Origin of the sequence: Arthrobacter sp. K5, assembly GCF_040448525.1 — a bacterium.
Classification (GTDB): domain Bacteria; phylum Actinomycetota; class Actinomycetes; order Actinomycetales; family Micrococcaceae; genus Arthrobacter; species Arthrobacter globiformis.
This window is the reverse complement of sequence record NZ_CP159279.1, coordinates 4,331,338-4,446,680: the sequence shown is the minus strand read 5'-3', so window position 1 is coordinate 4,446,680 and position 115,343 is coordinate 4,331,338. Positions and strand designations below refer to the sequence as shown.

The window sequence follows — 115,343 nt, the reverse complement described above, 5'->3', positions numbered from 1 at the left end:
CCCGGCACGTTCCTGCTCCTGGCAGCGGGCGCAGGCCTGGTCGCCGGACGCCTGGGCCGCAGCCTGCAGGCCGGCGCCCCCGAAACCCGCACAGCCGGCTATGGATCTGACACCATACCGCCCTACCCCGTCCAGCCGCCGGTCACCGAAGGCAGCATGGACGCAGGAGTCGGCGCTCCGCTCTACGATCGCGCCGAACTGGGAGAGCCCGCCTACACCCAGCCGGCCTACGGCGAGACAACCTACGGGGAACAGCCCACAGGCCAGCCCGCTTACGGTGAACCCGCCTACGGCGAACCAGCCACAGGCCAGCCCGCTTACGGTGAACCCGCCTACGGCGAACCCACCCCCGGCGAGCCGGGATATGGCGAGCCGAGGCGGCGGGATACTGACGATACCGAGGGTGGAGGTCGTCCCCTGTGAGCAGCCAGATCCCTGATACCCCGCCCACGGCCGCGCACGCGAAGGCCGACACCACCTCCCTCGGTGACCTCCTCGGCGAGGTCACCCGGGACCTGTCCACCCTGATCCGGCAGGAAATCGAACTCGCCAAAGCCGAACTGAAACAATCCGGCACCCGCGCCGGCAAAGGCGGCGGCATGCTCGCCGGCGCCGGCGTCGCCGGGCACTTCGTGCTCCTGTTCCTCTCCATCGCCCTCTGGTACGCCCTCGGCGAGCTGATGGGCCTGGGCTGGTCCGCCGTCGTCGTCGCCGTCCTCTGGGCCATCATCGCCGCGATCCTGGCCAGCGTGGGACGCAAGGAACTCAAAGCCATCAAAGGCATGCCCCAAACCGTCGAAACAGCCAGGGAAATCCCGCCCACCCTCAAACCGAACGGAGACCACCGATGAGTGAGAACCCGGACGCCATCCGCGCCGACATCGAAGCCACCCGCGCCCGCCTCGGCACCAACGTCGACGCCGTCGCCGACAAGGTCACCCCCTCCAACATCGTCCACCGCCAAACCGACAAGGTCCGCGACGCCGTCTTCGGCGTAAAGGAGAAAGTCATGGGCACCGCAGAACACACCACCCACACCACCGCGGGCGGGGTCCACCAGGCCACCGACACCGCCGGCAACGCCCTCCACGACGCCGGCGAAGCGATCGCCGACGCACCCCACCAGGTCAAAACCAAAACGCAGGGCAATCCCCTCGCCGCGGGCCTCATCGCGTTCGGCGCCGGCCTGCTCGTCTCCTCACTCATCCCCCCAAGCGAGAAGGAACGCGAAGCCGCCGACGCCCTCAAGACCGCCGCCGAACCGGTCACCACCCAGCTCACCGAGGCCGCCAAAGACATGGCCCAGGGCTGGAAGGAACCCGCCCAGGACGCCATGGAAAACGTCAAAGCCACCGCCACCGACGCCGCCCAGCACGTCAAGGAAGAAAGCCAAACCGCCGCCACCGACGTCAAAGCAACCGCCACCGACGCCAAAACCCACGTCCAAAACACATAGCTTGCGAAACACCTAAAGGACGGCGACGGCCGGCCCGCTCTTGAGCGGGCCGGCCGTTTGTCTGCGGTCAGGTGCCTGGGATGAGACGGCGGCTAACCCTTCTTCTCAGTCAGCGCGCCCGCCTTGTGCGCCGCCCTCGCGCCCGTCTTTGCGGACTCCACCACGTACTGGGGTTCGTCGTCGCTGGCCCTGTGGGTGTGGCCGTCGAGCTCGAAGTCGCTGGTTTTCTTTTCCACGATCTTGCCGTGGGTCTTTCCCTGTGGAGTGTTCCATTCCACTTCGGTGCCTTTGCTCAGTGCCACACGTGCTCCTCGGGTCGGGATGATGTCATCACCGCCGACACTACAGCCGGTGCCGGCAACCGGCCACGGCCCGGACCAGGTTCGGATGGCCTTGAGAGCGCACTCTCCCGAAGCGGCCGGAATTGCTGGACTATGCCCTCACGCACCACCACACTGTCTATTACAGCTGGCAGTCCGGCGCCTTGAAGGATTCCCGGCATCGCAATTCCCGTGCTTATTCGGCAGGATTTCCCGGCGAATAGGGTCGGACATAACACGTGGGCTTCTACTTGCACCGAGAGGACACCGCCATGGAGAACCTGGCAGCCATCCTGCCCCTGATAGTCACTGTTGTCGCGGTGCTTCTGGGCGTTCTGGTTATTTGGCTGGCCGTCAAACTCATGTGGAAGGTGGCCGAGCCAAACGAGGCCCTCATTATTTCCGGTCTGACTCGCGGAACCCTGGAAAGCACCGACGGAATGGACTTCAAGATCGTTACCGGAAAGGGCGCGCTGGTGGTTCCCGGCCTGCAGACGGTCCGGACACTGTCCCTCACCCTGAACGAGACGGAGCTGAAGGTCTCCTGCGTAACGTCCCAGGGTATCCAGGTGGTGGTTGAAGGCGTCGTGATTTATAAAATCGGGGATGCGCCTGCCTTTATCGCCAATGCCGCCCGAAGGTTTCTTGGCCAGCAACCGAAAATGGAAAGCCAGGTGTACAACGTCTTCGAGGGACACCTGCGCTCCATTATCGGCAGCATGACCGTCGAGGAAATTATCCGCGAGCGCGATAAATTGGCCTCCCAGGTCCGCGGGGCGAGCGGCGTGGAAATGGAAAAGCTCGGCCTCGTGGTGGATTCCCTGCAGATCAAGGACCTCCAGGACCCCACCGGATACATCCAGAACATCGCCAAACCGCACATCGCCCAGGTCAAGATGGAAGCCCGCATCGCCGAGGCCACGCGGAACCGCGAAGCCGCGGAGCGGGAGGCGGAGGCCGCCGCACAGATCGCCGACGCTCAGAGTGTCTCCGCCATCAAACAGTCGGTGGCACAGGCGAACGCGGAGCGAGCCAGGGCCAATGCGGCGCAGGCGGGTCCGCTGGCCGACGCCACAGCCCGCCAGCAGGTGGTGGTCCAGGAAACGGAAGTGGCCAAGCTCGAGGCGGACCGCGAGGAACAGAAGCTGCAGACCACCATCCGCAAGCCCGCCGACGCCAAGGCCTACGCGCAGAGAACAGAAGCTGAGGCACAGAAGGCAGCGGACATCAGTGCCGCCGAAGCGCGGGCCAAGCGGACGGAACTCGAGGCCCAGGCCAATGCCCGCAGGGTGGAAGTCGAAGCCCAGGCCAATGCGACCGCGGCCGCGGCAACTGCAGGAGCCACCCGGGTGACCGGTGAAGCCGAGGCGGCAGCCACAAAGGCGCGCGGCGATGCAGCAGCGTCCGCCATCAAAGCCAAAGCGCTGGCGGAGGCTGAGGGCATCAAGGCCCGCGGCGAGGCCCTCGAAAGCAACCAGGATGCCGTCATCGCCCAGCAGTTGGCGGAAAACATGCCGGCCATTGTGGCGGCGGCCGCCGAACCGTTCGGACACGTCGACCAGCTCACCGTCCTGAACGGCGCTGACGGGGTCAACAGCATGGTCGGCGGGATCATCACCCAGGCCGGCTCGTTCCTGCCGCGGCTGTCGACTGCCCTGAAAAACGGGCAGGGCCACGCCAAGCAACAGCCGAAGCAGCCCGGCGCCTAGGACAGGGGTCGAGGGAGCCCGGGGAGGTCGAGGACCATGGTGCACAGAAACGTTGACCGGAGCCTGACCGGGAAGATCGGCCGGGTCACCGGGCGGATCGGCCCCGGCACCGTCGGGGAGGTCATGCTCCCGTACCGTGGCGGGGTCAGCGCCTTCCACGCCTACCCGTTCGACAAGGTCAGTGTCTTTCCGGTCGGTGACGAGGTGCTGGTCATCTACCTCGACCCGCCGCAGACCGTCTTCGTGGACGAGCTGCCGGACATTCTCCGCCACGAGGGACGCTAGCCCCGCCTGTTAACCCAACCTTCCCTTCACGGTAACGCCCGCTCCCCCGCATGGTTAGACGGCGGGAACACCGTTGAGGGGTGAGGATCGCTATCGTTGCCGAATCATTCCTGCCACTGATGAACGGAGTCACGCACTCCATCCTGCGAGTGCTTGAGCACCTGCAGGAACGGGGCGATGAGGTACTGGTGATTGCGCCGTCGACGTCGGACGCTGATGTTCTGGACGTTGTGCACGGCGCGTTTGTGCACCGGCTGCCCTCCGTTCCGCTGGCGGGTTACACGAACGTTCGGGTGGCGCTGGGAGGTGTGTACCGGGTCAAGAGAATCCTTGCCGACTACGCACCAGACGTGGTCCACCTGGCGTCGCCGTTCGTGCTCGGCTGGCGGGCAGCGCAGGCCGCGCATCAGCTGGGGATCCCCACGGTGGCCATCTACCAGACCGAGGTTCCCAGCTACGCCGCCCGGTACGGGGTGCCGTTCCTGGAGAACTGGGCCTGGAACAGGGTGGAAAACATTCATCTCCTGGCGTCCCGGACGCTGGTGCCGTCCACTTTCGCGCTGCACCAGTTGCGCGGCCGCGGGATCCTGCGGGTGGGTATGTGGCGGCGCGGTGTGGATACCGCGCGTTTTGCACCGGAAAAGCGCGACGACGTATGGCGGGCTTCCGTGGCGCCGGGCGGTGAGCGGATCATCGGCTATGTGGGCCGGCTGGCGGTGGAGAAGCAAGTGGAGGACCTTGCCGTGCTGGCAGACATTCCCGGCACCCGCCTGGTGATTGTGGGTGACGGTCCGCAGCGGGCGGCGCTGGAGGAAGCCCTTCCCAACGCCGTGTTCACCGGATTCCTCGGCGGCGAGGAGCTGGCCCGGGCCGTGGCGTCGTTCGACCTGTTCGTCCACCCGGGCGAGTTCGAGACCTTCTGCCAGACCATCCAGGAGGCCATGGCATCGGGGGTTCCGGTGGTGGCCACGGGCCGCGGAGGCCCCCTGGATCTGGTGGAAAATTCCCGCACCGGCTGGCTCTATGAACCCGGTGACCTGGCCGGCCTGCGCCGGCACGTGATGGACCTGACGGGCGACGACGCCAAGCGCCGCGCGTTCGCCGCGGCGGCTCACGCCTCGGTACAGGGCCGGACGTGGCCAGCCCTGTGCGCGGAACTGGTCCGGCATTACCGCTCGGTGATAGCGGAACAGCCGATCACCGGCATCGAAACGAAACGAGGAGTGTCCCTGTGAAGATTTCCGTGATCGGCTGCGGCTACCTCGGCGCGGTGCACGCGGCCACCCTCGCGTCCATGGGCCATACGGTGGTGGGGATCGACGTCGACCCCGCACGTGTCGAGCAGCTGGCCGGGGGCCGGGCCCCCTTCTTCGAACCGGGACTGGACGAACTCCTGCGCGACGGCCGGGCCACCGGCCGCCTGCGCTTTTCCACTGCCTTCGCCGACGCCGCCGGCGCGCAGATGCACTTCCTCTGCGTGGGCACGCCGCAATCGAAGACGTCCGACGGCGCCGACCTCAGCTACCTGGTCTCCGCCAGCAAAAGTCTCCTTCCGCACCTGAGCCGGGGTGCCGCCGTCGTCGGTAAGTCCACGGTGCCCGTGGGGACTGTTGACAAGCTGGGGCGCATCCTCGCGGCACGGCCTGACGTGCTGCTCGGCTGGAATCCAGAGTTCCTGCGGCAGGGCACGGCGGTGAAGGACACGCTGGTGCCGGACCGGCTGGTGTACGGGGTGCGCGGCGGCAAGGAGGGCGCCTTCGGGCGCCGCAGCGACGGGACGCAGGGAGCGGCCCGCGGTGTGACCGCCGTGCTGGACGCGGTGTACGAGCCGCTGCTGCGTGCCGGCATTCCGCGGCTCGTGTGCAATTTCGCCACTGCGGAACTGATCAAATCGGCGTCGAACGCGTTCCTGGCGACGAAGGTCAGCTTCATCAACGCCATGTCCGAACTATGCGACGCAGCCGGTGCCGACGTCACCGAATTGAGCGAGGCGATGGGCATGGACCCGCGCATCGGCAACCGGTACCTGCATGCCGGGCTGGGTTTCGGCGGCGGCTGCCTGCCCAAGGACATCCGCAGCTTCCGGGCCCAGGCGCAGGCGCTGGAGGTCCGGTCCGTGGAGGACTGGATGGGCGTGGTGGACTCCATCAACCTCGGCCAGCGTGCCCGGACCGCGGAAGTTGCCAAGGAACTCTGCGGCGGCTCGATCGCCGGCCGGACGGTGACCGTGCTGGGCGCGGCGTTCAAGCCGGACACGGACGACATCCGCGACTCCCCCGCCCTCGACGTCGCGCTCCGGCTTGCCTCGGCCGGCGCGCACGTCACGGTGACGGATCCGAAGGCCATCAACAACTCGTGGATGCGCTTTCCGCAGCTTCGCTTCGAGGCCTCTGCCGCGAGGGCGCTCGAGGGTGCCGAGCTGGTGCTGCTGCTGACCGAATGGGCCGAGTACCGCGACCTGTCGCCGGCCGCCGTCGGGCAGCTGGTACGACGCCGGACGGTGCTGGACGCGCGCAACGTCCTGGACGCGGCGGCGTGGCAGGCGGAAGGCTGGACGGTGCGCGGCCTCGGCACGAACCAGGCGGCAGCGCTGACTGAGCACATCTCTGCCGGCTGATCCTCCGTCCGCTGGTTGAGCTCGCGAGGTTAGGGTGCCGGCGGGGATCGAAACCAGCTGACGCTCCATCTCGACGAGCTCGATCAGCGGTACCATCTTTGGTGAGGGGGTGGACGCTCAATGAGTTTCTCGCGGTCTCACGCAACGGTGGCATGACAGCGGCTTCCCCGCGCCCTGAGGGGGAGCCGGCCGGTAGTTCCGCTGCCCTGTTCGATGCGCTGCCGGACGCGGTACTGGTGGTGGCGGGCGACGGGGTCATTGCCCAGGCCAATGCCGCCGCCGAGCGGCTCTTCGGTTACGGCAGGCCTCAGCTCGTGGGCCAGGACCACCGGATGCTCCTCGCCGAAGGCTACCGCAGCGGTTTCGACCGGCTCTTCGCCAGCCTGCGTACTGAGAACGGAGACAGCGCCGCCGCACAGACCCCTTTCGAGTCCTACGGCCTGCGCAGTGATGGCACGGAGTTCCACGGCGAGGTGGCTTGCTCGCTGCTGGACTCCGACGGCGGCCCATGCCTGGTCGCGTCGGTCCGGCCCACGTTTCACCGGCAGGAGGCCGACGCCGAGCTGCGGGAGGCGATGTCGCTGCTCAGCGCCACCCTGGAGTCCACGGCCGACGGAATCCTGGTGGTGGGCATCGACGGCAATATCGCCGGCATCAACGAGCAGTTCACCAAGATGTGGGGTATCCCGCGCGAACTGATGGCCACCGGCGACGACGCCGCAGTGATGAATCATGTGCTTGGTCTCCTCTCGCACCCGGAGAGCTTCGTGGACAAGGTCAACGAGCTGTACGCGCACCCCGCCGCGGAAAGCCACGACATCCTGGAGTTCCGCGACGGCCGTACTTTTGAGCGCTATTCACGGCCGCAGCGGGTGGGCAACGTGGTAGTGGGAAGGGTCTGGAGCTTCCGGGATGTGACGCCGCGGCGCCGGGCCCAGGAGCAGGCGCGGCAGGCGATGGCGGACCTCGCCGAGCAGGCAGAACAGCTCAGAGCCATGGCGTTCCAGGATCCGTTGACCGGGTTGGCGAACCGCAAGCTGTTCCATGACGAGCTGTCCGAAGCATTGCACGGCGGCGGCCGTGCCGCCGTCGACGTCCTCCTTCTGGACCTTGACGACTTCAAGGAGGTCAACGACATCCTTGGCCATGCCGCAGGGGACCAGATGCTGGTGGAGGTGGCCCGCCGGCTGAGGGCATGCGTCCGGCCGGACGACACGGTGGCACGGCTGGGCGGTGACGAGTTCGTCGTGCTTCTGACCGGAGCCACAGATGCCGAGTCCGTCGCGGAGCGGATCGTGCAGTCGCTCAATGTTCCGGTATGGATCGAAGGGTCCATGCTGCGGCCCAGCCTGAGCCTGGGAATCGCTTCGCTCTGTGAGGACGCGGTGGCCGCGTCGGAGCTGCTGCGCCGCGCGGACGTGGCGATGTACGCGGCCAAAGCGGCGGGCAAGAACCGGTACATGCGGTTCCAGCCAGCGATGATGACGGCCCTGGTGCAGCGGACGGACATGGAAGCGGGGCTGAGGCTCGCCGTCGACAACGACCAGATCAGCGTGAGCTACCAGCCGGTTGTCTCGCCTCGGCTGGGTGAGGTGATCCAGTTCGAGGCGCTGGCACGGTGGGAGCGCGACGGAAGGAATGTCCCGCCGTCGCAGTTTATTCCGACGGCGGAGCGCAGCGGACTGATCTCGGTGGTCGGCCTGCAGATGATGCGGGAAAGTTTTATCCAGCTTGGACCTTGGCTTTCAGCCGACGCCGGGCGTTCCCTGGCGGTCAACGTGTCCGGCGTGCAGCTGCGGGACTGCGATTTCGCCGGCAGTGTGCTGGGCATGGCCGAGTCCCATGGCATGGACCCCCGACAGCTGGTGCTGGAGGTGACGGAGAGCGTGTTTTTCGACGCCGACGAACATGTGATCAGCCAGCTGGCGAGCCTGCGCAGCGCCGGCGTGCGGGTTGCGCTCGATGATTTCGGCACCGGTTACTCCTCGCTGGGCCGGCTTCAGGACCTGCCGGTGGACGCGGTCAAGATCGACCAGTCCTTCGTCTCCATGGTCCGCACCGGGGCGGAGAAGCTGCCGATCCTCAGTTCCATGATCAACATGGCCCACAGCCTTGGTCTGGGCGTCACCGCGGAGGGCATCGAAACCTCCGCGCAGGCCGCCTACCTGACGGATCTGCAGTGCGACGCCCTGCAGGGCTACCTGTTCTCGGTGCCCGAATCCGAGGCTGGCCTCGAGCAGGCCATCAGCCGCTCCACCGCAGCGCTCGAGGCCCTTGAAGGTCTGCGCCTGCGCCGCTGACCCGGCCAAACCCTCCCTCACCTCTCGTCGCCCAACCCCAAACCCTCCCTCACCTCTCGTCGCCCAACCCCAAACCCTCCCTCAGGGCCCTCCTTGAGGGCCCGGGAAACCCGTTCAGGTGGAGCCAGCGGACCTCAGGCGTTGTCCAGTTCGGGCTTCTCCAGCGGCTCGCCGGCCCTGACCAGCTCCAGGCTGCGGTCCCAGAAGCTCCTCGCCAGCTCGGCGTCGTAGGCCTGCCTGTTGGCTTTCGCCAGCGCACGCTTGACGTAGAACGCGCCTGGCACCCAGTCCCTTCCGGGCGTGGATGTAGCGAGCCAAACGAGCGTGTCAGCGCCCTGCTCGGCCGAGATGAGGAACCGGTTTAACACGGTTTTGTAGGCGTGGCGGAACCAGCTTGTGGACTCCGCAGCGAAGTTGGTCGCCACGACGCCGGGGTGGAAGGCAGCCGCCGCGATACCGTCTTTCCCGTAGCGGTTCTGCAGTTCCGCGGTAAACAGGATATTCGCAAGCTTCGCGGTGCCGTAGGCGCGGTTTGTCGAGTAGCTGCGCTCTGAGTTGAGATCGGTCAGATCCAGGCGTCCGAACCCGTTGGCAGCGCTGGAGGTGTTGATGATCGTGGCACGGCTGGCGGTGAGAATATCCAGCAACTCGCTCGTGAGCAGGAATGGCGCCAGATGGTTGACCTGGAACGTCTTCTCGTGGCCATCCACGGTCAGCTCGTGGCCGCGCATGATCCCGCCGGCGTTGTTCACCAGGACGTCGATTCGCGGGTACCTTTCGCGCAACGCGGCGGCCAGATCTCGCACCTGCGCCAGCTCAGCGAAGTCACAGACGAAGTGGTCAGCGCCCAGTTCCGCACCCACCGCTGCGGTCTTTCCCGGGGAACGCCCGACGACGACGATCCGGTCGCCTGCCCGCGCCAGGTACCGCGCGGCTGCAGCACCGATGCCGTCGCTGGCGCCGGTAATGACGATGGTGCGCTGGGGCATGAGGTGTCCTTTGCTGTGATTGAGCCGCTCAACCGTGAGGCGGCCTCCCACGTACAACGGAGCCCGGCCGGGACATGTTCCCGGGCAGAAGCGAGAGCAGGATACCGGCTGGAAGTGCATGCTGCCGATTGCGCGCCCGGTCGCCGGAGTGATAGCTTGCCGGTGATCGTGATCTATTGGCAGGAGGTGAGACCCATGAACGCAGTATCCGCAATGGGCGCTCCCCCACAGCCCACGATCCCGCGACTGAGCTAGTCGCCTCCGGGAGCGCCGCCAGGCAATCCGCGAAAGGCGACTCCCATGAACACAGCACCTTCTTCACCTCTGCACTTCATCTCCACAACGGCCTCCGACCGAGCGCTGGTCCTCGGAGGCGGCGGATCGACAGGCAATGCGTGGCTGATTGGCGTCATCGCCGGCCTCTCCGATGCCGGGCTGGACGTGACCACAGCCGATCTGACCATCGGAACGTCAGCCGGCTCCACGGCCGCGGCCCAGATAGCTGGCGCAACCCCGGGCGAACTGCTGGCCGCCATCCTTGCCGCGGCACCCCAGCCCCAGCCCCGGCGCCAGCAAGGGACCGGTCCGGCCGGATCCGGCGGCGGACGCGTTCCGTCCAAGCCGGTGGCGGACCACATGGAGAGAACCAGCAAGATCATCGCCGCCGCCGAGGATGCGGCCGACATGCGCCGCCGAATGGGCGCGGCTGCACTAGACATGGATGCGGCGTCGGACGGCTCTGTGCAGCAGCGGTGGCGCGCGACCGTCGCCGCGCGGCTGCCCAGCCAGCACTGGCCGCAACGAAGGGTGCTCATCACAGCGGTCGATGCCCAGTCCGGTGAACCGGTCATCTTCGACCGCCACAGCGGAGTCGACCTGACGGACGCCGTTGCCGCCAGCTGCGCCAGTGGCTTCGCCTACAGGATCGGGGACAACAGTTATATCGACGGCGGCTACCGGTCCAACGCCGAGAACGCCGATCTGGCCGCCGGATTCCAGCGGGTGCTGGTGCTCTCGCCATTCGGCGGCAGAACACGAACGCCGCTGGACTGGGGCCTGCATCTCGCAACACAGGTCGACGGGCTGCGCGCAGGCGGCAGCAGAGTCGAAACGATCTTCCCGGATAGCAACTCCGAGCACATGTTCGGCGCCAATGCGATGGATCTGACGCTGCGTCCGCCCGCTGCCCGGGCTGGTTACAACCAGGGCAGCGTCCTTGCCGAGCGGCTCACCGAATTCTGGGGCTGACGCCGGGCGGGCTGTTAACCAGCCGGGGCCCCGGCGTATGCGCCGGGGCCCTGGGGGAGGGTGCTTTAAATGCGGGAGAGCCCCGACCATGACTGGTTCGGGGCTCTCGACCTAATGGTTGTCCGGCGGTGACCTACTCTCCCACACCCTCCCGGGTGCAGTACCATCGGCGCTGTGGGTCTTAGCTTCCGGGTTCGGAATGGGACCGGGCGTTTCCCCCACGCTATGACCGCCGTAACCCTGTGTCCCGTCACACACCCGTGCGGGTGTGCGGGGGAAATCTTGTGGTTACAACAACTGTGGTGTTGTTATTCAGTTTATTTTGGTTCCTGTTCCAACGGGTTTGTTGGTTGGGAACCACATAGTGGACGCAAGCATGCTTTGTTCTTGTGTGGTGTAAGTTATCGGCCTATTAGTACCGGTCAGCTTCACGAGTCGTTAGTCCTCGCTTCCACATCCGGCCTATCAACCCAGTGGTCTGGCTGGGGGCCTCTCACACCCGAGGGTGTATGGAAATCTCATCTCGAAGCGAGCTTCCCGCTTAGATGCTTTCAGCGGTTATCCCATCCGAACGTAGCTAATCAGCGGTGCACTTGGCAGTACAACTGACACACCAGAGGTTCGTCCGTCCCGGTCCTCTCGTACTAAGGACAGCCCTTCTCAAATTTCCTGCGCGCGCAGCGGATAGGGACCGAACTGTCTCACGACGTTCTAAACCCAGCTCGCGTACCGCTTTAATGGGCGAACAGCCCAACCCTTGGGACCTACTCCAGCCCCAGGATGCGACGAGCCGACATCGAGGTGCCAAACCATGCCGTCGATATGGACTCTTGGGCAAGATCAGCCTGTTATCCCCGAGGTACCTTTTATCCGTTGAGCGACGGCCATTCCACAATGTACCGCCGGATCACTAGTCCCGACTTTCGTCCCTGCTCGAGATGTCTCTCTCACAGTCAAGCTCCCTTGTGCACTTACACTCGACACCTGATTGCCAACCAGGCTGAGGGAACCTTTGGGCGCCTCCGTTACTTTTTAGGAGGCAACCGCCCCAGTTAAACTACCCATCAGGCACTGTCCCTGACCCGGATTACGGGCCGAAGTTAGATGTCCAAAGTGACCAGAGTGGTATTTCAACGATGACTCCACCCGAACTGGCGTCCGGGCTTCAACGTCTCCCACCTATCCTACACAAGCCACTCCGAACACCAATACCAAACTATAGTAAAGGTCTCGGGGTCTTTCCGTCCTGCTGCGCGTAACGAGCATCTTTACTCGTACTGCAATTTCGCCGAGTTTATGGTTGAGACAGCGGGGAAGTCGTTACTCCATTCGTGCAGGTCGGAACTTACCCGACAAGGAATTTCGCTACCTTAGGATGGTTATAGTTACCACCGCCGTTTACTGGGGCTTAAATTCTCAGCTTCGCCGTGAGGCTAACCGGTCCTCTTAACCTTCCAGCACCGGGCAGGAGTCAGTCCGTATACATCGTCTTGCGACTTCGCACGGACCTGTGTTTTTAGTAAACAGTCGCTTCCCCTGGTCTCTGCGGCCCCGATCCCCTCCCGGACGCACGGTCCGTTCAAGGTTGGGGCCCCCCTTCTCCCGAAGTTACGGGGGCATTTTGCCGAGTTCCTTAACCATAATTCTCTCGATCGCCTTAGTATTCTCTACCTGATCACCTGTGTCGGTTTGGGGTACGGGCGGCTAAAACCTCGCGCCGATGCTTTTCTAGGCAGCATAGGATCACCGAATCCCCCCTTTACGGGAGTCCCGTCAGATCTCAGGCACATGAACAGCGGATTTGCCTACCGTTCGCCCTACATCCTTGGACCGGGACAACCATCGCCCGGCTCGGCTACCTTCCTGCGTCACACCTGTTAATACGCTTGCCTCCCAGGATCAGGTCCCGCGCTCCACCAAAACCCTTCACCCACAAGGGGTGTCAGGCAGGTCTCGGGCGGTTAGTATCCCCTGTTCAACATGGGCGGTTTTTCGCCGGTACGGGAATATCAACCCGTTGTCCATCGACTACGCCTGTCGGCCTCGCCTTAGGTCCCGACTTACCCAGGGCAGATTAGCTTGACCCTGGAACCCTTGATCATCCGGCGGACGGGTTTCTCACCCGTCTTTCGCTACTCATGCCTGCATTCTCACTCGTGTAGGCTCCACCGCTGGTTTACACCGCGACTTCACCGCCCACACGACGCTCCCCTACCCATCCACACTCCTGAACCACAAAGGCTTGGAAAATATGTGAATGCCACAACTTCGGCGGTGTACTTGAGCCCCGCTACATTGTCGGCGCGGAATCACTTGACCAGTGAGCTATTACGCACTCTTTTAAGGATGGCTGCTTCTAAGCCAACCTCCTGGTTGTCTTCGCAACTCCACATCCTTTCCCACTTAGCACACGCTTAGGGGCCTTAGTTGGTGGTCTGGGCTGTTTCCCTCTCGACTATGAAGCTTATCCCCCACAGTCTCACTGCTGCGCTCTCACTTACCGGCATTCGGAGTTTGGCTGACGTCAGTAACCTTGTAGGGCCCATTAGCCATCCAGTAGCTCTACCTCCGGTAAGAAACACGCAACGCTGCACCTAAATGCATTTCGGGGAGAACCAGCTATCACGAAGTTTGATTGGCCTTTCACCCCTACCCACAGCTCATCCCCTCCATTTTCAACTGAAGTGGGTTCGGTCCTCCACGACGTCTTACCGTCGCTTCAACCTGGCCATGGGTAGATCACTTCGCTTCGGGTCTAGATCACGCCACTGCAACGCCCTGTTCAGACTCGCTTTCGCTACGGCTTCCCCACACGGGTTAACCTCGCGACGTAACACTAACTCGCAGGCTCATTCTTCAAAAGGCACGCCGTCACAACTACTATGGCTGCTCCGACGGATTGTAAGCACACGGTTTCAGGTACTGTTTCACTCCCCTCCCGGGGTACTTTTCACCTTTCCCTCACGGTACTGGTCCGCTATCGGTCATTAGGGAGTATTTAGGCTTATCAGGTGGTCCTGACAGATTCACACGGGATTTCTCGGGCCCCGTGCTACTTGGGATACTCATCAAAGGCGGTACACAGCATTACGGTTACGGGGCTCACACCCTCTACGGCCGGCCTTTCAAGACCGTTCACCTATACCAGCACTCACACCTCCCCGGTCCGGCAGAACCAGGACAACAAGTCCCACAACCCCGCCCATGCAACGCCCGCCGGCTATCACACATGGGTCGGTTTAGCCTGATCCGCGTTCGCTCGCCACTACTAACGGAATCACTGTTGTTTTCTCTTCCTGCGGGTACTGAGATGTTTCACTTCCCCGCGTTCCCTCCACGCACCCTATGTGTTCAGATGCGGGTCACCAGATCACTCGCGCGTCTGGCGGGGTTTCCCCATTCGGACACCCTGGGATCACAGTCCGGTTATCGACTCCCCAGGCTTATCGCAGATTCCTACGTCCTTCTTCGGCTCCTAATGCCAAGGCATCCACCGTGTGCTCTTAAAAACTTGACCACAAAAGATCAATCAGTAATTTTCGAGAGAACCATGAAAACCAACCACACCCAACAACCACCCCCAAAAAAGGAAGCCATCATCACGCGCAGCCAGATCCAGGTTCATATTCTTGGAAATTGCTTCTTATAAAAGATGCTCGCGTCCACTATGTAGTTCTCAAACAACAACCCCGTACCACACACCCCACACACAACCCCCCAAAGGGGCCAACGCGCATGACCGGTGCAGCCAGGAAACCAGAAACAAACAAGCCCCGGGAAAACACGGCCAAAAACCGCAGCCTCCCCGGCCCTGTTGCCTCAGGACCCAACAGTGTGCCAAACACTAAACCACGCATCCCCCACCCGCACCGTTCCAAGACAAACCCCCACAGGGAACCCATCCGTACTAAACACAGGAAAAAAACACGCGGCCGCTATCCGTTGATATTCCACCCATGAGCACCCGCCGCAGAACAAACGTCTGCGCAACGGGCCTTTACTCCTGACAACCCCTCCACACCCGCCTACACGGGCCGCAGAGACTGTAGGTGCTCCTTAGAAAGGAGGTGATCCAGCCGCACCTTCCGGTACGGCTACCTTGTTACGACTTAGTCCCAATCGCCAGTCCCACCTTCGACGGCTCCCTCCCACAAGGGGTTAGGCCACCGGCTTCGGGTGTTACCAACTTTCGTGACTTGACGGGCGGTGTGTACAAGGCCCGGGAACGTATTCACCGCAGCGTTGCTGATCTGCGATTACTAGCGACTCCGACTTCATGGGGTCGAGTTGCAGACCCCAATCCGAACTGAGACCGGCTTTTGGGATTAGCTCCACCTCACAGTATCGCAACCCTTTGTACCGGCCATTGTAGCATGCGTGAAGCCCAAGACATAAGGGGCATGATGATTTGACGTCGTCCCCACCTTCCTCCGAGTTGACCCCGGCAGTCTCCCATGAGTCCCCGCCATTACGCGCTGGCAACATGGAACGAGGGTTGCGCTCGTTGCGGGACTTAACCCAACATCTCACGACACGAGCTGACGACAACCATGCACCACCTGTGAACCGGCCCCAAAAGGAGAAACCACATTTCTGCGGCGGTCCGGTCCATGTCAAGCCTTGGTAAGGTTCTTCGCGTTGCATCGAATTAATCCGCATGCTCCGCCGCTTGTGCGGGCCCCCGTCAATTCCTTTGAGTTTTAGCCTTGCGGCCGTACTCCCCAGGCGGGGCACTTAATGCGTTAGCTACGGCGCGGAAAACGTGGAATGTCCCCCACACCTAGTGCCCAACGTTTACGGCATGGACTACCAGGGTATCTAATCCTGTTCGCTCCCCATGCTTTCGCTCCTCAGCGTCAGTTAATGCCCAGAGACCTGCCTTCGCCATCGGTGTTCCTCCTGATATCTGCGCATTTCACCGCTACACCAGGAATTCCAGTCTCCCCTACATCACTCTAGTCTGCCCGTACCCACCGCAGATCCGGAGTTGAGCCCCGGACTTTCACGGCAGACGCGACAAACCGCCTACGAGCTCTTTACGCCCAATAATTCCGGATAACGCTTGCGCCCTACGTATTACCGCGGCTGCTGGCACGTAGTTAGCCGGCGCTTCTTCTGCAGGTACCGTCACTTTCGCTTCTTCCCTACTGAAAGAGGTTTACAACCCGAAGGCCGTCATCCCTCACGCGGCGTCGCTGCATCAGGCTTTCGCCCATTGTGCAATATTCCCCACTGCTGCCTCCCGTAGGAGTCTGGGCCGTGTCTCAGTCCCAGTGTGGCCGGTCACCCTCTCAGGCCGGCTACCCGTCGTCGCCTTGGTGAGCCATTACCTCACCAACAAGCTGATAGGCCGCGAGTCCATCCAAAACCACAAAAGCTTTCCACCCCCACCATGCGATGAGGAGTCATATCCGGTATTAGACCCAGTTTCCCAGGCTTATCCCAGAGTCAAGGGCAGGTTACTCACGTGTTACTCACCCGTTCGCCACTAATCCCCGGTGCAAGCACCGGATCATCGTTCGACTTGCATGTGTTAAGCACGCCGCCAGCGTTCATCCTGAGCCAGGATCAAACTCTCCGTTGAAGTAAAACAGACACAACCAACACCCCCGGAAATAACAGGAACGAAGGCTGCACAAAATTTGAAACCAGCTAAAAACACCAGGCCACACCACGGGGGTGGGCAGCCCGGCACAATCAACCAATTCATAAAAAAATCGGTATCAACAAACTTGGCACACTATTGAGTTCTCAAACAACAGACACACCCGGCACCACCCAAACCAACGTTCAGGATCGCTCCGGAGCAACTTTTCAAACTTACCCGACCCGGCGAAGCTTTGCAAATCAGCGTTTCCGCGATTTCCGCTTGCAGGAAGGTCCCCGGCCCGTGTCCGGCACACCGCTAAGTGCACCGTTTTTCAGGCTGTCAGAAAGGGGGTCGGTCGCTATCTTTCCGCTTCAGCGGCGGCGACTCGAATGACTTTACACGGCCCCGGAGGCACGTGCAAATCGAGCCGAGACCGGCGTACTTCACTAACACCTAAGCACAGGAGTGCAACCGCCCGGCCGGCCGAAGGGCACCCAAGAGCAACGCGCGTACTCATCAGTAGCGGTTATCCCAAGTACTAGGTCTGCGCATTACCGGCTCAACTAGACAGAACAGTCTGTCTCGCATAAGTTTCAAATAGATCGACGGCCCCCATGGGCGGAGATCCGTTTATCGCTGAAGCAGAAACGGCGGATCAATGTACATGCCCTTAAAGGAGCCCAAAATGGACGCCACCAAGTTTGAACAATTCATCGCCGAGGCGCTGACCACGGAACGGGAAACCGACACAGTTCTCGGTCCCGACGAGCTTTTTGGCCTTTACACCAGCTGGTGCCTGATTCATAAGCTGCAGCCAGCCGCCCCTGACTCCCTGTTTGCCGCTCTCCGGGAGCGCGGCATTGATCCGGCGAACTGTGAGCTGGCCATGACCGGGCCCGCAGCCGCGGACTACATCCTGGCGAGCGCCCCCAGCCTTATCTAGGCGGAACCACAGAAAGAGCCGATGCATATCGGCTCTTTCTGCGTACCCAAAACCCTGTATCAGGCGCACACTGCTGTCACAACGCTTCAACGCACTAACAGCGCCGAGCCCCCGGGCCCGGCGGGAAATTAAGGTACCTCATGGCCGTACAACCCGGCATTGCAGAAGGCACAGTCCTCGGCGGAAGGTACCGGGTGGTGGAACAGATCGGTTCCGGCGCTATGGCCAACGTCTACCGGGCCGTCGACGACTCCCTCGAGCGCGAAGTGGCCCTGAAGGTCATCAACAGAAGCAACGCCGCGCAGGAAACAGCGCGCGACGATGACGCCGAAGTCAAAGTCCTCGCATCCCTGAACCACCACAGCCTGATCACACTCCTTGACGCCGGCGTGGACCGGACGGAAGCCGGCCGCACGCTCATTTACCTGGTAATGGAACTCGTGGAAGGCCCGGATCTTAAGCGCCGCCTCAGCGAAGGCCCCCTCTCCTCCCGCCACACGGCCGAGATGGGCTACGACGTGGCCGATGCCCTCGCCTACATCCACGAAAGCGGCGTGGTTCACCGGGACGTGAAGCCCGGAAACATCCTGGTATTCGACTACCAGCACGACACCGCGCGAATGCACGCAAAGCTGACGGACTTCGGCATCGCGCTCATGGCCGACGCGCCGGACCTGCACGACGGCGGATTCCTCGGCACCGCGGGCTACCTCAGCCCGGAGCAGGCGAAAGCCGAGCCCATCGGGCCACCAAGTGATGTGTACTCCTTGGGCCTGGTGCTGCTTGAAAGCCTCACCGGGCAGCAAGCCTTCCCGGGTGACCCCTTGCAGAGCGCCCTCGCCCGCCTCATGGACGACCCGCATATCCCTGACGACGTTGATCCCGAGTGGCGGCTCCTCCTGGCCGCGATGACGGCGCGGAATCCGGAGGACAGGCCGTCAACCAGCGAGGTGAGCCAGGCCCTGTATGAGCTGTCCCAGAGCAGCCGCGGCAAGCACAAGGTGGATGCCGCTGTCATACCTGCAGACGAGGAAGCCCGGATGCAGGCGGTGCACAGCTACGGCATCCTCGACACTCCCCCGGACGGCGCCTTCGACAGGATCACGGCGCTGGCCGCCAGGCTCTTCTCGGTGCCGGTGGCCATCGTGTCGATCGTTGATCATGACCGGATCTGGTTCAAGTCCCACCACGGCGTCGATGTTGAGCAGATCAGCAGGGACCCTGGCCTGTGCGCGTCGGCGATCCTGCAGGACGGGCTCTGGGTGGTGGAGAACGCCCCGGAAGACCCCCGTACCCTGCTCAACCCGCTGGTCGCGGGTGACTTCGGCCTGAAGTTCTACGCCGGCGCTCCCCTCAAGACCCGGGACGGCTACAACCTCGGCACCCTGTGCATCCTGGACTTCGAACCGCGCACCATGACCGCCGAGGACAACGCCAACCTCCGGGACCTGGCGGCGATGGTCATGGCGGACCTTGAACTGCGGCTCGAGGCCGCCGCGGGGTTGCCCGGCACTCCCCAGGATTCCGGCATCGTGAACTAGCCCCGCCGGGAGGCGTATGTCAGGACATGCTCCTCCCTCAACGGCGCCACAAGTTTTCTCTAGGCTCCCCCGACCACCATGAGTGCTGTCTGTAAGCGCAATTGGGGGCGACATGGACCTGTGTTCAGCATTTCCCGGTCTCCAATACACAGGAGGTCGGCAATGGCAGTCTTGGACATCCACGTCAACGAGGGATTCGTTCCGATGGTGGATGGATCGCTCGTCTACCATCGTGGGTTCGGGGACCGCCGCACCGCGAGAAATGATCCGAAGCCCGCGCTGGCTATAAGCCCGCGGGTCATCGCGGCTAACGGCCGGGTGATGGCCAGCAGGAGCTACCCCATTGCAGCGCCCGTACCACCGCGCGGCAGGCCTTCCCCACTGCGGCCGGACCCGCTATTCACCCGGCAGTTTCTTGGCCGGCGCGGCTACTGGGCCAGCTACTTTCCGGACCGCACGCTGATCGCGGAAACGGGCGGCACCATCCAGATCCGACTGCACAACAATCTTCCCCAGCCCCACGAGATCCGGTTCCACCGCGCCGGACCCGGCGGGGCCGACGTCGGCTCCGGTCCCGTCACCCCCGGCCAAAACAAGCTTGTGGAATTCCGGGCCCCGCTACCCGGAACCTACATCTTCACTGACCCCGGCAACCAGCCCGTGGAACGGACCCTGGGTCTCTACGGAGCCCTCGTGGTGATAGATCCCCGCAACGCATGGCGACTCGCGCCCGGTGCAGCCGAATTCGAGCGCCAGTGGCTGTGGCTGTGCCACGACGTGGATTCCAACTGGGCCCGCATCGCTTCGAGGGGGCAGTCGGTGGATCCCCTCGCTACCCCGGCGGTGCCGGACTACTTCACCATCAACGGGCATTCGGGGTTTCAGGCGCTGGCCGTCACCGCAGACCAGGTGTTCAACGAGCGGCGGTACGAGGACACCCTGCCGTCGGGCCATCCCCGCGAAACCGACGTGCGCAATTTCAGCGCCACCCCGTCAGCCGGGGCAATCCGCACCGGACACCTCATGAGGATGCTCAACGCGGGCATCGTGGACCACCAGCTCCATTACCACGGCAACCATGTCTGGACCGTGCGGGCAAACGGCATCGATTTCCCCCGGTCCAACGGCCGCGTCTCACCGCAGGGTGACGTGGTGCTCCAGCAGTGGGAGGACACCGTCCAGCTGCAGCCGCTGGAGCGCAAGGAGGCGATGCTTCCGGTCCGGAGGCCCCCGGAGGCCATCGACCAGGTGTGGAACGCAAGGAACGAGGACTGGACGTACCCGATGCACTGCCATGCGGAACCCTCCCAGACGGCGCGCGGCGGGCTCTACCCGGGCGGGCTGGTGGCCGACTGGGTGCTGGCCGCCCAGCCCGGCCCCGTCCAGGGGACGCCGCCCACGGCCACGGATCCGCACCACGTGTTCAGGAGCCAGGTGGACTTCTCGTCGGACCAGCCCCACGAGGGCAGCCCGGAAACCGAGTTCGTGCTGAAGCCTGACGTGCTTGTCGAGCTGGATTTCTTCAACCGGAAGTTCGATTTCCCGGATGGCTCCGAGCATGAGATGTGGAGCTTCGAGGGCAACGAGTTCGGGCGCCAGGTCCCCGGAACAACGGTGCGGATGCGGGAAGGCCAGCTCTTCCAGGCCACTATTAAGCCCAGCAAGAGGGTCCACACCATCCACTGGCACGGCATCGAGCCGGACCCGAGGAACGACGGCGTGGGGCACACTTCCTTTGAGGTTTCGGGGCACTACACGTACCAGTGGAGGCCGGATGTTGCCGAACGCGGCAACCCCAACCGTGGCTCGGCCGGCACCTACTTCTACCACTGCCACGTCAACACCCCGCTCCACGTGCAAATGGGCATGTTCGGTGCCATCGTCGTCGATCCTCCGGCCAATCCGGTCATGCCGGCGCCGGCCGGGGCGCGCCGTCACACGTTTGAGGGCCCACTGTATGACATCGCCACGGAGACCTTGATTGCGCCTTACTCCATCGATCCCCGGTGGCACGAAATGAACCACGCTGCCGGGCTCAACGGCGAAGATGCGGGACTAAACCGCTTCGAGCCCAGGCACTTTTTCCTCATTGGCGGCACCATCCCCAGCCGGCCAAGAGGTGATGACGTAGTCTGGACCATCTCCCAGATGCGGGCCAACGTTGTCCGGAACGGCAGGTACCCAACCCTGGTGCGGATGGTCAACGTGGACTACTTCCCCACACTGACCACGATCACCGACGCGGCGGGCAGACCGGCCAGAATCGCCGAGCTGATCGCACACGACGGCCGGGCGTTCTGGACCACCCCGAACCCCACGGGCCCGGCGGTTCAGCCCTCGATGGCCGGGCAGCCGCTGCTGACCAACATCATCAAGTCCGGCGCCGCAGAGAAGTTCGACTTCCTGCTCCGCCCGCCGGCGCCCGGAAAGTACACCATCAGCGTCCAGTTCCTGCACTGGATCACATCGAAGGTACTCGCCGCAAAGACAGTAACGGTCACCGCAGCTTGAGCGGATCCTCAGGGACCGCTCGTTAAAGCTCGACGGCGGGAGGGCGACAGCGTCGCCGCCCGCCCGTCGTCGGGGTACTTTTGGTGACCCAACACCGGGTTGCCCCGGGCCCGCCGTCGTCTGGTTCAAGCGCTCCGGAAACTGCCGCGGCCGGGCCGCTGACTCACGCGTAACCGGCTGCTACTGTGGCGGCATGGAAGCAGGTATGGTTCGCCCCCGGAGCGGCAAGATGATCGCGGGCGTCTGCGCGGCGCTGGCTGCACGATTCGGTATTTCCAAGGCTCTTGTCCGGATCGGCTTTGTGCTGTTCGGCCTGTTCGGCGTCGGGGAGCTGGTCTATATCGCCTTGTGGATCCTTATCCCCAAGGAGCGTTAGACCTCCCGAAAAAAGGAAAATTATCCGCCGACGTGGTGGATGGTGAAGGCAGAGAGGAAGCCCACGGCCGCCACCAGGCCGGTGAGGTTGTGGTGCTCCTCGAAGGCCTCGGGGATCATCGTGTCCGCGAGCATGGCAAGGATCCCGCCTGCTGCCACGGCCGTAATGAAGGCCACCATCCCGGCGGGCGCGGTTTCCAGGGCCGTGTAGCCGATAAGCGAGGCGAGCCCGCACAGCAGCGCGATCCCGCCCCACACGCCGAAGACGTACTTGGCGCTGCGGCCGGCCTTCTTCATGCCCGCCGTGCTGGACAGCCCTTCCGGGACGTTTGAGATGAAGACCGCGGCAAGCATGGCCGGGCTCACGGTGCCTGCCGTGATCAGGCCGAGGCCCAGGACCACGGATTCCGGGATGCCGTCCAGGAGTGCCCCGATGGCGATGGCCGTACCGCTGCCCGGATCCTCCTTTTCGGAGGGCTGCTGGTCTTTGGACCGCTTCCGGTGTTTGGCTCCGGAGCGGGCAAGCAGCGCGTTGGCGCTGACGTAGACTACCGCGCCGGCGAGGAAGCCGAGGACCGTGGGCCAGAGTCCGCCGCCCTGCACGGCCTCGTCCACGAGTTCGAACGCGAGCGCGGAGATGAGGACGCCTGCGCCGAACGCCATGATCGAGGAGACAAGCTTCGCGGGGATGTTCCATTTCCAGGACAGTCCCGAGCCGAGAACCAGCGCTCCGCCGGCAAGAGTTCCCCACAGCAGCGCCTGCGCCCACATGGGCATGGATGTCCGCCTTCCCCGGCCGCAAGGCCTCGCTGAGCTGAAGGGACGTAGCTTTAGTGGTCAACTGTGCCCGCCCCCGGTCAGGAGCATTCTCGCAGACAGGAAGAATGAAGCCGCGACGGCAGGCCGGAGAAAGACTGCTCAGTTGCCGGGCCGGAGCCGGTGCCATCCGCCCGTCACTGATGCCCAGACCGCCCAGGCTGTGGCCAGGCCCGCGGCGAGCGTCACGGCAGCGGCGGCGCTCTGGCCGGCCGCGAAGGACCGGATGGTGAGTCCGGTGAGGTAGGCGAGTCCGACGGCGGCCGCCACACCCAGCGCGAACAGCACCAGTCCCGCTGCGGTACTGAACGCGCGCTTCGCGGCACCCCGACGGGGTGTACGGTCCGGTTCAGCGTCACCGTCCTCTACGGGCGCAGCCTCTGTCCGACCCAACTGAACCAGGTGAGCAGTCCGGCGCGGGCCGGCGTCGGGCGCCACGACCGCCAGGTTGGCGTCAGGCTCATCCCGTCCCTCAGGTGCAGCATCAGGTTCCGAACGTCCGGCGCCGGGTGTTTCAGCCTCAGGGTCGGCGTCGGTGCGGACGCGCCGGCCACGGCGGCGCTTGCCGACCGCCGTCGTCGGCTGTTCCCAAACCTCGGCCAGCGTGGAGAAACGCCGTGCGGCCGCAATGGCAAGCACAATCTGGGCGCAGGCCAGCGCGTGCGCCCGCGGCTCATGCCGCTCAACCGGCGGAAGATCCAGGGCGGCGAGAACGTCGCTGAGGCGGTGCCGCGGCAGGGCCAGGTGGTCCTGGGCGAGGTGCAGGGCGCAGTAGAAGTCCTTGGCCGGCAGGTCCAGGTGCTGGTGCTCGGTGGCTTGGCGCATCACGGAGGCGTCGTAGGCGGCGTCGAACGCCACGAGCGGGTCCTCGCCGACGAACTGCAGGATGCCTTCGAGGGACATCTCCCAGTCGGCGGCGTTCTGGACGTCCTGTTCCGCGATGCCGTGGAGTTCCACATTGATGGGATCAAAGTCGTCGATGCCGGGCGGCGGCTTGATGAGCCACGACGCCGTGTCCACGATGTGCCCGTCGCGGACCTTCACCAGGCCGACGGCGCACGCCGAGCCGCGGTGGCCATTGGCCGTTTCAAAATCGATGGCCGTAAAACTGATTCCTGACATCCTTGCCTCCCCAGGGCATAGCGCGGAAGGCCTCAAGCGCCTTTGCTTGTGACCTCCCGCACATGACTTCGCCATTCTTGCAGAACAGATGCCGAATTACGTTCTCGGTGGAAAATGTGACGTGCACCATCCGGTCAATGAAAAGACCGTTGACACTCTGCCCCGCCCGGAGAAGCCCGACGGCGGGTGGCCGGCAAGGTCTGCCGGCCACCCGCCGTCGTGCTGGTTGAGCGTGTCGGAACCTACCGCCCGGGGTTCGGACCAACGCCCTCCGAGGCGGCCAGGCCGCCGTCGTTCTCGTCCGCCGCCGGAGTGCCCGCCAGTGTGACTGGCTCATCATGCCTGGGGCCCTCCTTGTGGCGGGCTTCCTGAAGATGCTGTTCCAGCTTCTCTTCCGCATCCCGGCGGCGCTGGCCAACGGTGCGCATCTGCTGGGTGGTGGGAGCCGCATGCGCGTGCAGGTGCGGCCCATGGTCCGGAAAGTTCTCGCTCATAGTTGAATCGTCCCACCGGACAGGCCGGGTGACTACCTCCCTGACCGTGAGCACGCCAGGCCAGAAATCCAGCCGTTGCTGGCCGCACAGCAGCCTGCCATTCTGGGTGCATCCTGCTTCCGGCAGTGAACGAAAGGACAAGACGATGCCGCTCTACCTATCCAAATTCAGCTACACACCGGACACCTGGGCACGGCTGATCAACAACCCTGAGGACCGACGAAAAGCCGCCCAGGCTTACATCGAATCGGTCGGCGGGAAGCTCCACGGGTTCTGGTACGCCTTCGGCACCCACGACGGATACAACCTGTGGGAGGCCCCCGACAACGTGTCCATGGCAGCAGTGGCACTGGCAATCAGCGGAGGCGGTGCACTGAGCTCATTCGAAACCACGGTGCTTCTGAGCGTCGAGGAATCGATGGAAGCCATGCGGCAGGCCGCGAAGATCAGGTACCAATCGCCCGGCGCCGTTCAGCAGCCCGAGGTTACCGTCGATTGAGCCTGTCCCCGCAGGTTGAGCCCGTCCTCAGCGCTCCGGGTTCAGGTCCTTGCGGAAGATCACCGTGCCGTTCGCGTTGCGGAGGGTGACGGAGAAGACGTCTTCCGCGCCGAGGTCCACGTGGCCGAAGTACTGGCTTTCACCGCTGCGCGGGGACTCGCCGGCGTAGGCCCCTGCCCGCGAGAAGACCACCTCGGGGCCGAAGGTGCCGTCCATCTGGTTGGGGCCGAAGCTCCCCGCGTTGATGGGCCCGCCCACGAACTCCCAGAAGGAGTCGAAGTCCTGGAAGGCTGCACGCTCGGGTGAGTAGTGGTGGGCGGCGCAGTAGTGCACGTCCGCGGTGAGCCAGACGACGTTTCTAACCCGGTTGCGCTTGAACGCGGACAATACGCGTGCGATCTCGAGTTCCTTGCCCAAGGGGGCGCCGGCGTCGCGGTTGGAGAGGGACTCCTGCGCTGCGGGCCCGTCAGGGACGATGACGCCCAGCGGCAGGTCTGCGGAGATCACCTTCCACGTGGCCTTGGACGTGCTGACCTCGCGGATAAGCCAGTCGGCCTGTTCCTGGCCGAGGATGTGGGTGAGGTTCGTTTCCTTGCCGTCGGTGTTGGGGTCCTTGAAGGTGCGCATGTCCAGGCAGAAGATGTCCAGCTGCGGGCCGCGGGTGATCTTGCGGTAGATGCGGGCAGGCTCGAAGCCGGTGCTGCCGTCGCTGAGCTGGGCGATGGGCTGGTATTCCTGCCAGGCCTGGCGGCCGCGGGCGGCGAGGACGTCCACGCGGCGCTCGGTGTAGCGCGCGTCGGTGAGGATTTCGCCGGGGTACCAGTTGTTCGTGGTTTCGTGGTCGTCCCATTGGGCGATGACCGGGACCTCGGCGTAGAGGGCGCGGATGTTCTTGTCCATGAGGTTGTAGCGGTGCCGCCCCCTGTACTCCTCGAGGGTTTCGGCCACCTTGGAGACTTCTTCGGTGACGATGTTGCGCCAGATCTGTCCATCGGGCTCGGTGACCTGGGCGGCGATGGGGCCGTCGGCGTAGATGGTGTCGCCCGAGTGGATGAAGAAGTCCGGCTTCGTGGCGAGCATGGCCGCATACCCGCGCATGCCCCCGATCTCCTCGTTGATGCCCCAGCCCTGGCCCGCGGTGTCGCCGGTCCAGACGAAGCTCTGGCCGCGCTTCGTCCCGCCGCTGCGGGACCAGACGCTGTTGGCCTTCGAGCCGGGCGCGGTGCTGAAGGAACCGCGGGCGGTTTCGCCCGCGTTGCCGTCCGGGTCCTCGAAGTGCATTGTAAGCGCGAAGCGGGTTCCCGCCAGGAGGTCACGGGCTGCGATCTTCGAGGTGAAGTCGGTGGCGTCGCTGGCAGTGGTGCCGCGCAGCACGCGGTTGAAGGCGCGGCTGCCGCGGAGCGCGGACCCGTCCTCGTCGACCGCCACCAGGCTGGCTACCAGTCGGCCGGCGCCCGACGCGCGCGACCATAGAACTCCGGAGTTGGTGGTGACGTCCCCGGTGGAGATGCCGGAGGGGAGGGTCAGGCGGTTGCGCACCAGGGGAACCGCGGACGGCCGGGCTGCGTGGGCCGGGACCACCAGTGAGGGCGCGACGGCGGCGGCACCGGCAGCGGCGATGGCACCTTTGAGGACATTTCGGCGGGTGAAGGCAGTCATGAGGCCCATGGTTGACGGGGCGGGTTAAGGGCATGCGACCGCGGGGTGAACCGAGTGGATCGCGGCGGTGACAACCAGTTCGAATTCCTTGACAAATAATGAAATCGTCTTCCCAAGCATGAGAAGCAGGGTCTAATATCCTGCACCTAAGCATTAATCAAAGAAGACAATGCCGAGAGCTGACCCTTACTTTAGGGCAAGGGTAAATGAGTGGGAAATAGACATGCGGCGCTCTTCCCGTGGCAACTCATTTGCGGACTTCTCGCGGGAGAACCGCCTTATAGAAATACTTGTCGCTTATTAGTATTTCAAACCCCAACACTTCTTCGTGCGCCTATCCGGACCTTCCGCCCAAGACGCGCTTTGTTTACTCTTTGATGGAGTTACATCATGAAAAAGCTGTTCATTCTCTTTGCCCTTTTGATCGGGCTGATTGCTGGCGGCGTCCCCGCGACTGCCGCCCCAGCAGCCAAGGAACCGAACCCATTCGCACCAGCTCTTAACGAGGGGACGTTTTACCTCAACGGATTCTGCAGCTTCAAGGTGAAAGCGACGCTCACAGGAAAGATAAAGGTCATTGAACTTCCCGGCGACAGGACAACGACTATTTCCCCGGGTGCGAAAATCACGCTAACGAATGTGAAGACCGGGACCACTGTCAGCTACGTGATCACGGGCGTCATTCATGAACAAGTACTGGTTGATGAAAATGGCACAAAGTTCAGGGATGTTCAAGCCACTGGGAACAACCTATTGCTCATTCCCGACCCGGATTCCGGACTTTCGCTGGTAACAGGGAACTTCCATTACACGCTCAACCTAGATGGCTCCGAGCGGACGAGATTCGAGGTCACCGACCCTGGCCAGGTCATCGACGTCTGTGATGCCTTGGGCTAACTCTTCGAGATGACAACGGGTGGCTGGCATTCTTGCCAGCCACCCGTCGTCGTGAGTTCTTAGAAAAAAGCAGCTCAGCGCAAAGGGACCTCGTCCACGAACGCCACCGGCGCCACGGCTTGCTGGTAGAGCTTGAGGGCATCGGGCACGGCGAGGTTGCCGAAGTTCAGCGACAGCTGCAGGCCCTCGAGTTGGGCGTTGGCGCTCTCGGCCGCACTCACCTTTTCGCCCAAGGCCCGGGAGTTGGCGAAATTCGTTGCCAGGGCGGCGGACACGGAGAAAATTACCGCTGCAAGGCAGAGGAAGCGCCACACGACGGAGTCATCGTCCAGCGAGAAGATCCCGCGTACCGCCTCCGTGAATCCGGTTCCGCCCACTGCCGGTCCGGCCGTGAGCGCGGCCGCCAGCGCACTGCCCACGATGCTGATGTTGGAGAGTCTGTTCCGGCGCGGTCGCTCCCGCCCAAGGTACGAGCGGATGGCCTGCTGCTTTTGGTCAATGCGCTCGGACAGCCGTTGCCGCGTATCGGCGGATTCTTCCATGGTTAGCTACAGCCTTTCTCCCCCCGTCGACGTTTGGATCAGGATCCCACCGGCCTGATATCCGGTCCAGAGTCGAGATGTTTGGGACGGCCCCAGTTCACCTGGCCGCCCAAATCAGCGAGTTCGCCGAGCGAAGGTACTCCGGCGGGCCGCCGGACCCCGCGAGACAGGCCTGTCTCCCTGTGCGCTACACGCAGGCTTGTGTACGTTATTGCCACGGGACTGCAATGGCGCAGCCCGCCGAGCTGGGGCACGGGACGAGAGGCGCTGAGGATGACAAAAGCGAGGATGGCAAAGACGACCGGAGCGGCACCAAAGCTGGCCAGGGCATTGGCCATTGTTCTCGGCACCGGGGAATTGAACAATGGGCGGTCCGCCACGGAGCAGATACCCGTCCGGCTGCGGGCCTGGGATGGCTCCGAAGCCGGTCCCGAAGATGCCCCGCTGATCGAGTTCACGTCCCGGCGGGCGCTGCGGCGGATCCTGTGGGCGCCCGGGCAGCTGGGGTTGAGCCGGGCCTACGTCGCCGGTGAAATCAACGCGCACGGCGACATCTTCGCGGCCTTCGCGGCCCTCAGCTCCGCCGGCAAGTTCGCCGAGCCCGGCCCGTTCAGTCCGCTGACACCCCGGGAACTGTGGACGCTGGTGACCACGGGTGTCCGGCTGGGCGCGCTCGGGCCCAACCCCGCTCCCCCGCCGGAGGAGGCGAGGGTGGAAAAGCACGGCAGGAGGCACTCCAAGAAACGGGACGCCGCGGCGATCTCACACCATTACGACGTCGGCAACGACTTTTACCGGCTGGTCCTCGGCCCGACGCTGGTCTACTCGTGCGCGGTCTGGTCGGACGAGGAAGCAGGCCTGGATGCCGCGCAGGAAGCCAAACTCGACCTCGCCTGCCGGAAGCTGGGTCTGAAACCCGGCATGCGGGTGCTGGACGTGGGCTGCGGCTGGGGAAGCTTCGCACTGCATGCCGCCGGGCGGTTCGGGGTGAGCGTCGTCGGCATCACGCTGTCCATCGAGCAGGCCGAGCTGGCCCGCAAGCGGGTGGCCGAGGCCGGGCTCACTGAACTCGTGGACATCCGGGTCCAGGACTACCGCGATGTGACCGACGGCCCCTACGACGCGATCAGCTCTATCGGCATGTCCGAGCACGTCGGCCGCGAACAGCTGGGCCGCTACGTCGCGCAGCTCCACGGGCTGCTGCGGCCGGGCGGCCGATTGCTGAACCACGCCATCTCCTGGAACGCCGGGCCCACCGAGGACGATCCGGACTCTTTCATCCCCCGCTACGTCTTCCCCGACGGCGAGATGCTCAGCCTGGGCGAGCTGGTGGTGGCGCTGGAGGGCGGCGGCTTCGAGGTGCTGGACGTCGAGGCCCTCCGCCGGCACTATGCGCTGACGCTGCGGGCGTGGGTAAAGAACCTCGAGGAGCAGTGGGACGAGGCCGTGCGGCTGACATCCGACGGCCGCGCCCGCATCTGGCGGCTCTACATGGCGGCCAGCGCTCTCGGCTTCGAGGGCGGCCTGACGGGCGTGAACCAGGTGCTGCTTCAGAAGGCCGGCGGCGAGGAGCCGCCGCTGCGGCTGAGGGAATGGACCGCCGGCTGAGCCCGTCAACACCAAGAAAAACCACACAAGGAGCAAGGACAATGGCTAACATTCTGATGGTCGTCTCGGCGGCCGATTCGCTGACCATGAAGGATGGCAGCCAGCACCCCACGGGGTTCTGGGCCGAGGAGCTGGTGGTGGCGCACCGGACCCTGCAGCAGGCCGGACACAACGTGGACTTCGCCACCCCCGGCGGCGTCAAGCCCACCGTGGACAAGATCAGCCTGCAGCCGGACATGGTCGGCAGCGAGGAGCGGGCGGAGGACTTCCGGACCTATCTGGAGATGATCGACGTAGACCTCTTCGCGCCGATGGTGCTGGCCGACGTCGACATGTCCGGGTACGACGCCGTCGTCCTGCCGGGCGGCCACGGCCCCATGGCGGACCTGTTCCAGGATGAGGACCTCGGCCGGATCCTCGTGGAGGCGGACGGCGCCAGTAAAATTATCGCGCCCTTCTGTCACGGCCCGGCAGGCCTGCTCAGCGCCACGGCCGACGACGGCGCGTTCGCTTTCGCGGGGCGCAAACTCACGGTCTTCACCAACTCGGAGGAGATGGGCGGCGGCACCGGCGAGAACACGCCCTGGTTCGTGGAGACGGCACTGCGGGGGAAGGGCGCCAACGTGGAAACCGGCCCGGACTGGGCCAGCCACGTGGTGCGCGAGGGCAACCTGATCAGCGACCAGAACCCGCAGTCCAGTGAGGACGTGGCCAAGGAGGTCATCAAGGCCCTCGCGGAGTAGGCGGAACCGCTGGTTGAGCTCGCCGAAACCCGGACTGGATCTCGGCAACCTCGATCAGCGGTAGGGACTCAGCCACCCATGCCGGGCTGGACCCGCACGAAGTCGACCTTGTTGCCGGGATTGCTCCGGCTTTTCTGGTGACGCGAGAACCCCTTCGCGTCCAGATGGTTCTGTGCGCGGAACTCGGCCAGGGCTTCGTCATACGCCTGGTTGAGCCGCTTGCCGGAGACCTCTTCCACCGAGCCGTCGGAAAAGGTGACGGAGACGAGGATGCTCTCCGGGAAATGCCGGTTCATCCGGATGAAGCCTTCAGCATCCTGCTGCAGATTGATCAATGTGGTCCGCCTTCGTGGTTGTGGCTTCCAGTCTCCCGCACTTTTCAGACAAAAAAGTACGACGGCGGGACGCCGGCAGATCTGCCGGCCTCCCCCCGTCGTACTTCAGAAGGCAGTAGCTATCCGGCCAGCCCGGCAACCAGGAAGATCACCGCGGCGATGGTGAAGCCCATGACGCCGATCAGGGTTTCCATGACGGTCCAGGTCTTCAGCGTGGTCTTGACGTCCATGCCGAAGAAGCGGCCCACCAGCCAGAAGCCGGAGTCGTTGACGTGGGAGACCACCACGGAGCCGGCGGCCACGGCGATGACCATGGCCGCGACCTGCATGCCGTTCAGTCCGCCTGCGGCAACGGCCGGGGCGATGAGGCCCGCAGTCGTGGTCAGTGCCACGGTCGCGGAGCCCTGGGCGATCCGCAGGATTGCGGAGATCAGGAAGCCAGCCAGGATGAGCGGGATACCCATGTTGCCGAGGACATCGGCGAGGGCGTCGCCGATGCCGGACGTGCGCAGCACGCCGCCGAACATGCCGCCGGCGCCGGTGATGAGGATGACCGAGCAGACCGGACCCAGCGAGGATTCAAGCAGCTTCTCCAGGGCGCCGTTGTGGACTCCGCGGCGGGCGCCGAGGACGAACATGGCAACCAGCACGGAGATGAGCAGTGCCACCGGCGTTTCACCGAGCGTGCGCAGCAGCTGGAACCACTGTTCGTTCTTGACCTCTTCGGACAGCACGCCCGAGGCGGCGAAGGTGTTCAGGCCCGTGTTGATGAAGATCAGGGCCAGCGGCAGGAGCAGCAGGCCGATCACGGTGCGGAACCGCGGCGGGTGGGATTCGGCGTCGGCGGTGGCGTGGCCCAGCAGTTCCGGAACGGGGAGCTCCAGTTTCTTGCCGGTCCACAGGCCGTAGAGGTAGGCCGTGACGTACCAGGTGGGGATCGCGGTGAGCAGGCCTGCGATGGTCACCAGGCCGACGTTCGCCTCGAAGAAGGCCGACGCCGAGACCGGGCCAGGGTGCGGCGGCAGGAAGATGTGCATCACGGAGAACGCACCGGCGGCGGGCAGGCCGTAGCGCAGCACTCCCCCGCCCAGGCGGTGGGCGACGGCGAACACGACGGGCAGCATGACGACGAGCCCGGCGTCGAAGAAGATCGGGAAGCCGAAGATCAGGGACGCGAGGCCCAGGGCGAAGGGGGCCCGCTTTTCACCGAAGATGCCGATCAGGTAGTCGGCCAGCACCTTGGCGCCGCCGCTGGTTTCCACGATGCGGCCGAGCATGGCGCCCAGGCCGACCAGCAGCGCGACGGTGCCCAGGGTTGTTCCGAAGCCGTTGACCAGCACCGGGACCACCTGGTTCGCAGGGATTCCGGTGGCGAAGGCCGTGGCCAGGCTGACCACAATCAGTGCCAGCAGAGCGTGCATGCGCAGCCGGATGATCAGGAAGAGCAGTACGGCGATCGCCGCTGCTGCGATGAGCAGCAGTGGTCCTGCGCCCAGTGTTTGGGTCCATCCTTCGATGGTCATGGTTCTCCTTTGAAACAGGGTCTTGCAGTTGGGGCGGTGAAAGAGTGCGGGGGCTTAGTTAGCGCCCGGTGCTTTGCCAGAAGGGAGCTTCAGCGCGGCAAGGATGGCCTGGATGAGTTCCTCCGGGGAGCGGGTGATGTCCAGGCGGAGGCTGCCGGCCCCCAGTTCCTCAGCGGTCAGCGGTTCCAGGGTGGCCAGCTGGCTGGGCAGGAGCGTAGGCGGCATGAAGTGGCCTGCCCGTCCCTGCATCCGCTCGCTGATCAGGGCTGCCTCGCCGTGGAGGTGGATGAACAGCACGCGGCCTTCGGCTTCGGACAGCAGCCTCCGGTAGCTCTGCTTGAGCGCGGAGCAGGTGAGGACGGTGCTGTGGCCGGCCCGGGCCTGTTCGGTCATCCAGTCCTGGATCTGCTGCAGCCAGGGCCAGCGGTCTTCGTCCTGCAGCGGGATGCCCTGGCTCATCTTGTCGATGTTGGACTGCGGGTGGAACTCGTCCGCCTCCGCGCACGCCCACCCGAGATGCTTGGACAGGGCCGCTGCGATGGTGGACTTGCCCGAACCGGCAACGCCCATGACCACCAGATGCGTGGCTGGATACTGCATGTTTACCTCCGAAGAAGACGTCTTTGGCTTGTGGAAGAAGCTCAATCTGCAGCCCGATTCGAACTGCGCTGGAGATAAGGTATCACCAATTCACCTAAAAGATACTATCTTTTCGTGTCACAGGTCATATCTTTGCCTTCATCGTCCGGTAGTCTTGGGAGGCGCCCCGGGCGCGGAGGGAAGGCAGGAACATGTCGACGGCGACATCAGACAGCGCGGATGACGCGAACGACGGCGGGTTGTCACCCGCGATGCATGAACGCGTCCTTGACGCTCTTGGCGTGGCAATCGCTTCCGGGCGTCTTGGCCCCGGCAGCCGCCTCACCCTCGAAGGCCTGCAGCAGGAGTACGGCGTGTCCCGGACGGTGGCCCGGGACACGATGAAGGTCCTCGAGTCGATGAACCTGGTCTACTCTCGCCGGCGGGTGGGGATTGTGGTGCAGAGCCCGGAACGCTGGAACGTCTACGACCCCAAGCTTGTGCGCTGGCGCCTTGCCTCAGAGCGCCGCGCGCAGCAGTACGCCAGCCTCACCGAGCTGCGCATCGCCGTCGAACCCATCGCCGCCGCGGGCGCCGCCCGCCGGGCAAGTGCCGCCGAGCGCAGCCAGCTGGTGGAGTTGGCCGCGGACCTGCGGCGGCTGGGTGAAGCCGGTGAACTGGAGGCGTTCCTGGCGGCTGACATCGCCTACCACCGGCTGGTGCTGACAAGCTGCGGCAACGAGATGTTTTCCTCGCTCGAGGGCATGGTGGCCGAGGTGCTCACCAGCCGCACCAAGCAGGGTCTCATGCCGTTCAAGCCCCGGCCCGAAGCCCTGGACGCGCACGAGGCAGTGGCCGCAGCGGTCGCCGGCGGGGACGCCACGGCGGCAGAGACCGCCATGCACCACATCCTCGACGAAGTGCGGAATGCGATGGGGCTGCACTAGTCCCCGCCGGTTGAGCCCACCGAAACCTGATTCAGGAGCGTTGGTCCTGTTCGTAGACGTCGGGGATGCCATCCTGGTCGGAGTCGATTTCCTCTGCGGCTTCTGCCAGCCGGTATTGGCGGTTTCTGGTGCTGAGGACGGCTGCTGCCAGCAGCGCAGCAATAAGAGACGCGGTCAGGATGCCGACTTTGGCATGGTCGTCGTGGATGCTTCCGTGACCGAAACTGAGTTCAGCCACCAGCAGCGAGACGGTGAAACCGATTCCGGCCAGGACGGAGACTCCGAAGATGTCGATCCATTTGAAGGAGTCATCCAGCCTTGCCCTGGTGGCCTTCGTGAGAACCCAGGTGGTGCCGAGGATCCCGGCAGGCTTACCCAGCACGAGGGCGAGGATGATGCCCAGGGTTACCGGGTCGGTAAGTGCCGAGACCAGCCCTTCCCATCCTCCGACGGCGACTCCGGCGGAGAAGAACGCGAAGATCGGTACAGCGATGCCGGCGGAGATGGGGCGGAAGCGGTGTTCGAAGGTCTCCGCGAGGCCGGGACCGGCTTCCGGACCGCCGCTGGCCTGGGAGCGGATCACGGGCACGGCGAACCCCAGCAGCACGCCAGCGACGGTGGCGTGGATGCCTGAGGCATGCACGAGCATCCAGGTGGCGATGCCCAGCGGCAGCAGGATGAGCCAGGCTGCCGCCAGCCTGGTTCCGAAGAACCGGCGGTATTTCTGGGCGAGGAAAGTGTAGAGGCCCAGGGGAATCAGGGCCAGCAGCAGCGGCCCCGGCTGGATGTCGCTGGAGTAGAAGATGGCGATGATGCTGATCGCGATCAGATCATCGACCACGGCCAAGGTGAGCAGGAAGATCCGCAGCGCGCTGGGCAGGTGGGAGCCGATGATCGCCAGGACGGCAACGGCGAAGGCGATGTCGGTGGCGGTGGGGATGGCCCAGCCCCGCAACATCTCCGGGCTCGAGAGGTTGACCAGGGCGTAGATGACCGCGGGCACAGCGACACCGCCAACGGCGGCGGCGATGGGGACGATGGATTTGCTGATTTGGCGCAGGTCTCCGGCGACGAACTCCCGTTTAAGTTCGAGTCCGACGAGGAAGAAGAAGATTGCCAGCAGTCCGTCGGCGGCCCAGGCTCCGAGACTGAGGTTCAGGTGCCAGGGCTCGTAGCCGATCCTGAAGTCCCGGAGTGCGAAATAGCTCTCGGCCAAGGGTGAGTTGGCCCAGAAGAGTGCGACGACGGCTGCGACGACCAGCAGTGCGCCGCCGACGGTTTCTTTCCGCAGTATCGCCCCGATGCGCAGCGCCTCGGCGTAGCTGCCGTGTCCGAAGACGATGGATCCGCCGCGGGGCGAAGTTGAAGGTGGGTTCTCCATTAGGTGTCCTGATCGTGGGGTCGACAAATACCGTGCCGACCAGACTTCCCGGCTCACCTGCCTCCAGTCTAGGGGCTAGGGCCGCCCAGACACGAACGGCCCAGTCCGATCCCCGGGCGGACCGTTTTCCGCGCGAGGCTCTCCAGGGTTCGGCTTGTGGAAACCCGCTGCTCCCTAAAGCCGCGCCTCGGAGAAGGGAACGCTGGGCAGACGCCCAGCGTGCCATCCCTCGGTGGAACGCACAACGGGGGTGTGGCCACGGCCGTCGGTGAGGACGGCACGGACGGTGGCGCCGACAACCCAAAGTCCAACGAGCAGGATGATGATGAGCAGTTCCATGGTGTTTCCCTCGGATGAGTGTTGGTGCTGATTGGTGAAATCAGTGTGTTCGGCGGGCGTGTGAACAAGCGTGTGAGGCACCGCAGACAGCGAATAGCCGCGGCGGTACCATGAGCCGTATGGCCGAGACGTGGATCCGGCTCCTCGGTCCGCCGCGGATCGAGTCCCCTGGCGCAAGTCCTCCACAGCCCCGCGGCCGCAAGGCATGGGCTGTGCTGGCCTACCTCGCCCTGCAGGCTGGGGGCACTGGACGGTCGAGGACCGCCGGGCTGCTTTTTCCCGATGCTGCCGATCCGCTCGGTGCGCTGCGCTGGAACCTGTCGGAGCTGCGGCGCACCCTCGACGGCGTGACGATGGCGGGTGATCCGCTCCGGCTTGAGATGCGCCCGCCGTGGCGCTGCGACGCTGTGGAACTCGTCGGGCCGGGGCCGGTCCCCCGCCCTGACCCGTACAGCCTGAACGGCCAGCTGCTCGAGGGGCTGTCCTTCGTCGATTGCCCGGTTTTCGACTCCTGGTTGGCGGATCAGCGCTACCGGCTGGAGAACTGCGCGCAGTCCGTGCTGTACGAGTCGTCAGTGTCCGCCATGGCTTCGGGCGATCCGCGGCAGGCTGTGGAACTGGCCTCCCGGGCGCTGCAGCGGGACCCGTTCCACACTGATTGCAACGCGGTGCTGGTCCGGGCGCTGGTGGCGATTGGTGAGCACCGGCATGCGCGCGAGCATGTGAGCAAGTGCGCCACCCTTTACCGCGACGAACTGGGCCTCCCGCTGCCACCCGAAATCCGCACGGCGCTGTCCGGCGCGGCACCTGAGACCGACCCGGGGATTCCCGCCACGGTGGCTACCGTCCGGTCCTATCTCGACGCCGGCGGCGCCTCACTCTCGGCCGGCGCCGTGGACCGGGGGCTGGATCAGCTGCGGCTCGCCGTCGTCCTGGCCCAGCGCACGCCGGACCGGCACCTCCTCGCCGAGTCGCTGGTCACGCTCGCCGGGGCGATGATCCACCAGGCGGGCGGCCGCGGCGCGGAAGTAGCGGACTTCCTGCACCGGGCGCTGACGGCCGAATCGCCGTCGGCCGTGGCTCCGAGGGCTGTGGCGCCGTCGGAAAAGTACGACGGCGGGTCCCCGACAGCGGCAGCCGCTTACCGCGAGCTGGGGTACCTGTCCGTGCAGCGCGGCGTACCGGACCGGGCGGCCGGCTGGCTGGACCGGGCCAGTGCGGCCGCCGCCGGGTTCCCCGACGAGCAGGCACGGGTCCTGGCGATTCAGGGCATGCTGGCGTCGGACACCGCACGCTATGGGGATGCGATGGATGCGTTGACCGCGTCCGGGAAGCTGGCCCGGGAGATGCGGAACCGCCGGCAGCAGGCGTTCAGCAGCGCGCTCCTGGGCCGGGTCCTGCTGCTGCGTGGCGAGCTGGACCTGGCGGCCGAGACCCTGGACCACGCCCTGGAATGGATTGCCGCCGAACACTGGACAGCGTTTGAGCCGTTCGTGGCCGGAGTACGCGGCGAAACGTACCTGGCGGCCGGCGACCTCGAGGCTGCCGCCGAAATGATCGACCGCTCGTGGGTGATGGCGGACCTGGCCGGGGACCACTGCTACATGGCCCTCGCCGCGGGGGCCGAAGCGCGCCTGTTCCTGGCGCACGGCGACCTCGCCGCGGCGCAGCACTGGGTGGACAGAGGGATGGAGCCCAAGCCCTGGTATCTCTGGTATTCGGCCCGGCTGCTGGATGTCGCGGCGGAAGTGGCTCTCGCGGCACGGTCTGAGCGGGCGGAAGAAGTGGTCGGGCGTCTCGGGGCACTTGCCAGCCGGAGCGGAATGCGCGAATTCGTAGTCCGGGCCCAGTCCCACCGCGCCGTGCTCGGTGACGAGACCGCTGCCCAGACCGTCCCCTGGCTGGCGAAGGAAGTCGAAAACCCCGCACTGACCGCGTTCCTGGCTGCGCGCGGCCAGCTCTAACAGCCGGTGGTTGAGCCTGTCGAAACCTGGCTCGCGTTGATTTCGACAGGCCCAATCTGCGGCGGCTGGCTCAATCAGCACACCCGGGTTAACAAAAAGCAGGGCCCGTCCGGAGACGGGCCCTGCTCAGAAACCTTGCGGTCCCAGGTTATCTAGGAAATTAGATGGCCTGGATGTTGACGGCCTGGGGACCCTTGGGGCCCTGCTCGGTTTCGAAGGAGACCTTCTGGTTCTCTTCGAGGGAGCGGAAGCCGGAGGAGTTGATCGCGGAGTAGTGCGCGAAAACGTCCTGCGAGGAGTCGTCCGGGGAAATGAAGCCGAAGCCCTTTTCAGCGTTAAACCATTTGACGGTGCCAGTAGCCATTATTTTTGTCCTTCGTGAAGGTGGAGGAAAAGTCCCGACTTTCGGGTCCTCCGGCGTGGGGTGTTCAAAACCGCTACTTCAGAAGAACGCGGACTTTCGACCGCGCGTACTGCCTGAACTACCAAATACAAACACAACAACGGTCTCCACTCTACACGAGATCCAGCCGGCACCTCGCCAAACTTGCAGGAACAACCATTCGAGCCGGCGCAGAGCCGCCGCAGCGCAGGAGCCCCCGGCTGAGCAGGCAGTGAGGACGGCTCCCAGACAGGCGGCGGCGAGGAGCATCTGAGGGCTGGCCCGCGCTCCGGCCGGCCTGGTCAGCACGACGGTGGCCGGGGCCGCCGGGCGGGCGTATGATCCCGGCATGGGACGGCACTGAGCCGCGCCCATGACATGCTGCCTGAGCCCTGCTACCCGGAGGTGCACCGATGGAAATGCCCAAAGCGTCCGAGGCTGACAAGGAACACTTCCGGGCCGTGGTTCCCGACCATCCCGGGGTGGTCATCAAGCCGATGTTCGGGAACCTGGGGGCGTTCGTCAACGGCAACATGTTCGCCGGGCTATTCGGGCCGACCATCGGCATCAAGCTCTCCGATGAGGACCGCGAAGTGCTCGAGTCCTCGGAGCGGACGGTTCCCTTCGGCCCCGCAGAGCGTCCCATGGGCGGGTACACAGGCCTGCCGGAGATGTGGAACGAAGAGGGCGACGGCGACGAGGCGCGGGCCCGGGCCTGGACGGAGAAGGCGTTCGCGTACGTCGCCAGCCTGCCGCCCAAGGCCGCCAAGGAACCCAAACCCAGGGCCGCGAAGAAGTAGCCATGTCCCCGCCTGCCGCCCCCGCACGAGAGGTCGACACCCTGGTCATCGGGGCGGGGCAGGCCGGCCTGGCCACGAGCTACTGGCTCAGCCGGGCCGGCGTCGAACACCAGGTGCTGGAGCAGCGCCCGGAACTGGGCGGCGCGTGGCAGGACCGCTGGGACTCGTTCTACCTGAACACGCCGAACTTCGCTTTCCTGCTGCCTGGCATGACGTACGACGGGCCCGAGCCTGACGCGTTCCTGCCCCGGGATCAGGTGATCGAGCTGTTCCGGGACTACGCCCGGCGGATCGCGGCACCGGTGCGGCTGGGGACCGAGGTCACCCGGGTTGCCCGGGCTGGCGGGCCGACGGCGGACGGCGGGTTCGCCGTCGACACAAACCAGGGGCGCTGGCTGGCACGGAACGTCGTGTTGGCGAACGGGGCCTATCAGCGGCCGCGGATTCCGGCGTCGGCCGCCAAACTCCCCCAGCGCATTACCCAGCTGCACAGCCACGACTACCGCAACCCGCCGCAGCTGCCCGGCGGCGCGGTGCTGGTGGTGGGGACCGGGCAGTCGGGCGGCCAGATCACCGAGGACCTGCTCGCCGCCGGCCGGGAGGTGCACCTGTCCGTGTCGGCCTGCCCCGAGGCGCCGCGGCGCTACCGGGGCCAGGACACGTTCTACTGGCTGCTGCAGGTCAACCTGCACGGGCCGGACTACGGCATCAACGGCCTGCAGGCTGCGCAGCTCCCGTCGCCCGCCGCACGCTTCATGTGCAATCCGCTGGTCTCCGGCAACGACGGCGGGCACAGCATCCGGCTGCGGGACCTGGGCCGCCGGGGCGTCCGCCTGCACGGCCACTTTGAGGAAACGGACGACGGCGTAATCACCTTCAGCGACGACCTCGCCGCCCGCATGGCGCTGGTGGAATCGGCGTTCGGGCAGCGGATGAAGGTGATGTTTGACGCGTACATCGCCGCGGCGGGCCTCGAGGCGCCTGTTGCTGAACCTGTGCCGGTGGATGACTGGCAGCTTCCTTCCTCCGGGGCGCGCCTGGACCTGGACGCCGAGGGCATCACCTCCGTCATCTGGAGCACCGGCTACGGCCTGGACTTCGGCTTCCTGGACATTCCCGTGCTCGACGAGTGGAACTACCCGCGCCATTCCCGGGGAGTCACGGAGGTTCCGGGGCTTTATGCGGTCGGGCTCCCGTGGCTCACCAAGCACGCTTCGTCCACGGTGGCGGCGGTGGGGATGGATGCCGAGTACGTGGTGGGGCACCTCGCCGGGCGGTGAACCACCGGAGCCGCTGGTTGAGCTTGTCGAAACCGAGCCCGCCGGCTGAGCCCGTCGAAACCAGCCGGACCTTGCCCGCCGCTCCCCCGGGTTCTAAAATTAATTAAGTTAGCTTTAGAAGGCCACGGGAGGTTGAGATGGACTGGCAGGGCTGGGCTCTGTTCGGGCTGCTTGCCACCACAGCCCTGACCGCGGTGATGATCGCCTTCCAGATGGCCGGCTGGACCCGGCTCGACCTGCCGCTGGTCCTGGGCAGCCTCGTCACGCCGGATCCCGACAGGGCGCGGATCGCCGGCTTCTTCATCCACTTGGCCGCGGGGCAGGTCTTCGCCCTTGGCTACGCGGCGGTCTTTGCGCTGCTGGGCCGGGCCACCTGGTGGATCGGCGCCCTGCTCGGACTCCTGCACGTTGCGGTTGCACTCACCGTCATTCTGCCCCTGCTGCCCGGCATCCATCCCCGAATGGCCAGCACCAGAGCCGGGCCCGCCAGCCGCGCGGCGCTTGAACCGCCGGGCCTGCTGGGCCTGAACTACGGGATCCAGACGCCGGCGGTGGCCGTGGCGGCCCACCTGGTCTACGGCTCGCTGCTTGGGCTGCTGCTCACGGTCAACTGACGCTTCCGCCCGGGAGAACGTACGCGAGAGAAGGTGAACGGGAATATGGAAGCCATGCACTCCCCCGCCCTTGCCGACTACGGGCTGCTGGGAGATACGCGGACCGCTGCCCTGGTCTCGGCCGACGGCGGCATCGACTGGCTCTGCGCTCCCACCTTCGACGGCGATCCCGTCTTCGGTGCCCTGCTCGGAGGCCCGGAAGCGGGCACCTTCCGCGCCGGCCCCGCCCTGCCCGCCGAGCGCCTCATCCGTCGCTACCGTCGGCACACCGCCACGCTCGAGACGGTCTGGGCCACGAACGGCGGCACCCTGACCCTCACCGAAGCAATGGTGGCGGAGGTGTCGGGCCGCCTGCTGCCCACGACTCTCCTGATCCGGCGGCTGGAGGCCGACGGCGTCCCGGTTCAGGCCGCCGTCGAACTTAACCCCCGCTTCGGCGAGCGCCACCTCCGTCCCCGGGTCCGGCAGGGACAGCACCTGGTGTGCGAATGGGGTGCCCTGGCCATGTCGCTCGGCTGCAGCGGCGGGGTGCGCGTGGAGCCGGGTACGACGACGGTTATCACCGTCGAGCCCGGCCGTCCCGTTGTGATGGTGCTCGCCCTGGCGTACACGGAACCGCTGGTCTGGGTCGATCCCGAGACCGCCTGGGACCTGGTGGAGGCCGACGAGGCCCGCTGGCGCGAGTGGACATCGGGCATCAGCGGGGACGTCCCGTTCCGGGAGCCTGTGCTGCGGAGCCTGCTGACGCTGAAGCTGCTGACCTATTCGCCGTCGGGCGCACCGGTGGCTGCGCCGACGACGTCCCTGCCCGAGGATCCGGGCGGCATCCGGAACTGGGACTACAGGTACGCCTGGCCGCGGGATGCCAGCATCGGCATCGCCGCCTTCCTTGGCCTGGGCAAGGACGGCGAGGCACTGAACTTCCTGAACTGGCTGCTGCATGCGAGCAGGCTGCAGCGGCCCCGGCTGCCGGCCCTGCTGACCCTGACCGGAGGGCATGTCCCGCGCGAGCGCACTTTGGAGAACTGGCCGGGCTACGGGGACAGCGCTCCGGTGCGGATGGGCAACGGGGCCTCGCACCAGCATCAGCTCGACGGCTACGGCTGGGTCCTGGACGCCGCATGGAACCTCGTCCGGCAGGGGCATCGGCTCAATTCGGAAACATGGCGGGCGATGCGCGGGTTCACGGACCTCGTGGCGCGGCGCTGGCCGGAACCGGACGCCGGCATCTGGGAGATCCGCGCGGACGCCGCGCACCACGTGCATTCGAAGATCATGGGCTGGCTTGCCCTGGACCGGGCCCTGCGCATCGCCGGGAGCCATCACATCAGTGCCCGGCGGCGGCGCCGGTGGGAAGCGGCGAGGAGCGCTGTGGCCGCCGACATCCGGATGCGGGGCTTCGATACTGCTCGGAACACGTACACCCGCTCGTATGGATCCGCCGACCTCGACTCGGCGCTGCTGATCCTGCCCGTGACCGGCTTCGAGTCGCCGGGCTCTGCACGGCTGCGGGGCACGGTCGATGCCGTGCGGGCGGAGCTCTCGGCAGGCTACCCGTTCCTGTACCGCTACCCGCCGGGACAGGACGGGCTGCCCGGGGACGAGGGTGCGTTCCTGCCGTGCTCCTTCTGGCTGGCGCAGGCCCTCGCCCTCACGGGACGGGCAGCGGAGGCGGCGGAGATGTTTGAGGCGCTTCTTGGAGTCGCCGGCCCGCTGGGCCTGTTCAGCGAGGAAATCGATCCCGCCACCGGCGCGCTGCTTGGAAACTACCCGCAGGCGATGACGCATGCCGCGCTGGTCCAGGCAGCGCTGGCCCTCCGCGACGCATCGCAGGTTGAGCCCGTCGAAACCCCGCCGGGTGAGCCCTGGGGAAACCAATCCCGGTTCAGCCCTCCTGCCCCGAACAGGCGGTGAAGACGTTCTTCGCGACGGTCATGGCCGACATGGCCTTGGGCCAGCCGGCGTAGAAGGCGAGGTGCGTGATGGCCTCGGTCAGTTCCCCTTCGGTAAGGCCGTTCTTCCTGGCGAAGTCGAGGTGAAAGTTCAGCTGCTCGGCGTTCCCGCCGGCGACCAGCGCCGCGACCGTGATGAGGCTGCGGTCGCGTTTGGAAAGCTCCGGGCGCTCCCAGACCTCGTCGAAGAGGACGCGGTCGGTGTAGTGCACCAGGCCAGGAGCGAAATCGCCGAAGGCGCGCTGGCCGCCCGTCCAGCCCGCTGTCTCGTCAGTCATGGGTGTTCCTTTCAGTGGGTCGAATGGCACAAGTCAACGCCCTCGGCCCGCCCGTGCGGGAGATTCTGCCGATACGGGTACTGACAGAGACTCCCTGCGCAGGGGATGTGAAAGTAGCGTGGTCGGCATGGACAACCGCAGCGAGATCCGTGAGTTCCTCGGCACCCGGCGGGCGAAGCTCAGCCCGGAGCAGACAGGCCTGCCCTCGTTCGGTGGCACCCGGCGCGTCCCAGGGCTGCGCCGCGAAGAGGTCGCGCTGCTGGCCGGAGTCTCGGTCGAGTACTACACCAAGCTCGAATGCGGCTCACTTGCCGGGGTCTCGGAAAGCGTGCTCGAGTCGCTCGCCAGGGCGCTCCAGCTGAACGAGGCCGAACGGGAGCACCTCTACAACCTGGCCCGCGCGGCGTCACCTTCGGCGCGGCCGCGGCGCAAGCCCAGCGAGGGTGTGACTCCCAGCATTCAGAGGCTGTTGGACTCCATGGTCGGCGTGCCCGCGTTCGTCCGCAACGGCCGGCTGGACGTCCTGGCGATCAACGGCCTTGGGCGTGCCCTGTACTCCGAGGCGTACGGACAGAACACCGGAACCGTGAACCTCGCACGTTTCGCCTTCCTCGACCACCGCTCGCACGGCCTGTACCCCGACTGGGAGAAGGCGGCCGACACCTCGGTCGCGATCCTCCACACCGAGGCGGGCCGTGACCCGTTCAACAAGTCCCTTACCGAGCTGATCTGGGAGCTGTCCACCTGTTCGGAGGACTTCCGCATGCGGTGGGCACGGCACGATGTGCGCCTCCACCGGGGAGGCTACAAGGATTTCCGCCACCCGGCCGTCGGAGACCTGCACCTGGCGTTCGACGCCCTGATGCTCCCGAACGCGCCCGGGCTCACGCTCACCGCCTACAGCGCCGACCCCGGCACCCCGTCGGAGGACGGCCTTCGGCTGCTCGCCAGCTGGGCGGCGACAGAATCGACTTCCATAACCAGCAAGGAGAACGCATGAACATCGAACCCACCAACCCCACCGGCAAGAATCCGCCCGAGCAGTTCGCCGGCGATGTGTGGCTGGACCCCATCGCGCTTCCCCACGAAGGCGACCAGCGCATGGTGGTCGCGACCGTGCGGTTCGCCCCCGGTGCCCGCACCGCCTGGCACTCCCACGCCCGCGGACAGTACCTCCGCGTCACCCAGGGCGTCGCCCGGTTCGGTGGCCGCGACGGCACCATCATCGAGGTCCACCCCGGCCAGACCCTGTACACCCCGCCCGGCGAAGAGCACTGGCACGCTGCCGCGCCCGGCTGCTTCATGGAGCACATCGCCATGCTGGAGAACGGTGACGACCCCGCCACAACCACCATCTGGCTGGAGCACATCACCGACGACGAGTACAACGGCACCCAGCCCTGATCCCCCAGTCCGGGATCGCTTCCCTCAGCCGGCGCCGCGGCGGGCCGTTACATCTGTGAGCAGCGGATGGCGCCCCGGCTTCCGTCAGGTCTCCGCTCCGGCTGCATTTCCCTCAGCCGCAGCGGTCGCGTCAAGCGGAACATAGTCGCCGTGCCGGTGGACGATTTTCCACTCTCCGCTTTCGCGGCGGTAGACGTGGGTGACGCGGAGCTTCGTGGACTGGGGCGGACCGCCGTCGACCCTTAGGGCAGCGCGCTCGAACCCGACGGTGTATGCAAGGTCCCCGCTGGCTCCGGCGGCGAGCAGCTCGAAACTGTAGGCGGTGCAATTCGAGAACCGTGACGCCACCCAGCGGAACGTCTGGCTGACGGCGTCCCATCCCACGTTGGACATGCCCATCGCGCCCAATAGGGTGACAGGATCGGAGCGTGACCACAGAGCCATTCTCGGCTCCACATCGCCGTTGTGGATCGCCGTTTCCGCTGCTATCTGTCGGTCCAGCATGGTGGTCAGGAAATCGTCGAGTTCGCTCATGTCCGTCTCCTTCGCCGATCAAGGCGTCGCGTCGCGCCCATAGGGGCTTTGCCGTCAGAGTGGCAGTTCCCAAGTACGGCGTCAACGGTGCAGGAAGACCCGGCCAGGATCCTGATCTTGATCCAGTCGCGCCAGACGGTCAACGCCCCATTTGGGTTGAATCGCAGGCCAGGCCGGCAAGGTTTTCCCAACGCGTGCGGCTGACACTGGCGTCGTTGTATCCCAGGTCTTTGCGGCTCCGAGGGGGATAACGGACTCGCGGCTGTCGGCCGCGGGTCCGCTGTATGTGAATACATAGGATCCCAATGTCTGGAGGAGACAATGACGTCTCGCAGGGAAGTACTGAAACTGGGTGCGGTGGGCGCTGCCCTGACCGGAGTGTTGGCCGGCGGCGCTGAGCCGGCGGCGACCACAGAACCTATAAGCCGCAGTCAGCTTGCACCCCAGAACACGCCAGTCCCGTTCAGGGGTGTCTTCCGGCGTCCCCCGGAGCTCGTTCCGTTTCAGCGGGGGTTCGATGGCGGCGACCCGCGGCGGCCGTTCGAGCGCTACGCCCTCACCCAGAAACTTGGACAGGCCCGCATCTTGCCTGGCCTGTCCACCATCCTGGCCGGGTACAACGGAATCTTCCCGGGTCCCACCATCCGGGCCAAGCAGGGCACCAGGATCGAGGTCCGGATCCGCAACGCCTTCCCGGCGGCCGGCCTGGTCCAGCCGGGGGCCTTCAGCACCTCCACGCACCTGCACGGCTCGGCGTCCCTGCCCCAATACGACGGGTACGCCAACGACATCACCGTTACCGGCTTTTCAAGAATTACCGCTATCCCAACAGGCAGACGGCGCGGACACTTTGGTACCACGACCACAAGCACCACATCACCGCCCAGAATGTTTATTCGGGACTGGCAGGGTTCTACCCGTTGTCGGACCGTTTTGAGCGGGCGCAGCTGCCGCAAGGGGAGTTCGACGTGCCGTTGATGCTTTCCGACGTACTGTTCCAAGCGGACGGCTCGCTCGCCTACAACGACAACGGCGAAAAAGGGCTGTGGGGCGACATCATCCTGGTCAACGGGGTGCCCTGGCCCACCATGAAGGTTAAGCCACGCATTTACCGTTTCCGCGTGCTCGACGCGTCGATCGCACGCTCCTACCGGCCCACGCTCTCCAACGGTGAACCCGTCTACATCGTGGGCACCGATGCTGGCATTACGCCGCTGGTCCAGGCAGTGTCCTCCTGGCGACTGGGCACTGCGGAGCGCACCGAAATCCTTATCGACTTCCGCAAGTACAAGCCCGGGCAGACCCTCGACCTGCGCAACCTCAGCAACAAGAACAACATCGACTTTCCCAACACCAACAAGATCATGCGATTCCAGGTGGTCGCCGATTCCGGCTCCGGGACGGGGTCCATCTCCTCTATCCCGTCAAGGCTAGACAACGGAGGGTCGCCCAGGGCGGCCCAGGGCGGCATCGACACGATGAGCCTGACCCCGCAGATGGCCACGGTTAAGAGGCAGCTCAGGTTCGAGCGCCAGAACGGCCTCTGGACCATCAACGGGGTTATTTGGGACGACATTGAAAGGTCCGGGTTCACCAAGCTGTTCGGCAACCCGCAGCCTTTCGCCGTCGAGCAGTGGACCATCACGAACCAGTCCGGAGGATGGTTCCACCCGGTGCACATCCACCTGGTTGACGCCAAAATCATCGCCCGCAACACCAACGGCGGCAAACCCTTCGCCTGGGAGCTCGGCCCGAAGGACGTGTTCTACGCCGGCGAGAACGAGTCCATCACCACGCTGATGCAGTTCGACGCCACCCCGCAGGAGGGCGGGCGGTACATGATCCACTGCCACAACCTGGTGCACGAGGACCACGACATGATGGTTCAGTACGCTGTGGCTGACCTGCGGACCAACAACCCCATCACCGCCGACCCGCCCAAGCACGACACCCTGCCCGCGACCGCCTTCCCACCGGTGTACCGGCCGCTGTTCCCGGCAGGGACGTGAGATGGGTCCATGACCGAGGCCCCGAGTTTTTGGGCAGATATCGCGGCACGAATCGCGCCAAACGCGCACTATCTGGGCAAAAACTCGGGGCGGGGTTCAGTAGCGCGCGGGTTCAGTCGACGAGCACCGGCGGTTCCACACGCTCCGGGGACTCGACGCGCTCCGGAGTCTTGGCGGAACGGTGGTGCAGCCAGTTCGCTACCGCCAGGAGCGCCACGAGGCCGAAGGTGCTCAGGAGCTGGGGACGGGAATCCTCGCCGATGAAGCCGACAGTGAAGATGGCCGCGAGAATGAGCAGGCCCAGGCCCGTGAGCCACGGGAAGCCGGGCATCCGCAGCGGCAGGGTGGTTCCATCACGGTCCGCGCGGAGACGCAGTGCAAGTTGAGCGAGGAGCGCCGACGTCCAGACCAGCAGGCAGGTCGAGCCAACAATGTTGAGCAGGACGGGCAGGACCATCTCGGGGAAGGCCAGCTCCAGCACAACCGTGACAACACCGAAGGCGACGCTGGCCAGGACTGCGACGACCGGGACCTGGGCCTTGGAGACGGAAGCCAACAAATGGGGAGCCTCACCCCGCTCAGCCAGGGAGTACGCCATCCGGGAGGCGCCGTAGAGGTTGGCGTTGAGGGCGGAGAGCAGTGCCGCTACGGCTACCAGGGTGATGGCAGTCGCAGCACCGGGCATGCCCGCGGCCTCCAGCACGGCAGCGAACGGGCTCTTCAGCCCCGCCGAACCCACGGGAACCACGGCAGCGATGACGAAGATTGCGCCGATGTAGAACACCAGGATGCGCCACAGCACTGTGCGGACTGCCTTCTTCACGCTGCGGGCCGGCTCCGCGGTCTCGGCTGCCGCCACGGACACGATCTCGGTGCCGCCGAACGCAAATGCCACCACGAAAAGTGCCGTGGCAATCCCGGCGAAGCCGTGCGGAGCGACATCGCCTCCGGTGAAGTTGGCCAGGCCCGGCGACTGCACGCCCGGCAGCCAGCCGAAGAGCAGGGCGGCGCCCACCAGGAGGAACCCGACGATGGCTGCCACCTTGAGCAGGGCGAACCAGAACTCGAACTCGCCGAAGTTCTTCACGCTGGTGAGGTTCACGGCGGTGAGCACCACGATGAACACGAAGGCCGTCAGCCACACCGGCAGGGCCGGGAAGATGGTGGACAGCAGGCCTGCCGCACCGAGCGCTTCGGCGGCGATGACCACCACGAGCTGCAGCCACCAGAGCCAGCCCACCGTGGCACCGGCCACCGGCCCGTAGGCCTTGGCGGTGTAGACGGAGAAGGCACCGCTGTCCGGGTTGGCGGCGGCCATCTCGCCGAGGGCCCACATCACCAGGATGATGAGCGTGCCGGCCACGAGGTAGGAGATCAGCACGGCCGGCCCGGCGGCCTGGATGCCGGCACCGGAGCCGATGAAGAGGCCCGCGCCGATGGCGCTTCCGAGCCCCATCATGGTGAGCTGGCGGGGTTTGAGTGCCGCGCCCAGTGCGCGGCCAGACGTCATTGTCTGTTGTTCCATGGGGAGTCCTCTGGTTGTCTGTCGAACGGGAAAAGATCGAACGGGAAAAGGTGGAACGGGTGGGGTTTTTCAGGCAGCGTGGGCTGCCAGGACGGCTTCCATAACGTGGAACACGCGGTCGTTGGAAGCGGGATCGGCAACGGTGATCCGGATGCCGTCGCCCTGGTAGGCGCGGACTAGGATGTCCGCCTGGTCGAAGGCGGCCACGAGCCTAGCCGTGAGGTCGTCGTCTGTCCGGATCCACAGGAAGTTGCCCTGGCTTGGCTGCAGCGTCCAGCCCTGGGCCGCCAGCCGTGCGGCCAACCGCGAGCGCTCTTTCTGGACGACGGCGACCCTCGCCTGCATCTCGCCGGCCGCGTCCAGCGAAGCGACGGCAGCCTTCTGGGCCAGGGCCGTCACCGCAAACGGGATGGCGGTCCGGCGCAGTCCCTCCGCGATGTCCGGCGCGGCCACTGCGTATCCCACGCGCAGGCCGGCGAGTCCGTAGGCCTTCGAGAAGGTGCGGAGGATGCACACGTTCGGGTATTCACGGTAGAGCGCCAGGGAGTCGGGCCCGCTGCCCGCCTCGGCGTATTCCACGTAGGCCTCGTCGATCACCACGAGGATGTCGGAGCGGACGGAGCGGAGGAACGCGTCGATGCGGTCATGGCTGATCGGGACACCCGTCGGGTTGTTGGGAGTGCAGAGCAGGATCGCCTTGGTCCGTTCGGTGACGGCTGCGGCCATGGCGTCGAGGTCGTGGCCCTCGGCGTCGTCCAGCGGAACGCGGACGGGCCGGGCACCTGCCAACTCCACCAGGATGGGGTAGGCCTCGAACGAGCGCCACGCGAAGATCACTTCATCTCCGGCGTCGCACAGCCCGGTGATGATTTGCTGGAGAACACCGACGCTGCCGGGTCCCACCGCGATCTCGGCGGCGGTGACAGCAAGGTGGCCGGCGATCCGTTCGCGGAGTTCGACGGCGGCCATGTCCGGGTAGCGGTTCATCCTGCCGGCCGCTTCGGCCACTGCGGCTGCGGCCGCGGGCAGGGGTTCGTAGTGGCTTTCGTTGCTGGCGAGTGCTGCGATGTCCGCGCCGGCGCTGCGCCGGCCCGGGACATAGGACGGCAGGCCGGAGACTGCTGCACGCAGGGTGGGGTGCGCGGTTTCCGTTGCCATCAGAATTTGATCACTGGTCATGAGGCTTGATCATGGAAGTGACCCGGGCCACATTGCAAGATACGCTTAACCCCTTGGGATTTCTGCTCAACTTCTATCGTCTGTGGTGAAAATATGACCATCCCGAATCCCCGCACCTTCGATTCCCTGGACGCCAGGATCATCCTCGCCCTCGACAAGGACCCGGAAGCCAGCGCCCTGGCTCTTTCCCGGACGCTCGGCGTCGCACGGAACACCGTGCACGCACGCCTGACGAAGCTTGAGAGCGGCGGCGCCCTGCGGTCCTTCAGCCGGAGACTGAACCCGGCGGCGCTCGGCTACGGCTTGCTGGCTTTCCTCTCCCTGGCCATCAGCCAGGCCCGCGCGAAATCGATCGAGAGCGGGCTCGCTGCGATCCCGGAGGTCATCGAGGTCCACGCCACCACCGGAGACGCGGACCTCATGGCCAAAGTGGTGGCCCGGGACACGGCCGATCTCTACCGCATCACCAACGAGATCCTGGAAATCGACGGAATCCAGCGGACCAGCACGGCCATCTCTGTAGTGGAGCTCATGCCGCCCCGCTACGACGGACTGCTGGACCGTCTGTCACAGCAGGAGAACCGCCTGCCCGGCTAAGGCTGCAGTGATGACCGCCACACTGGTCATATTTTCACTCAACGCGCGACCTAGCTGACAAAAATCCCAGCAAAAACCCGGGCTCTTGCCTACCGATGAGCTACATCCGACGATTCCTGCATGACTTCACTTACAGTGTCCGGACGCGTGGCGCAGGTTCTCAGCAGCTATGTCAGCGATGTGTTCGGTGTGATGGGCAACGGAAACGTCCACTTCCTGGACGCCGCCGAGAAGGAGGGCCTCCGCTTCACGGCCGTGCGCCATGAAGGTGCCGCCATCGCGGCCGCGGACGCCTACTACCGGACATCCGGGCGGCTCGCGGCGGGGACCACCACCTACGGCCCCGGTTACACCAACGCCCTGACGGCCCTCGCGGAAGCGGTCCAGGCGCAGATCCCCGTCGTGCTCGTCACCGGGGACGCCCCGAGCAGCGGCGCACGTCCGTGGGACGTGGACCAGACGGCGATCGCCGCCGGGCTGGGGGCGGCGACCTTCACGGTCACCCGTGACGCCGCGGGCTCCATCACGCAGGAAGCGGTGGAGTACGCACTTGCCCGGCGGACCGCCGTCGTGATCGCCATTCCGTACGACCTGGCGGCTGTTGAGGCGGCGGAGGAGGAGCTTCCCGTGCCGCCGGCGGCGGCTGCCGTTACGGACGACGTCGACGGCGGACTCGGGCGGGCAGCCGAACTCCTCACCGGCGCGAAGCGGCCGCTCATCCTTGCCGGCCGCGGTGCGCACCTGGCCGGAGCCGGCCCCGAACTCCGGGAGCTCGCCGACCGCCTCGGCGCGCTCACGGCGGGGACGGCACTGGCGCTGAACCTGCTGCAGGGCGAGGGCTACCTCGGCGTCGCGGGCGGCTTCGGCACGGATACCGCAGCCGGGCTCATGGGCGAGGCGGACGTGGTGCTCGTGGCGGGCGCGAGCCTGACTCCCTTCACCATGCGCTTCGGCCACCTGATCAGCCCGGACGCCACCGTGATCCAGATCGATACAGCCATGGAGCCGACGCACCCGCGGGTGGACCTGTTCGTCGGTGCGGACGTGAAGGCCGCAGCAGGCGGGCTCCTCCGGCTGCTGGATCCTGCCGCTCCGTCCGAGGCCGCCGCATCGAAGGCCGCCGCACCGAAGGCATGGCGCGCGGAAGCCCTCAAGCGTCTGGCCGAAGGACCCTGCCACCACCCCGGCAGCGCGGAGACCCCCGACGGCCGCCTTGACCCCCGGGCGCTTGCCAGCGCGCTGGATGCCGTGCTGCCGGAACGCCGCACCGTGGTCCAGGACGGCGGGCACTTCATGGGCTGGGCACCCATGTACTGGCGCATCCCACGCCCTCAGGACCTGGTCATGGTGGGTACCGCCTACCAGACGATCGGGCTTGGACTGGCCAGCGGCGTGGGGGCCGCCCGGGCGGTGGACGACGGCAACACCCTGGTACTGACCGCGGGCGACGGCGGATTCCTGATGGGCCTGTCCGACCTGGAGTCGCTCGTGGGCGCGGCGAGCAGCGCCGTCGTCGTGATCTATAACGACGCCGCCTACGGGGCCGAGATCCATCAGTACGGCTCGCAGGGCCTGACCGAAAAGCCCATGCTGATTCCCGAGGTGGACTTCAGCGGGATAGCCCGCGCGATCGGTGCCGAATCCGCAATCATCCGCACCCTGGAGGACCTCTCCGCGCTCCAGGACTGGATCGACGCCGGCGCCAAGGGCACTTTCGTGGCCGACTGCCGCATCACCTCCAGCGTCCGGGCACCGTGGATGACCGAATGGATGAAGGCAAAGGAAACTGCTGCGAAGGCGACTGTCGCCAGCTGAGGTCCGGACCGCCACTGGCATCGACCGGCTCTGGTATCGATCGGCGTGCAGGCGTAGCGTCGGTTTGAGCAGGCGGCCGCCGGAGGATCCGCCCGGCCCTGTGCGGCGCTGAGCCGTGGAAGTCGGTCCTTTGAAGGAGCAGGGATGGCTGGATGGAATGCTGACACGGCTGCAGGTTCGGCGGGGCCCGGCGCGGTCACTCTGGTGGAGGGCTCATCATTCTGCATCTCCGGGTCGAACGGGGACATCAGCCCGGAGTATCCGCATGGGGTGTTCTTTGAGGACACCCGTATCCTGTCCGGCTGGCATCTGACCGTCAACGGAGCCCCCTTGGAGCCGCTCGCGGCCAAGACCAAGGAACCGTATCGGGGCCTGTTTGCCGGCCGCGTCCCGCGTCCGGACGGCCACGCGGACAGCCCGCTAATTGTTGAACGCCTCCGCGAGGTGGGCACCGGAATCCTGGAGCAGATCACCGTCAGGAACTACGCGACGGTCCCCGCCGAATGCGTGGTCTCCCTCAAAGTCGACGCGGACTTCGCGGACCTTTTCGAGGTGAAGGAGGCTCGCGTCCAGCGGCGCTGGGACGAGTCCCGCCAAGCGGACGGTGACGCGCTGACCATCCGGGCCGTCTGGCAGGACATCCGGAAGGGCGTCGTCGTGTCAGCCATTGGCGCAGACGCCACACCGGAGGCCCTGACGTTCCACGCCGTTGTCCCGCCGCATGGAGAATGGAGCGCCACCGTCAGCGCGGTGCCCACCGCAGACATGTCCGGTTCCGCGGCGCCCTTTGTCCGTACCGACGAGGGCGGGCTGTCTCCGCGCGACCTCCGAAGGCAGGAGTGGGTGTCAAAGATCCCGATGCTCCGCATGGGCAACCGCTCCATCGAGCGGACGCTCCGCCGCAGCTATGACGATCTGGGGGCACTCCGCATCGAGGATCCCGACCACCCGGACCGGATCGTGGTGGCCGCCGGCGCGCCCTGGTTCATGGCGCTGTTCGGCCGGGACTCCCTGTGGGCATCTTTGATGGCGCTGCCGGTGGATCCGTCCCTGGCCTTCGGCACCATCCAGACCCTCGCCGAGCGCCAGGGCAGCGTGGTGGATGTGATGAGCGAGGAGGAACCGGGGAAGATCCTGCACGAGGTCCGGCTCGATGTCTCCAGCGGCCTGGCCCTGGGCGGCAAGTCCGCCTACTACGGCAGCGTCGACGCCACACCTCTGTTCGTGGCCCTGTTCGGGGAAGTCAGCCGCTGGGGATTCGCCCCGGAAACGATCTCGGCCCTGCTGCCGCACGTGGACCGCGCGCTGGACTGGATCCGCGACTATGGCGACAAGGACGGCGACGGCTTCGTCGAGTACGAACGGCTGAATGACACCGGTCTGATCAACCAGGGCTGGAAGGACTCGTGGGACGGCATCAACTTTGCCGACGGGACTCTGGCCGAGCCCCCGATCGCACTGTGCGAGGTGCAGGCCTACGTCTACAGCGCGTACATGGCGCGGTCCTGGATAGCGTACGACGCCGGCGACGTGGCTCTGTCGGCCGAGTACCGGGAGCGCGGGGCGCAGCTAAAAAGACAGTTCAACGAGCAGTTCTGGCTGCCCGAGCGCGGCTACTATGCCATCGCCCTGGACGGCCGCAAGCGGCCGGTGGATGCCTGCGCGTCCAACATGGGGCAATGTCTGCTGTTCGGCATCGTTGATGCGGATAAGGCTCCGCTGGTGGCCGAACGGCTTATGTCCCCCGAGATGTTCAGCGGCTGGGGAGTGCGGACCTTGGCCACGAATATGGGTGCCTACAACCCCGCGAGCTACCACAACGGATCAGTCTGGCCCCACGACAATGCCATCATCGCGGCCGGCCTCCTGCGCTACGGCCTCGTCGAGCAGGCCCAGCGGATCTCCACCGCCCTGTTTGAGGCCGCCGAATACTCGGAAGGACGCTTGCCGGAACTGTTCTGCGGGTTCAGCCGGGAGCACTTCGACGAACCAGTCCCCTACCCCACGGCATGCTCGCCCCAGGCCTGGGCCGCCACCACCCCCATCCAGCTCGTGAAGGGCCTGATGGGATATTACGCCGACGTTGCCCGCGGTGGCCTCTGGATGGATCCCGTGCTCCCGGAATCCTACGGCGACCTGCACATCTCCAACGCCCCGATGGCTAACAGCCGGATCACCATCGACATTTCAGGTTCCGACGCGACTGTTCAGGGGCTGCCCGAAGGCATGCTCTTCCACCATGGGCCCCGCCCCTGGGCGTCTGATCTGGTGGAAAAGGCGAACCACGCAGGTGACCGGCCCCGCCCTGTTCCGCCAATGGGCGCTGGTTGAGCTTGTCGACCCCCGCCGGTTGAGCTTGTCGAAACCGACCCTACGGCTGGACCACACTTACGAGCTCTGACCGGCTGCCCGTCTCGAGATCCTCGGTAAGGACCAGCGACCTGACCTGGGGGCAGTAATACTTATGCTCCCGTGAATTCTTCTCGAGCGGCGTCCAGTCGTAGACCTTGACGCAGTCGGTGTACTTGGCGGTTTTCGTGGAGACGGTCTGGCCGGTGGCGAGGGTATCCCTCATGTCCTCTGCATTGCCAATGTAAAATTCCTGCCGGTAGGAATCCCCAACACGCTGCTCGGCCTTCATCCAAATCCCGGCTTTTGCCCCATCTTTTCCGTGGAGGAAGCTGCCCGCGTGGTGGATCAGAATCCCGTTCCAGTAGTTATTTACATCCTCGCCGAAGTACCACACGTCACCGTTCTTGTGTTGCGCGAGGTAGTCCCTGGTTTCCTCTACCAGCTGCCCGTTCTTGTATTCCTTGTCCAGATAGACGACCGTCTCAAAGCCGCCTATCTGCGTCTTCTCCGGCAGGATCTCAATCTCGATCCGTTCGGTGACCCCTCCTCCGGCCATGGTCTCATACGTCATTTTCTTGCCGACGGGGAGTGCAAAATATTTATTGGTGATGTTGGTGGTGAAATCTGCCGGGCTGATCTCGGGGTTGTACTCGCCTGCCCGGCTTCTTTTGATGTTGTCGTTGTAAAAAAACACTCCGCCGCCGACAACCAGCAACAGGACGAGGACGCCAAGAAAAATTTTGGTCCGTAGAGGCATGACCTTCCCACTCCTCACTGAGTAGAAATTCCTATAAAGGGTCAGGGCAACGTTGCCCATGGCCATAGCAAAAAGGTAGAGCAGTTTGCCCGGAAGCAGAACCCACCAAAATCACACTTGGGGCATGCGTGTCACTACGCCCTGGCCTGAACCAGGTTGGCGAAGGGCAGCCTTCCGTACGTGCTGATGAATTTCGCGTGATAGGCGGCTTCAGCAGCATTCACTTCAGCTGCTGCCAGTTCCTTCCACGCGATGACCAGTGATTGGGAGTCGCTGAGCTGCCAAATGAGCCGCCCGCCCCAATGGCCAACAGGCTTCCCCCGGCCGAAGTCGGCGAACTCCTGAATGCGCTTTCGGAGTCCGCGATTGCCGGTGCTGCCGGGACCTGCTTTCCCGATGTAGAGGACATCCGCGTCCTCGATCCACTCTGCCTCCAACGCGGCCTGGAGCAGGGACGGGTTCCGTTTCTTGAACCGGCCTCCAACGCTCTTCGCAAGGAATAACCGTTCGAATCCCTCGGGTTTAAGCACTACATAGATTCCGGGGGCCTGGGGAACCCGGTTGATGTCCAGCTCTTTGAACGACCGGAATCCGGAGAACCCGTCTTCTTTCAGCGTCTGTTTGTTGATCTGCAACGGGAATTCCTTAGTTCGGCGCATCATGAAAAGGCGGGGTAGCCAGCTTCGACGAAGCCAACCCAGGGCCAGATCCGCTCCAGAACATTCTGTCGCCACCATCGCCCAGATCGCTAACCGGGCCTGCCAGCGCGAGCCTGTTGAAACTACTCCGCTGGTTGAGTTCGTCAAAACCGAGCCCGCTGAAACCGAAGTACGATCTCATTCAGTGAACAGGACATCGCCTGAATCACTGTGCCGGAGTCTTGTTGGGGAGAGACCGAATGTTGGAACTAAGGCGCATCTACTGGACCCGGGCCGCCCTTCGGATGGCATATTTCGCGGCCACTGTTTGGCTCGTCGTCGCGGTCATCCTTTCCTTCCAGCCGAACACCACCCACGTGACGCTCGGCAAGACCAGCCCCTCGGTGGCCAGCATCATGCGCGAGATGTTCGACGGCATTCTGGCGGCGATCACAGCCCCGGGGCTGGTCATTGTTGCCCTGATCATCACAGTGCTCATCATCCGCTCCCGCGACGTGCGGCGCCGCGATCCCGTCCGCCGCTTCACCCGCCAGCAGCGCCGTGAAGGGATGGCCCGCGCCGGCGGCCAGTGCGAGATGGAAGCTGGCTTCCGCCGTCGTTGTTCACGTCCTGCCGAGCATGGCGACCACTTCTACCCCTGGTCCAAGGGCGGCTCCACCAGCCTGCAGAACTTCGTGGCGGCGTGCAGCAGGTGCAACCGCGCGAAAGGCGCCCAGATCCCGTCGCCCGCGCAGCAGGAAAGGCTGGAAGGACGACGGCGGACGTACGTCACGCTTGAGGTTGCGGTTGCGGTCGGCGAGCGCCAGCCCCTCCCGTAGGTGTCGGGTCGGGCCCGCTGGGACGCAGAAACGGTCGGAGGACGCGTGAATCCGCGTGTCCCCTGACCGAATGCGCGTCCTGCGGTACGAGGCGCGGCCCTCTAGAGTGGATGTGAGCCGCCGCACAAAGGACACGATGGACTACTACGCAATCAACGCCCTGCGTGAGAACCATGCAGGCTGGTCCCTGCTGCGTGCCCAGAATGCCCCGCTCGCCCTCTCGTTTTTCATGGCGGCCTTCACCGGGCCCAACCAGCGAAATCTCGGGCGCCAGCAGCTGATCGACAGCCTGGACGACGTGCTCTTCGGCCTGCGGGATGCCTACGGCGAGGACAAGTTCCCGCGCCAGGCAGCCGAGTACCTGGACGACTGGGCCGCCCCCGAAAGGGCCTGGCTGCGGAAGTACTACATCCAGGGCCAGGACGAGCCCCGCTACGATCTCACCGCCGCCGCCGAGGACGTGGTCCGCTGGGTGGAGAGCCTGCGCGGCCGGGACTTCGTGGCTACCCAGTCGCGGCTCACCAGCATCTTCGCCGTCCTCGAGCGGCTGGTCCAGCAGTCCGAGACGGACCCTGAAGTACGCCTCAAAGAACTCCAAAACCAGCGAGACGCCATCGACGCCGAGATGCAGCGCATCCGCGACGGCAACATCCGGGTCATGACGGCCCCGGAGGCGCTCGACCATTTCCAGCAGCTGACCGCCCTGGCCAAGGACCTCCTCTCGGACTTCCGCGAGGTCGAGCAGAACTTCCGGAAGCTGGACCGCCAGGTCCGCGAGCAGATCGCCACCTGGGACGGCACGCAGGGCGAGCTCCTGGCGTCGATCTTCGCCAACCAGCAGGACATCAGCAGCTCCCTGCAGGGCCGGACCTTCCAGGGCTTCTGGGACTATCTCATGTCGCCGGAGTCCCGGAGAAAACTGCAGGAGCTCCTCCAGCGGGCCACGCAGATCGAAGCCCTTGCCAAGATGGATAACCTGCACGCCGTCACCAACCTGCACCAGGACTGGCTGCCGGCCGTCGAGCAGACCCAGGGCACGGTCCGCCAGCTGTCTCAGCAGATGCGCCGGCTGCTGGATGACAAGGTGTTCCTGGAGAACAAGCGCATCATGCAGCTGATCCGGAGCGTCGAGTCCGGCGCCCTCGCCACCCGGGAGCAGCCGCCGTCGGGAGACTTCATGGCCATCGCCGCGCCGTCAGTAGACATCATCCTGCCGTTCGAACGCCCGCTCTACGAGCCAAGCCGGCGGGTCATGGTGGACGACGCCGTCGAAACCGCCGACGACGCGGACGTGGACGCCGGCGCCCTGTTCAGCCAGTTCCACGTGGACAAGGAACGCCTGAAGTCGAATATCGATGCCGTGCTGGCCGAGGCGGAACAGGCCACCCTCGCGGAGATCACCGCGGCCCACCCCATCGAACAGGGGCTCGCGGAGATCGTGGCTTACTACCAGCTGGCCACGGAGTCTGACTGGGCCAGTATCAACCCGGAGGCCGAGCAACAAATAGCCTGGCAGCTGGAAGACGGCAGCATCCGCGAAGCCACCCTCGAACAGATCATCTTCGGAAGGCCCGCATGAACCCGGCAGCAGATTCCGCAAGCAGCGCGGAAACGGAAGCCCGGACGCCCGAGGAACTTCCCGGCGTCGTCACCCGGCTCTTCAAAGGCGTGCTGTACGCCGAAGGGGACGAGAAGATCTGGCAGTCGCTGCTGGGCCTGACCTCCCAGGTCCGCGATTACGTGGCCGTGCTGGGGCTCGACCTGATCCTGGACGAGTCGGAGGGCTACGCATTCCTGAAGTCGCGCGAGGATCCCGACAGTACGCTTCCCCGGCTCATCGCGCGCCGCACCCTCACCTTCAACGTCAGCCTCCTGCTGGTACTCCTCCGCCGCCGCATGCTGGAGTTCGACATCAACAGCAGCGAGGTCAGGCTCATCATGACCGAACAGGACATCGTGGACATGGTTGCGCTGTTCCGGCCGGAATCCAGCAACGAGGCCCGGACTCTGGACCGGCTCCGGGCCTACATCAAGAAGGTAGTCGAGCTCGGCTTTCTCCGGAAGCTCAAGGGGCAGGCGGACACGTACGAGGTGGCCCGCATCCTCAAGGCGTTCGTGGACGCGCAGTGGCTGGAGGAGTTCGACGCGCGGCTGGCGGACTACCGGGCGACCCTCGCCGGACCGCTGGGCGCCGGCGCCTCTGAGGAGGATAGCAAGTGAGCGCTGGACTGCAGGACACCCTGTTCAGCCTGGAGGACAAGCCGGACGACGGCGGCACTCCCCCGGGCTTCCGGCTGCACCGTCTGGAGCTGCTCAACTGGGGCACGTTCCACCAGGGCGTGCGGACGTTCCGGCTGGACGGGGCCAACAGCCTCCTCACCGGAGACATCGGCTCCGGCAAGTCGACGGTGGTAGACGCGATCACCACCCTGTTGCTGCCCGCCAACAAAATTGAGTACAACAAAGCGGCCGGGGCGCAGAAGAAGGAACGCTCGCTGATGTCGTACGTGCGCGGCTTCCACAAGAGCACGCGCAGCACCGGCGGCGAGTACTCCAGGCCGGTGGCGCTCCGCAGTACCGGCGCCCTGACCGTGGTGCTCGCTGTCTTCCACAACGCCATACTGGGGAAGTCGGTCACCCTAGCCATCACGCTCTGGGCCACGCAGGAAGCCGGCCAGCCCAGCCGCTTTTACTCGCTCGCGGAGGCAGACCAGTCCATTGCTGCAGACTTCTCCAACTTCGGCCAGGATCCGGCCAAGCTGAAGAAGAAACTCCGCGCTGCCGGTGTGGCTGTCCACGACGCGTTCGACCCCTACGCCGCGGCCTTCAAGCGCCAGTTCGGGATCAGCGGCAACCAGGCCATGGAGCTGTTCCACCGCACGGTGTCCATGAAACAGGTCGAGAACATCACCTCCTTCGTGCGGACCAACATGCTGGAGGAGGACAACGTCGCCGAGCGGATCGGCAAACTCATCCACCACTTCGACGACCTGAAAAAGGCCCACGAAGCAGTGCTGCGGGCCAAGGACCAGATCGCCCTGCTGACTCCGATCAGGGACGGCGCTGCCCAGCACGCGAAGCTGAGCCTCGAGGACGAGCTGGCCCGCCAGCAGCGCGACCAGCTGCACCCCTGGTTCACGGACCGGAAGCTGCAGCTGAGCCTGGAGCACCAGCAGGAGCTGGAACGGACCGGAGAACGCCTGCAGGAGGACACCAGCAAGCTGCGCACGGAGATCGCCGAGAAGAAGCACGAGCTGGACGCGATCAAGGAGGACATCAGGACCAACGGCGGCGGCCGGCTTGCCGCCATCGACGCTGACATCGCAAGGCTCGCTGTGGAGTCACGGACCCAGCGGCAGCGCTTCGACACCTACGCGGACGCAGCGAAGGATCTGGGCCTGCGGCCGCCCGAGGACCGGGTGCTCTTCGACGCCAACCGGGCCCGGCTCGGCGACGTGGAACAACAGCTCGCCGACCAGTCCGACGAACTGCAGGACGAGCGGACGCGCCTTACCATCTCGCGCACCGAACACAGCGCGAGGCTGAGCGAGATCGGTGCCGAACTGCGCAGCCTGCAGTCCAGGCCCAACCTGCTGCCGATCCCCCAACTGGAGCTCCGCCGTCGGCTCTGTGACGGTACGGGGATCCCGGAAATGGCGCTGCCGTACGCCGGCGAGCTGCTGCGGGTCCGCGACGGCGAGGGCGCGTGGGAGGGCGCGGCGGAGCGTACACTGCACGGCTTCGCGTTGTCCCTGCTGGTAACGGCCGAACATTACGCGGCGGTGAGCAGCTGGGTGGACGCCAACAACCTGAAAGGCCGGCTGGTTTATCTGCGGATCGGCGAATCCCCGGTGGCCAGGGCGGCGGAGCAGGGCACGCTGGCGGCCAAGATCGCGATCAAGCCGAACACGCCGTTCCGCAACTTCCTGCTGGACGAGCTCGCCACCCGGTTCGACCACTACTGCTGCAACACCCTCGAGGACTTCCGCCGCCACCCCAAGGCGCTGACCGTCAACGGGCAGCTCAAGGGCGGCCGGGGCCGGCACGAGAAGGACGACCGGCGGGAGCTCACGGACCGGCGCAACTATGTGCTCGGCTGGGACAACCACGACAAGATCAGCCGCTTCCTCGCCGAACAGGACGAGGTCAGGGGCCAGCTCGGCGTTACGCAGGCGCAGCTGAAGAAGGTCGATGCGGCCCTGGATGCCCTGCGGACGCAGAACCAGCAGCTCGGCACCGTGCGTTCGGTAGCAGACTTCGGCGAGATCAGCTGGCAGCTCACCGCCCGGCGGATCGAGGAGCTCAAGGCGGAGAAGCTCGAGCTGGAGACCGCCAGCGATGTGCTGAAGCAGCTGACCGCCAAGGAATCGGCGGTCACGAAGGAGCTGGAGCGGCTGGAGGAAAGGGCCGGCAAGCTGCGTGAACGCCTAGGCGAAAACAACAAAGACACGAAGGACATCGCCGAGGCGATCGCGGACTGTCAGGAGACTCTCGCGGAGACTCCCCTGACGGACGACGGCGGGGTGCTGGCCGCCGTCGAACATCTCACCCAAGCGGCGCTTGGGGACAAGACGCTGACGTACAAGAACACCGGCACGGCGGAGAGCACGGTCCGCGCCGGGCTGACGGACACCATCGACGCGCTGTCCAAACGGATTGCCCGGGCGGCGGAGGGCACCGTTCGGCTGATGGCGGACTTCCGCAACAAGTACCCGAACGAGACAACGGACATCGACGCCGCGCTCGAGGCCGCCGCTGACTACAACCGGCTGCTGGAGCAGCTGGTCAGCAACGACCTTCCGCGGTTCGAGGCGCACTTCAAGGAATCGCTCAACCAGAACACCATCCACGAGGTGGTGGCGTTCAACGCGTTCCTGGACAGCCGGCGGCAGGACATCGTGAACAGGATCGGCGAGATCAACCAGTCGTTGGCCGGGATTGAGTACAACCCGGGCCGGCACATCCAGCTGGAGCACCAGAATACGTCGGACCAGGACGTGCGCGAGTTCGGCGTGGATCTGCGGGCATGCTCGGAGGGGACCATCGGCGACGAGGACCAGTACTCGGAGCAGAAGTACCTGCAGGTGGAGCGGCTGATCGAGCGCTTCCGCGGACGCGAGGGCCTGACCACGCTCGATGAGCGGTGGACGGCCAAGGTGACGGACGTACGGAACTGGTTCACGTTCTCGGCGTCGGAGAAGTGGACAGAGACCGGCGAGGAGTTCGAGCACTTCACGGACTCGGGCGGCAAATCGGGCGGCCAGAAGGAGAAGCTGGCCTACACCATCCTCGCGGCGGCGCTTGCGTTCCAGTTCGGGCTGGGGGCCAGTGGTACGGCGGGGGCTGGGAAGAAGTCCGGCCGGAGTTTCCGGTTCGTGGTGATCGACGAGGCGTTCGGCCGCGGATCGGACGAGTCCGCGCGGTACGGGCTTCAGCTGTTCCAGCGGATGAAGCTGCAGCTCCTGATTGTCACGCCGCTGCAGAAGATCCACGTGATCGAACCGTTCGTGTCGCATGTGGGATTCGTGGCGAACACCAACGGCGACGACTCGCAGCTGCGCAACATGACCATCCAGGAGTACCGCGACGAACGGGACCGCCGTGGCCGCTGAGTCCTGGACCACGGTGGCGGGCCTGCGGGCGCAGTCGCTGAAGGCGTGGAACAGCGGTGCGCTGCTGCGGGAGCTGCTCGAACCGTCAGGCGCGTATCCGCGCCGCCGTTCGCTGAAACGTCCGACGGGGGCAGCCCTGTTAAGCGATTACGCTGCGGCCCAGCGATGGGCGGCTGACCTGTTCGCCGGCGTAGGCGCGTACGCCTTGGAAACGGTGGAGGTGGGGCGGCGGACGGTTGGCTCGAACCGGATCCCGGCCGCGGCAGTGTTCGCGACGGTGGAGGACGAGATCGGGTTCGTTGGCAAATCCCGGGAGGCCTCGCGGTTCCGGGAGCTGGCGGCGGCTCTCGGTGCGTTGGATCCGCTGCTGGTCGGCTGGGCGACGCGGCGCCCGCTGAAGCTGCTGGAGCTGGGTTCTGACGCTCTCACGGCCGCACGGGTGGCGTTGTGGCTGCGTGACAATCGGGCGCCGGGAATCTACGTCCGGCAGCTGGGACTCCCGGGTGTGCATACCAAGTTCGTCGAGGGGCACCGGCAGGTTATCGATCAGCTGCATGCCGCTGTTGCGTCGGGCTCTGATGTTGATGCGGTGGAAGCTGACTCCGATTGTTCCGTGGAAGCAGCTCTAGAGGCGGCCGAACCTGAGGTCGCCCTGGACGGTGGCGCCGGCCGTACGCCGGCAGCGCGCTTCGCCCGCCGGCACAAGTTCCTTCATCCACCCGAGCTTGTCCGGTTCCGGGTTCTCGACTCAGGGATTCCAACGTTGGGCGGAGCCCGGGACATCACCGTGACGGCGGAGGCCTTCAGCTCGCTTCAGCTGCCGGTGCGCACGGTGATCGCGACGGAGAACCAGGTCAACTTTCTCGCGCTGCCGGAACGGCCCGGAACGCTGGCACTCTACGGGGCCGGATACGGTTTTTCGTCCCTGCGCGATGCGGCATGGCTCCGCGAGTGTGAGGTCCTGTATTGGGGCGACATCGATACGCACGGCTTCCGGATACTGGACCAGCTCCGCGCGGTGCACGCCCATGTAGAGAGCGTTCTGATGGACGAGGAGACGCTGCTCACGCACAGGGATGCCTGGGGTGCGGAGCCTTCGCCGTCACGCGCTGCTCTGACGAGGCTGTCCCCGGAAGAGTCAGCGCTTTACGAAGCACTGTGCAATGACACGCACGGCCCGGCAGTTCGCCTCGAACAGGAACTGATCAACTGGGACTGGGCGCTGGAGCGACTCAAACGCTAGGGTCAGCGCCCCAGCCCAAGAAAAACGGCAAGCGATTGTTCAACCGCAACCATCGTCTTGGAATCTATTCGGCCTATCCGCTGCCCCAAGTTGGAGCGGCGAACTGTCGTAAGCTTGTCCACCATGATCTGGCTTACGCGTTCTAAGCCCGTCAGCTGTCCCGGTTCAACCGTCAGTCTCAGCAACGGTGCGTCCGTGAGCTGGGAGGTCAGCGGCAGTAGGGTAACCGACTCCGATGCTGCAAACAGGTCATCCTGAATGATGAGTGCAGGCCTGGGCTTTAGCGCGTACGTTCCGCCCGACACAGTCCACAGCTCACCACGATTCACTCCGGCCAGTCTTCCGAAATCTGTTCGACGAAATCCTGGTCGTCGCCGGCACGGTCCGAGGCGGCAACCGCCAACGCCTGGCGCTGCGCTTCTTTCCTAAACTTCTCCGTGCGTACGTCCGGCACCCACATCTGCACCTGCCGGAACCCCCGCTCACGCATGGCAAGCCGGTGCCTTGCCACGCGATCCCTAACGCTCATATCTCAACGTTACATGTAACAGCAAGGTATGTCGCTGCAGATCGTTGTCCAACAAACGCGTAGAACTTGTTAGGCTGGAATCCCCGAACAAGAGCAAGTGAGGCATAACGTGCACGAGGACGCCGTCCGGTTCCTGTCCCAGCCGGTGGAAGCCCAGCCCGGCTCACCGCTCCGGGTCGCCGTCTACTCACGGATCGCCGAAGCCATCCGCAACAACCTGCTGCAGCCCGGCTCCATGCTCCCCACCGAAACCGAGCTCGGCACCGACATGAAGGTCAGCCGCACAGTCGTCCGCGAGGCCCTCATGCTGCTCGAGGAGGACGGCCTCATCCGCGCCCGCCGGGGCGTCGGCCGGTTCGTCTCCGACACCCTCCCCCGCATCGGCATCGAACGCATTCGCCCCTTCGAGGAGGTCCTCGGCGCCCCGGGGCACCAGGTCGAGATCAAGCGCATCCAGGTGGAGAAGCAGCCGGCCTCCGAATTCGTCGCCCCCGGCGTCGGCGTCGACCCCGGCAGCGACGTCTGGCTCTGGGAGTCCGTCCTCATCCGCGACGGCGAGCCCATCGCGCACCTGCAGGAGAACATCTCTGCCCTCCCCGTCAGCTTCGCCGGCGGCGCCGCCGCGCCGTTGGATTTAAAGGACGACGGCGGCACCACCTTGCTCACGGCCCTCAACCAGGCGGCGGGCCGGGGACTGGGACCGGGTGAGTGCCAGATCAGCCTGAGCCAGGTGGGCCCGAGCCGCGCCAAGATGCTCGACCTCCGCCCGTCGGATCCGGTCCTCGTGCTGACCCAGTACGTCCGGCACGCGAACCGGCCCTTCTACCTGGCCAAGTGCCTCATCGCCGACCGCGCCGGCCACCTCTCGGTGATGCAGTCGCTCCAGTCTTAACGAGACGCTCCGCCAGTTCATTTGCTGGCGGAGCACCCACTCTTGAGGCTGTTACAGCGACTACAGGCAGTTGCCACCAACTGCTCTGCAGGCATTCACCCGGCCGTTGTCCCAGAAGGTGCCCGTCCCGTTGATGTGGTCGGCGGTATCTTCCACTGTGTCGCGGATGATTTGGTTCGTTGCGCTGGGGTTCCTGCTCCAGGCGAGAGCCACCGTGGCGGCGACGATCGGCGAGGACATCGACGTTCCGTTGCCGACGTCGTAGCTCAGGGACCGGTTGTTTGGCCCTGCCAGGGCGAAATCCTGGTCCGGGAAGGTGGAATAGACGTTGACTCCGGGCGCTGCAATATCCACCCAGCTGGCCCCGTAGGTCGAGAAGGATGCCTTGGCGTCTTTGTTGTCTGTAGCGGCCACAGCGATGACGTTGGGATATGCGGCCGGGTAGATCTTGCTCGTGTTGCCGCCATTCCCAGCAGCGGCAACAAGCACCACGCCCTTGCTCCACGCGTTGTTGATGGCCGTTTCGAGAGTGCGGGAAGCCCGCACGCCAATGCTCATGTTGATGACCTTCGCGCCGTTGCTAACCGCCCAGTTGATGCCGTTGGCGAGCCCTGAACTGGATCCGATCCCCCGGTCATCAAGCACCTTGCCGGCAAGGATCGTGCACTCCGGACATACCCCGGCCACACCGAACGTGTTGTGGCTGGCGGCCACGATTCCGGCCACATGGGTACCGTGGCCGTACTTGTCTTCGTTAGTTGCGGCGCCGCTGAAGTTGGCCCGCGCAACAACCTTCGGGTGGATGTCGGGGTGGTCGAGGTCCACACCTGAATCCAGCACAGCAACTTTGATGCCATTGCCGCTGGCGAGGCTCCATGCCTCGACGGCGTCCACGTCGGCGTCGGCGTCGCCCTTTGCTATCGAGATGTCGCCGGCCGTGTTGGTAAATGACTGGCCGGTGTTTTGCAGCGCATACTGGCTCGGGAAATACGTGTCGCTTGTGGCGGCAGTAAGCACCTGGTCCGGCTCGGCGTACTCGACCGCCGGGTTGCGGCTCAGTGCCTCGACGAGCCGGGATTCCGTTCCGGCCGGTACATTGACCACGTGAGCGCCCGTGCTGCCGATTCCAGCGCCCTCGCTGAGCCCATGCTGGCGCAGCAGACCTGCCGACGCGCCGTTGTCGCGGAATTTGACGATGATCTGCCCTGTGATCTGTGACGGCGAGGCTGCCGCTTCGCTCGGGGTCACCGCGTTGCTAGGGACTGCTGCGGTAACCACGACCAGACCTACGGCTGCCGCGGCGAAGCCGGCTGTGAGGATTTTTTTCATGGGGAGTATTTTCCTGCAATCTGCCCTGGCTAGATAGCATGTGCGGGAAAGTTACCCCCTCAGCCCGCCGCTTTACCGAAAAAGGCACTTGGGCTGGTAGGCAGGGTCGGCGGGACCGGACTCTCTGCCCAGCGCGTGGGCCACGAACTGGTGCACCACGGGGTCGTTCGGCGTCTGGTCGTGTTCGAAGACGTCGGCCGGACACATGTCCTGGATGGTGATGTTGGTGACTTGCCGCGCCGGACCGTCGAGGAACTGGCTGTTGTAGGGGATGACCACTTCGTCGTGGATCGTGGAGATAACGGTGTAGGAGGGGCCCGCCACCGTATCGCCGATCGCGTTGAGCTCCTGCATGAAGCCCGACCCCGCCTGCTGATCGGCGCAGGCGGCACAGCCCAGGGTGGTGTAATTGGGATCCGGCACAGCGCCCGGCGGCGGGACGATCACACCTTCGGTGCCGTGGTTGGAGGGTGCAATCCCGATGAGGTGATGGACAAACTTGCCGCCGCCCAGGAAGCCCATGTAGTAGCGGGGCATCATGCCGCCCTGGCTGTGCCCCACAAGATCCACTTTCTTGGAGCCAGTGGCGGCACGCACGGAGTCCACGAACGGGGCGAGTTCCTGTGCCGACTTGGCCACCGGCGCGGTGGCATACACGCCGTTCGCCTCGCCGTAGTTGAGGGAGAATACGCAGTACCCGGCGCTTTTGAGGTACGGCGAGAGGGTGGACCAGTTCTTTTCCATGCTCTCGAAGGTTCCAGGCACCAGGATCACCGGATACGGATGCTCTGCGGTTGGTTTGCAGGACCAGTCGTTGGCTCCCGGCGGGGACACCTCCACTGTTCCAGCATGGGCGGGAGCGGCCGTCAGGGCGCCGGCTAGCAACGCGACAGCGGCGGTGGACAGTGTTTTAGTGCGCAGTGACATGGAAACCTCTTTGTTCGTGCGTCAGCGGGGTGCGGGCCACAGGAATACCTGTCCGCGATTTTGGTCAGGGTCGCCCGGGTACTCAATGTAGGCACCCCGCAGGTCGGTGCGGCCATAGATTTGCACGGACGTGCGCCGATATGGGCTGCGGGGGCGTAACCAGCCTGGACCGACAAATGCTCCCGCCGCGACCCAAACTTACTGGTCAGTACAAATATTTCCCGGGTCGGCTGGCGGCAAACTTGCCAGTCGGGCCTGCACAAACGTGCAGACCCGGTACCTTGCAAGCGGGTCAGGGAACGCCGGGAGCCGCCGCCGGGGAATTCTCCGGGGAGACAAGGAACCCGTGGAGCAGCGAGGCCGTGCCCTGCAGGTGGTCCAGGGATGCCCGGTAGGCGCCGTCCGCGTCGCCGCGGAGTATGGCGTCGATGATTTCCTGATGTTGCCGGTTTGAATGTTCAAGGTTGGGCTCCAGAAACGGAATGCGGTCCAGAAGGTCGCTCACCCGTGCGCGGGCATCTGCGACGGCGGCAACCAGGCTTGGCGATCCGCTCACCTCTGCGATAGCCACGTGGAACCTCGCATCCTTGGGCCGGTACAGCTCCGCGGGAGCCGCTGCCACGTCGGCCAGGGTGTCCAGCAGGTGGCGCCGCTGCCTCGGCGACAGCATGGCCTGCGCAGCGAGCGATGCTGCGGCCGGCTCCAGTACGGCGCGGTAGGTCAGGACGTCATGGACCTCCGCGGGATCCAGGCCGGCGGCGCCCCCCAGCTCCCCCAGCCTTCTCGCCGAGACGTAGGTGCCCCCGGTCCTGCCGCGGCGGACCTCCACGTAGCCTGCCTTTTGGAGCTCCGCCAGGGCGTCGCGCAACGTCGCCCTGGACACACCCAGCAATTCCGAGAGCTCCCGCTCGGCAGGCAGCTTGTCACCCACGCCGAAAAGCCCCAGCTTGATGTTCTGGAGCAGCCGTTCGATGGTTTCTTCAAAGGCGTTCCCGTGCCGGACCGGCCGTATAAGCCTCGTAGGGACCCCAAGCAGTGCCTCTTCCATTACTCCATCCTAGCGCGGTCTAATAACAGGCCTATTTTTACCTAAACCTTCCGGAAGTCGAGTCCCACTTTCGGGAATTTCCCCAGCACCCTTGACGCCGCGCGGTGATGTGGACCACACTGGCCAAGGACTTTTGGACTAATTACAGACCATTAAGACCCTTGAAAGAAGGGAAATCCCATGTCATTACGCCCCCCGGAGCAGCCCGTCAACGACGATCAGAGCTACCTCCATCACCGTCAACTCAAACGTGGAGCCGCCGGGTGGGTCCTGCTGGCCGGGCTCGGAGTTGCTTATGTCATTTCCGGAGACTTCGCCGGCTGGAACCTGGGACTGGCCCAGGGCGGCTGGGGCGGCCTGCTCATAGCCTTCATTCTGATGGGCATCATGTACACCTGCATGGTGTTCGGACTGGCCGAACTGTCCTCCGCCCTGCCGACCACCGGCGCGGGCTACGGATTCGCACGCAGGGCACTAGGCCCGCTGGGCGGCTTTGCCACCGGGATGGCCGTGCTGATTGAGTACGCTGTTGCACCGGCCGCCATCGCCACCTTCATCGGCGGCTACATTGAAGCACTGGGCTTGTTCGGCCTCACCAACTCCTGGCCCGTCTATCTCGTGACCTTCGCCGTGTTCGTCGGCATCCATCTTCGCGGAGTCGGCGAAGCACTGAAACTGATCTTTGCGATCACAGCAATCGCCGTCATCGCCCTGGCTGCCGTGGTGGCCGGCCTGGCACCGCACTTCAATGCGGCAAACCTCTTCGATGTTGTGCCGGACGGCTCCCCGACGTCCAGCGCGTTCCTTCCCATGGGCGTAGGCGGTGTGGTCGCAGCCCTCGTATACGCCATCTGGTTCTTCCTGGCAGTCGAAGGCGTTCCGCTGGCTGCCGAGGAGACAGCGGACCCCAAGAAGGACATGCCCCGCGGCATCATCGTCGCTGTCCTGGTGCTCGTGGTCTTCGGGGCCCTGATGCTCATCCTGGTACCCGGGGCGGCCGGCTCCGAGGCCATGGGTGCCTCCAGCAACCCCCTCCCCGAAGCGATCCGTCTGGCCTACGGGGGCAATACGCTCCTCGCCGACTTTGTGAACTACGCAGGCCTGGCAGGGCTGGTGGCCAGCTTCTTCTCAATCATCTATGCCTACTCCCGGCAGCTCTTCGCCCTGTCACGCGCAGGATACCTACCCAAGTGGCTTTCCCTGACAGGTAAGAGGCGTACACCGTACTGGGCGCTCATCGTGCCGGGTGCCCTCGGCTTCGTCCTTGCGGCCACCACCGGCAACGGCGCCCTGCTCATCAATATCGCCGTCTTCGGAGCCACCGTCTCCTACGTGCTGCTGAACCTGTCGCACATAGTCCTGCGGGTCAAGGAACCGGACCTTCCCCGGGGATACCGGACTCCCGGAGGTGCGGTCACCACAACTATCGCTTTGCTCCTTGCTGCCGTGGCAGTCGTTGCCACCTTCGTGGTTGATGTACTGGCGGCGTCCATCACTGCCGCGGTGTTCGCCGCCGCACTCCTGTATTACTGGTTCTACAGCCGCCACCGGATCGTGTCAGGGGCACCCGAAGAGGAATTCGCCCGGCTCGCGGCAGCCGAAGCCGAACTTAGCAACTGAACCGCGCCCGCCGTCCCACCACGGATGAGCGCACGGATCACATCCACCACCCATCGAAGTTACGGAAATCAAATGACCAATCAAGCGGCAGGAAAATCCCCCGAGACACAGCTGACTGTCGAGGAGCTGAGGCAGAAGGTTGCGGCAGGTGAAATCGACACCGTCGTCGTAGCCATCACCGACTCACTGGGCCGGCTTCAGGGCAAGCGCTGCGGCGCAAAGTCCTTTCTGGAGGACGTCCTCGGACACGGCGCTGAAGGCTGCAACTACCTCCTCGCCGTCGACGTCGAAATGAACACGGTCGACGGATACGCGATGTCGTCCTGGGCCAACGGCTACGGGGACATGGTCATGCGGCCAGATGTCAGCACGCTCCGGCTGGTGCCGTGGCTGGAGGGCACCGCGATGGTCCAGTGCGACATTCTCTGGCTCGACGGCCGTCCGGTTACCCAATCCCCACGGCAGATCCTTCAGGCCCAGATCGAACGCCTTGAGAAGCTCGGATACCGTGCCCACATCGGCACGGAACTTGAGTTCATCATGTTTGACGACAGCTACGAGCAAGCATGGGACAAGCAGTACGTCGCGCTGAAACCGTCCACCCGCTACAACGTCGACTACTCACTGCTCGCCACGGCCAGCCTCGAACCGGTCATCCGCGACATTCGCAACAGCATGGAAAACGCGGGACTCGTCGTCGAATCCTCCAAAGGCGAGTGCAACCACGGCCAGCAGGAGATCACCTTCAGGTACGCCGAAGCGCTGCGGGCCTGCGACGGCCACGCGTTCTACAAGAACGGCGCCAAGGAGATCGCCGGCAAGCACGGCAAGAGCATCACGTTCATGGCCAAGTACAACGAGCGGGAAGGCAGCTCCTGCCACATCCACTTCAGCCTGACGGACCTGGACGGCAATCCGGTGCTCGCCGGTGACGGCGAACACGGCTTCAGCCCGCTGATGGAGCATTTCGTGGCAGGGCAGCTGGCGGCCATGAAGGAGCTCTCGTACTTCCTGGCCCCCAACATCAACTCGTACAAGCGCTTCGTCGAGGGCAGCTTCGCACCAACCGCCATCGCGTGGGGCCTGGACAACCGCAGCTGCGCGCTGCGCATTGTCGGGCGCGGTCCCGGCCTCCGCGTGGAAAACCGGGTGGGCGGCGGCGACGTCAACCCCTACCTCGCCGCGGCAGCCCTCATCGCAGCAGCCATACACGGCATCGAGAACGAACTCCCACTGGAACCCATCATGGTCGGCAACGCCTACGAGTCCACTGCCGACCGGATTCCGACGACGCTCCGTGACTCGCGCGCCCTGCTCGCCACCAGCGAAATCGCCCGCAAGTCCTTCGGCGACGAGGTGGTGGACCACTACGTGCACGCGGCCGACGTCGAACTCAAGGCCTATGACAGTGCCGTCACAGACTGGGAGCGCAAGCGTGGCTTTGAACGTCTCTGATCCCTACCGGCCGCGGATCGGCCTGACCACCTACTACCAGAAGGCCGCCTGGGGCGTCTGGCAGGCCGACGCCGCCATCCTGCCCGGCACCTACGTGCAGGCAGTGGTAGCAGCCGGCGGCACGCCGGTCCTGCTGCCGCCGGTGGGTACCGATCCCACCGTCGTCGAGCTCCTGGACGGGCTCATCATTGCGGGCGGAAGCGACGTGGACCCGGAACAGTACGGTGCGGAGCCCCATGAGCTGACCCGCTCCCAGCCGGCACGGGACACCCATGACATCGCCCTCACCAGGGCGGCGCTGGCGACGGGGCTTCCGCTGTTTTCCATCTGCCGCGGCGCCCAGATCCTCAACGTGGCACTGGGTGGATCGCTGATCCAGCACATTCCGGACGTCAACCCGGGTGCGGCCCAGTACCAGCCGGCGCCCGGGGTGTTCGGCCGGGTCGAATTCACCACCGCGCCGGGCAGCATCAGCGATGAGCTGCTCGGGCCACAGGCCAGCGCCCCCTGCTACCACCACCAGGCCGTGGAGAGGATCGCGGACGGACTGCGGGTGACTGCGGCAGCGCAGGACGGCACCGTCCAGGCGCTCGAGACGACGGCCGGCGGATGGGTGCTGGGAGTCCAGTACCACCCCGAACAAAACCCGGACGACCTGCGGCTCTTCAAGGGATTCATTGAAGCAGCCCGCAACTACCGCCAAGAACGAACGGAGAACCTAGTCGATGTCCACCAGCACGTTTGATGTCCTGAACCCGGCCACGGAAGAGGTCATTGAGACGGTTCCCCTCGCCACACTGGAGGATACGGACCGCGCCATCGAAAAGGCGGCAGCCGCCTTTGAAACGTGGCGCAACGTTTCACCCGCGGACCGAGCACTGCTGCTGCGCCGCTTCGCCGCCGCGGTGGATGCCGACGTCGAAAACCTCGCCCATCTTGAAGTGGTCAACGCCGGCCATACCATCGGCAACGCCCTCTGGGAGGCAGGCAACGTCCGGGACGTACTCAACTACTATTCCGGCGCCCCGGAACGTCACATGGGCCAGCAGATCCCCGTTGCCGGCGGCGTCAACGTCACCTTCAACGAACCCCTTGGTGTTGTGGGAGTGATCGTCCCGTGGAACTTCCCAATGCCCATCGCCGCGTGGGGATTCGCTCCGGCGCTTGCGGCAGGCAACACGGTGGTCCTCAAGCCCGCCGAGCTGACACCGCTGACGGCACTGCGCCTCGGGCAGCTTGCCACGGAAGCCGGCCTGCCCGACGGTGTACTCCAGATCATTCCCGGCAAGGGATCCGTCGTCGGGGAACGCTTCGTCACGCACCCGGCTGTGCGCAAAGTGGTTTTCACCGGCTCAACGGGCGTGGGCAAGCGGATCATGGCCGGCTGCGCCGAGCAGGTGAAGCCGGTGACTCTGGAACTGGGTGGCAAGAGTGCCAACATCATCTTTTCCGATGCCGATCTGGAGGCGGCAGCCGCCGCAGCCCCGGCCGGAGCCTTTGACAACGCCGGGCAGGACTGCTGCTCCCGTTCCCGCATCCTGGTCCAGCATGAGGTGTTCGAAAAGTTTCTGGAACTGCTGGAACCTGCCGTTAAGTCGCTGAAGGTCGGGGACCCCCGGGACGAGGACTCGTTCATGGGGCCGTTGATCTCAGCCGCGCAGCACCGCACGGTGGCAGACTTCGTGCCTGACGGCGCACCCATCGCCTTCCAGGGATCGGCGCCGGATGGCGCGGGTTTCTGGTTCCCGCCCACCGTCCTGACGCCGTCCCGCGATGACCGCGTGATGCGCGAGGAAATCTTCGGTCCGGTGGTGGCAGTAGTGCCCTTTACGGACGAGGCTGACGCGCTTCGGCTGGCCAACGACACCATTTATGGCCTGTCCGGTTCCATCTGGACCAGGGACGTGGGGCGGGCCCTGCGGGTTGCCCGCGGACTGGAATCCGGAAATCTTTCGGTGAACTCGCATTCGTCCGTCAGGTACTCGACGCCTTTTGGCGGATTCAAGCAGTCCGGTCTGGGCCGCGAGCTGGGACCTGACGCCCTGAACGCCTTCACCGAAACCAAGAACGTTTTCATTTCCACCACCGCCTGACCACAAGACGAGGAAAAGCAAAAATGATTGAAGTTATCTCCAACCGCCTCAAGGGCCGCAGCGCAGTCATCACCGGCGGCGCCAGCGGTATCGGCCTGGCAACTGCCCGCCGGTTCGCCTCCGAAGGAGCACACGTTGTAATCGCCGATCTTGATCCGACTGCCGGACAGCGTGCCGCTGAAGAGGTCGACGGCCTGTTCGTCAAGGTGGACGTCACCAGCGAGGAGGAGGTCAAGAACCTCTACGCCGTGACCAACGAAACCTACGGCAGCGTGGACATTTCGTTCAACAACGCCGGTATCTCCCCGGCAGACGACGCATCGATCATCGACACGGGAATCGACGCCTGGCGGCGGGTGCAGGAAGTGAACCTGACCTCCGTGTTCTACTGCTGCAAGTACGCCCTGCCGTACATGCAGGCGCAGGGCAAGGGATCCATCATCAACACGGCTTCCTTTGTAGCGGTGATGGGCGCTGCCACTTCCCAGATCTCGTACAGCGCATCGAAGGGCGGCGTCCTCTCGATGAGCCGTGAGCTGGGTGTGCAGTTCGCCCGCGAGGGCATCCGCGTGAACGCCCTGTGCCCCGGCCCGGTCAATACGCCGCTGCTGAAGGAGCTTTTTGCCAAGGACCCGGAGAAGGCCGCCCGCCGCCTGGTCCATGTTCCGCTCGGCAGGTTCGCCGAACCTGAGGAACTGGCCGCCGCCGTTGCATTCCTTGCCAGCGACGACGCCTCGTTCATCACCGCCTCCACGTTCCTTGTTGACGGCGGCATTGCCGGTGCATACGTGACGCCGGAGTAGGAGGCGACTTCTACGCTGAGGGCCACACCGGCGGCGCCGGTGTGGCCCTCAGTCTCCAAGGGTTAAACCTCTTCCGCTACCGGCCTTCAGACAAACAGTTAAGTGCCGAACGCAGCGGAGAAAGCACCCGTCCGCAGCCAGATTTCTGGCTGCGGACGGGCAGATTTCGTTCTGACTCCCTTGCTCAAGAAAATCCGGAGCTTGTCCAACAAGCGCGTACCAGGCACGCCAACCGGCCCTTCTACCTGGCCAAGTGCCTCATCGCCGACCGCGCCGGCCACGTCTCCGTGATGCAGTCACTCCAGTCCTAAACCTCAGGGCTGGTCGCAGTCACCAGCCACGGCCTTGCACGCGTTCACGCGGCCGTGCTCCCAGGAGGTGCCAGTGCCGGTAATCCTGTCGGCGGTGGATTGGACTATTGTGCGGACAGCCTTGTTTTCAGTGCCCGCGGGTGTGTTGCTCCAGACAAGCGCGGCAACGCCTGCAACGACAGGTGAGGCCATTGAGGTACCGCTGGCGATGTCGTAGCCCATCTCGCGGCCGTTCTGCCTGCCGATCTCGAAGGGGTGCTTCGGGAAGGTGGAGTAGACATTGACCCCGGGCGCTGCCACATCCACCCACTTGCCATAGGTTGAGAAGGAGGCTTTGGCATCGTTGTTGTCGGTAGCGGCGACGGCAATGACGTTCGGGTAAGCGCCCGGGTAGATCTGTGCCTGGGTACCGGCATTGCCGGCCGCGGCTACGATCACCACCCCTTTGTTCCACGCGTTGTTGACGGCAGCCTCGAGGGCCCGCGAGGAGACGCGCTGTCCGAGGCTCATGTTGATCACCTTGGCACCGTTTTCTACGGCCCAGTTGATGCCATTGACAATCGATGACGTGGAGCCGGATCCGGCGTCGTTCAGGACTTTGCCGTCCAGGATGGAGCAATCCGGGCATACACCGGAGACACCCTCCGTGTCCCTGGTGGCGGCAATAATGCCGGCCACGTGGGTGCCGTGGCCGTAGTTGTCTTCGCCTGTTGCCGCGGTGCTGAAGTTAGCGTGCAGATCGACATTCGCTGCAATGTCGTCGTTGTCGGTGGCGACACCGGTATCGAGCACGGCAACCTTGATGTCTTTGCCGGTAGTGACGGCCCATGCTTCGACGGCGTCCACGTCGGCATCGGCCTTGCCGCCGGCCACCGTTACTGTGTCGTTGGTGTTGGTGAATGACTGACCCTCGTTGTGCAGAGCGTACTGGCGAGGGAAGTAGTCCGGGTCGGGTTCGTCGACGGCGGCGGTAACGAGCTGGTCCGGCTCGGCGTATTCGACGGCGGGGTTCCTGCTCAGGGATTCGATGAGCTGGGATTCCTTGCCGGCCGGCACCTTGATGAGGTGGGCGCCCGTGCTGCCGATGGCAGCGCCGCCGCTGAGGCCGTTCTGGCGCAGTAGGCCAGGCGCTGCGCCGCTGTCGCGGAACTTGACGATGATCTGGCCAGAGATCTGCTGCGGCTCCGTTGCCGCGTTGCTCGGGACAGTTAGGGTGAGTGCGCCAAAACCTACGATTGCTGCGGCGAGGCTGGCTGTAACGACTTTTCTCATACCGAGCATCTTGCTTCACTCCGGTCCGGCCACCTAGCGTCTGCCCAAAGATTACCCCGAGTTTTTGTCCAGCTATCGCGGTTTGGATCGTGCCAACCGCGGATTATCTGTACAGAAACTCGGGTGGCCCAAGGCTTGGGTGCCGCCTCGCCCTGAAAAACGGACGACGGCGGCACCGCCTACCTATTGCCCTCACCAAAGCGGCGGGCCGGGGCAACGAGCGGCACTTAGACCGCAGTCACTGCTTGGTGTAACTGACCAGTTTCTGCTCCTGACGGCCCAGCTTCTCGATGCTGATCTCCATGCGGTCGCCTTCACGCAAGTAAGGGAACTTGCCGGAAAGCGCGACCCCCTGCGGGGTCCCGGTGTTGATGATGTCGCCGGGTTCCAGGACCAGGTACTGGGAGAGGTGCCAGATGATGTAGGCCACGGAGAAGATCATGTCCGAGGTGTTCGAGTCCTGCCTCGTTTCCCCGTTCACGGCGGACCGCAGCCGCAGCTGCTGCGGATCCCCCACCTCGTCGGCGGGAACCAGCGCCGGCCCCAGGGGGTTGAACGTCGGGCAGCACTTGCCCTTGGACCACTGCCCGCCTGAGTGTTCCACCTGGAATGCGCGTTCGGATACATCGTTGCTGACCGCATAGCCGGCAACGTAGTCCAATGCTTCCTCGGGCGACTCGAGGTAGGACGCGCGCTTGCCGATGACAACGGCCAGCTCCACCTCCCAGTCCACCCTTTTGGCTCCGGGCGGTATCACCACGTGGTCAAAGGCACCGACCACGGTGTTGGGGTGCTTGAAGAAGAGGATCGGGACCGACGGCGGTGCGTCACCGGATTCTGCGGCATGGGCTGCGTAGTTCTGGCCGATGCACAGCACCGCCCCGGGCCGGGCAACTGGTGCGCCGATCCGCAGTGATGCCGCATCCTCAACTTCCGGCAAGCCGGCCTTGACTGCCTCACGTACCTTGGCGATGCCATCATTGGCGAGAAAGCCGCCGTCGATATCCGCGGTGATCCCCCGCAGATCGAAGTATTTCTCGCCTTCCTTGGCTACCGGCAGTTCCTGCCCGGGTTCGCCCAAGCGCATCAATTCCATTGTTCGTTTCCTTGTTGTTAGTAATGAGGGGTTGTCAGTGCGTGTACGGGCGAAGCTTCTCCAGCGCCGGGTTCAGTTCGACGCCGAACCCCGGGGTTTCGGGGACCTTGAGCTTGCCGTTCACCGGAACGGGCTCGCCCAGAAGCATCGGCGAGAACATGGGGACGATTTCCTCAGCGGTAGGGTGCATCATCAGGAACTCGGCGAAGGGGCTGTTGGTCCGTGTGACCACGAAATGGTACGAGTACACGGACGAACCGTGGGGAACCACCAGTGCGCCGTTGGCGTCGGCCATCGCCGAGATCTTCGTGAGTTCGGTGATTCCGCCGCACCAGCCGACGTCAGGCTGGATGATGTCGGCGCAGTCCATGTCCAGGAGCAGCTTGAATCCCCAGCGCGTCGCTTCGTGTTCGCCTGTGGTCACCAGCATCTTGGGCGGGACCTGCTTCTTGAGCTTCGCGTAGCCCCAGTAGTCATCCGGGGGAAGAGCTTCTTCAATCCACTTCAGGCCGTACTCCGCCGCGCCGTGCGCCAGCCGGGTGGCGTAGTCAAGATCGAGGGACATCCAGCAGTCGAGCATGAGCCAGAAGTCCTCGCCAACCTTCTCCCGCATGTCCCTGATCATTTCCAGGTTTTTGCGGAGGCCTTCCTCCCCCTCGGCCGGCCCGTGGTGCAGCGGCATCTTGCCGCCGATGAACCCCAGCTTCTTGGCGATGTCCGGGCGTGCGCCGGTGGCGTACATGGTCAGTTCGTCGCGGACCGGCCCGCCCAGCAGAGCGTAGACGGGCTCCTGCCGGATCTTTCCCAGCAAGTCGTACAGCGCCAGGTCCACAGCGCTGATGGCGTTGAGCACCACACCCTTGCGGCCGTAGAAGAGCGTGGATCGGTACATCTGGTCCCAAATTTTTTCGATGTCGGTCACCCTGGCGCCCTCGACAAAACGGGCGAGGTGCTTCTCCACGATAAAAGCGCCCAGCTCCCCAGCCGTGGTGACGGCGAAACCGACAGTGCCGTCGTCGGCCTCAATCTCGACGACGAGGGTGCCGAGGACGTTCAGTCCGAAGCTCTGGCGGGACTGGCGGTATTCCGGGTACACGGACATGGGCGTGGCGATGTGGTCGTCGATCCAGTGCCCGGCGTCCTGGTCGTGGTAGTCGGCGCCGCCGCCGCGAAGGGTATAGGCACGGACGTGGCGGATGCGGTTTTCGATGCTCACTAATTGTTCCTTGCTGAGTCGAGGCGGACGAGGACTTTGCCGGCGGTGCCGTCGGCCGAGGCAAGCCCGGCAAAGGCAGCATCGGCGTCGTCCATGGACACTTCACGGCTGATGAGTTCGGCCAGGACGGGCGATCCCTGGTCCACCCAGGCGGCGGCATCACGGAAGTCCTGGTTGTTGTAGCAAAAGCTGCCCACGATCTCACGTTCCTCGGTGGAGACGCGGTAAGCGTTGAAGGCCAGTTCGGGCGAGCCCATGCCCACCAGGGAAACTACCCCGCCAAACTTCGTGGCTTCCAGGGCGCCGGCGATGGTGGGCTTAATGCCGACAGCATCCACTGTGGTGTCGGACAAGGTTCCGAAGGCGGCCCGGACCTGCTCGTCCAACGGTCCCGCAGCAGGGTCGAGGGCCTGCGCGCCCAAGCGCTGGCAGAGGGCGCGGCGGGCCGGGTCCATCTCCGAGACGAGGACCTGCCCCGCCCCTTCCTGGATCGCGGCAAGGATGACGGACTGGCCGATGGGCCCGCCTCCGATCACCAGGACCTTTTGGCCGGCGCCGATCCGGGCACGCCGGACGGCGTGGAAGGCAACGGCCAGGGGCTCGATCAGCGCGCCGTAGACGATCGGCGTTTCGGCGGACAGTGCCACGACGTTCTGAGCGGGCACCGAGACCTGCTCGGCGAAGGCCGACACGATGGACGGGTTCACGCCGATCACGGTTCGTTCGGGGCAGTGCTGCTGCTGGCCGGCGTCGCAGGCTTCGCAGGCGTTGCAGCTGATGAGCGGGTTGAAGGTGACCGGCTGGCCAACGGCCAGGCCGTAGGCATCTGCCCCGGCGCCGAGGGCGGCTATGCGTCCCACCGTTTCGTGCCCCATGACCTGCCCGGGAACGCGCCGCCCGTTCTCGCCCGTGTAGCCGTGAATGTCCGATCCGCAGATGCCGGTGGCGACGACGTCGATCAGGACATCGCCAGGGCCAACCATAGGTTCATCCCGGTCCACGACCACCAGCTGGTGGAAGTCTTTCAGTTCAAGGGCCTTCATCAGTGCACTTTCTCTTCGGTGAGCTGCGTATGCGGCGTGGTGTCAACGATCTTGCTGATCCGGTGGCTGTTGTAGAGCAGGACGGCACCGAGCAGTGCAGTGAAGGCGAGCAGGAAGAGTCCCGCCTTCGGACCGAAGGAGGATTCGGCCCAGGTCTTCGCGATGGGGGCCACGAAACCGCCAAGGCTTCCAATGGAGTTGATCAGTGCGATGCCGCCTGCAGCGGCAGCGCCGGCCAGCATCGCCGTGGGCAGCGTCCAGAATACCGGCTGCACGCTGATGAATCCGGCAGCGCCCAGGGACAGTGCCGCCAGCCCCATCAGCGGGTTGTCGGTGAGCGCCGAGGCGAAAATGCCGACGGCGGCGGCCGTGAGGGAGGCAGCTGCCACGAGGCGGCGGCGTCCGGTCCGGTCGGCCAAGCGGCTGAGCAGGAACGTGGCAACCATCGCGATGCCCCAGGGCACTGCCGTCATGAGGCCGACGCCGAGCCCCACCTTGCTGCCGACAAGGGCGGCAATCTGGGTGGGCAGGTAGAAGGTGACGCCGTAGACGCTCATCTGGATGGTGAAGTAGATGACGCAGAAGTAGAGGACCTTCGGGTTGGCCAGGGCCCGCAGGGCACCCTTCGGAGAGTGGTCCGCCTTGCCTTGTTCCTCCGCGCTCAAGGCGGCAATCAGTGTTGCCCGCTCGCTCTCGTTCAGCCACTTGGCATCGGCCGGGCCGTTGTCCAGGTAGGAGAATGCCCAGATACCGATGGCGACGGTGAGGGCGCCGGTGACCACGAACATGAGCTGCCAGCCCTGGAGACCGCCCAGTCCATCGAGGTCGAGAAGAAGGCCTGAAAGCGGTCCGCCGAAGATGAACGCCAGTGGTGCGCCGAAGTAGAAGAGGCCGTTGACGCCTCCGCGGAACTGGGCGGGAATCCAGTAGGTCAGGTACAGGATCACCCCGGGGAAGAAGCCGGCTTCTGTGATGCCGAGCAACACCCGGAGGATGTAGAAGGACCATTCATTCTGAGCAAACATCATGAGTGCCGAGACGATGCCCCAACTGATCATGATCCTGGCCAACCAGATCTTGGCGCCGAGCCGGCGCATCAAGATGTTGCTGGGGACCTCAAGGGCCGCGTAGCCGAGGAAGAAGATGCCGGCGCCCAGCGCGTACGCAGCGTCCGACAGGCCCGTGTCGGCCTGGAAGGCCGCCTTGGCGAACCCGAGGTTGGAACGGTCAAGGAACGCCAGGATGTACATCAGCAGCAGGACCGGAATCAGCCGCCGGGTAACTCGTCGAATGATCGGGGCCAGCGCTTCGCTGGTGGGAGCCTGTTTTGACAAAGTAACTCCTCATTGAGTTCATGAGCGTGAATTGAAGTTCAAGAATGTGAACACGATGAGTATGGCACAGGTCACCACAAGCAGCAACAGTTACCTGTTGCTTTGGGTGACGGGGGTTCTAAGAGCCAGTTCGAGAGGCGCGCGAAAGCGACGCCGGCAGGGCAATTCCGGGCTCCCGGACGCCCAGGAGGGCGCGGATTTCTTGCGCTGCCGCCGCGAGCGGCCGCAGGATGCTTCCGGGCCATTCCTCGTCCGTCCGCGCGGCCGGCATCGTGACCGAAAGCGCCGCATTCATTCCCCCGCCGGACTCGCTGGTCAATGGAACGGCTACGCACCGGCAGCCATCCAGGTATTCTTCATCATCCAGGGCGAATCCATTGGCTTTCGCGTCGGCAACCAGCTCCGCCAAGGCCTTAACGTCCGTGACGGTCTTGGCCGTCAGGCGCGGCAACGCCACAGAGCTGAGCCGCTGCTGCGCGTCCTCGGGTTCGAGCATGCTCAGCAGTGCCTTCCCGATTCCCGTCGCGTGAGCCAGAAGTCGCATTCCGACGGAGGAGCCGAGCCTCATTCCGCTCGATGACTGGCTGATCGCAATGTAGACGTTCTCCACGCCATCAAGGAGTGCCAGCTGTACGGTCTCACCCAGTGAGCTGGAAAGCTGGTCCATCACCGGCTTCGCGACGTTGGCCAGGGTCTGGTGTCCCGTGTACATCTGCCCCACCTGCCAGGCCCTCAGCCCGAGCGAGTACTGCCGGTTCGCTGCATTGTGGTCCAGCCAGCCCGCGAAGCACAGAGTACTCAGCAGCCCGTGTGCGCTGGACCGGGGCAGACGAAGGGCCTCAAGGATCTCCGTGAAGCTGGCTGACCCCTTGCCCGCCACAAACTCCACTACCGCAAGGGCCCGGTCCGCCGACTTCACTGTCGGGTTCGTCCGGTCTTCATTCATGTCTGCTCCCGAGGTTGATCCAGCCCCCTTAGCGTGCGCAGAGAACCGGGCTGTTCGCATACATGAATTGTAGGCCCGGCCCCGGACAGGCGCGAAAGCACCTGCCGTAGCGCCGTGCCCGCAAGAGCCGAACGAGTAGGTGTTCACGCACCGGCCGCCCCTGGGCCCACCACTCCTGCCGGGCTATGCCTCCAAGTGGAATTCCACGCGGTACTTCATAAACCGGATATTCTGCGCGATGGATAGTGCCCGGCGGATCCGCAGGTCATCTTCCTGGGCGATGATGACGCCTTCGACGCTCTGTCCGGGTTCGAGCAGGGCATCCTGCACGTATCCCATGTAGCGCTGAATCTGCCCGACGACGGCGTCGCTGGCACGCGCACGCTTAAGCTCGACGACGAGTAGCCTGGTCCGGTCCTTGCTAATGGCGAGGATGTCCATGGGGCCAGTGTCGGTGGGGTACTGCTGGCCTTTGACCTGGCCTTCCTCCTCGTAGATGTCGTATTCCTGGCCCAGGGCTGTGCTGCGCCAATTGTGGACCAGGAAGTCTTCGAGCTGCTTTTCCATCTGGAAGGCGAGCTGGTCCTCGATCTGTGAGGAAATCGCCTCGACGGCGGGTTGGAACGGGTCAGCCAACTGGGTGAGGGTGGCGAGCTCAGCGGTATGCGCGGCCAGCTGGAACACTGTCATCAGTGAGCCAGCGGAGGACGCAAGGGTCGGGCTCATGTCGTCCCTACTCAAGGAGCCCTTCCAGTCAACGCGGCGCCGGTGGGGCAGGTTGGTGCCAGCATGGTACTCGTAACCGCCAGTGACAACGCCGTACTGGTAAGTCCGGTCCGGTTTCGGTGCCAGAACCAGGTCGCCCTCACTGATCCCTTCGCAGGCGGCCCACAGATTCCCCATGGCCAGACCTGCCGCGATACGTGACTTCTCTGGGTACATCTCCAAGTAGATGCTGTTCATTGCTCCACGGAATACTTCGGCTCCGCCGCCCAGGTGAGGCCGGATGTCGTAGTCGTCGATGAAGTCGACTCCAAGGTAGCCTGCCTCGATCATGGTCTCTGCGTACTGCCCGCCTCTGCCCTGCCGGACTACCCACGTTGTCGTCATTATTCTCCTGGTCGGCTGCCCTATGCAGGCGGTTGGTTGTCCCTTGAACTTATCCCAGGATGGAGCGGCCGTTGACGCGTGCTTCCCCTACTAGAAAGCAGAGGATGGAAAAACTCATGAGTCCCCCAGTTTCGATTGTTCAACATCGGCTCCTATGTCCGATGCTGAAGTGAGGCCGGCGACCTCGTCGCGTGCATGGCGGAAACGCTGTGGCCGGATGATGAAGACCGCTAAGAGCTTTTTGTGGGCGGAGACGGACCCCAGCCGCAGCAGGCGCTAAGTGGCTTTTGAATTGGGTGGAACGCCCCCATTTCTTGCTGGTGACTTGCTGGAATCCGCTGCTTTGTTCGAATCCAGCATCATCCTGAAGCGGTCAACGTCAGTTATCAGGTGCTTGTTGGTTTGCTTGAGCATGGCGACCGCATCTGCTCTTATCCCTGTCCTCTTTGAGTAGCACCTTGGAAGGCCAACCATCGCCGCAGTGCTCACGTCACTGATGCTCTGCGCAATCTCGCTCGCGTATGGTTCCTTCCGCGCCAACGCATCCGTATAAGCCGATACAAGCCGCCCGAGCTTCAATGGCCACTGTAGAACCAACTCGGCAAGGGGTTCAGCTTCGTGACTAGACATCCACAGCCTGGTGATGGCCGCCCTCATCGGAACCATATATGGACTGGGGTCAAAGGGTTTGCCGGCCTCAACCCGCACGTGAACGGCCCATTCCAGTTCTTCAATTGCAGCCACAAGATCAGCGACAGCAGCAATTTCGACGGTCCGCTCAACGCCCCGTCGCTGTTGAGCATTAGTAAGCCGAACCACTACGAGAGCCACCGCACCACCAAGCACTGCGGCAACGAACGCACCAATTGCCCCGTTCCATACGGCGATCCACGTGCCGCATGAAACCCCCAGTGCGTCACCACAAACAATATCCATCCCCGGATCATATAAGCAGCGTGAGTCCACCGGGACGGCAATTGGCCAGCAGCGTCTCCGGCAGGCGCGGCCTTATCTGGCGCCTGTACCGCCGCCTTCCAAGACGGCGGCGCAGGGAGTCAGTTAGGTTCAGGGCGCGCCCTAGCTGGAACGCAGCATGTTCCACAGGATCAGATCGTGGGCATGCTTCGCTTTATCGTCGCCCCGGAAGTCCGCCTCCTTGATGCTTGCCAGATAGCCCCTTGGCAGCCCCGGGCACCTCTTGCCGACGAAACCCCCGACCCTCATTGGTGTGGCTAAAGCGTCCACCTAGGCGAGGGCGGGCACCTGGCCGTCTCCCGCCGTCGTGCTTTCCGCTCCACCAAACGCCAGCAGCGTCTCCACCAAATGCGGCGCGAAGTCTCCCTCCAGCGACAGCACCACCCGGCACCGCGCCCCAAGCTGCTCCGGGTAATCCATGTACAGCCCTCGCAGGTCGCAGACAGTCTGACCTCGGCTCGGCCCTGAGGTGGTGTCGACGTCGACGTGGACCACCGGCGCAACCGCAGCGGTCACGGCCCCCACGGCGAGTGCCGCAGCCAGCGGGTCGTGCATGGCGGAGCAGGCGCGGCCGAAGATGCCCTCGTAGAACCGGAAGTAGTAGCCCAGCATCTCCCCCAGCGCCCGCGGCACGGGACCGGAAGAGGCGAGCAGCTCCTGCCGGTGGTTCTCCTCCAGCACGTTGGTCATGGTCACGTCCAGCGGCACCAGCGTCACGTTCCAACCGGCGGACAGCACCAGGGCGGCGGCCTCGGGGTCGTTGGCGATGTTCGCCTCCGCCACGGGCGTGAGGTTCCCCGGAGCGAGGGCCGCGCCGCCCATGATGGTGATTTCGGCAACCAACTGAGGCAAGGAAGGCTCCAGCCGCAGCGCTTCGGCGATGTTGCTGAGCGGTCCGATGGCCAGGACCCGCAGCGTGCCAGGGTGCTCGTGCGCGAGCCGCACCAGCATCTCCGCCGCCGTCTCGGACACGAGGTCAACAGAGGAAGTCGAAAGCTCAACCTCCCCAATGCCGTTCTCGCCGTGCACCCACGGCGCTCCCCCGCCGAAGGAGCCGGCGAGGGGGTCGTGCGCGCCGAGGGCGACGGGGATGTGCGCGTGCCCGGCGAGCTCCAGCAGGTCCAGGGTGTTGCGGGCGCCGACGGCGGCACTGACGTTGCCGCTGACGGCGCCGATCCCCTGCACGTCCGCCTGCGGGGAGGCGAGCAGGTAGGCCAGGGCGAGGGCGTCGTCGATGCCGGTATCGCAGTCGAGGTAGAACGGGAAGCTGGTCATGGGTGGTTCTTCTTTCGGTTGCTGCTGAAGGTCTAGTGGGTTTCGCCCTTGGGGGCGGGGACGAAGAGGCTGACGATGAACGCGGCGGCGGTGATGCCCACCGAGATCCAGAGGGCGGTGGCGTACCCGGCGGACGTCGCCTGCGCAGCGAACGGCGCAACAACTACGACGCCGAGACTTGCCCCGATGCCGAAGGAGGCGCCGTTGATGCTGGGCAGAGAAGCTGGCGCTTCCTTGGGCGAGAGTAGGACGGAGAGTCCGTTGATTGCTGTGAGGAAGAGGCCGTTGTAGAAGATGCCCAGAGCCGCGACGGCGATGATCACCGCCACCTGGTTGCCGGAGAACGTGGCAGCAGCGATGGCACACGCCAGGCTCAGGGCGGTGCCGGTGCGGAGGGTTTTGATCCAGCCGCGGCGCCCGGCGAGCCAGCCGGCCAGCGGGGCGGCGAAGACGCCGATCAGGGCGGCCGGGGTGAGGAACAGCAGGGCGGAGAGGGACGGGCTGAGCCCGAAGCCGGAGCGGTCGTCCTGGCTGAGCAGCACCACGGTGAAGTTCATGACGGCGAAGATTCCGGCGAGGGTCAGGACGGTGGTGGCGATGACGGGCCAGACCTGGCGGGAGCGCAGGTGGTGGACGGCGATGAGCGGGTGGCTGCGCCTTTTCTCGATGATCCAGAAGGCGGCGAAGGACGCAATGGTGCCTGCGAGCAGGGCCAGGGTGCCCGGGGCGGTCCAGCCGGCGGCCGATCCGCCGGAGACGAAGTAGGTGATGAACACCAGGAACACCGAGAGCGAGCCCGCTCCCCACCAGTCCATGGCGCCGCGGACGTGCTGCGGCCGTCCCTTCGGGACGGTCTTGAGGATGCAGGCGGCCGCGACGGCGGTGAGCACTAGGACGACGGCGAAGATGGACCGGAAGCCGAGGGTCTCGGACATCAGGCCGCCGACGTAGCCGTCCACTCCCCCGATACCGCCGTTGATGGCGGCGATGATGCCCACGGAGGTGCCGAAGACGCGGGGATGCAGGTTCTCGCTGAGCACGATGTAGGAGAGCGCGAAGACGGCGCTGGACACGCCCTGCAGGAACCGGCCGGCGATGAGCAGTGGGAGGGTGGGGGCGGCGATACAGAGGACGGTGCCGGCGCCCATGATGGCCAGCACCAGCAGGAGCGCTGTGCGGCGGCCGATGAAGTCGCTCCACCGTCCGATCACCGGTCCGGCGATGGCGCCGGCCAGGAAGAACATGGACTGCACGGGGGCTGCGGCGTCTGCGGCCTGGCCGAAGCTGGCGGCGATCTGCGGCAGCGCGGGAGTGACCATGCTGGCGTTGAGCTGGAAGGACAGCACGCCGAGCAGCAGGGTGGTGATCAGCAGGGCGGCCGGGCGGCCGCTGAGTTTGGTCTGGTGCACGTCTTCATTGTCGACGGCGGCTGGCGGCGAGGCGGTGCCGCTGGCTGGTGTGTTCACATCAAACTCCTTTGTTCTGCAGGCTGGCCCTGCCGTTGGGATGTGAGTTGTTATACAACCATGTATGACGAACAAGTTCAACCTGCCGTACACTGTTTCCTAATTCAGCCGCCCCAGGCCCGACCTGATAGGACTTCCCCATGAGCACTCGACTTCCTGCCGTCACCGTCGTCGGCAGCATCAACCTGGACATCATCGCCACGACGGACCGGCTTCCCACCGCCGGCGAGACCATCGGCAGCGGCATCCTGCAGCAGCAGCCCGGCGGCAAAGGAGCCAACCAGGCCGTGGCCGCCGCGTGGCTCGGCGGGAGCGCCCGGATGATCGGCGCGGTGGGCGACGACGCCCAGGGCCGCATGATGCTCGAATCCCTTGCCGCTGTCGGCGTGGACACCTCTGACGTGGCAGTGCTCGACGGCGACGCGACGGGCACCGCGCTGATCGTGGTGGACCGCGACGGCGAGAACCAGATCGTGGTGTGCCCCGGGGCGAATGCCGCGTTTTCCCTGGAGGGCGTGGAGTTCTCTGCCGACGAGACTGTGCTGTGCCAGCTCGAGGTCGGCCTGCCCGTGGTCATGGAGGCGGCCCGGCGTGCGTCCGGATTCTTTGTTCTGAACGCGGCTCCGGCGATGGACCTGCCAGCCGAGCTGCTGGAGCGGTGCGACCTGGTGATCGTCAACGAGACCGAGTACGAACTGATCCCGGCACTGGCGGAGGCGAAGCTTATCGCGGTGACGTACGGGAAGGACGGCTCAGCGATGTTCGAGCACGGCCGGAAGGTGGCCGAGGCTCAGGCTGCTGCGGTGACGGTGGCGAACACGATTGGCGCTGGGGATGCTTTTTGCGCGGCGCTGGTGCTGGCGCTGCGGGCGGGCCTTTCCTACGCGCAGGCGCTGGCGGTTGCGAATGCCGTGGGGGCGGATGCTGTGTGTGATCCTTCGTCGCAGCCCGCGCTGGCTCCGCTGGAGGCGTACCTTGCGGGGACTGCCTGCCCAGCGGGCCCTCAAGGGTGAGCATCATCCGTTTACATGCCTGGTGCGCCGGCCAATTACCAGGAGCTCCCACCAGTCTCGTCATGACTGTGTAGGCATCGCTCGGCAACTTGGGTCCTCGCTCGCCCCTTAGCGCCTTGGCCCAGCGTGGTCAGATTCATGTGTCCGGCCTGGTTTACGATGTCGAGGGCGAGGTTGCGGACTTCGTCCAAAAGTTCGGCTTCTACGGCACCTGCCCGGACCAGCCTTCAACTGCTTCGAAGCGGGTGATGCGGTTGCCAGGTCCTCGGTCTTCGAGGTGGTTGACGCCGGCAGCAATGGATCGGATAAATATGTCCTGCTGCGGTCTGGTAGACACGGTGATCTGCAGGGCGTAGTCGGCTATTAGTCCGAGCTGCGACGACGCGGACTGGACAAGATGAACAGCATGGGCCGGGAATACCTCGGCGTCCATCACATGCACGTCCCCTGGATCACAGTTCGGTTCGGGGCGTGCTGCTACTGCGACTCCGAGACAGCCATCGTCGTGGACTTCTATAACCACGGTGTTGGGGACCCTGTGCTCGTCAGGTCCCGCAGACCGCCATCGCCGCAAGCGGGGTCGAGGATTCAAACTGGCCTCCTCAAGTCCTTGGACTCCCATCAGTGGCACGCAGAAGGGATTAGTGTGCATAACCGAGGCAATGATTTCCCTTACGACCTCTCGGCTAAAACGGCCGGCGGAGGCAGGCCTGAGACGTTCTGGCCTGGCCGCGGCGACAAACCATACGCGGCCGTCCCCTGGGATGCCGCGAAGAACCTGGTCTGTCACGTCTTCCAAAGACTTGTCCCTCAGGCGCCTATCGTCAAACCGAAGTTCGGTAATGACTTTCGATCTCGCGCTCGGACATGTAGACGGTGCCGGCGCCTTCCCGTCGTGGCGCACGAAATGATCCATTCATAATGATCAAATGCGGCGTGTCCGCGCTTGCCTGCGCGTTGAGAAGAATCACCTCCACTCCGTCTTCCTGTATTAAAGCGAACTCCAGGCCGTGGACTGGTGGATGGATGCTGTTGAAAGCCCAAGTCCGAAGCGTCCGTTGCCTGCTGTCGTCCCATGAGGAAGCACCGACGATAGTTCTTGCGGCGGAAGTGCTCCTGTCCTCCTCGACGCCGAACACAATGGTGCCGCCCCCGCTATTGGCCATTGCGGCCACATCCTTGGTGAATTCATCTCGCGTCTCTTCGCTGTTCCCGTGAGGCAGTTCCCGCTTCCAATCCAAGTCGGAGCGTTCACGCACCTCATCGGATACGGCTTGCTGGATCATCGTGTAGCTCGGGGGCGTCGGCTCCAGCCCGAGGGCACGATGGAGGGCAGTGAAGTTCGTGGCTCGATTCTGGCACAGCATCCTAACGAAATAGGCCTGCCATCCCCATGACTCGTCTCGGTAACTGGGCCAACGGGACAAGACGTTCAGGCCTACTTTCGCGGGCTACGCCTGAGAACCCGCTAGCCCACGATGGCTGAAGCCCGCACCCGGTTCAGCGCCTCAGCCAGCAGATCCACATCGGCCTCTGGGAACAAACTTTCCGGCCCGGCCGGGGCAGCGTCGCTATAGGGAGACTCGTACAGCGCGCCGACGTCCACGACGCCGTTCTCGGTGAGCTGCTGGACGATCATGTCAACGAAGTGCAGCTGATTTGCGTTAAGTGTCTTGCCCCCCACGAACTCAGACAAGGAATCCAGGGCAGCCTGCCGGTCCATTCCCACCAGGGACCTGACAAACAGCCCCAGACCCTCGGCTTGTGAGGTGGCGGCTTCAAGTTCCTCGGGTGAACCCGCGCCGCTCTCGATCAGCATGCGCTGAAGTTCATCCAGATCCGTTTGGGTCAGGGGCAGTCCGCGGCGGAGGCGATGGATGGCCATGTGGTCCAGGAACCCCTGCAGGTACATCCGGGCCTTCTCCCGGTACCGGGACAGATCTACCGATCCGGTTAGGGTTCCCTTCAGCTCACCTTCCACGATCTCGCCGAGGGTGTCTTCGAAATTCATGTAGACCACCTTGCGGCGCTTCTTTTCGATCAGGTGCACCAGCCCCCGGAGCCGGACCCGGATCAGCTCAAGCCACTGCGGCGAAACCTGCCCCCATTCCCCGCCCTCCAGAATCGACTGGATAAGGGCCATCTGGGCAGCGATGGCAGGGATATTCGGCTGATCCTGCAGTGCGGACGCAATTTCGACAATTTTCCTGCGGCACGGCTCGACGGCGGCCGCAGATGTTAGTGCAGCCAGCTGCGCCTGGTACATCAGCAGATCGAAGCGTTTGGCTTCTTCCGTATCGGCGGCGGATGCCAGTGTCGCCAAGGGGGCCAGCCTGGTCTGCAGGTCCGTCAGGTCCTGAGTTCCAAGGGCGGCCCACGACTCGGCTTGGGTGAACTTCTCCACCCACTGCAGTTGCGGGCGTACCAGGAAGTTCTCGCGGGGCAGCAGAGCTACTTGCCCCACCAAGCCGGATTGGAGTGCCGGCACGTAGTCTCCGTTGAGGCCGGCGGTGCGGGCTTCGGCCAGCAGCTGTGTCCGGACGGCGAAGCTGCGGTGCGCCAAGGACTGTCCCAGGGACCCTTCGGAACCGGGCAGTTCGGCGTTGAAGTATTCAATGTTCTGGCAGACGTCGAAGATGAAGAAGTCATGTTTGTCTTCACCGGGGCCATACAGCTCCGGCCTAAGTCGGGTGCCGCGGCCCACCATCTGCCAGAACTTTGTCTTGGAGCGAACCACCTTGAAGAAGAGCAGGTTGACGACTTCGGGCACGTCGATCCCGGTGTCCAGCATGTCCACGGACACGGCGATGTGTGGACTGTCCTCGGTGCGGGAGAAGGCGTCGATCAGGGTGGAGACGTAGTTGACGCTGTGGGTGATAATTTTGGCGAAAGTTCCCCCATACTGCGGGTAATTGATGTTGAATCGTTCGGCGATGAATTCGGCATGCTTCTGGTTCTTGGCGAAGATGATCGTCTTCCCGAGGCGGTCTCCCCCGGCGACTTTGTGCCCCCTGACCATCAGCACCTCGAGTGCCTTGTCCACGGTGTTGGCGTTGAACAGCCAGGTGTTCAGGATGGCCGGATCCACGGCGGCGGGGATCTCACCGTCCTCGTCCCATTCAGCGGAGTCCCACTCCTCTTTTTCCTCCTCCGAGAGTTCCTCGTAGCGGATTCCTTCGACCGGGAACTTCAGCGGAATGGACACGGTCCGGGGCGGTACGAGGTAGCCGTCGGAGATGGCCTGCGTGAGCTCGTAAGCGAACGTGGGGACGTGGTCCTCGATATCGAACAGGGAGTAGGTGTTGCGGTCCACGTCGGACTGCGGCGTGGCGGTCAGACCCACCAGATACGCATCAAAGTACTCAAAGATGGCCCGGTACTTCTGGTACACGGACCGGTGGGCCTCATCGATGATGATCAGGTCGTAATGGCCGATCCCGAACCGTTGCTTCAGGACCGTGCCGTCGTCCGTCCGTTCGTTGATCAGGTTCATCATCGTCGGATAGGTGGCGATGTGGATACGGCTGTCCGCCTCCACATCGCGGCCCAGCACCACTGGCGACGATCCGGGGAGATTTGTTTTGAAGGCGCGGGCCGCCTGATCGACCAAGGCGACACGGTCGGCCAGGAACAGTACCCGTTTGACCCAGTTCGCCTGCATCAGCAGGCTGGAGAGCGCGACGACGGTGCGCGTCTTTCCCGAGCCGGTCGCCATAACGAGCAGCGCCTTGCGTTCCTTGTCCGTTTCCAGGGCGCCAGTGACGGCCCGGATGGCCGCCTGCTGGTAGCTGCGGCCCGCGATCTCAGTATTGATGACCGCCGTGGCCAGGGGTTTCCTGGTGGTGCGGCGATCCACCATCAGCTGGAGCTGGTCCCGGGTGTGGAAGCCCTGGACCGGGCGCGGAGGATAGCCGGACGCGTCGTCCCAGATCCAGTGCTCGTAGCCGTTGCTGTAGTAAATAACCGGGCGCTGGCCCTTCTCCGCCTCCAGCGCGTCAGCATAGAGCTTGGCCTGCTGCTGCCCCTCGTAGGGTGACTTGGCTGACCGCTTGGCTTCGACGACGGCGAGTGGCTTGCCGTCGGATCCCCACAAGACGTAGTCCACGAACCCGGTTCCGGTGGTGGGGCCGGCATGAGTGGGCATGCGGTGGACTTCGAATTCGCGGTCCTCGGGCTTATCGAGTGCCCACCCTGCTTCGCCCAGGTACAGGTCGATGTAGACCCGGGTTTCTGCTTCAGAGTAGTCGTGACTGTCTGGGAGCCTCTTGTTCTCTTCCTTCGCCCGGGCGATCTCCGCACGCAGCGCCGCGAGCTGGGACTGCAGTTGCTCGTTGTCCTGCTTCTGGGCGGTCAGCGCCGCATCCTTGGTAGCCAGTTCTTCGGCGAGTTTCGCCGTCTGGTCAGCAGTGCGGGGCTTCACCGAGAGCGCTGGAACCCCTGCTCGTGGCTGCGGGCTGAGGAATTCACCTTTAAAGGGGGCCGCGGGGTCCGGGCGGTTGGCGGGATCACGGGTGTAGCGCAGCGCGAGCCAGATGCAGACGTGAAAGAGCTCCCGAACAGTCTGCTCAGAATGCTGGACGGTGATGGCAGCGTTGGTGTGGATGGCGCTGTTCGCCACTTTACGGATGAGGTGGAACTTGCTCACGATCGTTTCGCCTGCGAGCCGTTTGAACGTCGGCTCCGACATCAGGGCGTTGAGATCGCTCTTGTACGGCAACGCAAGCGAGTCGTCAGCATCGTAGAGCCAGGCCAGCAGCGTTTCGATAGTCCGCCGCGCGTAGAGCAGCGAAGACCGCGGGTCCTTCCTCGCATACAGCTCGGCCAGCCGCGCCTCTTTGGCAATTGCTGGCCACTCCGCTTGCAGTACAGCGAAATTGCTGCTCACGTCCCCCAATGCCGCTCCTTTGTTGATCCTCTACGTGGAGCCTAGTTGATGTCGCCCGCATTCTGCCTGGCAACATCTTTCGGTTCAGGCTGCCGCTATCGCCAAATAGGGCGCACGCTGGCGGTGCTTACTCAAAGAAGTCCTCGTCCAACTCCACGATGTCGTAGCTTTGCTTTACTTGGACACCCACCCGGTATTTGATCATCAGCACCACAAGTCGGGCATCGTCGATCAGAATGACCCGCGACGGAACCGCCTTCACGTAATCCCGTGCGCCGGGCGTGAAAGCACTGGTCGTGATGAAGACGCCGCGCGAGGCGCCGACACCATGCAGTGCACCCACGAAGGCCTGAATAGTCTCACGGCCCACAGTATTGCCATCGGCGTACCGCTTGGCCTGCACATAGATGCGGTCAAGGCCCAGCGCGTCCTGGTCTATGACCCCATCGACGCCGCCGTCATTGCTGCCGCCGATACGCTTCCCACGCTGCTCGGCTCCGCCGTACACATGTCCTACGAGAACTTGCAAGAGTCCCCCATGTATTCCGAGTACGCCGATGGCTTCCTGGCACAACCAATCAGGACAATCGTGATTCGCAACTGGGGTAGTCCTGCGGTTCTCTACAACATCTTTGTCCGCCTGAACCAAGGCAGCTTGTCCTTGTCGCCGCAGGAACTCCGTCAAGCCCTCTATCCCAACGGCTTCACCCGTTGGATCAATACGCGGTCCGCTCAAAGCGACCTGATTCACCGAGCCCGCAGGATCAAGTCGGAAGATTTCCGGATGAGGGACGCGGAAATGCTCCTCCGGTTCACGGCATTCAAGGAATCCCTTGAAGACTACTCCGGAAACTTGCGGCAATTCCTGGATGCAGCATGCGGGGTGGGGCAGACCGCACTGGAGGAACATGGGGAGTCGTATCTGGAGGGCCTCGCTAGTGCCTGCGAACAGGCCATACAACGGACATTCACGATCTTTGGAAGCAATGCATTTCTACGGTTCGAGGACGCCGCATACAACCGACGGTTCAATATAGCCGTCTTCGATGTCATGACGGCCGTACTCTCAGATCCGCAACTGGACGACAAGATAGTAGAGGATCACGCAGCGGCACTTGAGGGCGCTTATAAGGATCTCTGCGTGAGCGATGCAGACTTCCAAGCAGCACTCAAAGCGAGCACGAAGACTATAAAGGCCACTGCAGGACGTATCCAGAAGTTTAGTGAGCAAGTGGAAGCCATCACTGGGACGACACTGGACATAACGTCGCGGGCTGTCACTTTGGCCATGAAGGCGAAGTAGCCAAGGTGCCGTCCTCGCTATACGCCAGTCTCCAACAGAAGATAGGCGACCTAAAGGACTGTTTCATCGTTGAGCGCGACGACATTTCCGATTACGAGGCCAACGATCACAGAAAGGCAGTAGCCTTCGTTCTACTGGCGAGTGCAGAACTGGAGGCCTACGTCGAAGAACGTTGCAAGAAGGCCGCCAACGAAGCCTTCGATCGACTGGGTAAGAGCCAGCCTACGACGGCAGGTCGGGGTCTCGTCATGTGGGCCATCATCCGCAAGTCTTCCGACCCCCACCCTTTCGACGTAGCCGATGTACAACTACATAGGGAGCGATTCTCCGAAATACGTAAATCATACGTTTCTAGCGCCATGAAAAGTCACGGAATCGACGACAAAGACTTTAAGGCACTCGCATATCCTCTTGGCTTTCGACCCGGAGATATTCCTGAGCAGCTGTTCGACCTACTCAAGGAACTTTCGCAGGATCGCAACCCGGCTGCACATGGGCCGGTGAATCGAGCCAAACGCTTGACTGAACCGAAGGAGGAATGGACTCGATTCTCAAAGATACTGGAGCTATTGCTTATCTTCGATAGGAGGATCGAGGAGCTCGTAGCAAGTTGAGCCGAAGAACGATACTTCGGGTCGAGTGCGGTCCCGCGCCGCCGGCGAAGCCTTAGTGGCGGGCAAGCTGCGCCGGGGCCGGCCGCGAATGAGCCCGCTTTGCCCTCGGCAGGCGGAAGCCTTTGCCCTACCTTCTGTAGGAAGATTTGTGGCGCTCTGAGCGGGCCTTAGCGTCGAGATGGTCTCCACCAAATCGAAGAATTTGATCAACATTGTCGCTGCTTTGCTCGAGATGGGATTCCCGTGCCATATGGTGCACAAGGGGCGATTCGTGGTCGCGAGGGGGCCCGCCAACGCAAGCCATTCGCCACCATTGCAGAAGCGAGTCCACGATCCTATGACTTCCCTCATCTCCTGGCTCGACGCGTCCACCGAGGAAAATTCGAAGATGCGCGAGCTCGTGAAGCTCTTCGGCACGCCGGAAACCACCGATGACCTCGGCATGGGCCAGCTGCGCGACGCCATCAGCAACAGCCTTTTCCCCGGCACATCCGTGCTGCATCTGGGCGCCCGCTACATGCTGCTGGTCCCGTGGGCCTACCTCACGGCACACAAGAGCACCAGGAATCCGGATGAGCTCAAAAAGCGCGCCGAAGAATCCGAACGGCAGCTGATCGACCGCCTCAGGGAACTCAAGGCAGCGAGTTACATCGGCAGGGATGCCGGCCGAAACGTACAGCAGCTGCCCTCGGCCGCGTACTGGACCGCGCTTCGCACGTACGGCATCGTGCACAAGGAAACCGACCGCTCCGCCGTCGGCCAGCTCATGTGTGCGGACGCTCCACCACCGGAAGAAGGCCAGCACCATTACTCCGTCTGGCATCCAAGTCTGCCGAAGCCCCCTGAAAATTTCCCGCAATCCGACGAAAACGGACTATCACTCGCCCACGACGAGGCCCGCTGGCTCCAGGAACGCATTCTGTCTTCGTGCCCCGGCACCATGCTCGCCCACCTCGTCGGCTCGGAAGAAAGCCCCGACCCCAGCCTGTGGGCGCCATGGCTTGACCCCGCATGCCACAGCGCCCAAGGCGAGCCCGCGCAGTGGCTCCAGGACGCTGAGGCCTTCTCCTTCATCCACAACGGAGCAACCATCCTCTACCAGCTCCTGCTCGCAGAGCGCTCCGCCTCGGTGTTCAGCACCAGCGATAATGAGCCACCAACCCAAGCGCTCCTTGAAGCGTGGGAGGACGAGCGAGAAACCAAACGTGACCTCCTCGCCAAATGGGACGTCAACGACTACCTCAGCCGCGCCAAAGCACTGAACCACGGCATCAACAGCAACACCGCCGACTTCGCCCGCTTCATGGCGGAGGCAACGTTGAGCCCGCGCAAACTGATCGACAACGCCGAATTCCGTGCCGCCGTCGAAACGCGGGAGAAGCTGATGAAGAAGACCAACTCCCGGTTCCGCAACGAACGCCGCCTGCGCGCCTGGCAGCCGCCGGACAGCGTGGGCGCTTTGACCTTCCGCTGGCAGCAGGTGCGACGGAACGTCCTGGACATCCACGCAGGGCTTGGACTGAAAGGACAGCGGCATGCTTGAGGCAGCCAACAGGCAGGCACTCACCCAGCAGCTGAAGCCGCCGGCCGGCTTCCGGCTCTCCCATGCCGTGGGCACCACCTTCACCCTGAACATGACCAGCGCGCTTTCCGTTCCCTTGAGCTTTGTGGCCGGCTCCGGAGAGGAGTTCACCAACACCGTCGCCGTACTCAGCGCCCTGCGCAAAGTCTCCGACCGCGTGGACATCTTCTGCCAGGCAGGACACATCAAGGCACCGTCAAACGCCTCGGACCTCCTCGCACTCCTGGAACCCATGGTCCATCAGGTCAGCGTCAGGCGCGGCCTCTTTCACCCGAAGATCTGGGTCCTCGAATTCGAGAACGACGACGAGCGCCGCTACCGCTTTCTGTGCAGCAGCCGTAACCTCACCACAGACGCCAGCTGGGACTTGCTGGTACGGCTGGACGGCATGCCCGCCGAGGACGGCCAGTCGGTTGCGCCCGACAGCGGGCCCCTGGCCCGCTTCATCGCCGGGCTCCCTGAGCTCTGCACGGTAAAGCCCGACGGCGGCCGGCTGGCGAAGGTGAGCGGACTCGCCTCCCGCTTGGCTTCCGTTCAGTGGGATCTGCCGGAGGACATCCAGCGGCTCGCGTTCCGCCCGATGGGCATGGGCGAACAGTTCGAGCAGGGGTCCATCGTGGCACACCTTCGCGATTCGGAAAACTTTCCGGCTCTCAACAACAAGACCGGAGCTGCGGCCCACCTCGGCCGAGAGAAGCTGGTAATCTCGCCCTTCCTCGATGACACACTGATCGGCCGGCTGCGGGACAAATGGACGGACAACCTCTACGTCTACTCGCGGGGCGACCAGCTCGACCTTCTCCAAGAGCAGACAGTGGCCGATGCCAGTGCGTCGTTTAAAGCTTTCGACGAACTCGGCATCCCGGAGTCGGCAGAGTCAGGGCAAAGCGACACGGACGAATTCGGGATCCAGCGGGTCGCCGACGACCTCGCCGGCTTGCACGCGAAGGCCTACTTCTGCGACTACGACCACTACACCTATGCACTTCTGGGTTCCGCCAACGCCACACAAGCGGCCTTCGCTAAGAACGTTGAGTTCCTGCTTGAGATGCGCGGAGCCAAGAAACGGCTCGGCGTGCAGCGGATCAGAGACAGCCTCAAGGACGTTCCCTTCGCCGACTACCTGGGCACCGGAGGGGCAAGCCGTTCTGAGGAGGATGAAGCTGCCTTCCGCCTCGAGAATGCACTCCGTGACGCCGCGGCGCAGAACTTCCTCCTGGACGCTGTCCCGGCCGATGACGCCAGAAGAACATTCACGGTCACCGTCTCGCACAGCTGGTCCCCGGCGTCGGATTTCAATGCGCACCTGCGGCTCCTGTCGCTCCCCCAGCCAAGCGTCGCCGTCGAGCCTTCCCATAATGCTGGTTCCCGCACCAGTTCTTCTGAAGAAGGCCACAAACACGACTTCCACGACGTCCCCCTGGCAGACGTCACCCCTTACCTCGTGCTCACCTTGGAAGACCCGGAGGCCAAGCTGTCCAAGAGCACGGTCATCCAAGGAAGCCTTCGGACGGACCCTGCCGGACGCCTCGATGAGATCATTGCCCGCCAGCTGGACGACCCGCAGAAACTGCGACAGTTCCTGCTCCTGTTCCTGACGCCTGAAGATGCCCTTCCCGGCAGCGGTACAGGCACTGGTTGGTTTGCGGGAGCTGGGTTTGGTGACGGAAGCACGGCTGGCCTGTTCGAAGCCTTGGTCGGGGCGATGGCAAGCCCGGACGCCGGCTCAGTGTTTCCGGACCTCAAGATAGTGATGGACCGGCTGCTCGCGCTGCGCGGCGACGACCCGGAGATTCAGCAACTGCATTCGCTCTGGGCAGCTGCCACGGAGGCTTTGGAACTGGGGGAACATTATGGGGTTTGACGCAACGCCGGCGCTGGACGGTCTCCGGGGCTTCCAGCGGCGGACGGTGGAGCACGTCTTCAAGCGGCTCTACCTGGCCGAGCAGCCTGCCGACCGCTATCTCGTCGCGGACGAAACCGGGCTTGGCAAGAGCATGGTGGCCCGCGGGGTCATCGCGAAGGCCATCGAACGGCTCGACCAGCCCGATTCAGGCGTCGACCGGATCGACGTCGTCTACGTGTGTTCCAATTCGGACCTCGCCAAGCAGAACCTCGCCCGCCTGAATGTGACGGGGCAGAAGGACATCATCGAATCGGGGCGCCTGACGCTACTGCCCACCGAGCTTGCAAAGCTGAACGCTCCGGCTGCCGAGGGGACGCGCAAACGGGTCAACTTCATCTCGCTAACTCCCGGAACGTCGTTCAACGTTAGCAAAGCGCCCGGCCAGGCCAGAGAGCGGGCGGTGCTCTTTCGGATCCTTGAGCAGCTTGGAGCGATAACGGCGGAACGCCGGGATCACGCCGTCGAGCTGCTGCGGTCCGGTGCTGGCGTTCCGGGCTTCAATTGGGAAGTCAAACGGCTCACGGAACTTCATCCCGAAGGGTTCGTCGTCTCTGTGTGCGACAGATTCAGTCAGCTCGCCACGAAGAGCGGAAATCTTGCAGCCTTCGAAACTGCCATGAGCGACGCCCTGACCGACGGAACTGACGAGGTCCGGCAGCGGATGAGCGGGATCATCGGCGGCCTCCGGGGCGACCTCGCCCAGGCAGGGCTCGACTGTTTGGAGCCGGATCTGATCATCCTGGACGAGTTCCAGCGGTTCCGCGACCTCCTCTACTCCCCCGGCACAGACACGGATGATGAGGACCCGGCCGCTGAGCTGGCGCGGCAGTTCCTGAACTACAAGGGCGCCAAGCTCATCCTGCTCTCGGCCACCCCCTACAAGGCCCAGACTGCCGCTCATGACGAGGACGGCGATGACCATGCCGCCGACTTCCGGCAGCTGCTCCGCTTCCTGAGCAGCGACGATGCCGGGTACATGGAGAGCCTGGAATCCGACTTGGACGGCCGACGGACGCAGCTGCTGAAGCAGGCGCCGGATGACGGGCTGACGCACCGGATCGAGAACGGCCTTAAGAAGTTCATGAGCCGCACCGAGCGCCCGCAGCTGGGCAAGGACGACATGCTCGAGGTCATCAAGATGGCCCCGGAGGATGTCCGGCCGGGCGACCTCAGGAGCTACCGGTCTCTGTCGGCTCTGTTCCGGGCCGCTCGCACGGGCAATCCGATGGAGTACTGGAAGTCGGTGCCACTGTTCGCGCACTTCCTGACTGACTACAAGATCGGCAGGATGCTGGACGGAAGGATTCACTGCAACCGCGAGTCCCTTGACCCCGTGCTTCCCTCGCTGTCGACCATCGATCCGGCCGTTTACCGTGCGTATGGTGCCATCGAAACGGACAACGCCAAGTTCCGGGCGGTGCGTGAGCACACCGTCGGCCAGGGATGGTGGAAGCTGCTGTGGATGCCGCCGTCGCTCCCCTACCTCGAGCCGGCCGGTCCCTACGCTGAGGTCGGGCCCGTGACGAAGCAGCTGGTGTTCTCCGCGTGGAACGCGGCGCCGACGGCTATCACGACACTTCTGTCGTACGAGGCTGAACGCCAGATTCTGGAAGGGTCTCAGCTGCATGGCGAAAACTCGGCAGAGGCACGCAAACGGTTCCGTGGACGCTTGCGTTTCCGGGTCCGTGATGGTGAACCTCAGGCCATGTCCACGCTTGCGCTGTTCATCCCCCATGCCGCTCTGGCGCTCGAAGGTGACCCGCTGGAAAGGGCCTCCATGACCGGCTCACGGGTCTCCGGAGACTCCGTGCGGGAGGCAGCGGCAGCTGCCGGCAAAGCGCTGGTGCGAGGCGCCGTCGTCGACCCAGCCAGCCGCCTCGGTGCCTGGGCGTCGTACTTCGCGGTGCCGGGCGCCCTGCCCGCAGCGTGGAAAAACGATGCCAAGCTGGCGGCGCGGGAGCTGCGGCAGGTAGACGAGTACAGCCAGCAACTCGGCAAAGACTCGGAGCCGGATGCTTCTGATAATGATGGCGGCTCAGAGGCGGGACTTTATCTGGCCCATGTTGACCGAATGCTGCAGGTGTCGGCTGCTGGTCCAGCCGGGTGGGAGGACGGGCTCGAGGACCTGGCCGTCAATTCGCCTGCCAACTGTCTCTACCGTGCTCTCAAGCGTGCTGTCCCGGATGGATTCGACGGCACGGAGCTATGGAAGGCGTCTGTGTTTGCGGCAAACGGGTTGCGCAGACTGTTTAACCGGCTCGATGCTACGGAGCTGCTGGACAAGCTCTGCCCCGAGGGCGACTACTGGCAAAAGGTCCTCCGCTACTGCGAAGCCGGAAACCTCCAGGCCGTGCTGGACGAGTATGTTTTTCAGCTCCGCCAGCAGGCTCCCGGGAAGATCAACACGGAGCAGCTGTGGTCGCTGGCCGATGACATTCGGCGCGCGCTGTCGCTCAAGCCGGCGCAGATGCTCGCCAAGTATCCGGACGAGTCCCACGAGGATCTCAGGATGGGTGTACGCTTTGCCGTCCGCTACAGCAACGCCAAGACCGACGACGGCGACAGCAACCGCATGCCCGAAGCCCGCCGAGCGTTCAACAGTCCTTTCTGGCCGTTCGTTCTGGCTTCCACGTCTGTAGGCCAGGAAGGGATTGACTTCCACTGGTGGGCGCACTCCGTCATCCATTGGAACGTGCCTACCAACCCAGTGGACTTTGAGCAGCGTGAAGGACGGGTGCACCGGTACCTGGGACATGCTGTGCGCAAGAACGTGGCCGAGCAGCACGGATGCGCCATCTTGAAGCCCGGCGTGGTTGACCCTTGGGCTGAGCTCTTCAAGGTCGCCACCGCCCACGTGGCGGCGCTCCCCGAGAACGAGACAAACGAATTCGCGCCGCACTGGATCCATCGCGGCACGCACAGGATTCAGCGGCGCTTGCTCGACCACCCGCTGAGCCGCGACGTGCCAAGGACCAACCAAATGCTCTCTGGGCTTGCGAAGTACCGGCTGACGCTGGGCCAGGCACGGCAGGATGACCTGCTGGGCTTGATCAAGGATGGGGCGGAGATCAAGCCGCTGAATTTACGGCCCTAACCTAAGCAACATGTCGACGACAACAAGGTTGCCGTATCCCAGGTTCTGATGCCGCTCGCGAATCTGGGGCAGATTCGCGAGCGGCTCGAGGACTCAGACTGGAGTTACGCTGCCAATGAGCTCGTCATGAAAACACTTCGCCGGGCTGCCCTTCAGCAATGCTGAGAACCCCTCGGAGCTAACCACGCACACGTGGTGGCCAAGGCGTTCCTGACCCATGATGTCAATCAGCTTCCGGCTGAGTTGACGCCTCATGTTGCTGACAATCTGGCCAGAGAGGTCACCATGTACGACCAGAGAGATCTGGCCAGTCAGGACTGTCCTGTACCCTGCACCATAGGTTCGCAGCTTTTTCGCGAGCTCGTCTCGCTTAATGTGCTCCCCGTCTACGAAGACTTTCCCGGTCAGCGCGACGGTCTGACCGCGCAAGCTCCCAACAAGGCCCGAGCATGAAACAAGATGCAACTGCATTGTGGTTCCTTCGATAGTTGTTGGTTAAGCGGCACTCGAAACGGCGTTGTCTTGGCAGTCCCAGAAGTCATCCTCCGAAAGGTGGTGGGTCCACAGTCGAAACTGCCTGGCGAGTTGAAACATGCGATTACCGGGGCACCTCTTGCCGTCTGACCAGGCTGCAAGCTCGAGATGAGTTGTGCTCTTGAGGACGTCTTGCACTGCCGGAAAGCAGTCGCTGTCCCCTGAGAAAAGTATGACCGTGTCGAACCGATGGGACTCCGCTATCCTCACCAAGTCCAGGCTCAGGCGAACATCGACGCCAGCTTCCTTAGGCTGGACGCGATAGTTGGCGTAGTGGAGAGGCAGATACGTGGCATGAACCAAGGGGTCGGCGCCCCAGCGTTGTTGCTCATCCCGGAAAACCTTAGTGGCTTCTGGATCCAGAAACCTTTGCGGGCTCCCCCTATAGAGAAAAACGCCAGCCAGTTCGCACTCCTTAGTGCGCTTGGACCGAACGGCTTCTGCTACTTTGCGAGGAGAGATATGCGTTGTCCACTTCTCGAAATCACGGGCGAAGAGATCATGGCCGACAAGGTGGACGTTTGAATAATCAAGAAAAACTGCGATTTTTTCCATATTATTTACTCCTTTAACAGGTGAAGCCGCCACCATGAGGTGACGGCATATAGATTGACGGATATTCAAAACTTTGGACGGAACTACCAACGTCTCCTTTCGCCAATTCCGACCGGAACCAAAATAAGCATTCTAGCCATATACGAAAGAAGCCCCGCACCATGGAGGCACAGGGAGTTCCGTGTTCAACACTATGAGGCAGGGCGCTGGAATTGTCAAATCAAACGCCAACCGGCTTCCACACGAACAAGGCCAGGTCAGTGACAGGCGGAGCAGCTGGCGGGCAGAACCAGCAGTCTGTTGCTCCGGACCGTGGGCCACCGAGACCTGTGAGGGGCTGTCAACGTAGTCCGTCCCCCTCCTTCCATCTGAGGACGCCCTGCGAGGCCTCCGCGAAATGTGCGGGTGTCCGATATTCTTACGCCGATATTGCAACAACAAACTGGGGGACGTATGGCCCGGCTCGACGAGGAGCAACAAGCTGCGCTGCGAAAGTTCAAGCAGGAAGCCTTGGGAGTTGAGCCCGACGCACAACCTCTACGAGCGACCACGTCCTCTGTGACGTTTGCGGATCGCAGCAGCCTTCCGGTTTCAGAGGTCGCTAGAATCGTGGGCTGCCAGGTTTCAGATGTCCTGATGATCCTGCGCCAGCTCGGGTCCGCGAAGAAATCCTCCGCGTCCGGACTGACGGTCAGGGAAGCGGAGGCCGTACGCGATAAATGGAACGCGTCGAGCTCGTCCGCTGCACGTCCGACGCTACCCCTCGGACTCCTGGCGTCGGAGCTGGAAGTCGACCTTCACCTGTTGGCAATCGAAGCCAGGCGAGCCGGGATTCCCGTCCAGGGTGAACGGGAAGCATTTACGCTATTCGAAGTCGAAGCTGACCACTTGCGGCGCTTCGCTGCCCGCTGGCCAGGAAGGCTGGTGCGAGCAGCCGGGCCTGCTGTTGGCGAGATCCGAACATCTGCCTTGACACGGAAACAAGCGTCCACGGTGGATGGCCTCAAGGCTGCGACCCGGCAGAATCGGCCATCCACGGCAAGTGCCATCACGGGGAAAGCTATTCCTGAGTATGCGTTTAAGTTGGCTTCCAACTCGCGGATCCTCCCCGTGAATAAGGCAGCGCAATTATCCGCTACCGTCGCACTTACGCCACCGAAGCCCGCCCCCGTCGTTGATATCCAGCGCGCACAGGTCACGCGCTCTAAGTCAGTGGAGCTGGACCCAGACAACAAACCGATCATCGGCGGCTTGAAGGTGGCACCGGATGCGCCGCCCCTTGTCACAAACATCGGCAAAGGATCACTGGAAGTCGAAGCGCTCCAGCAAACTCTTGGGGGTTTTGCCCCTAAAGACCATGCTGTCCTGTTCCGCGAGCTTAGCGCTGTACTCGGCTTGGATGAGCAAATTGCTCGCTCCTTTCCAGGAGACACCGCGACCACCCGCATTACCGACCATTCCCTCCGAGGCTTGATGCGTATCGTATGCCACGGGAAGTTCGGGCTCTTCGCCTACCATGAAGTCAGCAACACCCTTCGGTCCGCCGCGCGAAAGAATTGCCGAACCGACTCACCAAGCACGCTGACACACGCGCTCGCAAACCTACGTCCCATGCATACCGGCGTGCTCACGGATTTGGGCAAGAGCCGGTTCATCTTCTGGCACGTGGAAGGACATGGCAGCAAACTAGCAATCGTCACGTTTGGAGCGATAACGGATTGGGTTTTCGGCATCGAGCGCGGGCTATATGTGCCGCTCCGAGGGCGTGTCATATCGGTTGCCCGGGGAGCAAGACTGCAAGATTCCGACCGCGAGGACGCTCAGTTCATGGCTGAAGCTGCGGTCAAGTTACGGAAGGGAATTCATATTCGGCGAGTGTCACCGACCGACGACCTTCCGCGCAGGCGAAACTACCTCGATGGCCCACCGGCGCATTCGCAACGAAATCTCACCTACAAACCACATAGTGACTGGCTGGTCCCCGTGGTGATTGAGGACGGGTTCGTTACGGGGGGCCTTCGAGAGGGTTTCTTCTCGAACTATGGCGGAAGAGCCGCCCATGCCGTCCGGGGCTTCTTACGTCGGGCGCCGGGGAGCTCCGTGAACGATCCGAAAAACGTGTACGTAAGCCCTCACATTCGCGGAGGCTACAACGTGGGGGACATTGAATGCATGCCGACGGTGACGATCTTGCGCGAAAAGTAGAGGTGGCCAGTGGGCGATCCATGGAGGCCGCCGTCAGCCTCGAGGACTCTCGGACATAAAGTCGTTATGACGCGGAGTGGAGGGCAGTCACGGCACGACCGCCGCCGAACACATCCGCGGGCATCGGTCGGGCAGTTTCCAGGTGGTCGCTATCCGCTTCCGTAGTGAGCTTGAAAGGCAGAGGGAGCGTGGTACTGACCTAGCAATCTCCCGCCATACTACCCACCGATGAGACGAGCATCACCGAACCGCCCCAACATCGCTGGGAGCGTCTTGCGACAGAATGTCGGTGGAGTGGCCCAGAATGGATGACTATGAAGAGCGAACCATCCGCGGCAACGCGTCAGAGACTCACCACCCTTGCCAAATTGCATGGAACCCGCGAGGTCGCCCAAGTACTAGGGCACTCGACGAGGACGATCGAGCGGTGGATAGCTGATGCGACGCCGGTCCCTGCTCTCCTGGCCCCGGCGCTGGATAGCTTCTATGGGGTTTGGCCGACAGAAGTACCCGACACATCGGGCAGTTACCGATTCGTTGACCTTTTTGCCGGCATTGGCGGCATCCGGCTCGGGCTGGAACGTGCCGGGGCCGAATGCGTTTTCACTAGTGAATGGGACAAGTTCGCCGTCAAGACTTATATGGCCAATCACGACTCACGCCACCAAGTCCTAGGCGACATTAACTCAGTGGATGCGGCAGACGTCCCCGACCACGACATCCTTGCCGCTGGCTTTCCGTGCCAGCCTTTCTCCCTAGCTGGCGTCTCGAAGAAAAACTCGCTAGGCCGCGACCACGGATTCTTGGACAAGACTCAGGGAACACTGTTCTTCAATGTTGCTGAACTAATAGACAAAAAACGTCCGAAAGCATTCTTACTAGAAAACGTCAAGAACCTGATTAGCCACGACAAGGGCCGCACTTTCGCCGTAATCAAAGAGGTGCTCGAAAAGGACCTAGGCTATTCCATTCAATACAAGGTAGTCGACGCCAAGGGCTTCGTGCCACAGCACAGAGAACGCATCTATATCATTGGATTTGAATCTTCTGTCGAATGGGACTGGAGTTTGATTGAACCCCACAAGCGGATCGGTGAAGTGGGGCAGATCCTGCACTCAGAGTACAACCCTCTCGAGGCGGACCTTCCGTATATCGATACTGACAGTGGAGCAGTCGCAGATCGCTACGTACTCAGCGATAAGCTATGGTCGTACCTCCAGAGGTACGCCGAAAAGCATCGTCTTGCAGGCAACGGTTTTGGCTACGGACTCGTCGAGCCCGGGAACACGACTAGGACCCTCTCAGCTCGTTACCACAAAGACGGATCCGAAATACTCGTGTCGCGCGGTCCGCGCGACAACCCGAGGCGACTCACCCCCCGTGAATGTGCTCGGCTGATGGGTTTCCCTGACACCTTCCGCATCCCGGTTAGCGACACGCAGGCCTACCGTCAATTCGGCAACTCAGTGGTGGTGCCTGTAATAGAGTCACTGGCAACTCAAATGGTTCAGCATCTCGATATTCTGACAATGAAAAATGGACTAGCGGAGGCATCGTAGGCAATGACGGCTGTGGGGGCATGGGAGTCCGACGCCGCTAAGGGGTTGGTGTTCAGGACTGAGTCTGGCGTCTTGGATGTGAAAGGCATCGATGTCTGGTCCGCCGAGTACGAAGGCCTCCAAGAGATCGGTGGCAGCAAGTGCAACAGGCCGTCTTCCGACTTGCCACACCTGGATTTTTCAGCCGACCTGCTCCAGCTCCAGCCAGTTCTTCTTTCCGCGGACTCCGGCGGCAGTTATCTTGCCCTGCGAGCCGTCAATGCGGCAGATCAGCCACTAGTCGATACTTGGCCCGCAACGGACCAAAAAATCATCGGGAGTCAATGGTTCGCCACCGACCAGGGGCACTTCGATCGCACGGCCAAAGCTCTCGGATCACGCGGGATAGTGCTGTCGCAGGAGCTCAGCGAGGCACAGGAACTGTGGCTACTCTGGCACAGCGAACTTGACGTCGAATATTTCGAGGGTGAGCACCCCAAGGGGGTCGTTCAAGCGCGGCCTGAGGCACTGCGCAGCGTTCCCGGGGAACTGGTGGATGCGGTTCTTTATCCTTACCAAGCTACGGGCGTATCAAAGTTGACGTCTATGGCAACCCAAGGATTAGGTTGTCTACTCGCCGATGAGATGGGCTTGGGCAAGACCATCCAAGCAATCGCTTTGATGTCGTGGATGACCAGGAACAACGGGTCCCCATCGCTTGTCGTAGCTCCCTCGTCTACTACGGCTAACTGGTGCCGTGAGCTCAGTCGATTTGCCCCCCATCTGAGCATTTACGAGCACGCGGGCCCCCAACGCACCGGCGATCCGTCTGTTCTAAGGGGCTTTGATGTCGTAGTGACGTCATTTGACCTCCTAATTCGTGATGAGTTCATGTTGCGAGCGATAAAATGGACCGCAATATCTGTCGATGAAGCGCAAAATATCAAAAATCCCCAAGCCCAGCGATCTCAAGTTTTGAAGCGCTTGAATTCAAGGACAATAATCGCAATAACCGGTACACCGATAGAGAACTCACTCACCGACCTGTGGTCTATTATGGCGCTAGTTGCCCCTGATCATCTGTCGTCTCTTGATGACTTCAAAATCCAATATCCCGACGAGGCTCTCGCTGCCCTCGAGCTCGGACGAAGAGTGGCTCCGCTGATTATTAGGAGGAGAGTAAGCGAGGTTGCTGATGACCTTCCGGCGCGGACCGACTCTGCGGTACCTGTTCACGCCAGCAATTTGCTCGCGCTGGAATACGAAAGAATTCGGCTGGACGAGTCGATGCCCCCATTGGCCAAGGTCGGCTACCTACGACAAGCCTGTTCATCCTTAAGATGTTTAGACGGCGCCAACCCTCCCATAACCACCGGAAACCCCAAGTACGAACGGGCTCTGCAGATCATCGCCGAAGCTTTCAGTCGCGACTGCAAGGTCCTCCTCTTCGCCTCGTTTACATCGACCATTGATGAGATCCAACAAGATCTCCTGAGCCGTTTTACTTCCGCCTTTGTATCTCGACTCGACGGCCAAGTGCCCATCCGTGAACGACAGTCGAAAATCGATGAATTTACGCACTTCCCTGGCCCTGCGATTTTGGTGCTGAACCCAAAGGCTGCCGGGGTCGGCATCAACATTCAAGCGGCTAACTACGTCATTCACTTCACTCCTGAATGGAACCCGGCAACCATTGACCAAGCGTCCGCGCGCTCCTACAGGCGAGGGCAGGACAAGCCAGTTTTTGTTTATTCCCTTTACTACAAGGACACGGTGGAAGAGTTAATGCTGGAGCGGGTCCAGGCGAAGCGGGTCCTTTCAGCACATGGGTTGAAGGCGGCCGAGGAGTTGCCCAGCACCCGAGAACTTGAAGAGATGCTAATGAGGAGTCCAAAGGGGAGCTCGATATGACAGCTACAATAACTGCTTCCGTGAGCAAAGTGCTCACTCCGAATGACGTTGGTAAGACGGGCTCTCATCAAGCTGGCATTGCCGTCCCAAGACAAGATGCAATGCTGGCGTTCTTTCCGGCTCTGGACGCAACGCAATACAACCCAAGGCAGTCGCTGCTATTCAGAGAAACCCATGGCATAGATGAGTGGGCACTGAACTTCATCTATTACAACGGAAAACTTCACGGTCGTTCCACTAGGAACGAGTATCGGTTGACCGGTCTGACGCCATACTTCAAGCAACACCAAGCATCGGTCGGCGATACTTTGCATCTTGGTCGAACTCTGACTGGGCGGTGGACCATTGAGCTAGTCCACTCGAACGAACAAGCCCTACCCGACGAGACTTTGGTTTCTCAAAGCACTGGGGCAATCGAAGAACTGTCACATACTTATGAAACAATCAGGCTTTCCGGCACATGGAGTGCCGTCTCCAGGAGGAAGAAATAGTGTCTGCTGAATTATTCGAAGTCACACCCGATCCCGAGCGCATCACTGAATCGCTACGAGACACCGGTTATATACTGAACACTGCAGTTGCCGATATTGTCGATAACTCAATTGCCGCTGGTGCCGATTCCGTGTCAGTAGAACTCAAACTCGATCCCCGCGGGAAGGTGCGCTTTAGCGTCACCGATAATGGCGTTGGAATGGACCGGAGCGGGCTGGTTAACGCTCTTAAGTATGGCTCAGCCCGCCGTCCAGATCCATCCAGTCTTGGCAAATTCGGCCTAGGACTTAAGACTGCCTCCACTTCTTTCGCGCGTCGACTCAAACTCACTTCAAAATCAGGAATCGACTCTCCGGCGGCCACTGCTATCTGGGATTTGGACCTAGTCCCGAGCCAGGGGTGGCAAGTATCTGTCGATTCCAAGGCTGACCCCGTTGATGCTGGCCTGCTGGAGAGACACACCACGGGCACAGGAACGGTCGTGCGCTGGGAGAAGATCGACCGATTGATCCGCGACTACAAGGATCCCGCCGGAGACCGGGCCCAAGGCGCCATCAAAAGACATGTATCTTCCCTCCGTGACCACCTGGCGATGGTATTCCAGCGATTTCTCGATCCTTCCGACAAGCGAGCCAGCACTGTTGAAATATCCCTGAATCAGGCGCCCATCGAGGCTTGGGACCCTTTCGGATTCGGCTCTGACAAGCTCCTTGACGTATCTATTCCGGTGGATCTTGGGGACAAGACGACGACAATGCACCTCAAAGCCTTCGTGATGCCCCGCAAGACCGAGCTCCAAGCGGCCCACGGGGAGGGGGCACCTGCCATGGCTCGTTTGGGCAACAAGACTCAGGGCATCTACGTCTATCGTGAGAATCGCCTGATTCACGGGCCCGACTGGCTCAACATGTGGGCCCAAGAGCCGCACTTCACATTATGCCGCGCAGAGCTTTCCTTCGACCACGAACTTGATCTTGCCTTCCAGGTTGATATCAAGAAGTCCACGATCATACTCGACACGGCTCTTGCAGATGTAGTTTTCAAGGCCCTGACACCGCCTCGACGCGAAGCCGAGATTCGCTACCGTGACGGTCAGCGGTCGCGGGTAAAGGACATGACGGACCCCGAACTACATGCTCCTTCAAATGCGGCCATTCAGGACAAGTCAAAGGCAATTCCGAACGCAACGCTGCAGTCCACGGACGAAAGTTCAGGAACAGCAGAGATTCGTAATGACCATGGCGTCGTTAAGGTGGATTTCGTGCAATCCAATTCAGGGGTTTTCGTGGAAGCAGTCGATGAGCTCCGCGACGGAATTCTCTATCAGCCGGCCTATATCGGTAATAATCCGGGCGTGAGAATCAGCAAGTCGCATCCCTACTACGAGAAGGTGTACCTACCGAATCAAGCTTCAGGAAACACCATTCAGGCGCTCGATTCGCTGCTGTGGGCACTGGCATCCGCAGAGTTCCGGTCTGCGCAGGACTCTACTAGGGAAATTTTTGAAGACATCCGGTACGACGTATCGAGGGCGCTGAAGAAACTGGTGGAGGATCTTCCCTCCCCGGACTCAGAGTAGGTCTGCCGCATTGGACGCGGACGGGCTTGCGCGTACACTAAGCAGCGCACTTAACCTGCCGATATCTACAACATCAGATGCTCGGACAGGAATAACCGAGTTTCGCCTGCATGGGATGTCTCGCCCCCACGGCTTCAGCATCATAGTGACCCCTCTCCTGAGCCGGGTCAAAGGAGAGTTGAAACTGGACAGGCTGGCAGCCGATTTACTTCGAGTAATCGGTGAGGCCGACTCCGAAAAATGGCTCCAAGTTGCCGAGCTATTACGGGCCTACGAGTCCTTGGGAGCCACGTTCCAGGTTCTCGTCAATGGAACCCTCATCGAAGCACTGAATTTGAATGAGTTAGACCAGGGCGTCCGGACGTTTACGTGCACGGGCAGCCTAATGAAGGCATCGGTTGACGACTCGAGTTCTGACGTTCTGATGGTCGCGGAAGCACTGTTCAGCTTCATAGTCTGCCTCCTGCCTCTGGACATCGACCAGGAGAGCGCACAAGAAGTGGGCAACGTCGATTTCTCCTTCGCTTCTGAGGGCGAGAGGTACTCTGTGCTCTCCAACAGATACGAACGGAGCAGAGCTAACCGTGCTGCCGCGATTGCAGTACACGGAACATCCTGCACTGTCTGCCAATTCAACTTTGACCAGAGCTACGGTAGCTTAGCTCGCGGCTATGTTGAGGTACATCACCTGATACCCGTCAGTTCCATGGACAAGCCGCGCCCTGTGGACCCGCTAACGGAGTTAGTACCTCTTTGCGCTAATTGCCACCGCATGGCGCACAGGCGGTGGCCCCCTTATACCCCCCAAGAGCTTGCCGCCGCGCGCGCCTACTCGGCATCGACATCTCAGTCTTAGAACTAGTACCGAGGATAATGTCCCCGCCCGACGCTAGGATCTGACCAGACATGATTACAGGGGGCAAATATTGCACTGGGCAGAGGAATCGACAGACGTCGATACTAACGGGACAACAGGGACTGCCGAGGCGCCTGACGGCAACTCGGCGTGGCTCGCAAATCTGGTTGTGACGCTTAGTGGAACGTTGGATGGCGGGCGCAGCGCCGCTAGGCGGCAGGCTACCAAGTCTCCCGCGATTTACTCCACCGCTCCGGGCTTCACCTACTCGGATGCTGACGACAACGACGCGCCGGTCCCCCAGATCATGTCGGCTGGCGCCACGGCCGACCCCGTCAAGGACTACCTGAAGCAAATTGGCAAGGTAGCCCTGCTGACGGCAGAGCAAGAAGTGGATCTTGCACTTCGTATCGAGGCGGGCCTGTTCGCCGAAGAGAAGATCGCCGCCGACGCTAGCTCCATGAATCCGAAACTGAGGCGCGAGCTCGAGTTCATCATCCATGAGGGCAGGCGCGCCAAGAAATACCTCCTCGAGGCCAACCTGCGTCTCGTCGTTTCGCTGGCAAAACACTATACGGGCCGCGGCATGCTGTTCCTGGACCTGATCCAAGAGGGCAACCTGGGCCTGATTCGGGCGGTCGAGAAGTTCGACTACACCAAGGGCTTCAAATTCTCCACCTACGCAACTTGGTGGATCCGCCAAGCCATTACGCGCGCCATGGCCGACCAAGGCCGCACCATCCGCATCCCGGTGCACATGGTGGAAACCCTCGCCAAGTTCTCAAAGGTGCGGAGCCAAATGTGGCATGATCTCGGACGGGAACCCACGCCGATCGAGCTTGCCCTCGAGCTGGACATCGCACCGAAACAGGTGCAGGACTATAAGGGTTATCTATTTGATCCTATTTCCCTCGATGAAGAGGTAATCTCTGAACGCGGCGAGATGGTCCCGCTATCTACTATGGTTGAAGACGTCGAGTCGTTCGGCGTGCATGAGGTAGTCGAATATGGCTTCCTGCGGGATCAGCTCCGTGCAGTGCTGGATACGCTCTCGGAACGCGAAGCGACGGTCGTGGCGATGCGTTTTGGGTTGACCGACGGCGAGCCGAAGACCTTGGACGAAATCGGGAAAGTCTACCGTCTAACGCGTGAACGTATCCGCCAAATTGAATCGGCGACCATGTCCAAGCTGAGGCATCCAAGCCGGTCTAGGGTCCTACGCGACTACCTCTATTAGGGTCGGTGCGAAGAGCATCCCTCCGCCATACTTGCGCGCGTGAGCAGCGTGGCAAGTGGCCGATCACTGCGCCACTGGTACAAAATACGAACTATGGCTGAATCACATTTGTTCGTGGCAATGGGAAACATCCTGAACTTGCGCTGCGACTGCTGGCTGGCTCCGACGGATCAAGATTTGAACATCGAGGCTACTTGGACGGACGCCGTTGCCGGCCTTTCTGAGGCTGCCAATCTAACCGCGGGTCCATCCTTCCGGGACGGGACAATTTATGCCGTGGCGGCATTAGACTGGCCTGCCAATGAACCGGTTCCCGTGTTCACTTCGGTCCCTGTCGGGGGCGTTCGCTCGGCCATCGAACTGCGCCCGCGGATTGCCGCTTTTCTTCGGGAGGCCGCACGCGCAGTCTCGGAAATGCCGCGGAGGGCAACGGCGGAAACAAGAGAGGTGCCCCTACTAGCCCTTCCATTCTTCGGGACTGCGGCGGGAGGGGGTGACCTCCAGCGAGGAGAGATTATGCGTGCCATTCTCCGCACGATTCTCAGTGAGTTGCCGACGCTCGGGTGTGACGTCGTTCTCGTTCTTCAGGACGAAGCAGCGTTTGCCTTGGCGCAGGATATACGCAGGAGTGAGAGCGACTATTGGTTGCAGCTTTCCCGAGTACACCTGGATCACGCTAAGGCCCTTGCTCACAAAGCGCGGAACGGGCGCTTGGTGCCATTCTTGGGCTCCGGCGTGAGCATCACCGCAGGGGCCCCGTCTTGGGATGGACTGTTGGGAAAGTTGGCCGAAAGCGTGGGACTTGACCCCGGCATGGCTAAACAGTTCAGGAAACTTAGCCCACTCGACCAAGCAAACATCCTTCAATCCCTGCACGAATCGCCGCCATCAAACCGCGTAGGTGCGAACGAGTCTTTTGGCTCGCTCGTGTCGAGTTTTGTACGAATTGAAAGGTACGGATTGGCACCCACCCTACTAGCGCGTCTGCCATCTGATGGAGCAATCACGCTAAATTACGATTCTCTCTTTGAGAGAGCATGCGCCGATGCTCGGCTGGGCCGGGCGGTAATCCCCCAAGATCCGAGAGAGGACGAGACCCAAGCGCCGGCCGAAACGGACTCGCGTTGGCTTCTGAAGCTTCATGGATCCGTTGCACAGCCTGATTCCATCGTGCTCACGCGCGATGACTACCTCGGATTCAACGCGAACCGGGAAGCCTTGTCTGCTCTCGTCAAGGCTCATCTGATGACCCACCATTTGTTGTTCGTTGGTTTCGGTCTCAAGGACGACCACTTCCACGAAATTGTTCACGACGTTCGTCGTGCAATGCCTAATGATCATGGCAGCTCCACGAGCCTCGGCACCGTACTCACTCTAAACACCGATCCCCTCCAAGAGCTCGCGTGGAAGGAGAAACTCAGTTTCATTTCCATGGATTATCCATTCTCAAGCGACCCGGCACGAACTCTTGAAATCTTTTTGGATGCATTGACCTGCTATTCCACGGCGAGTCACTCCTACTTCTTGGCGCCTAGGTATGAAGGCGGTCTGAATATGAAGGAAAGACAATTGAGGAATGAAATTCTCAAACTCAAGACGCTGCCTGCAGCTGTTGGCGAAAGCAGCGTGGTCGGTGTAATCGACGAGATGCTGAGAACTCTGGGGTGGTCAGAGAATGCCTCTTACGATGGGGAGCTCTGACCTGAGCAAAAACCGTCTAACGCGATAGAGCGTGTGAGAGAAAGCCTTCGAAAGCTAACCGCTCCGCCGCCACAACCGCGACGGCCTCCCCCGCGTCCCGTCGGACATCTGTCCCGTCCCGACCAGTTGCGGCTCCATGAACCGCCGGAACGTGTCCCGCATCAGTGAGCGGCCGGCCACTATCTCGTGCAGGTCCCGCAGGTCCTTCAGAGTGAACGGCTCCTCCAGCAGCGCCCTAGGATCGGGCGCCTCCGCGTAAGCCGCCCGAATCCATTCCGCCGCCTTCGCCACGATCTCCGCATGCCCATACGGCAGCTCCGCGATTAGCTGCGGTTCTCCGGAAACGGAAGCCAGGCGAACGCCGTCGGACTTCAGCGCGTCCTCCAGAGCCGCCTCTGGCACCACGTCCACGTGCGCGACGGAGAGCACCCAGCCCCGGTCGTCCCGCTCCGGATCGTCGAAGACGTGCAGCTGCCGGGGCACCCAGCCCGAGATCCCCGCCTTCTCCCGGAGGGACCGCAGCACGGCGTCCGCCAGCCTTTCCCGCTCGCGCAGGAAGGTACCGGGCAGCGCCCAGTCGCCGTGATGATGTTCTTCGCCCCGCCGTACCAGGAGAACCCGGAGCGCCCCGTCGGCGACGGTCAACACCGCAGTGTCCACCGCCACCGACGGCCGCGGATAGTCGAGCAGGGACGGGGCAGGAGCTTTCTTCGGGGCCATCACAAGACTATTTATTTCAGTATTGCGCTAAAGATTCAAGCCGTGCATACTTGAAGCAATTAGCTCAAATCTGAGTTAAAGATCTGGAGGAGGCATCATGAACGTTCCGCAGCTGCACGTGGGGGCCGGCACTGTGCTCGGTCCGCTCACGGTCTTTCCGGTGTGGACCGGCAGTGCCGGCGAGCTGGGTATCAGCACCGGCACGCACGCCGCCGTCGCCGTCACCGAACTGGCGAGCGGCCCGCAGGTTCCCCGGCTCACCGTCACCAACAACGGTCCGCGCCCGGCCCTGCTGCTCGAAGGCGAGCTGCTCGAGGGCGGCCAGCAGCACCGGACCTGCGCCCGGGACGTCGTCCTCGGCCCGGGCGAAACCCGCACCATTGATACTTACTGCGTGGAGGCCGGCCGTTGGGAAGGCACCCACAGCCACCGCCGCCAGGCCCGCCGCGCCCCACTGAACGTCCGGGCCGAACTCGCCACCAGTCCGGCAGACCCGGGCGGAGCCAACCGGCAGGGCCGCATCTGGAACCGGGTTGCCCGGTTCGACGCCGCCCGTGGCATGTCAGCCACCAGCTCGCTGCTGGAGCACATGGACCGGTTCACCGCCGAGCCACGGAAGGACCGCCGGTTCGGTGCGGACGACGCCCCGGCTCCCCTCGAGGGCCAGCGCGGTGTGGTGATCGGGCTCGGCACGCAGCCGCTCCTGCTGGAAGTCTTCGGCACCCACACGCTGTTCCGCCGGCACTACCGCCAGCTGGTCGAGTCCGCACTGCTGGACCTGGAGCTCCTGCCCCCGCACGTAATGGCGTCCGGCCCGATGCCCGGCCAGCGTGCCCGCGACTTCGCCGCCGCCGTCCAGGCCCTGGAGTTCGGAGCGTTCGACGGCGGCCTGCCGGCTCTGGAGATCCGGAACCACGGCACCCTGCGCAGCCGCAACATCGCGCAGACCATTGGGCGCCTCGCGGCGGCGGGCGTCGCCGTCGCACTCCCCCACCGCGAACCCGAGCTGGCCCACCTGACCGCCTGGAACACCCACCACCCCCTGATGGAGATCGCATGAAACTGAAACCACTGCAGAACGACCGCGCCGCCGGCGTCCTGGTCACCCTGGCCGCCGGCGATGCCCTCGGCGCCGGCTACGAATTCGGCGCCCCGCTGCCCGACGGCACCCCGGTGAGCATGAAGGGCGACGGCCCGTTCGGCTTCGCCCCCGCCGAGTGGACCGACGACACCTCCATGGCCATCGCCCTCGCCGAGGCGCTGGTGGACTCCCCGTCCGAGCCCGCGTCCCGTTCTGTGCTGACTGCTGTTGTCCGGGCCTGGGCGGGATGGGCCGCCGAGGCGAAGGACGTCGGCGCGCAGACCAGCTCCGTCATCGCTGCTGCCCGGCGGCTGGCCGCTGCCGCCGGCCGGAACGAGGCCGACGCCGGTGACTTCACTGCCGCTGCCGCTGAGTTCCACGCCCGCACCGGCCGGAGCGCCGGCAACGGCTCACTGATGCGCACCGCTCCCCTGGCCCTTGCCTATCTGGACCGCAGTCCCGCCGAACTCATGGCTCAGGCCGGAGTGGTCAGCTCCCTGACCCACACCGATATTGACGCGCAGGAGGCCTGCGGCCTGTGGTGCGTCGCCATCCGGCAGGCGGTGCTCACCGGCGAGCTGGATGTCCGGGCGGGGCTTGCTTTGCTGCCCGCCGGGCGGGCGGCGATCTGGCTGGAGCGCATCGAGGCGGCGGA

98 protein-coding genes and 3 rRNA genes (2 of these 101 only partly in view) are annotated in these 115,343 nt (G+C 63.8%); 58 read left to right on the top strand and 43 right to left on the bottom strand.

The window, feature by feature from the left end:
- The 3 genes in view from ABRP34_RS20270 to ABRP34_RS20260 are tightly spaced (each overlapping or abutting the next) and all read left to right on the top strand, a layout consistent with a single transcriptional unit that may run on beyond the window.
- Positions 1–423 carry the final stretch of a hypothetical protein gene (locus ABRP34_RS20270; protein ID WP_353711554.1) on the top strand. 528 nt of this gene lie to the left of the window's left edge, so the window shows 423 of its 951 coding nt (coding positions 529–951); the start codon falls outside the window, past its left edge; it ends in the stop codon at positions 421–423.
- The gene (locus tag ABRP34_RS20265) at positions 420–851 is read left to right on the top strand and encodes a phage holin family protein (protein WP_353711553.1); all 432 of its coding nucleotides are present in this window, start codon (positions 420–422) and stop codon (positions 849–851) included. Before ABRP34_RS20270 ends, ABRP34_RS20265 begins: the two co-directional genes overlap by 4 nt.
- On the top strand, positions 848–1,456 hold the full coding sequence (locus ABRP34_RS20260) for a DUF3618 domain-containing protein (protein WP_353711552.1): 609 nt from the start codon (positions 848–850) through the stop codon (positions 1,454–1,456). Before ABRP34_RS20265 ends, ABRP34_RS20260 begins: the two co-directional genes overlap by 4 nt.
- Positions 1,457–1,548: 92 nt before the next feature.
- On the opposite strand, the gene ABRP34_RS20255 is transcribed toward ABRP34_RS20260, so the two are convergent.
- Entirely contained in the window at positions 1,549–1,758 is a 210-nt protein-coding gene (locus tag ABRP34_RS20255) for a DUF2945 domain-containing protein (protein WP_353711551.1), read from the bottom strand.
- A gap of 290 nt (positions 1,759–2,048) precedes the next feature.
- Between ABRP34_RS20255 and ABRP34_RS20250 the strand changes: the two genes are divergently transcribed.
- From ABRP34_RS20250 to ABRP34_RS20230, 5 genes are all read left to right on the top strand, one after another.
- Complete coding sequence (locus ABRP34_RS20250; protein ID WP_353711550.1) at positions 2,049–3,485, top strand: SPFH domain-containing protein; 1,437 nt, start codon at positions 2,049–2,051, stop codon at positions 3,483–3,485.
- 39 nt (positions 3,486–3,524) lie between these two features.
- On the top strand, positions 3,525–3,770 hold the full coding sequence (locus tag ABRP34_RS20245; RefSeq protein ID WP_085929181.1) for a hypothetical protein: 246 nt from the start codon (positions 3,525–3,527) through the stop codon (positions 3,768–3,770).
- Between the two features lie 80 nt (positions 3,771–3,850).
- On the top strand, positions 3,851–5,005 hold the full coding sequence (locus ABRP34_RS20240; protein WP_353711549.1) for a glycosyltransferase family 1 protein: 1,155 nt from the start codon (positions 3,851–3,853) through the stop codon (positions 5,003–5,005).
- A complete protein-coding gene (locus tag ABRP34_RS20235; RefSeq protein WP_353711548.1) occupies positions 5,002–6,387 on the top strand; it encodes a UDP-glucose/GDP-mannose dehydrogenase family protein in 1,386 nt (461 codons plus the stop codon). Before ABRP34_RS20240 ends, ABRP34_RS20235 begins: the two co-directional genes overlap by 4 nt.
- A 152-nt stretch (positions 6,388–6,539) precedes the next feature.
- Positions 6,540–8,687: an EAL domain-containing protein gene (locus ABRP34_RS20230; RefSeq protein WP_353711547.1), complete on the top strand. Its 2,148-nt coding sequence runs from the start codon at positions 6,540–6,542 to the stop codon at positions 8,685–8,687.
- 134 nt (positions 8,688–8,821) lie between these two features.
- Here the strand turns inward: ABRP34_RS20230 and ABRP34_RS20225 are convergent, their stop codons facing one another.
- On the bottom strand, positions 8,822–9,676 hold the full coding sequence (locus tag ABRP34_RS20225; protein WP_353711546.1) for an SDR family NAD(P)-dependent oxidoreductase: 855 nt from the start codon (positions 9,674–9,676) through the stop codon (positions 8,822–8,824).
- A 300-nt stretch (positions 9,677–9,976) separates the two neighbouring features.
- Between ABRP34_RS20225 and ABRP34_RS20220 the strand changes: the two genes are divergently transcribed.
- Positions 9,977–10,924, top strand: coding sequence for a patatin-like phospholipase family protein (locus ABRP34_RS20220; RefSeq protein ID WP_353711545.1), 948 nt, complete (start codon positions 9,977–9,979; stop codon positions 10,922–10,924).
- Between the two features lie 120 nt (positions 10,925–11,044).
- On the opposite strand, the gene rrf is transcribed toward ABRP34_RS20220, so the two are convergent.
- The 3 genes from rrf to ABRP34_RS20205 form a co-directional block, all read right to left on the bottom strand.
- Positions 11,045–11,161 (bottom strand): 5S ribosomal RNA (gene rrf, locus ABRP34_RS20215).
- A gap of 154 nt (positions 11,162–11,315) precedes the next feature.
- A 23S ribosomal RNA gene (locus tag ABRP34_RS20210) occupies positions 11,316–14,441 on the bottom strand.
- A 543-nt stretch (positions 14,442–14,984) separates the two neighbouring features.
- A 16S ribosomal RNA gene (locus ABRP34_RS20205) occupies positions 14,985–16,508 on the bottom strand.
- Together the 16S, 23S and 5S rRNA genes form the textbook arrangement of a ribosomal RNA operon.
- Positions 16,509–17,199: 691 nt before the next feature.
- On the opposite strand from ABRP34_RS20205, the gene ABRP34_RS20200 reads away from it, so the two are divergent.
- From ABRP34_RS20200 to ABRP34_RS20185, 4 genes are all read left to right on the top strand, one after another.
- Positions 17,200–17,457, top strand: coding sequence for a hypothetical protein (locus ABRP34_RS20200; protein ID WP_003806089.1), 258 nt, complete (start codon positions 17,200–17,202; stop codon positions 17,455–17,457).
- 140 nt (positions 17,458–17,597) lie between these two features.
- Entirely contained in the window at positions 17,598–18,998 is a 1,401-nt protein-coding gene (locus ABRP34_RS20195) for a GAF domain-containing serine/threonine-protein kinase (protein WP_353711544.1), read from the top strand.
- Positions 18,999–19,160: 162 nt separating this feature from the next.
- Complete coding sequence (locus tag ABRP34_RS20190) at positions 19,161–21,509, top strand: multicopper oxidase domain-containing protein (RefSeq protein WP_353711543.1); 2,349 nt, start codon at positions 19,161–19,163, stop codon at positions 21,507–21,509.
- Positions 21,510–21,702: 193 nt separating this feature from the next.
- A complete protein-coding gene (locus ABRP34_RS20185; RefSeq protein ID WP_050934442.1) occupies positions 21,703–21,885 on the top strand; it encodes a PspC domain-containing protein in 183 nt (60 codons plus the stop codon).
- Between the two features lie 20 nt (positions 21,886–21,905).
- Here the strand turns inward: ABRP34_RS20185 and ABRP34_RS20180 are convergent, their stop codons facing one another.
- From ABRP34_RS20180 to ABRP34_RS20170, 3 genes are all read right to left on the bottom strand, one after another.
- Positions 21,906–22,661, bottom strand: a complete 756-nt coding sequence (locus ABRP34_RS20180) for a ZIP family zinc transporter (protein WP_353711542.1) — start codon at positions 22,659–22,661, stop codon at positions 21,906–21,908.
- A gap of 141 nt (positions 22,662–22,802) precedes the next feature.
- Positions 22,803–23,822: an exonuclease domain-containing protein gene (locus ABRP34_RS20175; protein ID WP_353711541.1), complete on the bottom strand. Its 1,020-nt coding sequence runs from the start codon at positions 23,820–23,822 to the stop codon at positions 22,803–22,805.
- Between the two features lie 242 nt (positions 23,823–24,064).
- Positions 24,065–24,316, bottom strand: a complete 252-nt coding sequence (locus tag ABRP34_RS20170) for a hypothetical protein (RefSeq protein ID WP_353711540.1) — start codon at positions 24,314–24,316, stop codon at positions 24,065–24,067.
- A 145-nt stretch (positions 24,317–24,461) separates the two neighbouring features.
- Here ABRP34_RS20170 and ABRP34_RS20165 point away from each other — a divergent pair, with 145 nt between their 5' ends.
- Positions 24,462–24,815 carry a GYD domain-containing protein gene (locus tag ABRP34_RS20165; protein WP_003806097.1) on the top strand — a complete coding sequence of 118 codons (354 nt, stop codon included), beginning with the start codon at positions 24,462–24,464 and terminating at the stop codon, positions 24,813–24,815.
- Positions 24,816–24,842: 27 nt separating this feature from the next.
- Here ABRP34_RS20165 and ABRP34_RS20160 read toward each other — a convergent pair whose 3' ends face one another.
- Positions 24,843–26,483, bottom strand: coding sequence for an alkaline phosphatase D family protein (locus ABRP34_RS20160; RefSeq protein ID WP_353711539.1), 1,641 nt, complete (start codon positions 26,481–26,483; stop codon positions 24,843–24,845).
- A gap of 381 nt (positions 26,484–26,864) precedes the next feature.
- Between ABRP34_RS20160 and ABRP34_RS20155 the strand changes: the two genes are divergently transcribed.
- Entirely contained in the window at positions 26,865–27,371 is a 507-nt protein-coding gene (locus tag ABRP34_RS20155) for a hypothetical protein (RefSeq protein WP_353711538.1), read from the top strand.
- 74 nt (positions 27,372–27,445) lie between these two features.
- Here the strand turns inward: ABRP34_RS20155 and ABRP34_RS20150 are convergent, their stop codons facing one another.
- A complete protein-coding gene (locus ABRP34_RS20150; protein ID WP_314196446.1) occupies positions 27,446–27,913 on the bottom strand; it encodes a hypothetical protein in 468 nt (155 codons plus the stop codon).
- 288 nt (positions 27,914–28,201) lie between these two features.
- On the opposite strand from ABRP34_RS20150, the gene ABRP34_RS20145 reads away from it, so the two are divergent.
- Both ABRP34_RS20145 and ABRP34_RS20140 read left to right on the top strand, forming a co-directional pair.
- Entirely contained in the window at positions 28,202–29,521 is a 1,320-nt protein-coding gene (locus ABRP34_RS20145) for a cyclopropane-fatty-acyl-phospholipid synthase family protein (RefSeq protein WP_353711537.1), read from the top strand.
- Between the two features lie 41 nt (positions 29,522–29,562).
- Positions 29,563–30,264 (top strand): type 1 glutamine amidotransferase domain-containing protein, encoded by a 702-nt coding sequence (locus tag ABRP34_RS20140; protein WP_353711536.1) that lies wholly within the window; start codon positions 29,563–29,565, stop codon positions 30,262–30,264.
- A gap of 68 nt (positions 30,265–30,332) precedes the next feature.
- Here the strand turns inward: ABRP34_RS20140 and ABRP34_RS20135 are convergent, their stop codons facing one another.
- The 3 genes from ABRP34_RS20135 to ABRP34_RS20125 all read right to left on the bottom strand — a co-directional run bounded on the left by ABRP34_RS20135 (position 30,333) and on the right by ABRP34_RS20125 (position 32,722).
- Entirely contained in the window at positions 30,333–30,599 is a 267-nt protein-coding gene (locus tag ABRP34_RS20135; RefSeq protein ID WP_043420101.1) for a hypothetical protein, read from the bottom strand.
- A gap of 119 nt (positions 30,600–30,718) precedes the next feature.
- Complete coding sequence (locus ABRP34_RS20130; RefSeq protein ID WP_353711535.1) at positions 30,719–32,122, bottom strand: GntP family permease; 1,404 nt, start codon at positions 32,120–32,122, stop codon at positions 30,719–30,721.
- Positions 32,123–32,176: 54 nt separating this feature from the next.
- On the bottom strand, positions 32,177–32,722 hold the full coding sequence (locus ABRP34_RS20125; RefSeq protein WP_353711534.1) for a gluconokinase: 546 nt from the start codon (positions 32,720–32,722) through the stop codon (positions 32,177–32,179).
- A 191-nt stretch (positions 32,723–32,913) separates the two neighbouring features.
- Here ABRP34_RS20125 and ABRP34_RS20120 point away from each other — a divergent pair, with 191 nt between their 5' ends.
- Positions 32,914–33,648: an FCD domain-containing protein gene (locus tag ABRP34_RS20120; protein WP_314196163.1), complete on the top strand. Its 735-nt coding sequence runs from the start codon at positions 32,914–32,916 to the stop codon at positions 33,646–33,648.
- A 31-nt stretch (positions 33,649–33,679) separates the two neighbouring features.
- Here the strand turns inward: ABRP34_RS20120 and nhaA are convergent, their stop codons facing one another.
- Positions 33,680–35,029 (bottom strand): Na+/H+ antiporter NhaA, encoded by a 1,350-nt coding sequence (gene nhaA / locus ABRP34_RS20115; protein WP_353711533.1) that lies wholly within the window; start codon positions 35,027–35,029, stop codon positions 33,680–33,682.
- A gap of 174 nt (positions 35,030–35,203) precedes the next feature.
- Complete coding sequence (locus tag ABRP34_RS20110) at positions 35,204–35,368, bottom strand: hypothetical protein (RefSeq protein WP_003806109.1); 165 nt, start codon at positions 35,366–35,368, stop codon at positions 35,204–35,206.
- 110 nt (positions 35,369–35,478) lie between these two features.
- Here ABRP34_RS20110 and ABRP34_RS20105 point away from each other — a divergent pair, with 110 nt between their 5' ends.
- Positions 35,479–37,332 carry a tetratricopeptide repeat protein gene (locus tag ABRP34_RS20105; protein ID WP_353711532.1) on the top strand — a complete coding sequence of 618 codons (1,854 nt, stop codon included), beginning with the start codon at positions 35,479–35,481 and terminating at the stop codon, positions 37,330–37,332.
- A gap of 160 nt (positions 37,333–37,492) precedes the next feature.
- Here the strand turns inward: ABRP34_RS20105 and ABRP34_RS20100 are convergent, their stop codons facing one another.
- Positions 37,493–37,696 carry a cold-shock protein gene (locus ABRP34_RS20100; protein ID WP_003806113.1) on the bottom strand — a complete coding sequence of 68 codons (204 nt, stop codon included), beginning with the start codon at positions 37,694–37,696 and terminating at the stop codon, positions 37,493–37,495.
- Between the two features lie 431 nt (positions 37,697–38,127).
- Between ABRP34_RS20100 and ABRP34_RS20095 the strand changes: the two genes are divergently transcribed.
- The 4 genes from ABRP34_RS20095 (at position 38,128) to ABRP34_RS20080 (ending at position 42,322) form a co-directional block, all read left to right on the top strand.
- Complete coding sequence (locus ABRP34_RS20095) at positions 38,128–38,514, top strand: TfoX/Sxy family protein (protein ID WP_003806114.1); 387 nt, start codon at positions 38,128–38,130, stop codon at positions 38,512–38,514.
- A gap of 2 nt (positions 38,515–38,516) precedes the next feature.
- Positions 38,517–39,794: an NAD(P)/FAD-dependent oxidoreductase gene (locus ABRP34_RS20090; protein ID WP_353711531.1), complete on the top strand. Its 1,278-nt coding sequence runs from the start codon at positions 38,517–38,519 to the stop codon at positions 39,792–39,794.
- 137 nt (positions 39,795–39,931) lie between these two features.
- Complete coding sequence (locus ABRP34_RS20085) at positions 39,932–40,408, top strand: hypothetical protein (RefSeq protein WP_353711530.1); 477 nt, start codon at positions 39,932–39,934, stop codon at positions 40,406–40,408.
- A 45-nt stretch (positions 40,409–40,453) separates the two neighbouring features.
- A complete protein-coding gene (locus ABRP34_RS20080) occupies positions 40,454–42,322 on the top strand; it encodes a glycoside hydrolase family 15 protein (RefSeq protein ID WP_353711529.1) in 1,869 nt (622 codons plus the stop codon).
- Here the strand turns inward: ABRP34_RS20080 and ABRP34_RS20075 are convergent.
- A complete protein-coding gene (locus ABRP34_RS20075) occupies positions 42,294–42,638 on the bottom strand; it encodes a carboxymuconolactone decarboxylase family protein (RefSeq protein ID WP_353711528.1) in 345 nt (114 codons plus the stop codon). The two genes, ABRP34_RS20080 and ABRP34_RS20075, sit on opposite strands and share 29 nt — an antisense overlap.
- Before the next feature lie 127 nt (positions 42,639–42,765).
- On the opposite strand from ABRP34_RS20075, the gene ABRP34_RS20070 reads away from it, so the two are divergent.
- Positions 42,766–43,638: a helix-turn-helix transcriptional regulator gene (locus ABRP34_RS20070; protein ID WP_353711527.1), complete on the top strand. Its 873-nt coding sequence runs from the start codon at positions 42,766–42,768 to the stop codon at positions 43,636–43,638.
- Entirely contained in the window at positions 43,635–44,042 is a 408-nt protein-coding gene (locus ABRP34_RS20065) for a cupin domain-containing protein (protein WP_353711526.1), read from the top strand. Before ABRP34_RS20070 ends, ABRP34_RS20065 begins: the two co-directional genes overlap by 4 nt.
- A gap of 84 nt (positions 44,043–44,126) precedes the next feature.
- Here the strand turns inward: ABRP34_RS20065 and ABRP34_RS20060 are convergent, their stop codons facing one another.
- On the bottom strand, positions 44,127–44,576 hold the full coding sequence (locus tag ABRP34_RS20060) for a nuclear transport factor 2 family protein (RefSeq protein WP_353711525.1): 450 nt from the start codon (positions 44,574–44,576) through the stop codon (positions 44,127–44,129).
- Between the two features lie 321 nt (positions 44,577–44,897).
- Here ABRP34_RS20060 and ABRP34_RS20055 point away from each other — a divergent pair, with 321 nt between their 5' ends.
- Positions 44,898–45,554 carry a multicopper oxidase domain-containing protein gene (locus ABRP34_RS20055; protein WP_353711524.1) on the top strand — a complete coding sequence of 219 codons (657 nt, stop codon included), beginning with the start codon at positions 44,898–44,900 and terminating at the stop codon, positions 45,552–45,554.
- Complete coding sequence (locus ABRP34_RS20050; protein ID WP_353713422.1) at positions 45,554–46,585, top strand: multicopper oxidase domain-containing protein; 1,032 nt, start codon at positions 45,554–45,556, stop codon at positions 46,583–46,585. Before ABRP34_RS20055 ends, ABRP34_RS20050 begins: the two co-directional genes overlap by 1 nt.
- A 112-nt stretch (positions 46,586–46,697) precedes the next feature.
- On the opposite strand, the gene ABRP34_RS20045 is transcribed toward ABRP34_RS20050, so the two are convergent.
- Together ABRP34_RS20045 and hisC are read right to left on the bottom strand one after the other, a co-directional pair.
- Positions 46,698–48,110, bottom strand: coding sequence for an amino acid permease (locus ABRP34_RS20045; RefSeq protein WP_353711523.1), 1,413 nt, complete (start codon positions 48,108–48,110; stop codon positions 46,698–46,700).
- Between the two features lie 69 nt (positions 48,111–48,179).
- Positions 48,180–49,289, bottom strand: coding sequence for a histidinol-phosphate transaminase (gene hisC / locus ABRP34_RS20040; protein WP_353711522.1), 1,110 nt, complete (start codon positions 49,287–49,289; stop codon positions 48,180–48,182).
- 93 nt (positions 49,290–49,382) lie between these two features.
- Here hisC and ABRP34_RS20035 point away from each other — a divergent pair, with 93 nt between their 5' ends.
- From ABRP34_RS20035 to ABRP34_RS20025, 3 genes are all read left to right on the top strand, one after another.
- Entirely contained in the window at positions 49,383–49,886 is a 504-nt protein-coding gene (locus ABRP34_RS20035; protein ID WP_353711521.1) for an Lrp/AsnC family transcriptional regulator, read from the top strand.
- 120 nt (positions 49,887–50,006) lie between these two features.
- Complete coding sequence (locus tag ABRP34_RS20030; protein ID WP_353711520.1) at positions 50,007–51,701, top strand: thiamine pyrophosphate-binding protein; 1,695 nt, start codon at positions 50,007–50,009, stop codon at positions 51,699–51,701.
- Between the two features lie 144 nt (positions 51,702–51,845).
- Entirely contained in the window at positions 51,846–54,032 is a 2,187-nt protein-coding gene (locus ABRP34_RS20025; protein ID WP_353711519.1) for a glycogen debranching N-terminal domain-containing protein, read from the top strand.
- Positions 54,033–54,072: 40 nt separating this feature from the next.
- Here the strand turns inward: ABRP34_RS20025 and ABRP34_RS20020 are convergent, their stop codons facing one another.
- Complete coding sequence (locus ABRP34_RS20020) at positions 54,073–54,870, bottom strand: hypothetical protein (protein WP_353711518.1); 798 nt, start codon at positions 54,868–54,870, stop codon at positions 54,073–54,075.
- Positions 54,871–54,944: 74 nt separating this feature from the next.
- Positions 54,945–55,445 carry a hypothetical protein gene (locus tag ABRP34_RS20015; RefSeq protein WP_353711517.1) on the bottom strand — a complete coding sequence of 167 codons (501 nt, stop codon included), beginning with the start codon at positions 55,443–55,445 and terminating at the stop codon, positions 54,945–54,947.
- Between the two features lie 263 nt (positions 55,446–55,708).
- Here ABRP34_RS20015 and ABRP34_RS20010 point away from each other — a divergent pair, with 263 nt between their 5' ends.
- The 5 genes from ABRP34_RS20010 to ABRP34_RS19990 all read left to right on the top strand — a co-directional run bounded on the left by ABRP34_RS20010 (position 55,709) and on the right by ABRP34_RS19990 (position 63,142).
- Complete coding sequence (locus ABRP34_RS20010; protein WP_353711516.1) at positions 55,709–56,287, top strand: HNH endonuclease signature motif containing protein; 579 nt, start codon at positions 55,709–55,711, stop codon at positions 56,285–56,287.
- A 112-nt stretch (positions 56,288–56,399) separates the two neighbouring features.
- Positions 56,400–57,866 carry a DUF3375 domain-containing protein gene (locus ABRP34_RS20005; protein WP_353711515.1) on the top strand — a complete coding sequence of 489 codons (1,467 nt, stop codon included), beginning with the start codon at positions 56,400–56,402 and terminating at the stop codon, positions 57,864–57,866.
- Positions 57,863–58,507, top strand: coding sequence for a DUF4194 domain-containing protein (locus ABRP34_RS20000; protein WP_353711514.1), 645 nt, complete (start codon positions 57,863–57,865; stop codon positions 58,505–58,507). Before ABRP34_RS20005 ends, ABRP34_RS20000 begins: the two co-directional genes overlap by 4 nt.
- Positions 58,504–61,899: an ATP-binding protein gene (locus tag ABRP34_RS19995; protein WP_353711513.1), complete on the top strand. Its 3,396-nt coding sequence runs from the start codon at positions 58,504–58,506 to the stop codon at positions 61,897–61,899. Before ABRP34_RS20000 ends, ABRP34_RS19995 begins: the two co-directional genes overlap by 4 nt.
- On the top strand, positions 61,889–63,142 hold the full coding sequence (locus ABRP34_RS19990) for a Wadjet anti-phage system protein JetD domain-containing protein (protein ID WP_353711512.1): 1,254 nt from the start codon (positions 61,889–61,891) through the stop codon (positions 63,140–63,142). Before ABRP34_RS19995 ends, ABRP34_RS19990 begins: the two co-directional genes overlap by 11 nt.
- A gap of 2 nt (positions 63,143–63,144) precedes the next feature.
- On the opposite strand, the gene ABRP34_RS19985 is transcribed toward ABRP34_RS19990, so the two are convergent.
- Positions 63,145–63,447 carry a type II toxin-antitoxin system PemK/MazF family toxin gene (locus ABRP34_RS19985; RefSeq protein WP_353713421.1) on the bottom strand — a complete coding sequence of 101 codons (303 nt, stop codon included), beginning with the start codon at positions 63,445–63,447 and terminating at the stop codon, positions 63,145–63,147.
- A gap of 20 nt (positions 63,448–63,467) precedes the next feature.
- On the bottom strand, positions 63,468–63,671 hold the full coding sequence (locus tag ABRP34_RS19980; protein WP_353711511.1) for an antitoxin MazE family protein: 204 nt from the start codon (positions 63,669–63,671) through the stop codon (positions 63,468–63,470).
- 109 nt (positions 63,672–63,780) lie between these two features.
- On the opposite strand from ABRP34_RS19980, the gene ABRP34_RS19975 reads away from it, so the two are divergent.
- Complete coding sequence (locus tag ABRP34_RS19975) at positions 63,781–64,563, top strand: GntR family transcriptional regulator (protein ID WP_353713420.1); 783 nt, start codon at positions 63,781–63,783, stop codon at positions 64,561–64,563.
- A gap of 60 nt (positions 64,564–64,623) precedes the next feature.
- Here the strand turns inward: ABRP34_RS19975 and ABRP34_RS19970 are convergent, their stop codons facing one another.
- The 3 genes from ABRP34_RS19970 to ABRP34_RS19960 all read right to left on the bottom strand — a co-directional run bounded on the left by ABRP34_RS19970 (position 64,624) and on the right by ABRP34_RS19960 (position 67,867).
- Positions 64,624–65,892, bottom strand: coding sequence for a S8 family peptidase (locus ABRP34_RS19970; protein WP_353711510.1), 1,269 nt, complete (start codon positions 65,890–65,892; stop codon positions 64,624–64,626).
- Positions 65,893–65,964: 72 nt separating this feature from the next.
- Complete coding sequence (locus ABRP34_RS19965) at positions 65,965–66,819, bottom strand: alpha/beta fold hydrolase (protein ID WP_353711509.1); 855 nt, start codon at positions 66,817–66,819, stop codon at positions 65,965–65,967.
- 292 nt (positions 66,820–67,111) lie between these two features.
- Positions 67,112–67,867, bottom strand: a complete 756-nt coding sequence (locus ABRP34_RS19960) for an FCD domain-containing protein (protein ID WP_353711508.1) — start codon at positions 67,865–67,867, stop codon at positions 67,112–67,114.
- A gap of 180 nt (positions 67,868–68,047) precedes the next feature.
- Between ABRP34_RS19960 and eat the strand changes: the two genes are divergently transcribed.
- The 5 genes from eat to ABRP34_RS19935 all read left to right on the top strand — a co-directional run bounded on the left by eat (position 68,048) and on the right by ABRP34_RS19935 (position 73,838).
- A complete protein-coding gene (eat, locus tag ABRP34_RS19955; protein WP_353711507.1) occupies positions 68,048–69,487 on the top strand; it encodes an ethanolamine permease in 1,440 nt (479 codons plus the stop codon).
- A gap of 72 nt (positions 69,488–69,559) precedes the next feature.
- A complete protein-coding gene (locus ABRP34_RS19950) occupies positions 69,560–70,942 on the top strand; it encodes a glutamine synthetase family protein (RefSeq protein ID WP_353711506.1) in 1,383 nt (460 codons plus the stop codon).
- On the top strand, positions 70,923–71,687 hold the full coding sequence (locus ABRP34_RS19945) for a gamma-glutamyl-gamma-aminobutyrate hydrolase family protein (RefSeq protein WP_353711505.1): 765 nt from the start codon (positions 70,923–70,925) through the stop codon (positions 71,685–71,687). Before ABRP34_RS19950 ends, ABRP34_RS19945 begins: the two co-directional genes overlap by 20 nt.
- Positions 71,668–73,035 (top strand): aldehyde dehydrogenase family protein, encoded by a 1,368-nt coding sequence (locus ABRP34_RS19940; RefSeq protein WP_353711504.1) that lies wholly within the window; start codon positions 71,668–71,670, stop codon positions 73,033–73,035. The genes ABRP34_RS19945 and ABRP34_RS19940 overlap by 20 nt, the downstream gene beginning before the upstream one ends.
- 35 nt (positions 73,036–73,070) lie before the next feature.
- Positions 73,071–73,838, top strand: coding sequence for a 3-oxoacyl-ACP reductase (locus ABRP34_RS19935; RefSeq protein WP_353713419.1), 768 nt, complete (start codon positions 73,071–73,073; stop codon positions 73,836–73,838).
- A gap of 314 nt (positions 73,839–74,152) precedes the next feature.
- Here the strand turns inward: ABRP34_RS19935 and ABRP34_RS19930 are convergent, their stop codons facing one another.
- The 10 genes from ABRP34_RS19930 to ABRP34_RS19885 form a co-directional block, all read right to left on the bottom strand.
- Positions 74,153–75,421 (bottom strand): S8 family serine peptidase, encoded by a 1,269-nt coding sequence (locus tag ABRP34_RS19930; protein WP_353711503.1) that lies wholly within the window; start codon positions 75,419–75,421, stop codon positions 74,153–74,155.
- A 238-nt stretch (positions 75,422–75,659) separates the two neighbouring features.
- Entirely contained in the window at positions 75,660–76,517 is an 858-nt protein-coding gene (locus tag ABRP34_RS19925) for a fumarylacetoacetate hydrolase family protein (RefSeq protein ID WP_353711502.1), read from the bottom strand.
- A gap of 34 nt (positions 76,518–76,551) precedes the next feature.
- Positions 76,552–77,733, bottom strand: coding sequence for an L-rhamnonate dehydratase (rhmD, locus tag ABRP34_RS19920; RefSeq protein WP_353711501.1), 1,182 nt, complete (start codon positions 77,731–77,733; stop codon positions 76,552–76,554).
- Positions 77,733–78,776: an alcohol dehydrogenase catalytic domain-containing protein gene (locus ABRP34_RS19915; RefSeq protein ID WP_353711500.1), complete on the bottom strand. Its 1,044-nt coding sequence runs from the start codon at positions 78,774–78,776 to the stop codon at positions 77,733–77,735. Before ABRP34_RS19915 ends, rhmD begins: the two co-directional genes overlap by 1 nt.
- The gene (locus tag ABRP34_RS19910) at positions 78,776–80,110 is read right to left on the bottom strand and encodes an MFS transporter (protein WP_353711499.1); all 1,335 of its coding nucleotides are present in this window, start codon (positions 80,108–80,110) and stop codon (positions 78,776–78,778) included. The genes ABRP34_RS19915 and ABRP34_RS19910 overlap by 1 nt, the downstream gene beginning before the upstream one ends.
- A 118-nt stretch (positions 80,111–80,228) precedes the next feature.
- Entirely contained in the window at positions 80,229–81,056 is an 828-nt protein-coding gene (locus tag ABRP34_RS19905; RefSeq protein WP_353711498.1) for an IclR family transcriptional regulator, read from the bottom strand.
- Between the two features lie 183 nt (positions 81,057–81,239).
- Positions 81,240–82,166 carry an endonuclease NucS domain-containing protein gene (locus ABRP34_RS19900; RefSeq protein ID WP_353711497.1) on the bottom strand — a complete coding sequence of 309 codons (927 nt, stop codon included), beginning with the start codon at positions 82,164–82,166 and terminating at the stop codon, positions 81,240–81,242.
- Between the two features lie 276 nt (positions 82,167–82,442).
- Positions 82,443–83,102: a hypothetical protein gene (locus ABRP34_RS19895; protein ID WP_353711496.1), complete on the bottom strand. Its 660-nt coding sequence runs from the start codon at positions 83,100–83,102 to the stop codon at positions 82,443–82,445.
- Positions 83,103–83,411: 309 nt separating this feature from the next.
- Complete coding sequence (locus ABRP34_RS19890) at positions 83,412–84,416, bottom strand: nucleoside hydrolase (RefSeq protein WP_353711495.1); 1,005 nt, start codon at positions 84,414–84,416, stop codon at positions 83,412–83,414.
- Positions 84,417–84,448: 32 nt separating this feature from the next.
- The gene (locus ABRP34_RS19885; RefSeq protein WP_353713418.1) at positions 84,449–85,825 is read right to left on the bottom strand and encodes an MFS transporter; all 1,377 of its coding nucleotides are present in this window, start codon (positions 85,823–85,825) and stop codon (positions 84,449–84,451) included.
- A 197-nt stretch (positions 85,826–86,022) separates the two neighbouring features.
- Between ABRP34_RS19885 and ABRP34_RS19880 the strand changes: the two genes are divergently transcribed.
- Complete coding sequence (locus ABRP34_RS19880) at positions 86,023–86,895, top strand: ribokinase (protein ID WP_353711494.1); 873 nt, start codon at positions 86,023–86,025, stop codon at positions 86,893–86,895.
- 202 nt (positions 86,896–87,097) lie between these two features.
- On the opposite strand, the gene ABRP34_RS19875 is transcribed toward ABRP34_RS19880, so the two are convergent.
- From ABRP34_RS19875 to ABRP34_RS19860, 4 genes are all read right to left on the bottom strand, one after another.
- Positions 87,098–87,328, bottom strand: coding sequence for a hypothetical protein (locus tag ABRP34_RS19875; protein WP_353711493.1), 231 nt, complete (start codon positions 87,326–87,328; stop codon positions 87,098–87,100).
- A gap of 391 nt (positions 87,329–87,719) precedes the next feature.
- Positions 87,720–88,181 (bottom strand): ATP-binding protein, encoded by a 462-nt coding sequence (locus tag ABRP34_RS19870; RefSeq protein ID WP_353711492.1) that lies wholly within the window; start codon positions 88,179–88,181, stop codon positions 87,720–87,722.
- 182 nt (positions 88,182–88,363) lie between these two features.
- Entirely contained in the window at positions 88,364–91,780 is a 3,417-nt protein-coding gene (locus tag ABRP34_RS19865; RefSeq protein ID WP_353711491.1) for a DEAD/DEAH box helicase family protein, read from the bottom strand.
- Between the two features lie 127 nt (positions 91,781–91,907).
- Positions 91,908–92,465, bottom strand: a complete 558-nt coding sequence (locus tag ABRP34_RS19860; RefSeq protein WP_353711490.1) for a restriction endonuclease — start codon at positions 92,463–92,465, stop codon at positions 91,908–91,910.
- Positions 92,466–92,564: 99 nt separating this feature from the next.
- Between ABRP34_RS19860 and ABRP34_RS19855 the strand changes: the two genes are divergently transcribed.
- From ABRP34_RS19855 to ABRP34_RS19830, 6 genes are all read left to right on the top strand, one after another.
- A complete protein-coding gene (locus ABRP34_RS19855; RefSeq protein WP_353711489.1) occupies positions 92,565–93,083 on the top strand; it encodes a hypothetical protein in 519 nt (172 codons plus the stop codon).
- 5 nt (positions 93,084–93,088) lie between these two features.
- Positions 93,089–93,697 carry a hypothetical protein gene (locus ABRP34_RS19850; protein WP_353711488.1) on the top strand — a complete coding sequence of 203 codons (609 nt, stop codon included), beginning with the start codon at positions 93,089–93,091 and terminating at the stop codon, positions 93,695–93,697.
- A gap of 337 nt (positions 93,698–94,034) precedes the next feature.
- Positions 94,035–95,240 (top strand): DUF6361 family protein, encoded by a 1,206-nt coding sequence (locus ABRP34_RS19845; protein ID WP_353711487.1) that lies wholly within the window; start codon positions 94,035–94,037, stop codon positions 95,238–95,240.
- Entirely contained in the window at positions 95,233–97,143 is a 1,911-nt protein-coding gene (locus ABRP34_RS19840; RefSeq protein ID WP_353711486.1) for a phospholipase D family protein, read from the top strand. The genes ABRP34_RS19845 and ABRP34_RS19840 overlap by 8 nt, the downstream gene beginning before the upstream one ends.
- Positions 97,133–100,279, top strand: coding sequence for a helicase C-terminal domain-containing protein (locus tag ABRP34_RS19835; protein ID WP_353711485.1), 3,147 nt, complete (start codon positions 97,133–97,135; stop codon positions 100,277–100,279). The genes ABRP34_RS19840 and ABRP34_RS19835 overlap by 11 nt, the downstream gene beginning before the upstream one ends.
- Positions 100,280–100,474: 195 nt before the next feature.
- Entirely contained in the window at positions 100,475–100,732 is a 258-nt protein-coding gene (locus ABRP34_RS19830) for a hypothetical protein (protein WP_353711484.1), read from the top strand.
- Positions 100,733–100,774: 42 nt separating this feature from the next.
- On the opposite strand, the gene ABRP34_RS19825 is transcribed toward ABRP34_RS19830, so the two are convergent.
- The gene (locus tag ABRP34_RS19825; protein WP_353711483.1) at positions 100,775–101,368 is read right to left on the bottom strand and encodes an NYN domain-containing protein; all 594 of its coding nucleotides are present in this window, start codon (positions 101,366–101,368) and stop codon (positions 100,775–100,777) included.
- Positions 101,369–101,773: 405 nt separating this feature from the next.
- Here ABRP34_RS19825 and ABRP34_RS19820 point away from each other — a divergent pair, with 405 nt between their 5' ends.
- From ABRP34_RS19820 to ABRP34_RS19785, 8 genes are all read left to right on the top strand, one after another.
- Positions 101,774–103,573 (top strand): hypothetical protein, encoded by a 1,800-nt coding sequence (locus ABRP34_RS19820; RefSeq protein WP_353711482.1) that lies wholly within the window; start codon positions 101,774–101,776, stop codon positions 103,571–103,573.
- 314 nt (positions 103,574–103,887) lie between these two features.
- The gene (gene dcm / locus ABRP34_RS19815) at positions 103,888–105,132 is read left to right on the top strand and encodes a DNA (cytosine-5-)-methyltransferase (protein ID WP_353711481.1); all 1,245 of its coding nucleotides are present in this window, start codon (positions 103,888–103,890) and stop codon (positions 105,130–105,132) included.
- A 78-nt stretch (positions 105,133–105,210) separates the two neighbouring features.
- The gene (locus ABRP34_RS19810; RefSeq protein ID WP_353711480.1) at positions 105,211–107,022 is read left to right on the top strand and encodes a DEAD/DEAH box helicase; all 1,812 of its coding nucleotides are present in this window, start codon (positions 105,211–105,213) and stop codon (positions 107,020–107,022) included.
- 20 nt (positions 107,023–107,042) lie between these two features.
- Positions 107,043–107,513, top strand: a complete 471-nt coding sequence (locus ABRP34_RS19805; RefSeq protein ID WP_353711479.1) for an EcoRII N-terminal effector-binding domain-containing protein — start codon at positions 107,043–107,045, stop codon at positions 107,511–107,513.
- A complete protein-coding gene (locus ABRP34_RS19800; protein ID WP_353711478.1) occupies positions 107,513–109,093 on the top strand; it encodes an ATP-binding protein in 1,581 nt (526 codons plus the stop codon). The genes ABRP34_RS19805 and ABRP34_RS19800 overlap by 1 nt, the downstream gene beginning before the upstream one ends.
- A 115-nt stretch (positions 109,094–109,208) precedes the next feature.
- On the top strand, positions 109,209–109,949 hold the full coding sequence (locus tag ABRP34_RS19795) for an HNH endonuclease (protein WP_353711477.1): 741 nt from the start codon (positions 109,209–109,211) through the stop codon (positions 109,947–109,949).
- Between the two features lie 70 nt (positions 109,950–110,019).
- The gene (locus tag ABRP34_RS19790) at positions 110,020–111,186 is read left to right on the top strand and encodes an RNA polymerase sigma factor (protein WP_353711476.1); all 1,167 of its coding nucleotides are present in this window, start codon (positions 110,020–110,022) and stop codon (positions 111,184–111,186) included.
- 93 nt (positions 111,187–111,279) lie between these two features.
- Positions 111,280–112,887, top strand: coding sequence for an SIR2 family protein (locus tag ABRP34_RS19785; RefSeq protein WP_353711475.1), 1,608 nt, complete (start codon positions 111,280–111,282; stop codon positions 112,885–112,887).
- Positions 112,888–112,941: 54 nt separating this feature from the next.
- On the opposite strand, the gene ABRP34_RS19780 is transcribed toward ABRP34_RS19785, so the two are convergent.
- Positions 112,942–113,607, bottom strand: a complete 666-nt coding sequence (locus ABRP34_RS19780) for an NUDIX domain-containing protein (RefSeq protein WP_353711474.1) — start codon at positions 113,605–113,607, stop codon at positions 112,942–112,944.
- Positions 113,608–113,704: 97 nt separating this feature from the next.
- Here ABRP34_RS19780 and ABRP34_RS19775 point away from each other — a divergent pair, with 97 nt between their 5' ends.
- Together ABRP34_RS19775 and ABRP34_RS19770 are read left to right on the top strand one after the other, a co-directional pair.
- Complete coding sequence (locus ABRP34_RS19775) at positions 113,705–114,667, top strand: DUF6569 family protein (RefSeq protein WP_353711473.1); 963 nt, start codon at positions 113,705–113,707, stop codon at positions 114,665–114,667.
- Positions 114,664–115,343, top strand: the 5' end (the start) of a protein-coding gene (locus tag ABRP34_RS19770) for an ADP-ribosylglycohydrolase family protein (protein ID WP_353711472.1). It continues 796 nt past the right edge of the window; only the first 680 of its 1,476 coding nucleotides appear in the window; the start codon lies at positions 114,664–114,666; its stop codon lies beyond the right edge, outside the window. The genes ABRP34_RS19775 and ABRP34_RS19770 overlap by 4 nt, the downstream gene beginning before the upstream one ends.

Excerpts from the sequence above, each read along its gene's own strand:
- ABRP34_RS20260 (WP_353711552.1), top strand. The coding sequence starts at position 848 with ATGAGTGAGAACCCGGACGCCATCCGCGCCGACATCGAAGCCACCCGC.
- ABRP34_RS20250 (WP_353711550.1), top strand. The coding sequence starts at position 2,049 with ATGGAGAACCTGGCAGCCATCCTGCCCCTGATAGTCACTGTTGTCGCG.
- ABRP34_RS20230 (WP_353711547.1), top strand. The coding sequence starts at position 6,540 with ATGACAGCGGCTTCCCCGCGCCCTGAGGGGGAGCCGGCCGGTAGTTCC.
- ABRP34_RS20225 (WP_353711546.1), bottom strand. The coding sequence starts at position 9,676 with ATGCCCCAGCGCACCATCGTCATTACCGGCGCCAGCGACGGCATCGGT.
- ABRP34_RS20220 (WP_353711545.1), top strand. The coding sequence starts at position 9,977 with ATGAACACAGCACCTTCTTCACCTCTGCACTTCATCTCCACAACGGCC.
- ABRP34_RS20200 (WP_003806089.1), top strand. The coding sequence starts at position 17,200 with ATGGACGCCACCAAGTTTGAACAATTCATCGCCGAGGCGCTGACCACG.
- ABRP34_RS20195 (WP_353711544.1), top strand. The coding sequence starts at position 17,598 with ATGGCCGTACAACCCGGCATTGCAGAAGGCACAGTCCTCGGCGGAAGG.
- ABRP34_RS20190 (WP_353711543.1), top strand. The coding sequence starts at position 19,161 with ATGGCAGTCTTGGACATCCACGTCAACGAGGGATTCGTTCCGATGGTG.
- ABRP34_RS20185 (WP_050934442.1), top strand. The coding sequence starts at position 21,703 with ATGGAAGCAGGTATGGTTCGCCCCCGGAGCGGCAAGATGATCGCGGGC.
- ABRP34_RS20180 (WP_353711542.1), bottom strand. The coding sequence starts at position 22,661 with ATGCCCATGTGGGCGCAGGCGCTGCTGTGGGGAACTCTTGCCGGCGGA.
- ABRP34_RS20175 (WP_353711541.1), bottom strand. The coding sequence starts at position 23,822 with ATGTCAGGAATCAGTTTTACGGCCATCGATTTTGAAACGGCCAATGGC.
- ABRP34_RS20170 (WP_353711540.1), bottom strand. The coding sequence starts at position 24,316 with ATGAGCGAGAACTTTCCGGACCATGGGCCGCACCTGCACGCGCATGCG.
- ABRP34_RS20165 (WP_003806097.1), top strand. The coding sequence starts at position 24,462 with ATGCCGCTCTACCTATCCAAATTCAGCTACACACCGGACACCTGGGCA.
- ABRP34_RS20160 (WP_353711539.1), bottom strand. The coding sequence starts at position 26,483 with ATGGGCCTCATGACTGCCTTCACCCGCCGAAATGTCCTCAAAGGTGCC.
- ABRP34_RS20155 (WP_353711538.1), top strand. The coding sequence starts at position 26,865 with ATGAAAAAGCTGTTCATTCTCTTTGCCCTTTTGATCGGGCTGATTGCT.
- ABRP34_RS20150 (WP_314196446.1), bottom strand. The coding sequence starts at position 27,913 with ATGGAAGAATCCGCCGATACGCGGCAACGGCTGTCCGAGCGCATTGAC.
- ABRP34_RS20145 (WP_353711537.1), top strand. The coding sequence starts at position 28,202 with ATGGCAAAGACGACCGGAGCGGCACCAAAGCTGGCCAGGGCATTGGCC.
- ABRP34_RS20140 (WP_353711536.1), top strand. The coding sequence starts at position 29,563 with ATGGCTAACATTCTGATGGTCGTCTCGGCGGCCGATTCGCTGACCATG.
- ABRP34_RS20130 (WP_353711535.1), bottom strand. The coding sequence starts at position 32,122 with ATGACCATCGAAGGATGGACCCAAACACTGGGCGCAGGACCACTGCTG.
- ABRP34_RS20125 (WP_353711534.1), bottom strand. The coding sequence starts at position 32,722 with ATGCAGTATCCAGCCACGCATCTGGTGGTCATGGGCGTTGCCGGTTCG.
- ABRP34_RS20120 (WP_314196163.1), top strand. The coding sequence starts at position 32,914 with ATGTCGACGGCGACATCAGACAGCGCGGATGACGCGAACGACGGCGGG.
- nhaA (WP_353711533.1), bottom strand. The coding sequence starts at position 35,029 with ATGGAGAACCCACCTTCAACTTCGCCCCGCGGCGGATCCATCGTCTTC.
- ABRP34_RS20110 (WP_003806109.1), bottom strand. The coding sequence starts at position 35,368 with ATGGAACTGCTCATCATCATCCTGCTCGTTGGACTTTGGGTTGTCGGC.
- ABRP34_RS20105 (WP_353711532.1), top strand. The coding sequence starts at position 35,479 with ATGAGCCGTATGGCCGAGACGTGGATCCGGCTCCTCGGTCCGCCGCGG.
- ABRP34_RS20100 (WP_003806113.1), bottom strand. The coding sequence starts at position 37,696 with ATGGCTACTGGCACCGTCAAATGGTTTAACGCTGAAAAGGGCTTCGGC.
- ABRP34_RS20095 (WP_003806114.1), top strand. The coding sequence starts at position 38,128 with ATGGAAATGCCCAAAGCGTCCGAGGCTGACAAGGAACACTTCCGGGCC.
- ABRP34_RS20090 (WP_353711531.1), top strand. The coding sequence starts at position 38,517 with ATGTCCCCGCCTGCCGCCCCCGCACGAGAGGTCGACACCCTGGTCATC.
- ABRP34_RS20085 (WP_353711530.1), top strand. The coding sequence starts at position 39,932 with ATGGACTGGCAGGGCTGGGCTCTGTTCGGGCTGCTTGCCACCACAGCC.
- ABRP34_RS20080 (WP_353711529.1), top strand. The coding sequence starts at position 40,454 with ATGGAAGCCATGCACTCCCCCGCCCTTGCCGACTACGGGCTGCTGGGA.
- ABRP34_RS20075 (WP_353711528.1), bottom strand. The coding sequence starts at position 42,638 with ATGACTGACGAGACAGCGGGCTGGACGGGCGGCCAGCGCGCCTTCGGC.
- ABRP34_RS20070 (WP_353711527.1), top strand. The coding sequence starts at position 42,766 with ATGGACAACCGCAGCGAGATCCGTGAGTTCCTCGGCACCCGGCGGGCG.
- ABRP34_RS20065 (WP_353711526.1), top strand. The coding sequence starts at position 43,635 with ATGAACATCGAACCCACCAACCCCACCGGCAAGAATCCGCCCGAGCAG.
- ABRP34_RS20060 (WP_353711525.1), bottom strand. The coding sequence starts at position 44,576 with ATGAGCGAACTCGACGATTTCCTGACCACCATGCTGGACCGACAGATA.
- ABRP34_RS20055 (WP_353711524.1), top strand. The coding sequence starts at position 44,898 with ATGACGTCTCGCAGGGAAGTACTGAAACTGGGTGCGGTGGGCGCTGCC.
- ABRP34_RS20050 (WP_353713422.1), top strand. The coding sequence starts at position 45,554 with ATGCTTTCCGACGTACTGTTCCAAGCGGACGGCTCGCTCGCCTACAAC.
- ABRP34_RS20045 (WP_353711523.1), bottom strand. The coding sequence starts at position 48,110 with ATGGAACAACAGACAATGACGTCTGGCCGCGCACTGGGCGCGGCACTC.
- hisC (WP_353711522.1), bottom strand. The coding sequence starts at position 49,289 with ATGACCAGTGATCAAATTCTGATGGCAACGGAAACCGCGCACCCCACC.
- ABRP34_RS20035 (WP_353711521.1), top strand. The coding sequence starts at position 49,383 with ATGACCATCCCGAATCCCCGCACCTTCGATTCCCTGGACGCCAGGATC.
- ABRP34_RS20030 (WP_353711520.1), top strand. The coding sequence starts at position 50,007 with ATGACTTCACTTACAGTGTCCGGACGCGTGGCGCAGGTTCTCAGCAGC.
- ABRP34_RS20025 (WP_353711519.1), top strand. The coding sequence starts at position 51,846 with ATGGCTGGATGGAATGCTGACACGGCTGCAGGTTCGGCGGGGCCCGGC.
- ABRP34_RS20020 (WP_353711518.1), bottom strand. The coding sequence starts at position 54,870 with ATGGGCAACGTTGCCCTGACCCTTTATAGGAATTTCTACTCAGTGAGG.
- ABRP34_RS20010 (WP_353711516.1), top strand. The coding sequence starts at position 55,709 with ATGTTGGAACTAAGGCGCATCTACTGGACCCGGGCCGCCCTTCGGATG.
- ABRP34_RS20000 (WP_353711514.1), top strand. The coding sequence starts at position 57,863 with ATGAACCCGGCAGCAGATTCCGCAAGCAGCGCGGAAACGGAAGCCCGG.
- ABRP34_RS19980 (WP_353711511.1), bottom strand. The coding sequence starts at position 63,671 with ATGAGCGTTAGGGATCGCGTGGCAAGGCACCGGCTTGCCATGCGTGAG.
- ABRP34_RS19970 (WP_353711510.1), bottom strand. The coding sequence starts at position 65,892 with ATGAAAAAAATCCTCACAGCCGGCTTCGCCGCGGCAGCCGTAGGTCTG.
- ABRP34_RS19965 (WP_353711509.1), bottom strand. The coding sequence starts at position 66,819 with ATGTCACTGCGCACTAAAACACTGTCCACCGCCGCTGTCGCGTTGCTA.
- ABRP34_RS19960 (WP_353711508.1), bottom strand. The coding sequence starts at position 67,867 with ATGGAAGAGGCACTGCTTGGGGTCCCTACGAGGCTTATACGGCCGGTC.
- eat (WP_353711507.1), top strand. The coding sequence starts at position 68,048 with ATGTCATTACGCCCCCCGGAGCAGCCCGTCAACGACGATCAGAGCTAC.
- ABRP34_RS19950 (WP_353711506.1), top strand. The coding sequence starts at position 69,560 with ATGACCAATCAAGCGGCAGGAAAATCCCCCGAGACACAGCTGACTGTC.
- ABRP34_RS19940 (WP_353711504.1), top strand. The coding sequence starts at position 71,668 with ATGTCCACCAGCACGTTTGATGTCCTGAACCCGGCCACGGAAGAGGTC.
- ABRP34_RS19930 (WP_353711503.1), bottom strand. The coding sequence starts at position 75,421 with ATGAGAAAAGTCGTTACAGCCAGCCTCGCCGCAGCAATCGTAGGTTTT.
- ABRP34_RS19925 (WP_353711502.1), bottom strand. The coding sequence starts at position 76,517 with ATGGAATTGATGCGCTTGGGCGAACCCGGGCAGGAACTGCCGGTAGCC.
- ABRP34_RS19915 (WP_353711500.1), bottom strand. The coding sequence starts at position 78,776 with ATGAAGGCCCTTGAACTGAAAGACTTCCACCAGCTGGTGGTCGTGGAC.
- ABRP34_RS19905 (WP_353711498.1), bottom strand. The coding sequence starts at position 81,056 with ATGAATGAAGACCGGACGAACCCGACAGTGAAGTCGGCGGACCGGGCC.
- ABRP34_RS19900 (WP_353711497.1), bottom strand. The coding sequence starts at position 82,166 with ATGACGACAACGTGGGTAGTCCGGCAGGGCAGAGGCGGGCAGTACGCA.
- ABRP34_RS19895 (WP_353711496.1), bottom strand. The coding sequence starts at position 83,102 with ATGGATATTGTTTGTGGTGACGCACTGGGGGTTTCATGCGGCACGTGG.
- ABRP34_RS19890 (WP_353711495.1), bottom strand. The coding sequence starts at position 84,416 with ATGACCAGCTTCCCGTTCTACCTCGACTGCGATACCGGCATCGACGAC.
- ABRP34_RS19880 (WP_353711494.1), top strand. The coding sequence starts at position 86,023 with ATGAGCACTCGACTTCCTGCCGTCACCGTCGTCGGCAGCATCAACCTG.
- ABRP34_RS19875 (WP_353711493.1), bottom strand. The coding sequence starts at position 87,328 with ATGGACGCCGAGGTATTCCCGGCCCATGCTGTTCATCTTGTCCAGTCC.
- ABRP34_RS19870 (WP_353711492.1), bottom strand. The coding sequence starts at position 88,181 with ATGATCCAGCAAGCCGTATCCGATGAGGTGCGTGAACGCTCCGACTTG.
- ABRP34_RS19855 (WP_353711489.1), top strand. The coding sequence starts at position 92,565 with ATGAGGGACGCGGAAATGCTCCTCCGGTTCACGGCATTCAAGGAATCC.
- ABRP34_RS19845 (WP_353711487.1), top strand. The coding sequence starts at position 94,035 with ATGACTTCCCTCATCTCCTGGCTCGACGCGTCCACCGAGGAAAATTCG.
- ABRP34_RS19840 (WP_353711486.1), top strand. The coding sequence starts at position 95,233 with ATGCTTGAGGCAGCCAACAGGCAGGCACTCACCCAGCAGCTGAAGCCG.
- ABRP34_RS19835 (WP_353711485.1), top strand. The coding sequence starts at position 97,133 with ATGGGGTTTGACGCAACGCCGGCGCTGGACGGTCTCCGGGGCTTCCAG.
- ABRP34_RS19825 (WP_353711483.1), bottom strand. The coding sequence starts at position 101,368 with ATGGAAAAAATCGCAGTTTTTCTTGATTATTCAAACGTCCACCTTGTC.
- dcm (WP_353711481.1), top strand. The coding sequence starts at position 103,888 with ATGAAGAGCGAACCATCCGCGGCAACGCGTCAGAGACTCACCACCCTT.
- ABRP34_RS19795 (WP_353711477.1), top strand. The coding sequence starts at position 109,209 with ATGTCTCGCCCCCACGGCTTCAGCATCATAGTGACCCCTCTCCTGAGC.
- ABRP34_RS19785 (WP_353711475.1), top strand. The coding sequence starts at position 111,280 with ATGGCTGAATCACATTTGTTCGTGGCAATGGGAAACATCCTGAACTTG.
- ABRP34_RS19780 (WP_353711474.1), bottom strand. The coding sequence starts at position 113,607 with ATGGCCCCGAAGAAAGCTCCTGCCCCGTCCCTGCTCGACTATCCGCGG.
- ABRP34_RS19775 (WP_353711473.1), top strand. The coding sequence starts at position 113,705 with ATGAACGTTCCGCAGCTGCACGTGGGGGCCGGCACTGTGCTCGGTCCG.